The sequence below is a fragment of the Rahnella sp. AA genome (genome assembly GCF_002834385.1).
Taxonomy (GTDB): Bacteria; Pseudomonadota; Gammaproteobacteria; order Enterobacterales; family Enterobacteriaceae; genus Rahnella.
Map to the genome: position 1 here is coordinate 1 of NZ_PITQ01000005.1, position 115,343 is coordinate 115,343.

At 53.9% G+C, this 115,343-nt stretch carries 102 protein-coding genes and 2 pseudogenes (1 of these 104 running past the window's edge); 44 read left to right on the forward strand and 60 right to left on the reverse strand.

Features of this window, described 5'->3' with window-relative positions; translation table 11 throughout:
• From CWS43_RS13250 to fkpA, 9 genes are all read right to left on the reverse strand, one after another.
• On the reverse strand, positions 1 to 142 hold a 142-nt coding region (locus tag CWS43_RS13250), incomplete at its 3' end, for a GTP-binding protein (protein ID WP_074437493.1).
• A 71-nt stretch (positions 143 to 213) separates the two neighbouring features.
• Positions 214 to 2,328, reverse strand: coding sequence for an elongation factor G (gene fusA, locus CWS43_RS13260; protein WP_101077412.1), 2,115 nt, complete (start codon positions 2,326 to 2,328; stop codon positions 214 to 216).
• A gap of 96 nt (positions 2,329 to 2,424) precedes the next feature.
• Positions 2,425 to 2,895, reverse strand: coding sequence for a 30S ribosomal protein S7 (gene rpsG / locus CWS43_RS13265; protein WP_005969574.1), 471 nt, complete (start codon positions 2,893 to 2,895; stop codon positions 2,425 to 2,427).
• A 96-nt stretch (positions 2,896 to 2,991) separates the two neighbouring features.
• On the reverse strand, positions 2,992 to 3,366 hold the full coding sequence (gene rpsL, locus CWS43_RS13270; protein WP_013573668.1) for a 30S ribosomal protein S12: 375 nt from the start codon (positions 3,364 to 3,366) through the stop codon (positions 2,992 to 2,994).
• A gap of 143 nt (positions 3,367 to 3,509) precedes the next feature.
• Positions 3,510 to 3,797, reverse strand: coding sequence for a sulfurtransferase complex subunit TusB (tusB, locus tag CWS43_RS13275; RefSeq protein ID WP_101077413.1), 288 nt, complete (start codon positions 3,795 to 3,797; stop codon positions 3,510 to 3,512).
• Between the two features lie 13 nt (positions 3,798 to 3,810).
• Positions 3,811 to 4,170 (reverse strand): sulfurtransferase complex subunit TusC, encoded by a 360-nt coding sequence (gene tusC, locus CWS43_RS13280; RefSeq protein WP_101077414.1) that lies wholly within the window; start codon positions 4,168 to 4,170, stop codon positions 3,811 to 3,813.
• Positions 4,171 to 4,192: 22 nt separating this feature from the next.
• Complete coding sequence (tusD, locus tag CWS43_RS13285) at positions 4,193 to 4,585, reverse strand: sulfurtransferase complex subunit TusD (RefSeq protein ID WP_101077415.1); 393 nt, start codon at positions 4,583 to 4,585, stop codon at positions 4,193 to 4,195.
• On the reverse strand, positions 4,582 to 5,304 hold the full coding sequence (locus CWS43_RS13290; RefSeq protein ID WP_165061123.1) for a transcriptional regulator: 723 nt from the start codon (positions 5,302 to 5,304) through the stop codon (positions 4,582 to 4,584). Before CWS43_RS13290 ends, tusD begins: the two co-directional genes overlap by 4 nt.
• A 264-nt stretch (positions 5,305 to 5,568) precedes the next feature.
• On the reverse strand, positions 5,569 to 6,420 hold the full coding sequence (gene fkpA, locus CWS43_RS13295; protein ID WP_101077417.1) for an FKBP-type peptidyl-prolyl cis-trans isomerase: 852 nt from the start codon (positions 6,418 to 6,420) through the stop codon (positions 5,569 to 5,571).
• A 293-nt stretch (positions 6,421 to 6,713) separates the two neighbouring features.
• Here fkpA and CWS43_RS13300 point away from each other — a divergent pair, with 293 nt between their 5' ends.
• Entirely contained in the window at positions 6,714 to 6,932 is a 219-nt protein-coding gene (locus CWS43_RS13300) for a protein SlyX (RefSeq protein ID WP_101077418.1), read from the forward strand.
• Between the two features lie 71 nt (positions 6,933 to 7,003).
• Here CWS43_RS13300 and slyD read toward each other — a convergent pair whose 3' ends face one another.
• The 4 genes from slyD to kefG form a co-directional block, all read right to left on the reverse strand.
• The gene (slyD, locus tag CWS43_RS13305) at positions 7,004 to 7,603 is read right to left on the reverse strand and encodes a peptidylprolyl isomerase (protein ID WP_101077419.1); all 600 of its coding nucleotides are present in this window, start codon (positions 7,601 to 7,603) and stop codon (positions 7,004 to 7,006) included.
• A gap of 199 nt (positions 7,604 to 7,802) precedes the next feature.
• A complete protein-coding gene (locus tag CWS43_RS13310) occupies positions 7,803 to 8,006 on the reverse strand; it encodes a YheV family putative zinc ribbon protein (protein ID WP_101077420.1) in 204 nt (67 codons plus the stop codon).
• Positions 8,007 to 8,084: 78 nt separating this feature from the next.
• Positions 8,085 to 9,893, reverse strand: coding sequence for a glutathione-regulated potassium-efflux system protein KefB (gene kefB / locus CWS43_RS13315; RefSeq protein ID WP_101077421.1), 1,809 nt, complete (start codon positions 9,891 to 9,893; stop codon positions 8,085 to 8,087).
• Entirely contained in the window at positions 9,893 to 10,447 is a 555-nt protein-coding gene (gene kefG / locus CWS43_RS13320) for a glutathione-regulated potassium-efflux system ancillary protein KefG (protein ID WP_101077422.1), read from the reverse strand. Before kefG ends, kefB begins: the two co-directional genes overlap by 1 nt.
• Before the next feature lie 129 nt (positions 10,448 to 10,576).
• Here kefG and CWS43_RS13325 point away from each other — a divergent pair, with 129 nt between their 5' ends.
• The 3 genes from CWS43_RS13325 (at position 10,577) to CWS43_RS13335 (ending at position 14,950) form a co-directional block, all read left to right on the forward strand.
• The gene (locus tag CWS43_RS13325; RefSeq protein WP_101077423.1) at positions 10,577 to 12,496 is read left to right on the forward strand and encodes an ABC transporter ATP-binding protein; all 1,920 of its coding nucleotides are present in this window, start codon (positions 10,577 to 10,579) and stop codon (positions 12,494 to 12,496) included.
• Positions 12,497 to 12,701: 205 nt separating this feature from the next.
• On the forward strand, positions 12,702 to 13,811 hold the full coding sequence (locus CWS43_RS13330) for a toxic anion resistance protein (RefSeq protein ID WP_369825871.1): 1,110 nt from the start codon (positions 12,702 to 12,704) through the stop codon (positions 13,809 to 13,811).
• The gene (locus tag CWS43_RS13335) at positions 13,811 to 14,950 is read left to right on the forward strand and encodes a hypothetical protein (protein ID WP_101077424.1); all 1,140 of its coding nucleotides are present in this window, start codon (positions 13,811 to 13,813) and stop codon (positions 14,948 to 14,950) included. The genes CWS43_RS13330 and CWS43_RS13335 overlap by 1 nt, the downstream gene beginning before the upstream one ends.
• A gap of 51 nt (positions 14,951 to 15,001) precedes the next feature.
• On the opposite strand, the gene CWS43_RS13340 is transcribed toward CWS43_RS13335, so the two are convergent.
• Positions 15,002 to 15,604, reverse strand: coding sequence for a LysE family translocator (locus CWS43_RS13340; RefSeq protein WP_101077425.1), 603 nt, complete (start codon positions 15,602 to 15,604; stop codon positions 15,002 to 15,004).
• 100 nt (positions 15,605 to 15,704) lie between these two features.
• Between CWS43_RS13340 and CWS43_RS13345 the strand changes: the two genes are divergently transcribed.
• Complete coding sequence (locus tag CWS43_RS13345) at positions 15,705 to 16,733, forward strand: hydrolase (protein WP_101077426.1); 1,029 nt, start codon at positions 15,705 to 15,707, stop codon at positions 16,731 to 16,733.
• The gene (locus CWS43_RS13350; RefSeq protein ID WP_101077427.1) at positions 16,730 to 16,975 is read left to right on the forward strand and encodes a YheU family protein; all 246 of its coding nucleotides are present in this window, start codon (positions 16,730 to 16,732) and stop codon (positions 16,973 to 16,975) included. The genes CWS43_RS13345 and CWS43_RS13350 overlap by 4 nt, the downstream gene beginning before the upstream one ends.
• Before the next feature lie 2 nt (positions 16,976 to 16,977).
• On the opposite strand, the gene CWS43_RS13355 is transcribed toward CWS43_RS13350, so the two are convergent.
• Entirely contained in the window at positions 16,978 to 17,784 is an 807-nt protein-coding gene (locus CWS43_RS13355) for an IclR family transcriptional regulator (RefSeq protein ID WP_101077428.1), read from the reverse strand.
• 300 nt (positions 17,785 to 18,084) lie between these two features.
• Between CWS43_RS13355 and yiaK the strand changes: the two genes are divergently transcribed.
• The 9 genes from yiaK to CWS43_RS13400 all read left to right on the forward strand — a co-directional run bounded on the left by yiaK (position 18,085) and on the right by CWS43_RS13400 (position 26,785).
• Positions 18,085 to 19,083 (forward strand): 3-dehydro-L-gulonate 2-dehydrogenase, encoded by a 999-nt coding sequence (gene yiaK / locus CWS43_RS13360; protein ID WP_101077429.1) that lies wholly within the window; start codon positions 18,085 to 18,087, stop codon positions 19,081 to 19,083.
• Positions 19,084 to 19,094: 11 nt separating this feature from the next.
• Positions 19,095 to 19,562 carry a YhcH/YjgK/YiaL family protein gene (locus tag CWS43_RS13365; protein WP_101077430.1) on the forward strand — a complete coding sequence of 156 codons (468 nt, stop codon included), beginning with the start codon at positions 19,095 to 19,097 and terminating at the stop codon, positions 19,560 to 19,562.
• A gap of 52 nt (positions 19,563 to 19,614) precedes the next feature.
• A complete protein-coding gene (locus tag CWS43_RS13370) occupies positions 19,615 to 20,589 on the forward strand; it encodes a DUF4862 family protein (protein ID WP_101077431.1) in 975 nt (324 codons plus the stop codon).
• Between the two features lie 108 nt (positions 20,590 to 20,697).
• Entirely contained in the window at positions 20,698 to 22,035 is a 1,338-nt protein-coding gene (locus CWS43_RS13375) for an MFS transporter (protein ID WP_101077432.1), read from the forward strand.
• Positions 22,036 to 22,044: 9 nt separating this feature from the next.
• Positions 22,045 to 23,574 carry an FGGY-family carbohydrate kinase gene (locus CWS43_RS13380; protein ID WP_101077433.1) on the forward strand — a complete coding sequence of 510 codons (1,530 nt, stop codon included), beginning with the start codon at positions 22,045 to 22,047 and terminating at the stop codon, positions 23,572 to 23,574.
• Entirely contained in the window at positions 23,567 to 24,226 is a 660-nt protein-coding gene (gene ulaD / locus CWS43_RS13385) for a 3-keto-L-gulonate-6-phosphate decarboxylase UlaD (RefSeq protein ID WP_101077434.1), read from the forward strand. The genes CWS43_RS13380 and ulaD overlap by 8 nt, the downstream gene beginning before the upstream one ends.
• The gene (locus tag CWS43_RS13390; protein ID WP_101077435.1) at positions 24,223 to 25,083 is read left to right on the forward strand and encodes an L-ribulose-5-phosphate 3-epimerase; all 861 of its coding nucleotides are present in this window, start codon (positions 24,223 to 24,225) and stop codon (positions 25,081 to 25,083) included. Before ulaD ends, CWS43_RS13390 begins: the two co-directional genes overlap by 4 nt.
• The gene (gene araD / locus CWS43_RS13395) at positions 25,077 to 25,778 is read left to right on the forward strand and encodes an L-ribulose-5-phosphate 4-epimerase (protein ID WP_101077436.1); all 702 of its coding nucleotides are present in this window, start codon (positions 25,077 to 25,079) and stop codon (positions 25,776 to 25,778) included. Before CWS43_RS13390 ends, araD begins: the two co-directional genes overlap by 7 nt.
• 137 nt (positions 25,779 to 25,915) lie before the next feature.
• The gene (locus tag CWS43_RS13400; protein ID WP_101077437.1) at positions 25,916 to 26,785 is read left to right on the forward strand and encodes a phosphoribulokinase; all 870 of its coding nucleotides are present in this window, start codon (positions 25,916 to 25,918) and stop codon (positions 26,783 to 26,785) included.
• Positions 26,786 to 26,791: 6 nt separating this feature from the next.
• On the opposite strand, the gene CWS43_RS13405 is transcribed toward CWS43_RS13400, so the two are convergent.
• A complete protein-coding gene (locus tag CWS43_RS13405) occupies positions 26,792 to 27,976 on the reverse strand; it encodes an amidohydrolase (RefSeq protein ID WP_101077438.1) in 1,185 nt (394 codons plus the stop codon).
• A gap of 15 nt (positions 27,977 to 27,991) precedes the next feature.
• Positions 27,992 to 29,182, reverse strand: coding sequence for an MFS transporter (locus CWS43_RS13410; RefSeq protein ID WP_101077439.1), 1,191 nt, complete (start codon positions 29,180 to 29,182; stop codon positions 27,992 to 27,994).
• 204 nt (positions 29,183 to 29,386) lie between these two features.
• Between CWS43_RS13410 and CWS43_RS13415 the strand changes: the two genes are divergently transcribed.
• Positions 29,387 to 30,298 carry a LysR substrate-binding domain-containing protein gene (locus tag CWS43_RS13415; RefSeq protein ID WP_101077440.1) on the forward strand — a complete coding sequence of 304 codons (912 nt, stop codon included), beginning with the start codon at positions 29,387 to 29,389 and terminating at the stop codon, positions 30,296 to 30,298.
• 1 nt (position 30,299) lies between these two features.
• Here the strand turns inward: CWS43_RS13415 and CWS43_RS13420 are convergent, their stop codons facing one another.
• The gene (locus tag CWS43_RS13420; protein ID WP_101077441.1) at positions 30,300 to 30,707 is read right to left on the reverse strand and encodes an OsmC family protein; all 408 of its coding nucleotides are present in this window, start codon (positions 30,705 to 30,707) and stop codon (positions 30,300 to 30,302) included.
• Positions 30,708 to 31,069: 362 nt separating this feature from the next.
• Between CWS43_RS13420 and crp the strand changes: the two genes are divergently transcribed.
• Positions 31,070 to 31,702 carry a cAMP-activated global transcriptional regulator CRP gene (crp, locus tag CWS43_RS13425; protein ID WP_013573634.1) on the forward strand — a complete coding sequence of 211 codons (633 nt, stop codon included), beginning with the start codon at positions 31,070 to 31,072 and terminating at the stop codon, positions 31,700 to 31,702.
• Positions 31,703 to 31,763: 61 nt separating this feature from the next.
• On the forward strand, positions 31,764 to 33,839 hold the full coding sequence (locus tag CWS43_RS13430; protein ID WP_101077442.1) for a YccS/YhfK family putative transporter: 2,076 nt from the start codon (positions 31,764 to 31,766) through the stop codon (positions 33,837 to 33,839).
• 719 nt (positions 33,840 to 34,558) lie between these two features.
• Here the strand turns inward: CWS43_RS13430 and CWS43_RS13435 are convergent.
• From CWS43_RS13435 to CWS43_RS13460, 6 genes are all read right to left on the reverse strand, one after another.
• Positions 34,559 to 35,776, reverse strand: a complete 1,218-nt coding sequence (locus tag CWS43_RS13435; RefSeq protein WP_101077443.1) for an aspartate aminotransferase family protein — start codon at positions 35,774 to 35,776, stop codon at positions 34,559 to 34,561.
• Positions 35,777 to 35,943: 167 nt separating this feature from the next.
• A complete protein-coding gene (locus tag CWS43_RS13440) occupies positions 35,944 to 36,519 on the reverse strand; it encodes an aminodeoxychorismate synthase component II (protein ID WP_101077444.1) in 576 nt (191 codons plus the stop codon).
• Positions 36,520 to 36,649: 130 nt separating this feature from the next.
• Entirely contained in the window at positions 36,650 to 37,855 is a 1,206-nt protein-coding gene (locus CWS43_RS13445) for an aldose 1-epimerase family protein (RefSeq protein WP_101077445.1), read from the reverse strand.
• A gap of 242 nt (positions 37,856 to 38,097) precedes the next feature.
• Positions 38,098 to 39,621: a helicase HerA-like C-terminal domain-containing protein gene (locus CWS43_RS13450; RefSeq protein ID WP_101077446.1), complete on the reverse strand. Its 1,524-nt coding sequence runs from the start codon at positions 39,619 to 39,621 to the stop codon at positions 38,098 to 38,100.
• Between the two features lie 140 nt (positions 39,622 to 39,761).
• Complete coding sequence (ppiA, locus tag CWS43_RS13455; RefSeq protein ID WP_101077447.1) at positions 39,762 to 40,328, reverse strand: peptidylprolyl isomerase A; 567 nt, start codon at positions 40,326 to 40,328, stop codon at positions 39,762 to 39,764.
• 144 nt (positions 40,329 to 40,472) lie between these two features.
• Positions 40,473 to 41,756, reverse strand: coding sequence for a cytosine deaminase (locus tag CWS43_RS13460; protein ID WP_101077448.1), 1,284 nt, complete (start codon positions 41,754 to 41,756; stop codon positions 40,473 to 40,475).
• Between the two features lie 211 nt (positions 41,757 to 41,967).
• On the opposite strand from CWS43_RS13460, the gene nirB reads away from it, so the two are divergent.
• From nirB to CWS43_RS13485, 5 genes are all read left to right on the forward strand, one after another.
• Entirely contained in the window at positions 41,968 to 44,520 is a 2,553-nt protein-coding gene (gene nirB / locus CWS43_RS13465) for a nitrite reductase large subunit NirB (RefSeq protein WP_101077449.1), read from the forward strand.
• Complete coding sequence (nirD, locus tag CWS43_RS13470) at positions 44,517 to 44,867, forward strand: nitrite reductase small subunit NirD (RefSeq protein WP_101077450.1); 351 nt, start codon at positions 44,517 to 44,519, stop codon at positions 44,865 to 44,867. Before nirB ends, nirD begins: the two co-directional genes overlap by 4 nt.
• A gap of 60 nt (positions 44,868 to 44,927) precedes the next feature.
• The gene (gene cysG / locus CWS43_RS13475) at positions 44,928 to 46,310 is read left to right on the forward strand and encodes a siroheme synthase CysG (protein WP_101077451.1); all 1,383 of its coding nucleotides are present in this window, start codon (positions 44,928 to 44,930) and stop codon (positions 46,308 to 46,310) included.
• 239 nt (positions 46,311 to 46,549) lie between these two features.
• Complete coding sequence (locus CWS43_RS13480; RefSeq protein WP_101077452.1) at positions 46,550 to 47,695, forward strand: collagen-like triple helix repeat-containing protein; 1,146 nt, start codon at positions 46,550 to 46,552, stop codon at positions 47,693 to 47,695.
• Between the two features lie 88 nt (positions 47,696 to 47,783).
• On the forward strand, positions 47,784 to 49,502 hold the full coding sequence (locus CWS43_RS13485) for a ShlB/FhaC/HecB family hemolysin secretion/activation protein (RefSeq protein ID WP_369825867.1): 1,719 nt from the start codon (positions 47,784 to 47,786) through the stop codon (positions 49,500 to 49,502).
• Between the two features lie 63 nt (positions 49,503 to 49,565).
• Here the strand turns inward: CWS43_RS13485 and trpS are convergent, their stop codons facing one another.
• The 11 genes from trpS to pilM all read right to left on the reverse strand — a co-directional run bounded on the left by trpS (position 49,566) and on the right by pilM (position 59,570).
• On the reverse strand, positions 49,566 to 50,582 hold the full coding sequence (gene trpS / locus CWS43_RS13490; RefSeq protein WP_101077454.1) for a tryptophan--tRNA ligase: 1,017 nt from the start codon (positions 50,580 to 50,582) through the stop codon (positions 49,566 to 49,568).
• 1 nt (position 50,583) lies between these two features.
• Complete coding sequence (locus CWS43_RS13495) at positions 50,584 to 51,282, reverse strand: phosphoglycolate phosphatase (RefSeq protein ID WP_101077455.1); 699 nt, start codon at positions 51,280 to 51,282, stop codon at positions 50,584 to 50,586.
• Entirely contained in the window at positions 51,275 to 51,952 is a 678-nt protein-coding gene (gene rpe / locus CWS43_RS13500; protein ID WP_101077456.1) for a ribulose-phosphate 3-epimerase, read from the reverse strand. The genes CWS43_RS13495 and rpe overlap by 8 nt, the downstream gene beginning before the upstream one ends.
• A gap of 49 nt (positions 51,953 to 52,001) precedes the next feature.
• Positions 52,002 to 52,817 (reverse strand): adenine-specific DNA-methyltransferase, encoded by an 816-nt coding sequence (gene dam / locus CWS43_RS13505; RefSeq protein ID WP_101077457.1) that lies wholly within the window; start codon positions 52,815 to 52,817, stop codon positions 52,002 to 52,004.
• 80 nt (positions 52,818 to 52,897) lie between these two features.
• Positions 52,898 to 53,929, reverse strand: a complete 1,032-nt coding sequence (locus CWS43_RS13510) for an SPOR domain-containing protein (protein ID WP_101077458.1) — start codon at positions 53,927 to 53,929, stop codon at positions 52,898 to 52,900.
• A gap of 130 nt (positions 53,930 to 54,059) precedes the next feature.
• Positions 54,060 to 55,142, reverse strand: coding sequence for a 3-dehydroquinate synthase (gene aroB, locus CWS43_RS13515; RefSeq protein ID WP_101077459.1), 1,083 nt, complete (start codon positions 55,140 to 55,142; stop codon positions 54,060 to 54,062).
• Between the two features lie 57 nt (positions 55,143 to 55,199).
• Complete coding sequence (gene aroK / locus CWS43_RS13520) at positions 55,200 to 55,721, reverse strand: shikimate kinase AroK (RefSeq protein ID WP_014333540.1); 522 nt, start codon at positions 55,719 to 55,721, stop codon at positions 55,200 to 55,202.
• Positions 55,722 to 56,069: 348 nt separating this feature from the next.
• Complete coding sequence (gene hofQ, locus CWS43_RS13525) at positions 56,070 to 57,332, reverse strand: DNA uptake porin HofQ (protein WP_101077460.1); 1,263 nt, start codon at positions 57,330 to 57,332, stop codon at positions 56,070 to 56,072.
• The gene (locus tag CWS43_RS13530) at positions 57,332 to 58,177 is read right to left on the reverse strand and encodes a pilus assembly protein PilO (RefSeq protein ID WP_101077461.1); all 846 of its coding nucleotides are present in this window, start codon (positions 58,175 to 58,177) and stop codon (positions 57,332 to 57,334) included. The genes hofQ and CWS43_RS13530 overlap by 1 nt, the downstream gene beginning before the upstream one ends.
• Positions 58,174 to 58,737 (reverse strand): PilN domain-containing protein, encoded by a 564-nt coding sequence (locus tag CWS43_RS13535; protein WP_101077462.1) that lies wholly within the window; start codon positions 58,735 to 58,737, stop codon positions 58,174 to 58,176. Before CWS43_RS13535 ends, CWS43_RS13530 begins: the two co-directional genes overlap by 4 nt.
• On the reverse strand, positions 58,737 to 59,570 hold the full coding sequence (gene pilM, locus CWS43_RS13540; RefSeq protein WP_101077463.1) for a pilus assembly protein PilM: 834 nt from the start codon (positions 59,568 to 59,570) through the stop codon (positions 58,737 to 58,739). Before pilM ends, CWS43_RS13535 begins: the two co-directional genes overlap by 1 nt.
• 121 nt (positions 59,571 to 59,691) lie before the next feature.
• Here pilM and mrcA point away from each other — a divergent pair, with 121 nt between their 5' ends.
• On the forward strand, positions 59,692 to 62,250 hold the full coding sequence (gene mrcA, locus CWS43_RS13545) for a peptidoglycan glycosyltransferase/peptidoglycan DD-transpeptidase MrcA (RefSeq protein WP_101077464.1): 2,559 nt from the start codon (positions 59,692 to 59,694) through the stop codon (positions 62,248 to 62,250).
• Positions 62,251 to 62,321: 71 nt separating this feature from the next.
• Here the strand turns inward: mrcA and nudE are convergent, their stop codons facing one another.
• On the reverse strand, positions 62,322 to 62,879 hold the full coding sequence (gene nudE, locus CWS43_RS13550; protein ID WP_101077465.1) for an ADP compounds hydrolase NudE: 558 nt from the start codon (positions 62,877 to 62,879) through the stop codon (positions 62,322 to 62,324).
• 440 nt (positions 62,880 to 63,319) lie between these two features.
• Here nudE and CWS43_RS13555 point away from each other — a divergent pair, with 440 nt between their 5' ends.
• The 7 genes from CWS43_RS13555 (at position 63,320) to CWS43_RS13585 (ending at position 70,266) form a co-directional block, all read left to right on the forward strand.
• Positions 63,320 to 65,461 (forward strand): intracellular growth attenuator family protein, encoded by a 2,142-nt coding sequence (locus CWS43_RS13555; protein WP_198555835.1) that lies wholly within the window; start codon positions 63,320 to 63,322, stop codon positions 65,459 to 65,461.
• Between the two features lie 119 nt (positions 65,462 to 65,580).
• Positions 65,581 to 66,270 carry a GMP/IMP nucleotidase gene (gene yrfG / locus CWS43_RS13560; RefSeq protein ID WP_101077466.1) on the forward strand — a complete coding sequence of 230 codons (690 nt, stop codon included), beginning with the start codon at positions 65,581 to 65,583 and terminating at the stop codon, positions 66,268 to 66,270.
• Positions 66,271 to 66,294: 24 nt separating this feature from the next.
• Positions 66,295 to 66,699: a ribosome-associated heat shock protein Hsp15 gene (gene hslR, locus CWS43_RS13565; RefSeq protein WP_101077467.1), complete on the forward strand. Its 405-nt coding sequence runs from the start codon at positions 66,295 to 66,297 to the stop codon at positions 66,697 to 66,699.
• 21 nt (positions 66,700 to 66,720) lie between these two features.
• Positions 66,721 to 67,605, forward strand: coding sequence for an Hsp33 family molecular chaperone HslO (gene hslO, locus CWS43_RS13570; RefSeq protein ID WP_101077468.1), 885 nt, complete (start codon positions 66,721 to 66,723; stop codon positions 67,603 to 67,605).
• A 238-nt stretch (positions 67,606 to 67,843) separates the two neighbouring features.
• Positions 67,844 to 69,466 carry a phosphoenolpyruvate carboxykinase (ATP) gene (pckA, locus tag CWS43_RS13575; protein ID WP_101077469.1) on the forward strand — a complete coding sequence of 541 codons (1,623 nt, stop codon included), beginning with the start codon at positions 67,844 to 67,846 and terminating at the stop codon, positions 69,464 to 69,466.
• 111 nt (positions 69,467 to 69,577) lie between these two features.
• Positions 69,578 to 69,790, forward strand: a complete 213-nt coding sequence (locus CWS43_RS13580) for a plasmid stabilization protein (protein WP_101077470.1) — start codon at positions 69,578 to 69,580, stop codon at positions 69,788 to 69,790.
• Entirely contained in the window at positions 69,787 to 70,266 is a 480-nt protein-coding gene (locus CWS43_RS13585) for a PIN domain nuclease (RefSeq protein WP_101077471.1), read from the forward strand. The genes CWS43_RS13580 and CWS43_RS13585 overlap by 4 nt, the downstream gene beginning before the upstream one ends.
• A 143-nt stretch (positions 70,267 to 70,409) precedes the next feature.
• Here CWS43_RS13585 and envZ read toward each other — a convergent pair whose 3' ends face one another.
• Positions 70,410 to 71,771, reverse strand: a complete 1,362-nt coding sequence (envZ, locus tag CWS43_RS13590) for a two-component system sensor histidine kinase EnvZ (protein WP_101077472.1) — start codon at positions 71,769 to 71,771, stop codon at positions 70,410 to 70,412.
• Positions 71,768 to 72,487 carry a two-component system response regulator OmpR gene (gene ompR, locus CWS43_RS13595; protein WP_009635740.1) on the reverse strand — a complete coding sequence of 240 codons (720 nt, stop codon included), beginning with the start codon at positions 72,485 to 72,487 and terminating at the stop codon, positions 71,768 to 71,770. The genes envZ and ompR overlap by 4 nt, the downstream gene beginning before the upstream one ends.
• 654 nt (positions 72,488 to 73,141) lie before the next feature.
• Here ompR and CWS43_RS13600 point away from each other — a divergent pair.
• From CWS43_RS13600 to CWS43_RS13615, 4 genes are all read left to right on the forward strand, one after another.
• A complete protein-coding gene (locus tag CWS43_RS13600; RefSeq protein ID WP_101077473.1) occupies positions 73,142 to 73,696 on the forward strand; it encodes a fimbrial protein in 555 nt (184 codons plus the stop codon).
• Between the two features lie 92 nt (positions 73,697 to 73,788).
• Complete coding sequence (locus CWS43_RS13605; RefSeq protein ID WP_232776964.1) at positions 73,789 to 74,475, forward strand: molecular chaperone; 687 nt, start codon at positions 73,789 to 73,791, stop codon at positions 74,473 to 74,475.
• 61 nt (positions 74,476 to 74,536) lie between these two features.
• The gene (locus tag CWS43_RS13610) at positions 74,537 to 77,068 is read left to right on the forward strand and encodes a fimbria/pilus outer membrane usher protein (protein ID WP_101077474.1); all 2,532 of its coding nucleotides are present in this window, start codon (positions 74,537 to 74,539) and stop codon (positions 77,066 to 77,068) included.
• A gap of 10 nt (positions 77,069 to 77,078) precedes the next feature.
• Entirely contained in the window at positions 77,079 to 78,170 is a 1,092-nt protein-coding gene (locus CWS43_RS13615; protein ID WP_101077475.1) for a fimbrial protein, read from the forward strand.
• A 38-nt stretch (positions 78,171 to 78,208) separates the two neighbouring features.
• Here CWS43_RS13615 and pbpC read toward each other — a convergent pair whose 3' ends face one another.
• The 3 genes and pseudogenes from pbpC to CWS43_RS27790 form a co-directional block, all read right to left on the reverse strand.
• A complete protein-coding gene (gene pbpC, locus CWS43_RS13620; protein ID WP_101077476.1) occupies positions 78,209 to 80,578 on the reverse strand; it encodes a penicillin-binding protein 1C in 2,370 nt (789 codons plus the stop codon).
• Between the two features lie 58 nt (positions 80,579 to 80,636).
• Positions 80,637 to 84,830, reverse strand: a pseudogene (locus CWS43_RS13625) (alpha-2-macroglobulin); the annotation flags it as partial.
• 68 nt (positions 84,831 to 84,898) lie between these two features.
• Positions 84,899 to 86,654, reverse strand: a pseudogene (locus CWS43_RS27790) (alpha-2-macroglobulin family protein); the annotation flags it as partial.
• 260 nt (positions 86,655 to 86,914) lie between these two features.
• Between CWS43_RS27790 and greB the strand changes: the two are divergent.
• From greB to CWS43_RS13655, 6 genes are all read left to right on the forward strand, one after another.
• A complete protein-coding gene (gene greB, locus CWS43_RS13630) occupies positions 86,915 to 87,388 on the forward strand; it encodes a transcription elongation factor GreB (protein ID WP_101077478.1) in 474 nt (157 codons plus the stop codon).
• Between the two features lie 120 nt (positions 87,389 to 87,508).
• The gene (locus CWS43_RS13635) at positions 87,509 to 89,842 is read left to right on the forward strand and encodes a Tex family protein (protein ID WP_101077479.1); all 2,334 of its coding nucleotides are present in this window, start codon (positions 87,509 to 87,511) and stop codon (positions 89,840 to 89,842) included.
• Between the two features lie 428 nt (positions 89,843 to 90,270).
• Entirely contained in the window at positions 90,271 to 90,495 is a 225-nt protein-coding gene (gene feoA, locus CWS43_RS13640; RefSeq protein WP_101077480.1) for a ferrous iron transporter A, read from the forward strand.
• A gap of 91 nt (positions 90,496 to 90,586) precedes the next feature.
• The gene (gene feoB / locus CWS43_RS13645; RefSeq protein WP_101077481.1) at positions 90,587 to 92,905 is read left to right on the forward strand and encodes a Fe(2+) transporter permease subunit FeoB; all 2,319 of its coding nucleotides are present in this window, start codon (positions 90,587 to 90,589) and stop codon (positions 92,903 to 92,905) included.
• An 8-nt stretch (positions 92,906 to 92,913) separates the two neighbouring features.
• Positions 92,914 to 93,150: a FeoC-like transcriptional regulator gene (locus CWS43_RS13650; protein ID WP_101077482.1), complete on the forward strand. Its 237-nt coding sequence runs from the start codon at positions 92,914 to 92,916 to the stop codon at positions 93,148 to 93,150.
• Positions 93,151 to 93,243: 93 nt separating this feature from the next.
• Positions 93,244 to 94,164, forward strand: coding sequence for a LysR family transcriptional regulator (locus tag CWS43_RS13655; protein WP_101077483.1), 921 nt, complete (start codon positions 93,244 to 93,246; stop codon positions 94,162 to 94,164).
• Here CWS43_RS13655 and CWS43_RS13660 read toward each other — a convergent pair.
• The 11 genes from CWS43_RS13660 to bioH all read right to left on the reverse strand — a co-directional run bounded on the left by CWS43_RS13660 (position 94,144) and on the right by bioH (position 103,826).
• The gene (locus tag CWS43_RS13660) at positions 94,144 to 94,788 is read right to left on the reverse strand and encodes a hypothetical protein (protein ID WP_101077484.1); all 645 of its coding nucleotides are present in this window, start codon (positions 94,786 to 94,788) and stop codon (positions 94,144 to 94,146) included. The genes CWS43_RS13655 and CWS43_RS13660 overlap by 21 nt on opposite strands.
• A 190-nt stretch (positions 94,789 to 94,978) precedes the next feature.
• Entirely contained in the window at positions 94,979 to 95,914 is a 936-nt protein-coding gene (gene mdcH, locus CWS43_RS13665; RefSeq protein ID WP_101077485.1) for a malonate decarboxylase subunit epsilon, read from the reverse strand.
• 27 nt (positions 95,915 to 95,941) lie between these two features.
• A complete protein-coding gene (locus tag CWS43_RS13670) occupies positions 95,942 to 96,568 on the reverse strand; it encodes a malonate decarboxylase holo-ACP synthase (protein ID WP_101077486.1) in 627 nt (208 codons plus the stop codon).
• 19 nt (positions 96,569 to 96,587) lie between these two features.
• Positions 96,588 to 97,550 (reverse strand): AEC family transporter, encoded by a 963-nt coding sequence (locus CWS43_RS13675; protein WP_101077487.1) that lies wholly within the window; start codon positions 97,548 to 97,550, stop codon positions 96,588 to 96,590.
• A 187-nt stretch (positions 97,551 to 97,737) separates the two neighbouring features.
• The gene (mdcE, locus tag CWS43_RS13680; RefSeq protein ID WP_101077488.1) at positions 97,738 to 98,553 is read right to left on the reverse strand and encodes a biotin-independent malonate decarboxylase subunit gamma; all 816 of its coding nucleotides are present in this window, start codon (positions 98,551 to 98,553) and stop codon (positions 97,738 to 97,740) included.
• On the reverse strand, positions 98,550 to 99,386 hold the full coding sequence (locus CWS43_RS13685; protein ID WP_101077489.1) for a biotin-independent malonate decarboxylase subunit beta: 837 nt from the start codon (positions 99,384 to 99,386) through the stop codon (positions 98,550 to 98,552). The genes mdcE and CWS43_RS13685 overlap by 4 nt, the downstream gene beginning before the upstream one ends.
• Positions 99,376 to 99,678, reverse strand: coding sequence for a malonate decarboxylase subunit delta (locus CWS43_RS13690; RefSeq protein WP_101077490.1), 303 nt, complete (start codon positions 99,676 to 99,678; stop codon positions 99,376 to 99,378). Before CWS43_RS13690 ends, CWS43_RS13685 begins: the two co-directional genes overlap by 11 nt.
• A gap of 44 nt (positions 99,679 to 99,722) precedes the next feature.
• On the reverse strand, positions 99,723 to 100,580 hold the full coding sequence (locus CWS43_RS13695) for a triphosphoribosyl-dephospho-CoA synthase (protein ID WP_101077491.1): 858 nt from the start codon (positions 100,578 to 100,580) through the stop codon (positions 99,723 to 99,725).
• A gap of 5 nt (positions 100,581 to 100,585) precedes the next feature.
• Positions 100,586 to 102,247, reverse strand: a complete 1,662-nt coding sequence (gene mdcA / locus CWS43_RS13700; protein ID WP_101077492.1) for a malonate decarboxylase subunit alpha — start codon at positions 102,245 to 102,247, stop codon at positions 100,586 to 100,588.
• Between the two features lie 306 nt (positions 102,248 to 102,553).
• Positions 102,554 to 102,823 (reverse strand): YdgH/BhsA/McbA-like domain containing protein, encoded by a 270-nt coding sequence (locus CWS43_RS13705; protein WP_101077493.1) that lies wholly within the window; start codon positions 102,821 to 102,823, stop codon positions 102,554 to 102,556.
• A gap of 232 nt (positions 102,824 to 103,055) precedes the next feature.
• On the reverse strand, positions 103,056 to 103,826 hold the full coding sequence (gene bioH, locus CWS43_RS13710) for a pimeloyl-ACP methyl ester esterase BioH (protein ID WP_101077494.1): 771 nt from the start codon (positions 103,824 to 103,826) through the stop codon (positions 103,056 to 103,058).
• Between the two features lie 46 nt (positions 103,827 to 103,872).
• Between bioH and gntX the strand changes: the two genes are divergently transcribed.
• Entirely contained in the window at positions 103,873 to 104,562 is a 690-nt protein-coding gene (gntX, locus tag CWS43_RS13715; protein WP_101077495.1) for a DNA utilization protein GntX, read from the forward strand.
• 97 nt (positions 104,563 to 104,659) lie between these two features.
• The gene (nfuA, locus tag CWS43_RS13720; RefSeq protein ID WP_101077496.1) at positions 104,660 to 105,235 is read left to right on the forward strand and encodes a Fe-S biogenesis protein NfuA; all 576 of its coding nucleotides are present in this window, start codon (positions 104,660 to 104,662) and stop codon (positions 105,233 to 105,235) included.
• Positions 105,236 to 105,385: 150 nt separating this feature from the next.
• Here the strand turns inward: nfuA and malQ are convergent, their stop codons facing one another.
• The 8 genes from malQ to ulaA form a co-directional block, all read right to left on the reverse strand.
• On the reverse strand, positions 105,386 to 107,518 hold the full coding sequence (malQ, locus tag CWS43_RS13725) for a 4-alpha-glucanotransferase (protein WP_101077497.1): 2,133 nt from the start codon (positions 107,516 to 107,518) through the stop codon (positions 105,386 to 105,388).
• 8 nt (positions 107,519 to 107,526) lie between these two features.
• Entirely contained in the window at positions 107,527 to 109,941 is a 2,415-nt protein-coding gene (gene malP / locus CWS43_RS13730; protein WP_101077498.1) for a maltodextrin phosphorylase, read from the reverse strand.
• A 292-nt stretch (positions 109,942 to 110,233) separates the two neighbouring features.
• Entirely contained in the window at positions 110,234 to 110,923 is a 690-nt protein-coding gene (locus tag CWS43_RS13735) for an L-ribulose-5-phosphate 4-epimerase (RefSeq protein ID WP_101077499.1), read from the reverse strand.
• The gene (locus CWS43_RS13740) at positions 110,920 to 111,780 is read right to left on the reverse strand and encodes an L-ribulose-5-phosphate 3-epimerase (protein WP_101077500.1); all 861 of its coding nucleotides are present in this window, start codon (positions 111,778 to 111,780) and stop codon (positions 110,920 to 110,922) included. The genes CWS43_RS13735 and CWS43_RS13740 overlap by 4 nt, the downstream gene beginning before the upstream one ends.
• 10 nt (positions 111,781 to 111,790) lie before the next feature.
• On the reverse strand, positions 111,791 to 112,447 hold the full coding sequence (locus tag CWS43_RS13745; RefSeq protein WP_101077501.1) for a 3-keto-L-gulonate-6-phosphate decarboxylase UlaD: 657 nt from the start codon (positions 112,445 to 112,447) through the stop codon (positions 111,791 to 111,793).
• A gap of 16 nt (positions 112,448 to 112,463) precedes the next feature.
• Entirely contained in the window at positions 112,464 to 112,946 is a 483-nt protein-coding gene (ulaC, locus tag CWS43_RS13750) for a PTS ascorbate transporter subunit IIA (protein WP_101077502.1), read from the reverse strand.
• Positions 112,947 to 112,956: 10 nt separating this feature from the next.
• Positions 112,957 to 113,265, reverse strand: a complete 309-nt coding sequence (gene ulaB, locus CWS43_RS13755; protein WP_101077503.1) for a PTS ascorbate transporter subunit IIB — start codon at positions 113,263 to 113,265, stop codon at positions 112,957 to 112,959.
• 14 nt (positions 113,266 to 113,279) lie between these two features.
• Positions 113,280 to 114,683 (reverse strand): PTS ascorbate transporter subunit IIC, encoded by a 1,404-nt coding sequence (gene ulaA / locus CWS43_RS13760; RefSeq protein ID WP_101077504.1) that lies wholly within the window; start codon positions 114,681 to 114,683, stop codon positions 113,280 to 113,282.
• 403 nt (positions 114,684 to 115,086) lie between these two features.
• On the opposite strand from ulaA, the gene ulaG reads away from it, so the two are divergent.
• Positions 115,087 to 115,343: the beginning of an L-ascorbate 6-phosphate lactonase gene (gene ulaG / locus CWS43_RS13765; RefSeq protein WP_101077505.1), read on the forward strand. The gene runs 808 nt beyond the window's last position; the window shows 257 of its 1,065 coding nt (coding positions 1-257); it begins with the start codon at positions 115,087 to 115,089; the stop codon falls past the right edge of the window.

The window sequence follows — 115,343 nt, forward strand, 5'->3', positions numbered from 1 at the left end:
CGAATGCGCGTGCAGAACCGCCGTAGGTTTTAGCCAGAACGGTAGTGATTGCTGCAGTCAGGGTAGTTTTACCGTGGTCAACGTGGCCGATAGTACCAACGTTAACGTGCGGTTTTGTACGTTCAAATTTTTCTTTAGACACGGCTATATTCCTTACTCTTGTGCTCTCCCTTCAAAGAGAGAGCACGGGATCATTGTGTTTAAACCAGTGGCTTATTTGCCACGAGCTTCAATAACGGCCAGGGCCACGTTATTCGGCGCATCATCATACTTCAGGAATTCCATGGAGTAAGATGCACGGCCTTTAGTCAGTGAGCGCAGCTGAGTCGCATAACCGAACATTTCGGAAAGCGGAACTTCGGCATGAATCACAACACCAGTAGCGTTAGATTCTTGGCCTTTCAGCATACCACGACGACGGCTAAGGTCACCGATGACGTCACCAGTGTTCTCTTCCGGAGTTTCTACTTCAACCTTCATGATCGGCTCAAGCAGAACTGGTTTCGCTTTCTTAAAGCCATCTTTGAAGGCGATAGAAGCGGCCAGTTTAAACGCCAGCTCGGAGGAGTCAACGTCATGGTAAGAACCGAAGTGCAGACGCACGCCCAGATCTACTACCGGGTAACCCGCCAGTGGACCGGATTTCAGCTGTTCCTGGATGCCTTTGTCAATCGCGGAGATGAATTCGCCAGGAATTACACCACCCTTGATTTCGTTGACAAACTCATACCCTTTCGGATTCGTGCCAGGTTCTAATGGGTACATGTCGATCACAACGTGACCGTACTGACCACGACCACCAGACTGCTTAGCGTGTTTACCTTCAACATCAGTAACTTTAGCGCGAATTGCTTCACGGTAAGCAACCTGCGGCTTACCGACGTTAGCTTCAACGTTAAACTCACGACGCATACGGTCAACCAGGATGTCCAGGTGAAGTTCACCCATACCTGCGATGATTGTCTGACCAGACTCTTCATCAGTCCAAACGCGGAATGATGGGTCTTCTTTCGCCAGACGCCCCAGAGCCAGACCCATTTTTTCCTGGTCAGCTTTGGTTTTTGGTTCTACAGCAACGGAGATTACCGGTTCTGGGAATTCCATGCGCTCCAGAATGATCACGTTATCCGGATCACACAGAGTATCACCCGTAGTCACGTCTTTCAGACCGATCGCTGCAGCGATATCGCCTGCACGAACTTCTTTGATCTCTTCACGCTTGTTAGCGTGCATCTGAACGATACGACCCAGACGTTCACGCTGAGATTTCACTGGGTTAAATACAGTGTCACCTGAGTTGACGAGACCGGAATAAACACGGAAGAACGTCAAGTTACCCACGAATGGGTCAGTAGCAATTTTGAACGCCAGAGCAGAGAACGGCTCAGAATCGTCAGAATGGCGAACTGCTGGAGTGTCTTTACCGTCGTCCAACAGACCGTTGATAGCTTCAACGTCAGTTGGTGCTGGCAGATACTCAACAACAGCATCCAGCATTGCCTGCACGCCTTTGTTTTTAAACGCAGAACCACAGGTAACCAGGATGATTTCGTTGTTCAGAACGCGCTTACGCAGAGAACTTTTGATCTCTTCTTCAGTCAGCTCTTCGCCACCAAAGAATTTCTCCATCAGCTCATCAGAGCCTTCAGCAGCGGATTCAACCAGTTTCTGACGCCATTCTTCAGCCAGTTCTTGCATGTTTGCAGGGATTTCTTCGTATTCGAAGGTCACGCCCTGATCAGCTTCGTTCCAGTTGATAGCTTTCATTTTCACCAGGTCAACAACACCGGTGAATTTTTCTTCCGCGCCGATAGCCAGTTGCAGTGGCACCGGAGTTGCGCCCAGACGTTTTTCAATCTGATCAACAACTTTCAGGAAGTTAGCACCCATACGGTCCATTTTGTTAACGAACGCGATACGAGGAACTTTATATTTGTTTGCCTGACGCCATACGGTTTCAGACTGTGGCTGAACACCACCAACAGCACAGTAAACCATTACCGCGCCATCAAGAACACGCATGGAACGTTCAACTTCGATGGTGAAGTCAACGTGCCCTGGGGTGTCGATGATGTTGATGTGGTGTGGTTCGAACTGCTTAGCCATACCTGACCAGAAACAGGTAGTCGCAGCGGACGTGATGGTAATACCACGTTCCTGCTCCTGCTCCATCCAGTCCATGGTTGCAGCGCCGTCATGAACTTCACCGATTTTGTGGTTTACACCGGTGTAGAACAGAACACGTTCGGTAGTAGTTGTCTTACCGGCGTCGATGTGAGCACTGATACCAATGTTACGGTAGCGCTCAATGGGTGTTTTACGAGCCATTTGATTCCTCTATTACTAGGACGTTCAAGTTCGGTTAACCCAAGCGGGTTGGCTTCTTGAAGCGCCCGCTTGGTTAGCATAACTACTGCGAAGTGATTACCAGCGGTAGTGGGCGAACGCCTTGTTGGCTTCAGCCATACGGTGAACGTCTTCACGTTTCTTAACTGCAGTACCTTTGTTCTCTGCAGCATCAGAAAGTTCGTTCGCCAGGCGGAGAGCCATGGATTTATCACCGCGTTTACGAGCAGCTTCAACGATCCAACGCATTGCCAGAGCATTACGACGAACCGGACGGACTTCAACTGGAACCTGATAAGTAGAACCACCTACGCGGCGGGACTTAACTTCGACAGTCGGACGAACGTTGTCCAGAGCGACTTCGAAAGCTTCCAGGTGGCCTTTACCGCTACGTTGAGCCAGGGTCTCAAGAGCAGTGTAGACGATTGCTTCTGCAGTAGATTTTTTACCATCTACCATCAGAATGTTTACGAATTTTGCCAGCAGTTCGGATCCGAACTTAGGATCTGGCAGGATTTTACGTTGACCAATGACGCGACGACGTGGCATGGAAATACTCCGTTGTTAATTCAGGATTGTCCAAAACTCTAAGAGTTTATTTTGACAGTAAAGTGAAAATGTTTGGCCTTACTTAACGGAGAACCATTAAGACTTCGGCTTTTTAACGCCGTATTTAGAACGAGATTGCTTACGATCCTTAACGCCTGAACAGTCCAGTGCGCCACGGACGGTGTGATAACGCACACCTGGCAAGTCTTTTACACGACCGCCACGGATCAGGATCACGGAGTGTTCCTGCAGGTTATGACCTTCACCGCCGATGTAGGAGGTAACTTCAAAACCGTTAGTCAAACGCACACGGCATACTTTACGCAGTGCGGAGTTTGGTTTTTTAGGGGTGGTAGTATATACACGAGTACATACGCCACGTTTCTGCGGGCAAGCTTCCAGCGCTGGAACGTTGCTTTTAGCAACCTTCGTAGAGCGTGGTTTGCGTACCAGCTGATTAATTGTTGCCATTAAAAAGCTCCTGGATTTTGGTTCATAAACTACTTTGTAAACGCGTGATAAATCGCCCCATAAAAAGCATTAGCTAATATGGGGACGCAGAATTTTAGGGCTGACCTAAGAGGGTGTCAAGAAATATACAGCACATCGTTGATTCACCATGCCGTTTGCTGGGCATGCTTCTCAGTCAGCGCAACGAAACCAGTATAGTCGATTAACGTGATTTTGTGCGAAATTTGACCAACCAATCCTCGCGCCGCCAGATCTTCGCTTAATACATAGACTGACTGAACGTGCTGGCTCAGCCGTTCGCAGGCCTCGCTGTCATGAAGCGCTGCGAAGACGCCATCTTGCATCAGCAAAAGTGCGTCATCCGGCGCAACCATCTTAAGAAGCAATGAAAAATCACAGTGTTGCGGAGAATTGGAAAGGGTAAAAAGCATGGAGTTTCCTGATTTAAAACGTCATCACCACATCGTAACCGGCCAGCCGGTCGCGGATTTCAACCACCGACAGCGGCTCAACGTCCAGCACCCATTCGTGCCCTGCAGATAAACCGCGAGCCTTCAGAGATTCGGTGCAGACAAAGCACTGGTCAACATCATAAAGGGGCAATACACCGAACGTGGCGATATAATTACGCGCTAAAATTTTTTCAGGCTGCTGTGCTGGCATCAGTTGAAAAACACCGTCTGCCATAAAAAAGACACCGATATCTTCGGTCAGCGCTGAGGTGGCAAGCAATGCATCGAGGCCCTCGCGCCCGGCGGAAGATCCGTGTGGTCCCTGCGTGAATATAAATGCAACCTTCTTCATTATTGTTCTCTGCAATAGCACATCAGAACTGCACCATACGGTCACAGGTCAGCGAAGCTTCAGCAAGGCTGCCCAGGCCGGTCAGATGGAAACCAGGTTGCAGGTTAGTCTGACCGTGTCCCTGATTATGGGCTTCCGTTTCGTCGATCACACCACGCCGCAATGCGGCAGCGACGCACACGTTGAGCGCCACCTGATGATCGGCTGCCATTCGCTGCCAGGATCTCACTAAATCGAATTCATCAGAAGCCGGGGCGGAAAGCAGATTGCCGTTCAGCACGCCTTCGCGATAGAAAAAAACGCTGTCGAGCTGATGCCCGCTGGCAACCAGTGCCAGCGCGAACTGATACGCCGCACTGGCTTGCTGAGTTCCATACGCCGGACCAGTGACCAAAAGGCAGTAGCGGAGCTTCAACGTTCGTTCCCCACCAGGTCACCACTTTTAAACTGGCGGATATAAAGATACACCGTGTGTTTGGAAATATTCAGACGATCAGCCACCTGATTAATGGCATCTTTAATATCAAAAATACCTTTTTCATAGAGATTCAGCACGACCTGACGGTTCTTCGCATTGTTAGAAACATTGCGGTCCGCATTCACTTCTTCAATGGTGAATTCCAGCGTCTGAGCGACCAGATCGTCAACCGACGACGCGAAGTTTACCGAAGAAGCGACTTCCTGTGTTTCCGGCGGCATGAAGGTCTGAATGATCTGCGAGAAAGGCACATCAAGGTTCATGTTGATGCACAGCAGCCCGATGACACGTTGCTCACGGTTGCGGATGGCGATAGTCACCGACTTCATCAGCACACCGCTTTTTGCGCGGGTGAAATAGGCTTTAGAGACATTGCTGTCAGCGCCGGTCATGTCATGCAACATGCGCAGAGCAAGATCTGTAATCGGCGAGCCGATTTTGCGGCCCGTATGTTCGCCATTGGCGATGCGAACGGCTGAGCATTTCAGGTCTTCCAGTGAATGCAGAACAATTTCGCAGTGCTCACCAATCAGCATTGCAAGCCCGTCCACCACGGCCTCATATGAAGACAAAATTTCATGGTCGACCTGGCTGAAAGGACGTTGGTCCAGCAAATCCAGATCGCCGGTTTCGCCAGTTATAAGCGAATTAGACATCGAAGCTACCACCCTCTATATCGCGCCTTCCAACGGGAGTCAGAGCGCATTATTCATCGTTCCAGGGTCGTTACTGTATCAAAAGTACAGAAAAAACGGCCTTGCGAGTATATGGATATGTGACGTTATGCCGGGCAGACAAAAGCGTCAAGTTATCATCATAGAGTAACCGCAATAAAATGAGGGGCTGGTTCAAATAAAAGTTACTGACGAAAAAAAACCGCCGCGTTAAGCGACGGTTTTATACAGCAACTGTGCGGCAGCTTAGTTAGCTTTCGGCGCAGCTTCTGCTTCAGCAGGTTTCTCAGCGGCTTTAGGATCAGCTTTTGGCGCTGCTTTCACGTCCAGCAGTTCAACATCGAACACCAGAGTGGAGTTAGCCGGGATCCCCGGGACGCCAGTTTTGCCGTAAGCCAGTTCTGGTGGGATGACCAGCTTGATTTTGCCGCCTTTCTTGATGTGTTTCAGGCCTTCGGTCCAGCCTGGGATAACACCGTCAAGACGGAAGGAGAGTGGCTCGCCACGGGTATAAGAGTTATCGAACTCAGTCCCGTCGGTCAGGGTGCCTTTGTAGTTAACAACAACGGTATCGCTGTCTTTCGGCGCTGCGCCGGTACCTGGTTTCTCTACCTGATACAGCAAACCAGATTCAGTTTTCTTCACGCCTTTTTCTTTGGCGAAATCAGCACGGAATTTATCGCCTTTGTCAGCGTTAGCTTTAGCGTCCTGCTCCATTTTAGCCTGTGCAGATGCTTTCACACGGCCTTCGAAGGTTTGCAGGGTTTGCTCGATTTCCTGGTCAGACAGTTTGCTTTTGTTTGCAAACGCATCCTGAACACCGGCGATCAGCTGGTCTTTATCCAGTTTGATACCCAACTTTTCTTGTTCTTTCAGTGAATTGTCCATGTAACGGCCCAGAGATGCACCCAGTGCATACGCTGCCTGCTCGTCATCACTTTTGAACTTGGTCTTATCTGTTGCTGCCGGTGCAGCTGCAGCGGCTGGCGCAGGGGCAGCAGCGGCCGGTGCTGTGGCTTCAGCAGCCATAACCTGAGTGGCATTCAGGGCGATAGCCATGGTGGTTGCCAGCAGAGTTACTTTAAACAGTGATTTCATCCATTTCTCCAAGACCAGAAGTGTGTGACCTCTGGTAATAATTACGAAAGTTCGGCGGTTACTATAACTGTCCGTCTCACGACAAAACAATCTCTATACATGCCATTAGCGTCTTATTCCGACCTTTTTTGCATCAATTAGTTTCGTTGAACAGTGAATAACGACAGATAAAGCGCCACAGGGGTCAGGCAATCTGGCGGGTTTACGGGTAGAATCGCCGGTCTACAATACAGAATGAGGTTCCGGTCAGCGCTCAATCTGAGAGGCTTGGGACGCACAATGAGGGAATGAAGATGGACTCAAACACCGTTGAACAACGTCTGGAGATGCTGGAAAACAAACTGGCATTTCAGGAAATCACCATCGAAGAGCTGAATTTGATTGTGACGCAGCACCAGCTGGAAATGAGCAAATTGCACGATCACCTGCGTCTGCTGACAGATAAACTGCGTGCCAGTCAGCCGTCAATGATTGCCGACCAGTCGGAAGAAACGCCGCCGCCGCATTATTGATTTCCGCCCTTGCACGCAGCAAAAAGGCGCCTGAAGGCGCCTTTTTTTTAACCGCTCTGCTGAGAGAACGATCAGTGGCAACCGCAGCCGCCGTTACCGCCGCAACCACCTTTCTTACCGTGGTCATGGTCGTGTCCGTGATCATGTCCGTGGCCACCGCAGCAACCGTCACCGTGTTCATGGTCGTGACCATGGTCATGGCCGTGTTCGCCGTGAACGTGGCCGTGAGCCAGTTCTTCTTCAGTCGCTTCACGGATCGCAACCACTTCAACGTGGAAGTTCAGATCCTGACCCGCCAGCATGTGGTTACCGTCAACCACAACGTGGTCGCCGTCAACTTCGGTGATTTCGACAGGAACCGGGCCCTGATCGGTATCAGCCAGGAAACGCATGCCCACTTCCAGCTCGTCAACGCCCATGAAGACGTCTTTCGGTACGCGCTGAACCAGGTTTTCGTCGTAGTTGCCGTAAGCGTCGTTTGCGCCAACATGCACGTCAAATACGTCACCAATGGCATGACCTTCCAGCGCAGTTTCCAGACCGGAGATCAGGGAACCATGGCCATGCAGGTAATCCAACGGTGCGCTCACCGGAGATTCATCAACCAACACACCGTCTTCTGTACGAACCTGATATGCCACGCTGATGACCAGGTCTTTTGCTACTTTCATGATAACTCCTACCGTTGGAAACTCAATTTGTTGTCTGCGACGTTTTTGTAACGCACGCTACTTCACTTAAGGCTAATTCAGTGACGATCGCTTTTCGATGAGAGCATCCTGAAAAGCATGACCGGATAAATTTGGCGAAGAGTGTAGCGGAAATCCGCGTCTCTGTACTCAACAGCATAAAAAAACGCGAGCAATAACGCTACTTCGGATCGAAAATACCAATCACTTGTTCTTCAGGGCGCAGCTTCTTACTGACCTGAGCATCGGTTTGCCGCTGATGGTGCCCGCACTTCACGCATTCCACTACTTCAACCTGATCTTCCTGCCATAAAGCCAGTGTATCCATCGCCTTACATTTCGGGCATACCGCACCAGCGATGAAACGTTTACGGGTAGTCACCATGTTAATTCTCCTGAAATTTTCGACATTGCTTCCGGTCATTTTTCATTCAGACGGCATAAAAAATTTTCGTCTGCCGGACTATTCATCATCGTCCCAGCCGTCAAGCTGACGCCGTTCATTGTGCATTTCGCTCTGGAAGATGTCCTCCAGCTCGCGCCGCGCTTCTTTCACGCGGGAAATCTGTGCCACGTCACCACGGTTTTGCGGCACCAGTTCACGCAGCATCCGCATATCAAGACGGCGGAAATGCTGCTGAGCACGGTAAGCGCTGTGCGGGTGCATGCCTAACGTCACCAGCGCCTTTTTCCCTAATTCCAGCGCACTGGAAAACGTCTCGCGGGAGAAGTTCGTCACGCCAGCCTGCAACAGCTCATGCGCTTCAACACGCCCCCGCGCGCGGGCAAGAATATTCAGATGCGGGAAATGCTGCTGGCACAGATGCACGATGGTCATTGTGTCTTCCGGCTCATCGCAGGTGATCACGATCGACTTTGCCTTTTCCGCGCCAGACGCCCTGAGTAATTCCAGTTCAGTCGCATCACCGTAATACACTTTGTAGCCGTAAGTCCGCATCAGACCGACGGCGCTGATATCGCGTTCCAGCACGGTGATGCGCATTTTGTTCGCCATCAGCAAACGGCCTATCACCTGCCCGAAACGCCCGAACCCGACAATAATCACCTGCGGTTCATCATCCTGCACAAAGTGTTTTTCATCGCTTTCTTCGCCATCGTTGTAGCGGCGAACCAGAATTCTGTCCACCCACTGCATCAGCAGCGGTGTTGTCATCATCGATAACGTCACCACCACCAGCAACAGCGAAAGTTGCGAAGAGGAAATGACTTTCTGCGCCCCCGCCGCCGAGAACAGCACGAAGGCAAACTCCCCGCCCTGGCTGAGAACGGCAGAAAACTGTAACCGAACAGACGTCCGCAATCCGAATACCCGCGAAAGCGCGTAAAGCACAGCGCCTTTGACAGTCACGAGAATAATGACGCCTGCCAGCACCAGCAAAATATGGGTGTAAAGCACGCCAAGATTGAGCGCCATGCCGACGGAAATAAAGAACAGCCCGAGCAGTAAACCCTTAAACGGCTCTATCGCGATTTCCAGTTCGTGCTGATACTCACTTTCGGCCAGTAAAATACCGGCGATGAATGTTCCGAGGGCCATCGAAAAGCCCAGCGTATCCATAAACAACGCGGAACCGAGCACCACGAGAAGCGCCGCCGCCGTAAAAACTTCGCGAACGCCAGAGGCCACAATCAGCCGGAAAATCGGCCGCAACAGATAGCGCCCGCCAATTAACATGCCGCCGAAAGCCAGCACTTTCAGGCCGATCATTTCCCAGTTATTGCTACCTTCAGAACCGCCCGCCAGAATGGGGATCAGCGCCAAAGCCGGGATCACCGCGATATCCTGAAACAGCAGCACGGCAAAACCCAACTGACCGCCTTCGTTGCGCGTCATTCCTTTGTCGCGCATCAGCTGCAACGCCATCGCCGTTGATGACATCGCCAGCCCGATGCCGCCGATCACCGCCGCCTGCCAGGAGAATTTCGTCAGCCACAATAAACCGCCGAGCACCAGCGCGGTCAGAATCACCTGCCCGGCGCCGACGCCAAAAATTTGCCGCCGCAGCTCCCACAGTTTCCCCGGATTCAGCTCCAGCCCGATGATAAACATCAGGAACACCACGCCCAGTTCGGAGAAATGCAGAATTTCATCGACATCGCGGATAAAGCCCAAACCCCACGGGCCGATGGCGATCCCGGCCAGCAAATAGCCGAGTACCGCGCCAATTCCTAAACGCTGGGCAACAGGAACCGCAACTACGGCCGCAAATAAAAACAGCAGGATCGCGGCGGGTAAATTTGAACCGTCCATCAGGCAATCCCTCCGTTTGGCAGCGGGGATTTCAGCCATTCGCCATACGCTTCGGCGTGGCTTTGCAGCACATCCGGTTTCTGACGGCGCGCCCAGTAAATGATAATCGGCGTCATCCAGTGCATATGGCACATCGCCGACGTCAGCTCGAACGGACGCATAATGTCGGACATCGGGTAGCGGTTATATCCGCCTGCTTTGTAAGCGCCCTCCGGTTCTCCTGTGGTCACAACCGAGCGCCAGTATTTTCCATTCAGCGCATTCCCGCCCGCTCCGCTGGCAAAACCACGCGCCAGCACGCGATCCATCCACTCTTTCAGGAGTGCCGGGCAACTGTAGGTATACAGAGGATGCTGGAAAACGATCACTTTATGGTCGCGCAGCAATTGCTGTTCGCGGTGGATATCAATAAAGAAATCAGGATAGTGTGCGTACAAATCATGCACGGTGACATGTTCAAGTTGCTGCGCTTGTTGCAGTAAAACGCGGTTGGCGACCGAATCGGGTGATTCCGGGTGAGCGTAAAGCAGCAAAACCTTTGGTGGCTGCGACATCAATACCTCCAAAGCGTCGTCAGGGTGCGGTTTTTCCGTTACCATGCTTCGCAAAGACTAAATGGGACGCGATACGTCTTGTTTAAATCATTATCATGACAATTTAACATACTCTCAACACGGCGCTTTATGATTGTTTTCTCCTCCTTACAAATCCGACGCGGCACCAATGTGCTGCTGGACAACGCGTCTGCGACCATCAATCCCGGCCAGAAAGTCGGGCTGGTGGGCAAAAATGGCTGCGGTAAATCCACCCTGATTTCGCTGCTGAAAGGTGAAATGAGCGCCGACGCCGGCAATCTGACTTTCCCTGGTAACTGGGCGCTGGCCTGGGTCAATCAGGAAACACCGGCACTCGATGAGCCGGCGATAGAGTATGTTATCGACGGCGACCGCGAATTTCGTCAGTTAGAATCCGAATTACAGCACGCCAATGAACGTGATGATGGCCACGCTATCGCCACGCTGCACGGCAAGCTCGATGCGATTAATGCCTGGACGATCCCGGCGCGCGCGGCCAGCCTGCTGAGCGGTCTGGGCTTTAGCCAGAATCAGTTACAGCAGCCGGTAAAATCCTTCTCCGGTGGCTGGCGTATGCGTCTGAACCTGGCGCAGGCGCTGATTTGCCGTTCTGATTTACTGCTGCTTGATGAACCGACCAACCACCTGGATTTAGACGCCGTCATCTGGCTGGAAAAGTGGCTGAAAGGCTATACCGGAACACTGGTCCTGATTTCCCATGACCGCGATTTCCTGGATCCGATTGTCGATAAAATCCTGCACATCGAACAACAATCGCTGAACGAATACACCGGTAACTACTCGTCTTTCGAACGTCAGCGAGCGACCAAATTGTCGCAACAGCAGGCATTGTTTGAAAGTCAGCAGGAAAAAGTGGCGCACCTGCAAAGTTACATCGACCGTTTCCGCGCACAGGCGACCAAAGCCAAACAGGCGCAGAGCCGCATCAAAATGCTGGAGCGCATGGAACTGATTGCCCCGGCGCACGTCGACAATCCTTTTCATTTTAGCTTCCGCTCGCCGGAAAGCTTACCCGATCCGCTGCTGCGCATGGAAAAGGTCAGCGCAGGCTACGGCGATACCACCATTCTGGATTCTATCAAACTGAATCTGGTACCAGGCTCGCGTATCGGCCTGTTAGGGCGTAACGGCGCGGGTAAATCGACGCTGATCAAACTGCTCGCCGGTACCATGCCGCCGCTTCAGGGTGACATCGGTCTGGCGAAAGGCGTGAAACTCGGGTACTTCGCCCAGCATCAGCTGGAGTTTTTGCGTGCCGACGAATCGCCGTTGCAACATCTTACCCGCCTCGCTGCACGCGAAACGGAGCAGCAGTTGCGTGATTATCTTGGCGGATTTGGTTTCCACGGCGACAAAGTGACGGACCCGACCGGGCGTTTCTCAGGCGGAGAAAAAGCGCGTCTGGTGCTGGCGCTCATCGTCTGGCAGCGTCCTAACCTGCTGCTGCTCGATGAACCGACCAACCACCTGGATCTCGACATGCGTCAGGCGCTGACCGAAGCGTTAATTGACTTCGAAGGCGCGATGGTTGTTGTCTCGCATGACCGCCACTTACTGCGTTCGACTACCGACGATTTGTATCTGGTTCACGGCGGAAAAGTGGAACAGTTCGACGGCGATCTGGAAGATTATCAGCAATGGCTGGTGGACATTCAGCGTCAGGAAAGCCAGCAGGATGCACCGGCCAAAGACGGTGGCGTGAACAGCGCGCAGTCGCGTAAAGACCAGAAACGCCGCGAAGCCGATTTCCGCAACCAGACTCAGCCGCTGCGTAAGCAAATCACCAAACTCGAAGCGCAGATGGAAAAACTGACCACCGAACTGGCGACAATCGAAGAGCGTCTGGCTGATTCCGCGATTTACGACATCAGCCGTAAAGCCGACCTCACCGAATGTCTGCAACAGCAGACCAAAGTGAAAGGCGCACTGGAAGAAACCGAAATGACCTGGCTCGATGCTCAGGAACAGCTGGAAGAGTTGTCTAAAGCGTTTGATATAGAAAGCTGAGTTTGCTGTAAAACCGCCATTATCCTTTCCGGATAGGGCGGTTCCCCTTCTTATGCCCGGCCCACTGGCAGTCACTGGTTTTGCACGTTAGAATTCGTCCATTCCTTCGATTCCTTAATCGAAACCCGCCTCAAGTTAAAAGGATGATGACGTGACGGATACCCCGATTTCCCGGCCATTGGCAGAACCTGTTCTATCCACCCAGCTGGCTACCGACCTGGCCGCCACGCCGGACGCACAAGCACCCGCAATCAGCGCCGAAGAACAGCAAAAAATAGACGAAATTGCGGCTCAAATCGATATCACCGATCCGGTTATTTCGATTGCCTATGGCGCAAAGACCATGAATGCCATGTCACGATTTAATGAATCCCTGATGCAGGAAGTCCGCGCCAAAGATGCGGGAGAAGTGGGCACGCAGCTCACGGATTTACTGAGCAAAGTGAAAGGCATTGATCTGACCGTTTTCGACCAGAAAAAAGGCCTGCTGGAATCTATTCCGCTGCTCGGCAAGTTGTTTAATAAAGTTGAGCGCACGCTTTTGGAATATCAGACGCTGGCCCGGCAGGTCGATAAACTTTCCGAAAAATTGCAGGACACCATCACGGAGTTGCTGCGCAATATCGCCACGCTGGAACAGCTGTTCATCCGCAACCGCGAGTATTTCAAAGACATCAGCCTGCATATCATGGCGGGTAAAAAGAAGATTGAGCAGATCCAGTCTGAGGCCATTCCTGCAGCACAGGCAAAAGCTCAGGCTTCCGGTGATGCCATGGACGCCCAGAACGTGCGTGACCTGCTCGGAGGGGTCCAGCGCTTTGAACGCCGCCTGAGTGACCTGATGTTAACGCGCACCATGTCCATCCAGACCGCGCCACAAATCCGCCTGATGCAAAGCAACAGCCAGTCGCTGGCGGAAAAAATCCAGAGCAGCATCCTCACCACCATTCCGGTCTGGAAAAGCCAGATCGTGCTGGCATTGTCGCTGAACTCACAGCGTCAGGCCGCGAAATTGCAAAAAGAAGTCGCCGACACCACCAACGCTATGCTGCGCCGCAATGCAGAATTGCTGCAAACCGGCAGCATCGAAACCGCGACGGAAGTTGAACGTTCTATTGTTGACGTCGAAACCCTGCGCGATGTTCAGGGGCGTTTGCTGAGTACGCTCGAAGACACGATGAATATCGCCAGCAATGCCCGCGCGCGCCGTGCAGAAGTGGAGAAAGAACTGGGCGCAATGGAGCAGGAGCTGCGGACTAAACTGGCGTCGATTGCCTCAGAAAACAATACTCAGGCGAAGGTGGCCGCCAGATAATGAAAGATATCGACGGCTTAACCGATCTCTACATGAACTCACGCCTCATCAGGATCGTGACCTACGTCATTATGTTTTTTGCAGCAGGGTTATTCGCCGGCACCTTTTCAGGGGAATATCTCCACGGGCTGGACGAAGTGGCCCGAAAAAGCACGAGCGGCGCCATCACCGCGCTCAGTTTCCTGACGTTTTATATGCTGGGGCACAGCGTCCTCTACGATCGCCAAAGCTTTTACTGTGCAATCCCAGCCGGCATCGCCTGGGGCATATTGGGTGACGTGCTCGCCATCCCGTTCTGGATGGTGACCGTGAGCCTGATACTGAGCCTGCTGACACAGCCCCGGACAGGATTAGTATGGAAAAGTTTTGCCTGGTTAGCGGCTGTCTATTGTTATTCAGGCATTTACAGTTTCTCTCCTTACCTGCTGTTTTACGGCATTGCTGTGGTCATCGTACTGATCGGATGGAAAGTGATTTCCGTCTATGGCGACCAGGAGGAAGAGCCCGTCAGCCGGGAAAACGATGCAAAAATCCAGTCGTCGTTCCGCCCGCCGTCAGAGAAAACCGCCCCCTCTTCGTATCGCCCGCCAGCCGATGATATTCCCGCAGTCAAATCTGCACCGGCGTACGGACAACGCCCCGAACCACACATTCAAAGCTATTATCGCCCGCCGCGTGATCCTGATATCGAAACGCCGAAGATAACGCCCGTGGTTCGTAAACAGTCCTCATTCAATGACCTGGAAAGCAATGACTACGCGGGCATTCTGAATCTGCTGGAGAAGAAATCGGCAGCCTTGCCGCCTGCGCTGCAAACCGAGCTGAACGGTCTGGTCAGAAATGGCCAGCTGATTTTGCAAAGCATGAAAGAGGATCCGGAAGACGTGAAACCGGGCACGGCGTTTTTTAACCGTTATCTGTCTGCGGTGATCCGCGTGGTGGAACAAAGTGAGCGCCAGAACCTGCCGGAAAACGCGCCGCAAAGTTCTCCGGTACTGGAAAGATGTTTTACGGCATTGCAGGCGCTGCATTCCGCGTTCGTGCAACAGCTGGCGCAGCTACAGGAAAACGATCAGCTAAAATTTGATGTTGAAATGAGCACGCTGGACAGCCTGCTGAGAACGGATGGTTTTAAATAATCAGGCCGGATTGAGAAAAAGCCCGCCTTCAGTCAGAGGCGGGCTTTTTTGTCAGTGCCAGATCAGCAACACACAGGCGGCGGTCAGGATCCCCATCGCGATGTTAAAGGTGTACCACGCGCGCTTACTGCGCAGCAGACGGCCAATCACGGTGCCAAAGCCCAGCCAGATAATCCCGGAAACCAGATTCACCATAAACATTCCCAGGCTGATCCCGGCAATCGAATGGTTATAGGCCGCACCGGCGAGGCTGAAACTGGCGACAGCGCCAAGTCCCATCAGCCAGGCTTTCGGATTCAGAAATTGCAGCAGCCAGCCCTGATATAAACGAATCGGCTTCGGCGGCGGTGCGCCGGTTTCCAGCGTTTCATACGCAGACGTTGCAATCTTCCACGCCAGCCACAGCAAATACAGGCTCCCGGCGATTTTGAGGAAAAGATGCAGCGCAGGATAAACAGTAATCAGCCCGCCGACACCGAACGCCACCAGCAGCAAAATGCTTTGCATGCCGAGCATAATACCGACCATCAGCCAGAGTGACCTGAAGAAACCGAAGTTAGCGCCAGACGTGGTTAACAACATATTATTTGGGCCAGGAGTGATAGCGGCGACCCATAAAAATCCAAGCATCGATAAAAATAAACCAAGTTCCATTTAATTTGGGTTCTCCGACCCGAAAGATGTGCGATAGCATTGAAGCTAACAGCGTGATATTGATCGCACAAGAGCCTCTTAAGAGAAATTTATTCATCTTATGCATGAATCCTTTCGCCCCCTGCGCGGGGCCAGTAATCCGCATATCCAGACGCTGCTTCCGCGGCTGGTCAGGCGTAATGCAAAACTCAAACCTCACTGGCAACGGCTGGACACACCGGACGGCGATTTTCTGGATTTAGCCTGGAGTGAAGATCCGGAACAGGCGCGCCATAAGCCACGCATGATCCTGTTCCACGGGCTGGAAGGCAGTTTTTATAGCCCGTATGCCCACGGATTATTGCAGGCGTGGAAAGAATGCGGCTGGCTCGGCGTGGTCATGCATTTTCGCGGATGCAGCGGCGAACCCAATAAGCTTCAGCGCATTTATCATTCCGGTGAAACCGAAGACGCCCGCTTTTTCATTCGCTGGCTGAATGAAACCTACGGCGAAGTGCCGACCGGCGCAGCAGGCGTTTCGCTCGGCGGCAATATGCTGGCGTGTTATCTCGGGCAGGAAGGCGAAAATTGTACGCTGAAAGCCGCCGTCGTGGTGTCGGCTCCGCTGATGCTCGAACCCTGCGCTTACCGGCTGGAACAGGGCACATCGCGGATTTACCAGCGCTACCTGCTCGATCAGCTCAAAGGAAACGCATCGCGGAAACTGGCGAAATATCCCGGCACCCTGCCCGTCACGCTGACGCAACTGAAGGCCATGCGGCGCATCCGCGATTTCGACGATGCGATTACCTCAAAGGCCCACGGTTTTGCCGACGCACTGGATTATTATCGCCAGTGCAGCGGAATGCCGTTACTCGCGCAGGTCAGGATACCGCTGCTGATTATCCATGCGAAAGACGATCCGTTCATGACACCGGACGTGATCCCGAAAGCCGGGGATTTACCGGAATGCGTCGAATACCAACTGACCGAACACGGTGGCCACGTCGGTTTCGTTTCCGGCAGCCTGCGTAATCCGCAGATGTGGCTGGAACAACGCATTCCGGCGTGGATTGCACCGCATTTAGAAACAGCAGCAAAACCCGTTACAGAACAGACCGAAGAAAAAACAAAGGAAAAAACGTTGTGATAATTCCCTGGCAGGAACTGGACGCAGAGCTGCTCACCAGCGTGGTGGAATCTTTCGTTTTACGCGAAGGCACCGACTACGGCGAGCAGGAAAGATCTCTTGAACAAAAAGTGGATGACGTGAAACGCCAGCTGAAAAGCGGCGACATCGTGCTGGTCTGGTCAGAACTGCATGAAACGTTAAATATCATGCCCCGCGGCCAGTTCCGCGCCGGGCAGGAAGAAATGCCGCAGGACTGGTGATCTCACCCCACCTTCAGCCCAAGCTCGCCGGAAATCGCGGCCGCGGTTTCTTTCAGCGGTTTCAGCAGTGCTTCTTCGCCGATCACGCCGAGTTTTGCCGTCGAGAGTGAAATCGAGACGGCGTACGTCACGCGCCGGTGGATATCAAACACCGGCACCGCCAGACAGGATACGCCCAGCTCATTTTCTTCCCTGTCCATCGCCAGGCCCTGATCGCGGATCTGTGCCAGCTCTTTGCCCATCTCTTTCAGGCTGACAATCGTATTGCGGGTCAGCGGCTGGATCTGTTCGCTGTGACTCTCCCAGTAAGCCGGCACGTAATCCTGATGCCCGTACGCCATGTAAATTTTGCCCATCGCCGAACAATACAGCGGCATATGCTGGCCGATGTAGGCGCGGGTTCGCAGCATTCCGGTGGTCGGTTCCAGCTTGTAAATCAGAATGGCGTGATCGTCTTCCCGGCTGGAGAAGTTAACGGTTTCCCCGGTCGCGATATTCAGTGCTTCAAGATGCGGCGCGGCGACGTGGATAATATTCAGGGAGGACAGCGATTTCTGGCCGACAGAAATAAATTTGGTGGTTAAGCGATAACTCCCTGCCGCCGGAGCAGGCGTGACATAACCGCAGGATTGCAGCCCCTGAAGTAAACGGTGAACCGTACTTTTATTCAGTTCCGCCAGTTCAGAAAGATGCGCCAGCGGGCAGCCGTTCGGATAATTGCTGAGGATTTCGATCAGCTGTAACCCACGGAACAGGCTCTGACTTCCTGCCGGTTTATCTTTCCCCTGTTCGTTCTCTGCGTCTTTCATACCTTGATGAATTCCCGTTGTGCCGGTGGCGTTTCAATCCTGAACCGATGGTATAGCAAACTTCCTTCGCACGCGAAATAACTCCTTTTCCCTGCCTGCCTTTTACCCCGTCAAAAATGTGCCCTTCATCACGAACCGGACATGAATTTTTTATCCGACTGATTTTAAAGCGTTTTAAAAACCACCGAATGGATTGTGATCCGTTCCGGACAAGAGTAGATTTTTGAAATCAGATTCCACATAGTGAAATATAGAGATCTAAAAACAACCAATTCTTTAACAACATCACCGGAGAAAGGTATGAAACTGAGCGTTGAAACGTTGCAAAAGGAGTTCAAAAGGGTGCTTATCGCGCGCCACGTCAAACCTGACGTCGCCGATGAATGCGCCACGATGTTTGCCCAAACTACAGAGTCCGGCGTTTATTCCCACGGCGTAAACCGTTTCCCGCGCTTCATTCAGCAGCTGGATCAGGGAGATATTCACCCGGATGCCGTGGCGAAAAAAAACCTGTCGTTGGGCGCGATTGAACAGTGGGATGCGCAGCGCTCAATCGGCAATCTGACGGCGAAAAAAATGATGGATCGCGCCATCTCTCTGGCCTCCGACCACGGCATCGGGCTGGTAGCGCTACGCAATGCCAACCACTGGATGCGCGGCGGAAGTTACGGCTGGCAGGCGGCAGAAAAAGGTTACATCGGGATTTGCTGGACCAACTCCATTGCGGTTATGCCACCGTGGGGCGCAAAAGAATGCCGCATCGGCACGAACCCGCTGATCGTCGCCATCCCCGGCTCGCCGATCACTATGGTGGATATGTCGATGTCGATGTTCTCCTACGGCATGCTGGAGGTGAACCGTCTCGCAGGCCGTGAACTCCCGGTCGACGGCGGCTTCGACGACAACGGCCAGCTGACCCGCGAGCCCGGCGTTATCGAAAAGAACCGGCGCATTTTGCCGATGGGCTACTGGAAAGGTTCCGGTTTATCCATTGTGCTGGACATGATTGCCACCCTGCTTTCCGACGGCGCGTCCGTGGCGGAAGTCACCGAAGACAACTCGGATGAATACGGGATTTCGCAGATTTTCATCGCCATCGAAGTTGACCGGCTGATTGACGGCGCGACCCGCGATGCAAAACTCCGGCGCATTATGGATTACGTCACCACCGCCGAACGCAACAATCCGGACGAAGCCGTGCGCCTGCCGGGCCACGAATTCACCCGCCTGCTGGCAGAAAACCGCCGCAACGGGATCACCGTCGATGACAGCGTTTGGGCGAAAATTCAGGCCTTATAAGGAGCTGGCTCATGATATCCGGACATATCAGCAACCCGAATCCCTGCACGTTTCCCGCAGCGATTGAGAAGGCACTGAATTTTCTACGCACCACGGATTTTCGCGCACTGGAAACCGGCGTTGTCGAAATTGAAGGCAGGGATATTTACGCGCAGATCCTCGATCTGACGACCAAAGAGAAAACGGAAAATCAGCCCGAAGTTCACCGCCGTTATATTGATATTCAATTTTTAGCCTGGGGCAATGAAATTATTGGTTATGCCGCCGACCGGGGAAATAACCCTATATCTCAGTCATTGCTTGAAGAACGAGACATTATTTTTTATCACGACATGGGAAACGAATCCGAAATTATCATGATACCGGGAACCTACGCCATATTTTTCCCGCAGGATGTTCACCGCCCGGCGTGTATTCATCATACCGTCAGTAATATCCGTAAAATTGTCGTCAAAGTAAAAGTGGATAAACTCGCGTAACCGTCAGGATAAAACAGTTCGGGAAGACAGTTAATTCAATGGGGAAATATCTATGCAAAAGCATGCAGGCTTTATTGTCGGCGCTTATCCTTGCGCGCCCTCTTTTCATCAGCGAAATGAAAATGAAGAAACCGAATTCTGGCGCAAGCTGGCCGATATTCCGGGGATCCGTGGAATAGAACAACCTTGTCTGGAAACATTACATCCGTATGGCGATGAATGGTTATTCCGCCATCTGCCTGACGAGTGGGACATCGTGGTGACCGGGGTGATGGAAACCATGCGCAGGCGCGGAACTTTGCCGGGCTTCGGGCTGGCGTCTGAAGACGCTGAACAGCGCCGCGCCTGTGTCGGCTTTTACCGCCACATTTTCGAAAAGGTGGAGCAGACCAATACGCGCTTTGGCAGAAACAAAGTGCTGGCCGTGGAGTTGCAGTCCGCGCCGCTGACTGGCACACAAAATGTCAGTCTGGCCGCGCGCTGTTTCACGGAGTCTTTGCAGGAAATCCTGAGCTGGGACTGGCCGTGCGGGCTGATTATCGAGCATTGCGATGCGCTTGATAAACCGGCTGCACGCAAAGGTTTCCTGCCGCTGGCGCACGAACTGACGGCGACTGCTGAGGCCAAAGCCCGCACCGGGAAAATGGCCGGAATGTGTATCAACTGGGCGCGTTCCGCCATTGAAGGCCGCAATACGTCCCTGCCGCTGGAACATCTGCAAATCAGCCAGCAGGCCGGTGTTCTTCAGGCGCTGATGTTCTCGGGCACCACCCCCGAAGGGGCTTACGGCGACTGGCAGGATCTGCACGCGCCGTTTGCGCCGTTCCCGGGCAGTGAAGCGGGATGTCAGGAAAGCCTGATGACCGTCGATATTGCCACCGAAATGTTCCGGCACGCACCACCGGAATCCCTGAACTTCTCGGGAATTAAATTACTGGAAATTAATGCCAGCGCTACAGTGGATCATCGTATTGCTATTTTGCAGGACGGGATTAAGGCCATGAATCTGGCAATCAATAAAAAATAACAATCATAAAATAGCGACATCTTATTTTACTCCACATCCCTTTTTGCTGAGGGGAAACCCGCTCGTCTGTTAAACGGGCTCTGTAACTCATTATTAAGGTAATAAGTTATGAATAAGAACTCTGATACTCTGCAAAGCAATCACTCATTAAAAGAAATACCCAAACAGCGCTGGCTTAGAATTATTCCACCAATCCTGATCGCCTGTATTATCTCTTATATGGACAGGGTAAATATTGCCTTTGCCATGCCGGGCGGAATGGACGCGGAATTAGGCATTACCGCATCGATGGCCGGGCTGGCTGGCGGCATATTCTTCCTCGGTTATTTATTCCTCCAGGTACCGGGCGGGAAAATCGCGGTTCACGGCAGTGGTAAGAAATTCATCGGCTGGTCACTGGTCGCGTGGGTCATTATTTCGATTCTCACCGGACTGGTCACCAATCAGTATCAGTTGCTCTTCCTGCGCTTCTCGCTGGGCGTTGCAGAAGGCGGCATGTTGCCGGTCGTACTGACGATGATCAGCAACTGGTTCCCCGATGCCGAACGCGGCAGGGCGAATGCGATTGTGATCATGTTCGTGCCGATCGCCGGGATCATCACCGCCCCGCTCTCCGGCTGGATCATCAGCGCACTCGACTGGCGCTGGCTGTTCATCATTGAAGGCCTGCTTTCCGCCGCCGTTCTGGCGATGTGGGTGCTGACCGTTTGCGACCGCCCGCAGGAGGCGCGCTGGATTTCGCCCGAAGAGAAAAACTGGCTGATATCGACGCTGGCCGCCGAACAGAAAGCCATTGCCGGGAAAGAAGTAAGAAACGCCTCGCTCGGCGCGGTGCTGGCCAACCGGACGATGTGGCAGCTTATCGCACTGAATTTCTTCTACCAGACCGGCATTTACGGCTACACCCTGTGGCTGCCGACCATCCTGAAAGAGCTGACACATTCCACTATGGGTCAGGTCGGCGTCCTCGCGATCCTGCCTTACATCGGCGCCGTCGCGGGCATGCTGCTGTTCTCCTCGCTGTCTGATCGCACCGGCAAACGCAAACTCTATGTGTTCCTGCCCCTGCTGGGCTTTGCGGCCTGCATGTTCCTGTCGGTGATGCTGAAAAACACCGTCTGGCTTTCGTATGCCGCGCTGGTCGGCTGTGGTTTCTTCCTGCAATCCGCCGCGGGTGTTTTCTGGACCATTCCCGCCAAGCTTTTCAGCGCAGAAATGGCCGGTGGCGCACGCGGTGTCATTAACGCGCTGGGCAATCTGGGCGGATTCTGCGGGCCATATGCCGTGGGTTTGCTCATCACCTTCTACAGCAAAGACGCCGGTGTTTATTGCCTGGCGATATCGCTGGCGCTGGCGGCACTGATGGCATTGCTGTTGCCCGCACGGTGCGACGTTCCGGCGCAATCGGCGAACAAATTACCCGACAGCCGTCCGACAGCAGCCTGAGGAAATACGATGAACGCTTCATCCGGAGAATACTGGTTAGGGATCGACTGCGGCGGCACCTACCTCAAGGCGGGATTGTACGACCACACAGGGCAGGAATCCGGCGTTTGCCGCCAGTCCCTGCCGGTGCTGAGCGACCATCCCGGCTGGGCTGAACGTGACATGCCCGCGCTTTGGGCGTCGTGCGTCAGCTGTATTGCCGCGCTGCTGCGCCAGCAAAACGTCAGCGGCCATCAGTTGAAAGGCATCGGCATTTCGGCGCAGGGCAAAGGCTTATTCCTGCTGGATAAAGCCGGGGGTCCGCTGGGCCGGGGGATTTTGTCCTCCGACCGCCGCGCCGGTGATGTGATCAGCGCCTGGCAGCGTGACGGGTTGCATCAGCAAATCTATCCGCTGACCCGTCAGGCGCTGTGGGCCGGGCATCCGGTGTCATTGCTGCGCTGGATAAAACTGCATCAGCCGGAGCGTTATCAGCAAATCGGTACGGTAATGATGGCGCACGATTATCTGCGTTATTGCCTGACCGGCGTGCGCGGTTGCGAAGAAACCAACATCTCCGAATCCAATCTGTACCACATGGGGAACGGTGGTTACGACGCCCGGCTGGCTGAAATGTTAGGGATTGCCGAAATCAGCGCAGCGCTCTCGCCGGTAGTCGGCTCGGCTGAAATCTGCGGAACCGTGACGCCAGACGTCGCGGCGCTGACAGGATTAACCGCAGGAACGCCGGTGGTTGGCGGATTATTCGATGTGGTCTCTACCGCGCTTTGCGCCGGGCTTCACGACGAATTTACCCTGAATGCGGTGATGGGCACGTGGGCAGTCACCAGCGGAATATCAGCGGAAATGGGCGGGCGGGAAAATCATCCGTACGTCTATGGCCGCTACGCTGGCGGCGAAGGCTATCTCATCCACGAAGCCAGCCCGACGTCCTCCGCCAATCTCGAATGGCTCAACCAGCAAACCGGCGGCATGGCGTTTGACGAGATTAACCGCGCCGTCAGCGCCCTGCCGAAAGCCGGAACCGACGTTTTGTTCCTGCCCTTCCTTTATGGCAGCAATCAGGGTGCGGAAATGACCGCCGGATTCTACGGCCTGCAATCGCTGCACCATCGCGGTCATTTGTTGCAGGCGGTTTACGAAGGCGTGGTGTTCAGCCATATGACGCACCTTAACCGTATGCTCGAACGCTTTCCGCAGGCGAAAACCCTGCGCGTCACCGGCGGCCCGGCGCGTTCTGAAGTCTGGATGCAGATGCTGGCCGACGTCAGCGGAATGCCGGTGGAGCTCCCTCAGATCGAAGAAACCGGCTGTCTGGGCGCGGCGCTGGCGGCGATGGTCGGCACCGGCGTGTATCCGACTTTCGCACAAGCGCAGCACCATTTGCACTTTCGCGTAAAGCGCCTGGAACCCGACGCCGGTGCGCAGATGGCCTATCAGAAAAAATCACAACGTTACCAGTTCCTGATCGACGCACTGGGCGGTTACCACGCCCGCTGCGCGGCGGCTGACTCACAGGGAAAACCTCATCATGACTAAACCTCTCCTCCAGCTGGCGCTGGATCACACCGACCTTCCGGCCGCGCTTCGCACCGCGAAGGCGCTGAAAAATCACGTCGATATCATCGAGGCGGGCACCATTTTGTGTCTCTGCGAAGGATTGCAGGTCGTGGAAACACTGCGTGAACTTTGTCCGGACAAGATTCTTGTGGCCGACCTGAAAGTCGCCGACGCCGGTGAAACGCTGGCGCAGGAGGCGTTTAAAGCCGGGGCTAACTGGATGACGGTAATTTGCGCCGCACCGCTGGCGACGGTTATCAAAGCGCACGACGTGGCGAAAACATATCGGGGCGAAATCCAGATAGAGCTCTTCGGTAACTGGACGATGCAGGATGCGCGCGACTGGCACACAGCGGGGATCCGTCAGGCGATTTATCACCGCGGACGCGACGCGCAGGCCAGCGGACAAACCTGGGGCCAGCAGGATCTGGACCGCATGAAACAGCTGTCGGATATCGGCCTGCGCCTTTCCGTCACCGGCGGCATCACGCCTGCGGATTTGCCGCTGTTCCGCGATATCGACGTGCAGGCATTTATCGCCGGACGCGCGTTATCCGACGCAACATACCCCGCGCAGGTCGCCCAGGCGTTTCACCAGCAAATCGGCGCAATCTGGGGAGCAACGGCATGAGAAAACATCCGCTGGGTATCTATGAAAAAGCACTGCCCAAACACCTGAGCTGGCCGGAAAGGCTGGCGCTGGCGAAAAGCTGTGGCTTTGATTTTGTCGAAATGTCGGTGGATGAAACCGATGAGCGCCTGTCGCGCCTCGACTGGAGCATTACGCAACGCGTCGCGCTGGTCGAAGCAATGATGGAAATCGGCGTCTCCATTCCGTCGATGTGCCTTTCAGCGCACCGCCGTTTTCCGTTCGGCAGCCATGATGAAAGCGTCCGCGAACGTGCGCGGGAAGTGATGACCAAAGCCATCAAACTGGCGCGCGATTTAGGGATCCGCACCTTACAGCTGGCCGGTTATGACGTGTATTACGAAGCATCCGATGCCGGCACCCGCGAACGATTTGCCGAAGGGCTGGCGTGGGCGGTAGAACAGGCCGCCGCCGCGCAGGTCACGCTGGCGGTCGAAATCATGGACACCGAATTCATGAATTCAATAACCAAATGGAAAGCGTGGGACGAACGCCTGAATTCACCGTGGTTCAGTGTGTACCCGGACATCGGCAACCTCAGCGCGTGGGGAAACGACATTCCGTCGGAGCTGGCGCTGGGCATTGACCGCATCGCCGCCATCCACCTGAAAGATACCTATCCGGTCACCGCGACCTCAAAAGGCCAGTTCCGCGATGTGCCGTTCGGCGACGGCTGTGTCGATTTCACCGGCTTTTTCCGCACGCTGGGCGCGCTGAATTATCGCGGCGCATTCCTCATCGAAATGTGGACGGAAACCGCCGCCGAGCCGGTGCTGGAAATCATCAAAGCCCGTCAGTGGATTGAAGCCAAAATGCTGGAAGGAGAATTCGCATGTTAGAACAGCTGAAACAGGCCGTACTGGAGGCCAATCTGGCGCTGCCTGCGCATCATCTGGTGACGTTTACCTGGGGCAACGTCAGCGCGGTTGACCGCAAAAATGGGCTGGTGGTGATCAAACCGTCGGGTGTGGAATATACCGAAATGTGCGCCAGTGACATGGTGGTGGTCGATCTGCACACCGGCGAGCGCATCGAAGGCGACAAAAATCCGTCGTCGGATACCGCCACGCATCTGGCACTTTACCGGCAGTTTCCGGAAATCGGCGGCATTGTGCATACGCATTCCCGCCACGCGACAATCTGGTCGCAGGCCGGGCTGGATTTACCGGCCTGGGGCACCACGCACGCCGATTACTTCTACGGCAATATTCCCTGCACGCGCCGGATGACGGAAGCGGAGATCAACGGCGCGTACGAACTGGAAACCGGCAACGTCATTATCGAAACCTTCCTGGAGCGGGGTCTGGACGCCATGCAGGTTCCGGCGGTTCTGGTACATTCTCACGGGCCATTCGCCTGGGGGGAAAATGCCGCCGACGCTGTACATAACGCCGTCGTGCTGGAGGAATGCGCCTACATGGGCCTGTTCTCCCGCCAGCTGACGCCCGCGCTCGGCGATATGCAACAGACGCTGATGGACAAACATTACCTGCGCAAACACGGGAAAAACGCCTATTACGGACAGCTGAAATAACCGGTCGTCGCCTGTCACTTCTCGAATAAATATGGTAACAATAGGCTTAATTATGCGCAGCGATGTCGCCAGGTCTTCGACCACAGAAAAGACCGCGACACGCCTGCCTGCCTCACCTTTATGGAGAACAGCGCATTATGTCAGCCAAACATCCCGTTATCGCCGTTACCGGTTCGAGTGGTGCAGGCACTACCACCACCAGCCTGGCATTTCGTAAGATATTCCAACAGCTTGGCCTGCACGCCGCCGAGCTGGAAGGCGACAGTTTCCACCATTTCACCCGCCCGGAAATGGACGCCGCCATCCGCAAAGCCCGCGACCTCGGGCGTCATATCAGCTACTTCGGGCCGGAAGCCAACGACTTCGGTTTGCTGGAAAAAAGCTTTATCGAATACGGCAAAACCGGCACCGGCCGTTCGCGCAAATATCTGCATACTTATGACGAAGCCGTTCCCTACAATCAGGTACCGGGGACGTTTACACCATGGCAGGCCTTACCGGAACCCACGGACATTTTATTCTACGAAGGCCTGCACGGCGGCGTGGTATCCGACAAAACGGATGTCGCGGCGCATGTCGATTTGCTGGTCGGCGTGGTGCCCATCGTTAACCTCGAATGGATCCAGAAACTGGTGCGCGACACTGGCGAGCGCGGGCATTCCCGTGAAGCGGTGATGGATTCCGTGGTGCGTTCAATGGACGACTACATCAACTACATCACGCCGCAGTTTTCCCGCACGCACATTAACTTCCAGCGCGTGCCGACCATCGACACCTCCAACCCGTTTGCCGCGAAAGCCATTCCTTCGCTGGATGAAAGCTTCGTAGTGATTCATTTTCAGGGGCTGGACGACATTGATTTCCCGTATCTGCTGGCCATGTTGCAGGGCTCGTTTATCTCGCACATCAAAACGCTGGTGGTGCCGGGCGGCAAAATGGGGCTGGCGATGGAGCTGATTATGGCGCCGCTGGTGCAGCGCCTGATGGAAGGGAAGAAAATCGAGTAAGTGAAATCAGGCGTCGTTCATCAGCAACTGCTGAATGAATCCGACGTGTAGTTTCACGCCAATCTGCAACGCCTCCTCGTCCAGCCGGAAGCGCGGGTTATGCACCCCATAAGTCGCGCCGATTTTCTCGTTACCGCTGCCGATAAACAGGAAACAGCCCGGCACTTTCTGCTGATAAGAAGAGAAATCTTCGCCACCAAACAGCGGCTGGGTGACTTCCCGCAATGCCTGCCTGCCGAGCGTATCAGCAATCACCTGACGCGCAATCGCACAGGCGTCCGGATGGTTATCGCCATTCACGTAGCCCCGCGTCCAGCGCAGTTCATACTGCGCACCGTGCGCCGCCGTAATCCCCGCAATAATCTGCTCCATCAGCTGTGGCACCTGCTCACGGACGCTGCTGTGATGGGTGCGCAACGTCCCGGCGAGCTTCACGCGTTCAGGAATCACGTTATAACTCTCCCCGCTCTGGAAGGTGGCGATGGTCAGCACCGGCACCTGAAGCGGATCGATGCGGCGCGCCACGACATTTTGCAGCGCCGTCACCACTTCCGCGCCAATCACCACCGGATCAATGCACAAATGCGGCATCGAACCGTGCCCGCCTTTGCCGGTAATCGTGATGTCGAAATTATCGGTGGACGCGCAGAACACGCCCTCTTTCAGGCCAACCTCGCCCGTCGGGGAATTCGGCATAACGTGCAGGCCGAAGATTTTCTCCACGCCGTCGAGCACGCCTAAATCCACCAGTTCCTGTGCGCCGCCCGGCGGTAATTCTTCCGCGTGCTGGAAGATAAACCGCACCGAGCCGTGCAGCGCGGACTGACACTGCGTCAGCACTTTCGCCGCACCCAGTAACATTGCAGTGTGCGCGTCATGGCCGCAGGCGTGCATGACGCCCGGCACCGTCGAACAGAACGGCTCGTCGTTTTCTTCCTGAATCGGCAAGGCATCGATATCCGCCCGCAGTGCATACATCGGCCCCGGATAAGCGCCTTTGAGATCAGCAACCACGCTGTTGGGCGTCAGCCGCGCCAGGGTCAGGCCGCCAAAGCTTTCCAGCTGTTCAGCAATGTAATCCGCCGTTTTATGCTCCTGAAATGACAACTCAGGATGCGCATGAATATGTCTGCGCCAGCGCAAAATATCCGCTTTGACTTCAGCCAGCATCACTTCAAAATTAAATGTCATCAGACTTCTCCTCAGTTAAACCCCATCGCGCAACGCTGCGCGCGGTTTCAGGGTCAGCGGCAAAATGGCCAGCCCGGCAACCACCATCGCCAGCGCCAGAAAAACGAATGTCGAAAAATAACCGTGCGTCACGGTGATCAGATAGCCCATCGCAATCGGCGCTACGAATCCGCCAAGCGTTCCGCCGGTATTGATGAGCCCCATTGCGGCACCCATGACTTCCGGCGGCAGGCGTTTCATCGGCAACGTAAACACCGTGACAAACGCCGCCATCAGGAAGATGTAGCCCAGGAACAGGAACAGCCCGGCAGTCAACGCTGACGCCGAGGTGTACACCAGCCAGATGCACAAGGCGCTGAGCATTGCGCTACAAAAAATCACTTTTGGCTCTTTGCCCTGCATATAACGGCCGACCAGCCAGCCGGTCGCCAGCGAGGAAATCCAGATCCCCATCCCGCCGGTGGCGACCACCATGCCGGAAACGTCCAGCGGCATTCCCCGCTGCTGCACCAGATATTTAGGCAGCCAGGCCATCAGGCCGTAGGACGGAATGTTGATGCAGAAAATGGACACGAACAGCAGCACGACAATCGGGTTTTTCAGCAATTCACGGTAGCCGGTCGCCACGCCGGTGCGGGATTCTGCTTTCGGGGGATTTGGCACAAAAATGATAATCGCGGCAGCGATCGCAAACGCCAGCAAGCCGAGAAGCGAAAAGGAACCCCGCCAGCCCAGCGTACCCAGTGCGTACACTGCAATCAGCGGCCCGGCGGTCATAGCCAGACCGGCGGATGACAGCAATACCGACTGCGCGAAAGTACGCTGCCCGACATCAAAATTAGAAACCACCGCTTTGGCGCAGGAACACGGGTAACCGGAATGCCCGACGCCGGAGAGAAAGCGAAACGTCACCAGCAAACCAAGGCCGAATCCCAGCAAACCGAAGCAGAGCGCGAACCCGCCGAGCAAAAACAGCGAAACGCCGAGTACTTTCTTGTAGCCGAAACGGTCATTCAGCCAGCCCGCCGGAATTTGAAACAGCGAATAGGCCAGGAAGAAAATGCCGGTGATGTAACCCAGCTGCTCCGGTTGCAGATTAAATTCGCGCTCAATCGGCAACAGCGCGAACCCCATCACCGTTTTGTCGATATACACCACCGCATAACCGACGAACAGCAGGAAGATCATCAGGGAACGATTTTTCATAGCGGATATCCCTTTTTGTTATCACCGCGTCAGAAGTTCTCACTGTCGGGCGAAAAGTAAAATGCGACATGCATCACGTAATTAACTGAATAACAAAGCATTATATATTCCAAATCTGAAGCTATCAGCTTTACAGGTTTGCCATAAGATGCAATTTTTGGGCGGGTGATGCTTTTTACTGATAGGGCTTTCAAGCGGGGCGACATGCGTTATTTACCGAAATTGCAGCAACTCAAGGTTTTCCAGCAGGTTATCCGCAGCGGCAGTATTCGCGGCGCGGCGCGGGCGATGAATCAGTCGCAGCCCGCGGTCAGCAGAACCTTGCGGGAACTGGAACAAACGCTTGAAACTCAGCTTATCGTGCGCGGTAATCAGGGTATGGCGCTGACGGAAACCGGCCGCGCCTTTGCGCAGCGCATGCAGTTTATTCTCGAAGAACTTGAACGCGCAGCGGATGAGATCCAACAGATTAATCAATATTCGCAGGGTTCGGTGGCTATCGGGTTTTCATCACTGCTGGCACTGACGGTGTTTCCGGCTCTCAATGAAGCGTTCAAAACGCAGTTTCCCCAGTCCAAACTGCTGATTAAAGAAGGCCAGCTTTCGACGCTGTTACCGGCGCTGCGTGAAGGGAAACTCGATTTTGCCGTCGGGACCGCCGGGCCGGGTTTTCCGCTGGAAGATTTGGTGCGTGAGCCGCTGTTTAGCGCACCGTTTGGCGTGATTGCGCGGCAAGGGCATCCGCTGGCAGGTGCCACCACGCTCGAAGAATTGCAGGGCGCGCGCTGGGTGTTGCCGGAAACGGATATGGGTTACTACCAGCAGATTCAGATTTCGATGAACGGCTTTAACGCGCCAGCCGGTGAAACGCCGGTGAGAACGGATTCGGTGGTGTGCGGGCTGAATATGGTGTTGCAGTCGGATTATCTGACGATTGTGGCGAAGGCGATGCGTGCTCCGTTCGGCTTGCAGGACAGGCTTTGCCTGCTCAATATCGATACGCTGCCGGAGGCGGAATATTGCGTGCTCTATTCGCAAAAATCGCCGCTGACGTTTGCCGCGCGGCGATTTCTGGATTTACTGCGAAGTCAGTGCCAGTCGTATCGCTGGTCGTGACTTATTCGGCGTTCACTACTTCAAAACTGTGGGTAATGGTCGCGGCTTTGCCCAGCATCAGGGAAACGGAGCAATATTTTTCCGCAGACAGACTGACCGCGCGTTCTACAATTTTATCCGTCAGGTCTTTGCCGGTGACGATGAAATGCAGGTTGATGTGCGTGAACAGACGCGGCGCTTCTTCACGGCGCTGAGACGTCAGTTTCACTTCGCAGTCGCGCACGTCGTTGCGGCCTTTTTGCAAAATAGACACCACATCAATCGCGCTGCAACCACCCGCCGACATCAGCAACATTTCCATCGGGCTCGGTGCTTTGTCGCCCGCATTGCCATCCATTGTGATCTGATGGCCCGATGCCGACTCACCTAAAAACGTCAGCCCTTCTACCCATTTTACGCGTGCGTGCATGTACTCTTCTCCCGGTGGATAAATTCGTCAAATTTTCCCCTCAGACTACCCTTTCACCCAAAAACTGGCAACGTAACCCGATCGCCATCATGCTGAAGCGAGACAACACAAGACAGCATTGCAAACCTGTGCTACAAACAAAGCCGAAACATACTTTCCAGTAAATTGCGGTGACGGTTTTTGCGGTTTAAGAACAGAACCCACGGTGTTAACAGCAATAATCAGGCTGTTTCACTCCGACATCCGCTTGCAGCATTTCTGGGGAGTTATATGCTGAAAGGGCGCTTTTTAAAGGAAGTGCCGTACAGGGAACTCTGAGCCCTGTGATTTTGGGCAGCGATAACAACAGAGGATAATAGCAAATGGTTCTCGGCAAGCCACAAACAGACCCGACTCTCGAATGGTTCCTGTCTCACTGTCATATACATAAGTATCCTTCTAAAAGTACGCTGATTCACCAAGGTGAAAAAGCCGAAACGCTTTACTACATCGTGAAAGGGTCGGTTGCCGTCCTGATTAAAGATGAAGAAGGCAAAGAAATGATACTGTCATACCTTAACCAAGGTGACTTCATCGGCGAGCTGGGACTCTTCGAAGAAGGGCAGGAGCGCAGTGCCTGGGTTCGTGCTAAAACTGCCTGTGAAGTGGCTGAAATTTCTTATAAAAAATTCCGCCAGCTGATTCAGGTAAACCCGGATATTCTGATGCGTCTTTCCGCGCAGATGGCAAACCGTCTGCAAGTGACGTCAGAGAAAGTCGGCAACCTTGCCTTCCTCGACGTAACAGGCCGTATCGCACAAACTTTGCTTAATCTGGCTAAACAGCCTGATGCAATGACCCATCCGGACGGGATGCAAATCAAGATCACCCGTCAGGAAATCGGCCAAATCGTCGGTTGTTCTCGTGAAACAGTCGGACGTATTCTCAAAATGCTGGAAGATCAGAGCCTGATCTCCGCACACGGTAAAACGATTGTCGTTTACGGCACACGTTAATCCCTCAGAAATTGGCGCGGCAGCTTACTGTCGCGCCTTTTTTATGGGCTAAGCTTTACCCATGACGCTATGGCGAAGACTGTTCTATCATCCCGAAGTTAACTACGCGCTGCGCCAGACGCTGGTGTTGTGCCTGCCTGTCGGTATTTGCTGGCTGTTTGGCAATCTGCAAATGGGCCTGCTGTTTTCCCTGTGTCCGGCCTGCTGCAACGTCGCCGGTCTCGATACCCCGCACAAACGCTTTTTTAAACGCCTGATCGTCGGCGGTTCGCTGTTTGCCGTCAGCAGTATCCTTTTGCAGGTGATGCTCGAAAACTGGCACATTCCCCTGCCGCTCATCATGTTATCGCTGGCTTTGCTTCTCGGCGTCACGGGCGAAATCAGCCCGTTACACGCACGCCTGTTGCCCGGCGCACTGGTGGCCACGATCTTTACGCTGAGTATGGTCGGCGTGAGGCCGATGTGGCAGGCGCCCGCGCTGTTTGCCGCCGGCACCGCCTGGTACGGGCTGTTTAACTGGGCGTGGTTCCGTATTTCCGAAGAACAGCCGATGCGCGAAACGCTCAGCCAGCTGTATTTGCAGCTGGCCGATTATTTCGAAGCCAAGTACAGCCTGCTGACGCAACATACCGATCCGGAAACTGCCCTTCCGCCACTGCTCAAACGTCAGCAGCAGGTTATCGACCTGATTGCGTTGTTGTATCAGCAACTGCATATGCTGCCGCAGCACGGACATCATCATCACCACAAGCGGCTGTTTCAACGCTTTCAGGTCGCGCTCGATTTGCAGGAACACATCACGGTCAGCCTGCATCAGCCGGAAGAAGTGCAGAAACTGGTGGAAGAAAGCCACGCCGAGGCGGTGATCCGCCGGAATGCGCAGGTAATTTCCGCCCGTCTGCGCGTGATTGCGGACGATATTCTCTACCATCGTCTTTCCGAACGTTTCACCATGGCGAATGAGCTGGCGGCACTGGAAAAAATCGCGGCGCAGAACCCGCAGAATCCGGTCGGCCAGTTCTGTTATTACCATTTCAGCCGCATTGCCCGGCTTTTGCGGACACAGCGCCCGCTGTACCGCCGTGACCTGATGAACTCCCAGCCGCGCCTGCCGTTCTGGCCTGCGGTGAAAAGCTACCTGTCCTTTAAATCCTCCGCCCTGCGCAATGCCGCGCGTCTCGGGCTGATTCTGGCGATAGGCAGCAGCCTCGGTCTGTTCTTTAATCTGCCGAAACCTTACTGGATTTTGCTGACCATCATGCTGGTCAGCCAGAACGGTTATAACGCTACGCGTGTGCGCATCCAGCACCGTGCGCTCGGTACATTGGCTGGCCTGCTGATTGCCGCCGGATTACTGAAACTGGAACTGCCGGAAGGCATCACGCTGATTTGTATGCTGGTGGTTACGCTGGTGTCATATACGGTACTGCGCAAAAACTACGGTCTGGCGATGGTCGGTATGACGGTGACCGCCGTGTATACGTTGCAGTTGCTGGCAATGAACGGCATCCATTTTCTGGTTCCGCGGCTTATCGACACGCTGATTGGCTGCGCGCTGGCCTTTGGCGGAACCATCTGGCTGTGGCCGCAATGGCAAAGCGGCCTGATGCGCCAGAACGCCCATCAGGCGCTGGAAACCTATCAGGACGCCATCCGGCTGATTCTGCAGGAAAACCCCGATCCCTCTAAACTTGCGTACACCCGAATGCAGGTGAATCAGGCGCACAACAAGCTGTTCACCTCGCTGAGCCAGGCGATGCAGGAACCGGGTTTTAACTCGCATTATCTGGCGGATATGCGTTTGTGGGTCACGCACAGCCAGTTTGTCGTTGAGCACATCAACGCGATGACCATTCTCGCGCGCGAGCATTACATGCTGCCGGAAAGACTGGCGACGGAGTATTTGCAGACCTGCGAAATCGCACTACAAAGCTGTCAGCAGCGGTTGCTTTACGACGGGCCTGGCAGTGAGAACAATCTGTTTAATGCACCGGAGCTGCACCCGGATATGCCGTTGACTGAAATGGAGCGCCATCTGCGGAGGGTGATTTCACATCTGAGTGTGATGCATACCATTTCGTCACTGGCGTGGAAGCAGAGACCACATCACGGGATCTGGCTGACGCGGCGGGCGTAACAGGGGGAGATCCCCTTTTATATCCCCCGTTTGAGGGTTGGATCGAGAAGGTTTCGGTTTCTCACTCGCCGTGGGGCTGGATCGAGAAAGTTTCGGTTTTTCATGTGCAGTGATCACTTAGTCAGCTGCGCCGAAACCGACAAAGAGGGAGGAAAGCGCCTCCCTCTTTGATCTCCCACGCTTTTTTCACTGCGCGCTCCGCTCGCTGGCTATGTTTCAGGAACAATGGCGATTGCCGCGAAATCTTGCCGCTGCGCGGTACCTTCATTTCGGTCTTCGAGCCTTTCGTCTCGAAACACTCATTCAGCAAGCTTTCTGATAGCGGCTAAAGGTTTTTTAATTCAGCTCACAGTTGACTTGCGAATTACATAGCCAGTGGCCGCTTTCAAAACGACGTCGAGTGAGGAGTGAGAGACAGCGAGAGTCTTTTTTCGAGCAGGCTCGAACCCGAGGCGAGAGCACCGCGCAGCGGCGACGTTTGCGGCAATAGATGTGGCTCCTGAAACATAGCCAGCCAGCGGCAGCGCTTGTTTGAAAAAGCGGGGAGAGATCCAAGAGAGGGAAAGCACTTCCCTCTCTTGGTCGGTTTCGGCGCGAGCCGCTGAGCGATCACCGCACATGAAAAACCGAAATATTCTCGGTCATAGCCCTCACGGTGAGTGAGAAACCGAAATATTCTCGATCTATATATTCTTTTAAATAAAGCCGGCTGCTAAAGCCTAAACCCCTGTAACTTTTGCCACAGCTTTCTCAAAGCGCCCCATCCCTTCTTCAATATCCGCGAAGTCGATCACCAGCGAAGGTGCAAATCGCATTACATTCGGGCCCGCCACCAGCATCATCAGCCCGAATTCTGCGGCGGCTGCATGAAACTCTCCGGCGCGGTTTTTGAAGGCGTCTGACAACTCTGCGCCAATCAACAACCCCTGGCCGCGGAATTCGCTGAAGACAGAATATTTCTGGTTGATGGCATCCAGCGCGCTGATGAATTTCTCGCGGCGTTCGTTGATACCGGCCAGCACTTCTGGCGTATTGATGATATCAAGCGCGGCTTCGGCGACGGCGCAGGCCAGCGGGTTGCCGCCGTAGGTGGTGCCGTGTTTGCCCGGTTCCATCACCGATGCAACGTCTTCCGTTGCCAGCATGGCGCTGACCGGGAAACCGCCGCCCAGTGCTTTTGCCGTGGTCAGAATGTCCGGCGTAACGCCGTAATGCATATAGCTGAACAGCTTACCGCTACGGCCCATGCCGCTCTGGACTTCATCGAGCACCAGCAGCGCCTGATGTTTGTCGCAAAGCTCGCGCAGCCCTTGCAGGAATTCCTGAGTGGCGGGCATTACGCCGCCTTCGCCCTGAACCGGCTCCACGACAATGGCGCAGGTATGGTCGTCGATCACCGCTTTTACCGCGTCCAGATCGTTGAACGGCACATGCACGATGTCAGCCGGTTTCGGCCCAAAGCCGTCGGAATATTTTGGCTGACCACCGACGGAAACGGTAAACAACGTGCGCCCGTGGAAGGCGTTATGGAAAGCGATAATCTTGCTTTTGTACGGGCTGTGGCGATGCGAAGCATAATAGCGCGCGAGTTTGAACGCGGCTTCGTTGGCTTCCGCGCCGGAGTTGGCAAAAAATACGCGGTCAGCAAAGGTTGCGTCGATCAGCTTCTGTGCCAGGCGCAGCGCAGGCTCGTTGGTAAAAACGTTGCTCACATGCCACAGGGTTTCGCCCTGCTCGTGTAACGCTTTCACCAGCGCCGGATGGCAATGGCCCAGCGCGGTCACCGCAATCCCACCGGCGAAATCGACGTATTCAGTGCCCTGCTGATCCCACACGCGGCTGCCTTTACCTTTCACCGGAATAAATTTCGCGGGTGAATAAACCGGCAAAATGACTTTATCGAACGTACCCCGGTTAACCGCTGCTTTTTCTGCCATAACCCTTCTCCCTTTCTGATTCTTACCAGTGAGTTGTTACGATGAGCTGGAATTCACACCCACAATGAATGTGAAAATATAATCACAAAATATGCATAAAAAATCACACTCAGGCAAACGGAAATCGCGCCTGTCGCGTAAGTAATTTTTACAATGAGATTAAGTGTTTAGATTTTAAGGAAATTATCCAGAAGCTGATGACCCTGCTCGCTGAGAATGCTTTCCGGATGGAACTGAACGCCGTGCAGCGGCAGCGTTTTGTGCATGATGCCCATGATTTCGTTACGCACGCCTTCGCACTCAGTCCACGCGGTGACGTCAAAGCAATCTGGCAGCGTTTCGGGCGCAATCACCAGCGAATGGTAGCGCGTCACCGTCAGCGGATTATTCAGCCCGCTAAAAACGCTGTCGCCGGTATGGCGGATGGGAGAGGTTTTTCCGTGAATGGCCTGACGGGCGCGGACAATCTTTGCACCAAACGCCTGCGCCATTGCCTGATGCCCGAGGCAGACGCCGAGAACCGGCAGTTTACCGGCAAAATGGGTAATAGCTTGCAGGGAAATCCCTGCCTGATCCGGCGTACACGGGCCGGGTGAAATCACCAGATGTGAGGGGGAAAGCTGTTCGATATCCGCAATCGTCAGCTGATCGTTACGCACCACGCTGACCTCTGCCCCCAGCTCGCAAAAATACTGGTAGAGGTTGTAGGTAAACGAGTCGTAGTTGTCGATCAGCAGCAGCATGGTCATCCCGGTAAAGTCGAAAAATTTACCGGGCAATTCTACGTGTTTTTACACACAGGCTTCAGAAATTTTACCGGGATTCAAATTGAATAAGAAAAAAGGGCGCTGACATCTGCGCCCCTGATCCTGATTATTCAACGGCAATCGGTTGATCGCTGACCTCAGTTTTGTGCTCGCCCTGCAACGTTTTCACCCTTTGCTCAAGCTGTTGAACCGCTTTTGCATCCGGCAGCAGAGAGTATTTCAGCTCAAACACGGTGCTCTGGCCAGGTTGCAGCTGTTTCACGCGGCCCTGCTTGCGCTCAATCGTCACCGGATACGCATAGTTGGTGCCCGGTTCAATACCGGTGACGTACCCCTGTTTCAGCGTGTCGGTGTTTTTCCACAGCGTCAGCAGCGGGAGCTGATGGGTGTCGAACTCAATCGATGCGCCTTTATCACCGGCTTTGTTGACGACGCCCGCGATGGTTTTACCCTGCGCATCCGCCAGCGGCACCATGTTGAAGACCATTTCATCGAAGCCTTTGGTTGGCCCCGCGTAAGTCTGCCAGTCGGTCAGACCTTTTTTGGCGTAATCGTTGAACGGTGAAATGGATTTCAGCGGTGCAATAAAGCGCGCGCCCTGCTCAAGGATCGGCTGACCAAAGTTGCTGTGATAAATAATCTGGTAGTCGTGCGGATAATCCGACTGGTTGGTGAGTTCATCGTGAATGGTCCACGACTGGCTACCCGGCACGTAACGCAGCTCGGTCCAGGTTTCCAGTTTGGCTTTCTTAAAGGTGTCTTCTTTGAGCAGCCCGCGCACGGTGATTTCGTACGGCGCTTTTTCTGCAATCTCCACCACGACTTTCGACGCTGGCGTGTTGCCTGCGCGGCCATGCAGTGTGTAGATCATGCCGTCAGCGGTCACCGGATGGCCGGTCCATTCAAAGCCGCAGCGCACCATCATTTCGTTGAAACCTTCCAGCCAGCCCACTCCGTTGCGGCTTTCCAGATTGATATACGCCGGGTTCACCACTTCCAGCACCGGCGAATCCCAACCCAGCCGGATGTTATCACCGGTGACATGCAACAAATCCATGCCACGCGTCGGGCTCAGGGCAATGGTCAGCCCTTTGCTGGTGATCGTAATGACTTTAGACCCTTCCTGTTTACCGCCGTGCAATACTTTTTGTTCGATGCTGAAATCTGCACCGGCGATATTCAGCTTTTTGCTGTCAGTTTTCCAGTTTCCCAGTTCAGTACCGGCTTCAGCATCCGTCAGCACGATAGTTTGTGCGGCAGCCTGCCACGAAAAAAGCCCCATGACGATCCCGGTTACGAGTAATTTTTTCACATCCACTCCTTTTTGCTGAATTGATTTAGCCCAAAAGCAATTCAGCCTACAAATCCCGCAGGGCGAAAAACGTGACAGCCTTCAACTTGATCGGTTTTGCAGTAAAACCACCCGTCACAACGTGCTGAGAGTTGCAAAAAGTAAGATGAAACAGGATCTGTTACAGAGAATAGTGAGAGGTCAGGCAGGGAAAAAGCACACAAAGCTGACGCGCTTCAGCTTTATGTGCTGAACAGAAGAGATTACTTTTTACGGCCCCCCATAATGGAGCCCAGAACACCGCGCAAAATTTGCCGCCCTAAATCACGGGCCATGCTTTTGGCCGCGACCTGCACCACGCCGTCGCGTTTACCGCCACGCGGGCCGGTGCTGCCGAACAGGATTTCATTGAGGCCGCCCATCAGGCCGCCGCCAGAATCTGTTTGCGCAGCGGGTTTAGCCGCGCCGCCCGTTTGCGGGGCTTCCACTGTGCCAAAACCCTGTGCGGTGATTTTTTCATACGCGGATTCACGATCCACGCTTTCTTCGTAACGGCCATACAACGGCGACTGGTTGATGGCTTTATTGCGCTCATCTTCGGCCAGCATGCCCATTTTCGATTCCGGGGCAATAACCATGGCGCGCTGCACAATTTCCGGCCGCCCTTTTTCGTCGAGGAAAGACACCAGCGCTTCGCCGACGCCCAGCTCGCTGATCGCCGTTTCCGCGTCAAACGCCGGATTCGCGCGCATAGTCTGCGCTGCGGCTTTCACCGCTTTCTGGTCGCGCGGCGTAAAGGCGCGCAAGGCGTGCTGAACCCGGTTGCCAAGCTGCCCGAGCACGCTGTCGGGAATATCCAGCGGGTTCTGCGTGACGAAGTAAATCCCGACGCCTTTGGAACGGATGAGACGCACCACCTGTTCGATTTTCGTCAGTAACGCTTCAGGCGCGTCATTGAACAACAGATGTGCTTCATCAAAAAAGAACACCAGCTTCGGCTGTTCCGGGTCGCCCACTTCCGGCAGATGTTCGAACAGCTCCGCCAGCAGCCAGAGCAGGAAAACAGAATAGAGTTTGGGTTGATTAATCAGCTTATCTGCGGCCAGCAGATTGATGATCCCGTGACCGTTTTTATCGGTGCGCATCAGGTCGTTGATATCCAGCATCGGCTCGCCGAAGAACTGATTCGCGCCCTGACCTTCCAGCGTCAGCAGGCCGCGCTGAATCGCCCCGATGGACGCCGTGGAAATATTGCCGTACTGCGTCTGGAACTGTTTGGCGTTTTCGCCGGTAAACTGCACCATGGCGCGCAAATCTTTCATGTCGAGCAGCAAAAGTCCGTTGTCATCGGCAATCTTGAAAACCAGCTGCAACACGCCGCTTTGCACGTCATTCAGATCCAGCAACCGCGCCAGCAATAACGGCCCGAGATCGGAAATCGTGGCGCGGATCGGATGGCCTTTTTCACCGAAAATATCCCACGGGATAATGCTGCACGCCTGCGGCTGCCAGTCAGTGACGCCGATATTCTTCAGGCGCGCGGCAAGTTTTTCCGAAGGCACGCCTGGCGCGCCAATCCCCGATAAATCCCCTTTTACATCAGCGAGAAAAACCGGAATGCCGATACGCGAAAACTGTTCAGCCATGCGTTGCAGCGTGACCGTTTTCCCTGTGCCGGTCGCGCCGGTTATTAATCCATGCCGGTTCGCCAGCGCAGGCAGGATCACCAGATCCTGAACCGGCTGGCCTTCATTCATGGCTTTCGCAATCAGGCGGGGTTCGCTCATTTCTTTTTCCTTGAAAGTGGGACGCGGGAACGCTCTTTAAAACCTATTAGTCAGGACAAGGGGCGTCAAGAAACACCCAACAAAAAGCCTCCCGAAAGGAGGCTTAGATTCTTTGCTCAAAGGAACCGGAAAGCTGAACGTTATGGCAAGACTTTCGCAGACAGAATCACAATCGGCGTGGTCGGAACGTTCTGGTATGGCCCGACGTTGTCGGTTTTCACGGAAGACATTTTGTCTACTACGTCCATGCCTTTGATGACTTTACCGAAAACGGCATAGCCAAAATCACGCTGGCCGTGATCCAGAAACGCATTATCCGCCACATTGATGAAGAACTGGCTGGTGGCGCTGTCTTTATCCGCAGTACGGGCCATTGCAACGGTACCCCGCAGGTTGCGCAGGCCGTTATCCGCTTCATTTTTGATTGGCGCCTTAGTCGCTTTCTGCTGCATATCCGCAGTAAAGCCGCCGCCCTGGACCATGAACCCCGGGATCACGCGATGGAAAATGGTGTTGTTGTAGTAGCCACTCTGGGCGTAATCGACGAAGTTCTTAACAGAAACCGGTGCCTTCGCACTGTCGAGTTCCAGTTCGATATTCCCTGCTGAAGTGGTCAGCATGACATGGGTTTGGCCAGCGGCAAAAACCGGTGACATTGCAGACAGGGATAGCAGCGCAGTGAGGGCCACCAGGGTACGTTTAAACATGTCGGTTCCTTTCTTGTGAATACAAACAACAGATCCCACTGATTCTAAAGAGCCTTTACGCTCAGCGCCAGACCTTTACCTTTATTTACGCTGAGAATAAATATCCGATATATTTCAGAATATTACATCATGTTTTTCACAGTGTTAGCGGTTGAAATCCACCGGGTAATCTTTATCAAGATGGATGACCGTTTTCGCCGGTTCTGTTTGTGCGATAAGCCGGCCCTGACGGATAGAATATCGCACCGGCGTCTGGCGGCGGACAGCGTCAAAACCGCTCTGCGCAGGCAGGATCACCAGGCTCGCCGGATTGCCGCTTTTCAGCGCATAATCCGCCAGATTCATCGTTCGCGCGCTGTAGGTGGTAATCAGCTTCAGACCGTCGTCAATTTGCTGGTATCCCATCAGTTGGCAAACATGCAGCCCCATGTGCAAAACCTGCAACATATTGGCGGTGCCCAGCGGATACCACGGATCAAAAACGTCATCGTGGCCAAAGCAGACGTTAATCCCCGCCTCCAGCATCTCTTTCACGCGCGTAATACCGCGACGTTTCGGGTAAGTATCAAAGCGCCCTTGCAGATGAATATTCACCAGCGGATTGGCAACAAAGTTGATACCTGACATTTTCAGCAGACGGAACAGCCGTGAGGTATACGCGCCGTTATATGAGTGCATCGCGGTGGTATGGCTGGCGGTGACGCGCTGGCCCATGTTTTCGCGCAGCGCCAGCGCCGCCACGGTTTCCACAAAACGCGATTGTTCGTCATCTATTTCATCGCAATGCACGTCGATAAGCTTGTTGTATTTCTGCGCCAGCGCAAAGGTTTTGTGCAGCGATTCCACGCCATATTCACGGGTAAATTCAAAATGCGGAATGGCGCCTGCGACGTCAGCGCCCAGCTTCAGCGCCTCTTCGAGCAGGGCTTCGCCGTCGGGATACGACATAATCCCTTCCTGCGGAAACGCCACGATTTGCAGCGTAACCCACGGCGCGACTTCGGCTTTCACCTCCAGCATGGCTTTCAGCGCGGTCAGCGTCGGGTCGGAGACATCAACGTGCGTACGGACGTGCTGAATGCCGTTGGCAATCTGCCACCTGAGTGTCTGCCACGCGCGCTGTTTTACGTCTTCATGCGTGAGCAGCGCCTTGCGTTCTGCCCAGCGTTCGATGCCTTCAAACAGCGTACCGGACTGGTTCCACGCGGGCTGACCGGCGGTTTGCGTCGTATCAAGGTGAATATGCGGTTCGATAAAAGGCGGGATCGCCAGCCCGCCTTCCGCATCAAGAATATGTTCACCCTGCGCATCATTTTGTGGCCGGGAGATGATCTGGCGAACCACGCCGTCTTCGATATCGATCTGCCACAATCCTTCGCTGCCGGGCAGGCGTACGTTTTTGATGGTCCGTAAAAGGGTTTTCGTCACGCGTAACCTCATCGTTATAGAAAGTCGGTTTTAGAAAGCAATAGAAGAACAATAGCCTGAAAGTGTTTATAAATCGAAAGGTTACACAAAAACTCAATGAAATCAGTTAAATACCACCTAAGGAGTATATTGGGAGCGGCTTGATTTGTATCAATACCCCCTGTTACGCGCGGGTTATGTTTAGCCTCATAAAATCAAAATTGAGGCAATTATGAGCAAAGTCAGACTCGCGATTATTGGTAACGGCATGGTCGGCCATCGCTTTATCGAGGATTTGCTTGATAAAGCGGAGCCGGGTCAGTTCGATATCACGGTATTATGTGAAGAGCCGCGCGTGGCCTATGACCGCGTCCATCTTTCCTCTTACTTTTCACACCATACCGCCGAAGAACTGTCGCTGGTTCGTGAAGGATTTTACGAAAAACACAACGTCAGCGTGCTGATTGGCGAACGCGCCATCACGCTGAACCGCAAAGAAAAAGTGATTCATTCCAGCAGCGGTCGTACGGTGTACTACGACAAACTGATTATCGCGACCGGTTCCTACCCGTGGGTACCGCCGATCCTCGGTTCTGACGGCCAGGACTGTTTCGTTTACCGCACCATTGAAGATTTGCACGCCATCGAATCCTGCGCCCGTCGCAGCAAGCGCGGTGCCGTCGTCGGCGGCGGGTTGCTCGGTCTGGAAGCGGCGGGTGCCCTGAAAAACCTCGGCGTGGAAACGCACGTTGTTGAATTCGCACCCGGCCTGATGGCGGAACAGCTTGATGTGATGGGCGGCAGCCAGTTGCGCCAGAAAATCGAAAGCATGGGCGTGCAGGTTCACACCGCGAAAAACACCAAACAAATCGTTCAGGGCGGAAGTTCTGCCCGCAAAACCATGGAATTCGCTGACGGCACCGCGCTGGAAGTCGATTTCATCGTGTTCTCTACCGGCATCCGTCCGCAGGACAAACTGGCGCGCCAGTGTGATCTCGAGATTGCACCGCGCGGCGGCATCGTCATTAACGACCAGTGCCAGACCAGCGATCCGGACGTTTACGCCATCGGCGAATGTGCGTCGTGGAATCAGCGTACCTTCGGTCTGGTCGCGCCGGGCTACAAAATGGCGCAGGTCACCGCAGACCATCTTCTGGGCCGCGAAAATACCTTCACCGGCGCGGACATGAGCGCCAAGCTGAAACTGCTCGGCGTTGACGTTGCAGGTATCGGCGATGCACACGCACGCACACCGGGCGCGCGAAGCTACGTCTATCTGGATGAAAGCAAAGCGTTATACAAACGTCTGGTCGTCAGCGAAGACAACAAAACGTTGCTCGGCGCGGTTCTGGTCGGCGACACCAGCGATTACGGCAATCTGTTGCAGCTGGTGCTTAACAGCATCGAGCTACCGGAAAATCCGGATGCGCTGATCCTGCCTGCCCACGCGGGCAGCGGCGGCGCAGTGATCGGCACCGACGCCCTGCCGGAAAGTGCGCAAATCTGCTCCTGTTTTGACGTCACCAAAGGCGACATCATCAAAGCGGTTCAGGGCGGCTGCCACACCGTCGCGGCACTGAAATCCGCAACCAAAGCCGGGACCGGCTGCGGCGGTTGTATTCCGCTGGTCACCCAGGTGCTGAACGCTGAGCTAAGTAAACAGGGCATCGAAGTAAACCATCACCTGTGCGAACACTTTGCGTATTCACGTCAGGAGCTGTATCACCTGATCCGCGTTGAAGGCATCCGTTCGTTTGACGATTTGCTCAATAAATACGGCAAAGGTTATGGCTGCGAAGTGTGTAAACCGACCGTCGGTTCGCTCCTTGCCTCCTGCTGGAATGACTACGTGCTGAAAGCGCAGCACACGCCGCTTCAGGACACCAACGACGTCTTCCTTGCCAACATGCAAAAAGACGGCACGTATTCTGTTATCCCGCGCTCACCGGGCGGCGAAATCACGCCACAAGGCCTGATGGCGATTGGCGAAATTGCAGCGGAATATAACCTCTACACCAAAATTACCGGCTCCCAGCGCATCGGGATGTTCGGCGCACAGAAAGACGATTTACCGGCTATCTGGCAGAAACTGATTAACGCCGGTTTCGAAACCGGTCAGGCGTATGCGAAGGCGCTGCGTATGGCAAAAACCTGCGTCGGCAGCACATGGTGCCGCTACGGCGTCGGCGACAGCCTCGGTTTCGGCATCAGCCTGGAGAACCGTTACAAAGGTATCCGCACGCCACACAAAATGAAGTTCGGCGTGTCCGGTTGTACCCGCGAATGTTCGGAGGCACAGGGCAAAGACGTCGGGATTATTGCCACCGAAAACGGCTGGAACCTGTATGTCTGCGGCAACGGTGGTATGAAACCGCGCCACGGCGATCTGCTGGCCGCCGATCTGGATAACGAAACGCTGCTGCGCTATCTCGACCGCTTCATGATGTTCTACATCCGCACCGCCGATAAGTTGCAACGCACCTCGGTCTGGATGGATAACCTCGAAGGCGGCATCAGCTACCTGCGCAAGGTGATTATCGATAATAAACTTGGCCTGAACGATCAGCTGGAAGCCGAGCTGGCGCGTCTGCGTGAATCTGCGGTTTGCGAATGGCAGGAAACGCTGAACGATCCGGCGGCGCAGACCCGCTTCACGCACTTTATCAACAGCGCGCAGCGCGACCCGAACGTTCAGTTCGTGTCAGAGCGCGAACAGCACCGTCCGGCGCGCCCGGACGAACGCATTCCGGTGAAAATGATCGCCGACGGGGAGGAAGTATTATGAGCCAGTGGTTAACGCTTTGTTCTGTTGAGCAAATCCTGCCGGGCTGCGGCGTTTGTGCGCTGGCGGGTGATCAGCAGGTTGCGTTGTTCCGTCCTTACGCTGATGAGCAGATTTTCGCGCTGTCGAATATCGATCCCTTCGCCAAATCAAGCGTGCTTTCACGCGGGATTATTGCGGAACATCAGGGCGAATTATGGGTCGCCAGCCCGCTGAAAAAACAGCATTTTCGCCTGACGGATGGTTTGTGTATGGAAGACGATACGCATTCGATTCCGGCCTTTGAGGTTCGTGTTCAGGGCGGCAATGTGGAAATCAATACCGCCAGCCTTCACGCAGAAACCTGCTAAACTCCGCGCCTTTCACGCCGCCTTCGGGCGGCGTTGTTATCTGCTTTCGGGAACGTCGTCATGGATTATTTGCCCCTCTTTTGTCAGTTAAAAAACAGAGCCTGTCTGCTGGTGGGCGCCGGTGACGTTGCCGAACGCAAAGCCCGTTTGCTGCTCGATGCCGGTGCGAAACTGACGGTCAACGCCCTCACCTTCACGTCGCAATTTCAGATTTGGGCAGACGAAGGCAAAGTCCGCCTGCTGAAAGGCGAATTCTCGCCGCTGCTGGTCGATGAAAAGTGGCTGGTCATTGCCGCGACGGATTCTGATTTAGTGAATCAGGAAGTCAGTGAAGCCGCCGAGCAACGCCGCGTTTTCTGTAATGTGGTGGACGCGCCGGAAAGCGCGAGCGTGATTATGCCGTCGATTATTGACCGTTCGCCGCTGATGATCGCCGTCTCTTCCGGCGGCAATGCGCCGGTTCTGGCGCGCCTGTTACGCGAACGCCTGGAATCCATTTTGCCACAGCATCTGGGCAAACTGGCGCAGGTCGCGGGCGGATTGCGCTCGCGGGTCAAAGCGCAGTTCAGTGAGATGTCCGACCGCCGTCGCTGGTGGGAAAAGCTGTTTAATCATCATCGTCTGGCGCAATCACTGGCCAATAATGACGACGTGCAAAGCGGGCAATATCTCGAAGAATTATTCAGTGAGCCGGTGGATAAACACGGTGAAGTGATTCTGGTCGGTGCCGGGCCGGGTGATGCCGGTCTGCTAACGCTCAAAGGTTTGCAGCAAATGCAGCTGGCTGATGTGGTGGTTTACGACCGGCTGGTTTCCGACGGCGTGCTGAATCTGGTGCGCCGGGACGCCGAGCGCATTTTCGTCGGCAAACGCGCCGGGCACCATTGCGTTCCTCAGGAACGTATCAACGAAATTCTGCTGGAACAGGCGCAAATGGGTAAACGCGTTGTGCGCCTGAAAGGGGGTGATCCGTTTATCTTTGGCCGCGGCGGCGAAGAACTGGAAGCGCTGAAAGCCGCGGGCATCGCGTTTTCCGTCGTGCCGGGCATCACGGCCGCCTCGGGCTGTTCGGCCTACAGCGGCATTCCGCTGACGCACCGCGATCATGCGCAAAGCGTACGGTTAATCACCGGCCACGCCAGACAGGACGGCGCACTCGACTGGGCGTGTCTGGCGCAGGGTCAGCAAACGCTGGTGTTTTATATGGGGCTGACACAGGCGGCCGAGATCCAACGGCGTCTGCTGGAAAACGGTCTGCCAGCACAAACGCCTGTCGCGCTGGTCGAAAACGGCACCAGTCAGCAACAGCGCGTCGTCACCGGAAACCTGACTGACCTCGAAAATCTGGCCAAACAGGTGCAAAGCCCGAGCCTGATTATCGTCGGCAGCGTGGTCAGCCTGCGCCCGAAACTCAACTGGTTTGCCAGTGAGACATGTCTGTAACCGCCTTCCGCTCAAAAAAACTCCATTTATTTTTCTAATCAATTCAGAGAAGTGAGATTCATTTCACTTCTCTGTCTTTAATTATAAGAAAATTCTCATAACAGAATATAATTCCTTATACATTGCAACTCACAACTAAAAATCAAAATAATAATCGATGTGAAATGGAATATTCAGAATCTTAAACTTAAACTTTAATTACGCCGACTGTGGCGTATTCTCCCGTGGAGGGTCAAATCATGCGCCATACCATTCATGTTGGTCATGTAAACAAGATTGCTTTGGCAATCTTAGTCGCCCTGTCACTGGCTGCCTGTAGCGGCAGTGGCGGCGGCGGTTCTTCTCATACGGCAAAAACGTCCACCACCGGCTCGGCAACGACCGGAGACGGGACAACAACAGGCAGTGACGGCACCACGACAGCCGGGAACGGAACCGGAACAACGACGACCGGTGACGGAACCACCACAACAGGCAATGGAACAGGTACAGGAACAGGAACCGGGACAGGAACCGGGACAGGAACCGGAACCGGAACCGGAACAACATCCACCACACTCGCTACCGGCACCATCCTGAGCAGTGCGGGTGGCGCAGTCAGTGGCCTGGGGACACAAGTCAGCAGTATCGCCAGCCAGACACCCATCAGTAATATTCCGGTCGCAGGCACTGGCGTCGTCACCATCATCGACAGCGCCGGGAATGCGGTAACTTCCGTGGGCAGCGGCATTCAAAACGGGATTGGCCAGCTAGGCACCAATCCGAATGCCATCGGCACCACGGTCGCAGGCGTGCCAAAAGCCGTGGCTGATTTAGGCACCGGCGTATCCGGTCTTGGAACTTCCCTTGCGGCTAACACCGCCGGAACACCGCTGGGTGGCGTAACCGGTGCGACGGGCGGTCTGGTGAATAACGTCGGGTCACTGGTTACCACGACCGGCAACGGTCTGGCGCAAAACGTGCAGAGCGGCGCGCTTTCCGGCGTCACGACGGCAGCAACGGGCATCGTGACGCCGGTTGTCGCCAATGTACAAACCACCACGCAAACCGTGGGCGGAGCGACCGGTTTAGGCACGCCCGTTAACGGCTTGCTGAATCAGGTGGGCGGCGCGGTCAGCTCCATCGGAACACAGGTCTCTACCAGCACACCCGCGCTGGCCGGCCTGGGCACCGTCGTGACCGATACCGGCCAGGCGGTGTCAAAAACCGGCACCATACTGGTTCCGGCCAGCAGCACAACGACCACAACCGCCAGTAATTCGGGGGGGATTTCCGCAGGCGCAGGTGCCTCGCTCACGCAATCAGGCGGTTTGATTGCGGGCGTAGGAACCACGCTGGGGACTGTCACCGGCGGACTCGGACTGAAATTGAATAAAACACAATAGGTTATTGCTGTAAAAAGCCCGCTGTCCGGACATCCGGGGAGCGGGCTTCTACCTCGGGGTTCCAACTTTTGCCTGTGCGCTCAAAGGAATGTTTATGAGAATAAAATCCTGCATAGTGGCTTTATTGGGTTCTGCCATTGGTTACAGTTCGGCAGATATGTTTCCTACTCTGATCGACCCGAATAACCCGGCCAGGCTGGCTCAGCCTATTTCCCAGCCGCCGGTCAAATCGCAAAAAATAGATTTACCCGCGCAAAAATCTGCACCCGATTTAACCCCACAGACATTGATCGACGTGAAGCACATCCAGTTCGTTGGCGGCACGCAATATCCGCTGGATTCACTGGCTGCGCCTTTCGCCCCTTTCGTTGGCAAGAAAGTACCACTTTCGCAGCTATTGGCAGCCACGGACGAGATTACCCGGCGTTACCACAAAGACGGATTTGTCCTCTCCTATGCGTACATTCCGGCAGATAATTTCAAAGATGGCGTGGTGAAAATCGGGCTGGTTGAAGGGTATATTTCCGGCACGCAAATCCACAGCGATAATCAGCAGGTCGGACGCTGGCTGAGCAAACTGTCGCAGCACATCATGGCGGATAAACCGCTGACGCAAGATACCTTCGAGCGCTACACCATACTCATGGAACGCACCCCGGACACGAAAGTCACCGCCTCAGCCAATAATCCGGACAATATCTACGGCGCTACCGTGCTCAATGTGCAGGCTTTACGCCCGCGTAACTGGAACATTCAAACTGCGGTCGATACGCGTAAAGGCGACAGTTCCGCCGTGGTAAACGCCACACTCAGCGGCCTGAGTACCTACGGCGAACAACTGGGAATTGCGACGTTAATCCCGCTGGAAAGCGGCACACGGAAAACCTATGCCGGTCTGAACTATCAGCAGTATCTCGGTGACGACGGGCTGCTGATGCAGCTCAAAGGCAGTTATTACCAGCAGAAAGACAAAGACTACAACACCATTTTATCGCTGCCGAACGGCATTACCGTCGGTTCGCAGAATACCCAGACGCAATACAACGGCGGCGTTGTCTTCAGTTACCCGCTGGAGCTGACGCGCAAGAAACAATGGACGATCAGCGGCGAACTGGACTATCTCGATAAGAAATACGACTACGATTTGTGGGCAAAGCTCGGCAATCAGCAGATACAGTTACCTTCAGTCAATCAGCGGGTGCGTTACCCGGCAGCAGAACTGTCACTGAATGGCTATCGCGAATACGATCAGGCTTACTGGAGCACGAAATTTAATGTCCGTCAGGGGATCGACGGGTTAGGCGCGACGAACTCCACACCCAATGCTGACCTGTCGTTTACCCGCTGGAAATTCAACGGCGACGCCGCATATCTGTTCGACAAAAAATGGCGGCTCAGTACGTCGGTCGAAGGTGACTGGTCAGACAATGACTTACCGGAGCCGGAACGGGTGAATTTTGGCGCACTGCATTACGGACGTGGTTATCCGGACAGCGATGCACAAGGTGATTACGGCGTCGGCGGGCAGGTTGAGCTGCGCTACATCCACAATCTGGAGCAAGGAGACTGGCTGAAAACCATCCAGCCTTATGCGGTGATCGACGGGGCACATACGGAATTTAATCAGGCAGGGCTGCCGAAACAGAATCTGTCATCTTATGCGCTGGGTGTGATGTTTGGCGATAACCGTCACTACACGCTATCGGTGGAAGCCGCGCGGCCTATTGGCGATGTGCCGCTCGACAGCAATTCCCGCGACTGGCGCTACAACGCGACGTTTACCTACAACTTCAGCGCCGGTTCTTAGTGCGAAAAACAAAAAAGCCACGTCCCGAAGGCGTGGCTTTTGATTTTCATACTCAATCAGCGATTAAGGTGCAGTCACAAAACCAATAGCCTCATAGGCTTTTGCCAGCGTCACTTTTGCGCGCGCGCGGGCTTTCTCAGCGCCTTCACGCATCACTTCCTGCAGGTAAGCTTCGTCGTTACGGAAACGGTGATAACGCTCCTGTACTTCGGTCAGCATGCCGGCAACCGCTTCGGCGACAGCACCTTTCAGATGACCATACATCTGGCCTTCGAACTGGGCTTCCAGTTCCGGGATCGCTTTGCCGGTCACGCCTGAAAGGATATCCAGCAGGTTAGACACGCCCGGCTTATTTTTCACGTCATATCGCACGACAGGCGGCTCTTCTGAGTCGGTCATTGCGCTTTTGATTTTTTTGGTCACCGCTTTCGGATCTTCCAGCAGGCCGATCACGTTTTTACGGTTGTCATCCGACTTAGACATCTTCTTCGTCGGTTCCTGCAATGACATCACGCGCGCACCGGATTTAGGAATAAATGGCTCAGGCACGGTAAACACATCACCATACAATGCATTGAAACGGCTCGCGATATCACGGCTCAGCTCCAGATGCTGCTTCTGGTCTTCACCGACCGGCACCTGATTTGTCTGGTACAGCAGAATATCCGCCGCCATCAGCACCGGGTAATCAAACAGACCCGCGGTGATGCTTTCGCTGTTGGACGTTTCGTAACGCGCGGATTTGTCCTTGAACTGCGTCATACGACCCAGTTCGCCAAAATAGGTATAACAGTTCAGCGCCCAGCTCAGCTGGGAATGCTCAGGAACATGAGACTGGACGAAGATGGTACTTTTCTTCGGATCAATGCCGACAGCAAGATAAAGCGCCAGAGTATCAAGCGTCGCTTTACGCAGCTGAACAGGATCCTGACGGACGGTGATCGCGTGCAAATCGACGATGCAGTAAATGCACTCGTAATCGTCCTGCATCTGGACCCATTGACGCAGCGCACCCATGTAGTTGCCAATGGTCAGTTCACCGGAGGGCTGTGCGCCACTAAATACGATGGGTTTACTCATTTTATGCTTCCTGATCTTTTAAAGATGACAGCCCCAGAGTGGGCAAAAGGTCGGCGAAATGATCCAGCACGCGATCGGGTTTAGTCAGCGCGATAGATTCACCGTAGTTATAGCCGTAAGTCATGCCCACACAAGGGCAGCCCGCCGCCTGGGCACAATGAATATCGTTGCGGGAATCGCCCACAAATACCATTTCACTGGCACGAAGACCGAGTTTTCCCAGCATCAGATAGACCGGTGCCGGATGCGGTTTTTTCACCACGACGTCATCCCCGCCAATCACCAGCGAGAAATAACTGTCGATGCCCAGTGCTGCAAGCAGAGGCGCGATAAACGGCGTGGGTTTGTTGGTGACCAGCCCTAATGGCAGATCCAGCGCCGCCAGTGCGGCCAGCGTTTCTTTCACCTGCGGGTATAAACGGCTACCTGAAGCGGCAGTCTCAGCGTAGTAATGGTCAAACTTATCGCGCACTTTTTGCAGGAACTCTGGTGACAAATCACCTTCAGCCCAGCGAACCGCACGCTCAACCATCACATCGGCGCCGTTACCAATCCAGGTGCTCAGACGTTCAACGCCTGCGGCCGGTAAACCAACATCACGCAGCGCCAGATCAACCGCTTCGGAAAGGCCCGGTGCGCTGTCGACCAGCGTACCGTCTAAATCAAACGCAATGCCGCGTGCAATAAGAGGCTCAGTCATGGGAGACCTTAGCCAGTTCACTGCGCATATGGTCAATCACGGAGCGGTAGTCCGGCTGGTTAAAAATGGCGGAACCGGCGACGAACATGTCTGCACCGGCTGCGGCGATTTCGCGGATATTCTCTGCTTTCACGCCGCCATCGATTTCAAGGCGAATGTCGTAACCGCTGTCATCGATAATTTTGCGAACCTGGCGCAGTTTATCGAGCGTGCCCGGAATAAATGACTGGCCGCCAAAGCCCGGATTAACGGACATCAGCAGGATCACATCAAGTTTATCCAGAACATAATCCAGATAACTCAGGGATGTCGCCGGGTTGAAAACCAGGCCGGCTTTGCAGCCATGGCTTTTAATCAGTTGCAGCGAGCGGTCAACGTGCTCGGAGGCTTCAGGGTGGAAAGTGATGTAGGACGCCCCGGCTTCTGCAAAATCCGGGATCAAACGATCGACCGGTTTCACCATCAGATGCACGTCGATGGGTGCCGTGATGCCGTAATTGCGCAGCGACTTCAGGACCATCGGCCCCATCGTTAAATTCGGTACGTAGTGGTTATCCATTACATCAAAATGGACAACGTCCCCGCCAGCTTCCAATGCTTTCGCCGTGTCTTCACCCAGACGGGCAAAGTCGGCCGAAAGAATGGACGGTGCAATCAAAAACTGTTTCATCCGCTTCTCCAAATGATAGGGTTCCCGAAAATCACCGGTTAACCGGCAATCAGCGATATAGCGCTAAAAGTTCATTCACCATGCTGCGTTGTGCAACTTTGCTGCTGATAGTCCGGCGTGCCGAGACGCGGTGCAGCTGTTTCGCCTGAGCGTACCATTCCAGCGTCAGGGGTGTTTCGTGGTTGGAAATCAGCACCGGCACATTATTTTCATGGGAAAGCTGATACGCCAGCCGGGCCAGGTTGCGCTGATCTTCCATACTAAAACTGTTGGTGTGGTACGCCGTAAAGTTTGCAGTCGCAGAGAGCGGAGCATAAGGCGGATCACAATATACCACCGAGCCCGCCTTTGCTTTCAACAGGGTTTCCTGATAATGCTCGCACACAAACAAAGCATTCCTGGCCTTTTCAGCAAACCAGTAGAGTTCCTCCTCCGGGAAATACGGTTTTTTATAGCGCCCGAAAGGTACGTTAAACGCGCCACTGAGATTATAACGGCACAGACCGTTGTAACAATGGCGGTTGAGATAGAGGAAAAGGACCGAACGACGATAGGGATCGCTGCTGGCATTAAACTCAGCCCTCAGTGCGTAAAAACGATCTGATTCGTTAAACTCCGGCGTGAAAAGCACACGGGCGTCGCGTACGAATTCTTCTGTACGCATTTTCACGATGTTATAGAGATTAATCAGATCGTTGTTGATGTCTGCCAGGATATAAGCGTCATACTCGGTATTCAAAAATACCGAGCCCGCGCCAACAAAAGGCTCTATCAAACAATCTCCCGCTGGAAGATGACGTCTGATGTCATCAATCAGCGGGTATTTGCCGCCAGCCCACTTCAAAAACGCGCGGTTCTTCTTCATGCCGTCAGTTAGCTACTTATACAATTCACAGCCGCGGATTGTATCCTGTTTTTAGACAGCAAATCGCGTTGAGATCAGATTCATTTTTTCAGGTCTTGCTGTACCTGATGTACAGGTTTGACCCACGGTTTTTTTGCCTGAACTTCCGCAGGCAAGCTGGAAATGGCGCGTTTAGCCTCTGCAGAAGAAGCGTAGTTACCACTGACCAACACAAACCACGGCTTCCCGTCGCGGGCTGTCTGATAAACCAGATAGTTTTTCAGGCCCTGCTGTTTGGCAAACGCATTCAGCGTATTTGACTGAGAAGCGCCGCTCAGTTGCAGAGTAAAGTGCGAACCGGGTGCTGATTTAATGGCTGACGCACTGCCGGAAGCGACAGACGGAGCCGGAACAACAGAGGTCGCAGCCGGGGATGATTTGGTGGTCTGCGGTTTTGACATATGCGGCGTTGTGGCAGCAGGTTTGTGCTCTGCGGGTTTCACAGCGTGTGCGACCTGCGGATTACGAACAACGGGTGCAGGGCGGATATGTGAAGCAGATGTCTGAGACCCTGCGGGAGCCTGACTACGCGCAGAACCATTTACCGTAGCCGGAGCGGTCGGTAAAGAAGTCAGTGACTGTGTGCCGGGGTTCATGCTGCCCTGTGCCACGCCATCCACCTGATTTTGCTGGGAAGATAAAGCATCGCTCATATCGCCAGGCAAATCGACACGTTCTTTCGGCTGACCGCTTTCGGGAACGGGTTGAGCTTCAGTCGGTGTGGGTGAAACGGGAGGCAAGCCAATATTTTGCGGCTGCTGGCCGTTGGCTGCCTGTGCGGTGTTCGCCTGAGCTTGCGCCGAAGGCTGAGCCGGCGCAGCGGCATCGTTGCCCGCAAGATTAATGTCTTTAGGCCCGTTGTTCTGCTGCGCGGATGGGGTAGTCGTTGGCGACTTCATGGCCGAACCAATACCGACAATAAGCAGTACCAACACCACGATACCGATGCCTATCATCATGTACTGACGGGAAACAGCGACCTTTGGAATGGAAGGAGACGGCTTGCGCGCACGCGGTGGGCGGCGATCGCTGGTGTCTGGTTTGAGATCATCTTCCGGTGTTAAATCATCCATCTAAAACCTCCAACCCGGCTAAAAGCCTCTGACTGGCTTTACGCGGAGCTACTATCCTGACTAAAAATATAAAGCTTTGCTGGACATTGGTAAAATCGGTCGTTATCTGGCCAAAACCGTGGCCGCATTCTTAACGGCAATCTTCAATCGAAGCCAGCACCATTTCATGCGATACGCCGGAGCGTACTTCAGACTGACCAATTGCTTTGGGTAACACCAGACGCAGCTCGCCAGCCAGTACTTTCTTATCACGCATCATGTGCGGCAGATAAGACTGCGCGTCCATAACCTGCGGGCCCGTCACGGGCAAACCTGCGCGGGTTAACAAGGCCTTCACACGGGCAATATCACCCAGGCTGAATTGACCCAGGCGATGCGCGGTATAACACGCCATCACCATACCGGCCGCGACGGCTTCGCCATGCAGCCAATTGCCATAACCCATTTCTGCTTCAATAGCATGGCCATAAGTATGGCCCAGATTCAGTAAGGCGCGCAGTCCGTTTTCACGTTCATCGGCAGCCACAACCTCAGCTTTCAGCTCGCAGCAACGACGGATGCAATAAGCCAGCGCATTCATATCCAGCGCCAGTAATGCATCCATGTTGTCTTCAAGCCAGACAAAGAAATCGGCATCCAGAATAATGCCGTATTTGATAACTTCCGCGAGACCTGATGACATCTCACGGGCAGGCAAGGTTCGCAGACAATCGAGATCAATCACCACCGACGCAGGTTGATAAAACGCGCCGATCATGTTTTTTCCGAGTGGATGGTTTACCGCCGTTTTGCCGCCGACAGAGGAATCCACCTGAGAGAGCAACGTAGTTGGCACCTGAACAAAGCGCACACCACGTTGATAACTGGCTGCGGCGAAGCCGGTTAAATCACCGACAACGCCGCCGCCAAGGGCAATCAGCGTAGTATCACGTCCGTGCGGCTTTTCGAGCAACGCGGAAAACACGTCATTTAGAACAGTCAGGGATTTGTATTGTTCACCATCAGGTAAAACGACCTGATCAACACGAACGCCTGCCTGCTCCAGCACTGAACGCACAGCATCCAGATAGAGAGGGGCCAGCGTCTCATTGGTCACTATCATGACCTGATCGCCTGCCTTTACCGGCATAAAAGAAGCCGGATCGTGGAACAATCCGGCAGCAATCGTAATGGGGTAGCTACGCTCCCCTAACGTTACGGTAATCCTCTCCATGTCGTGCTCTGTGACCTTCTTTAACTGACACCCTCAGGCAATGATAGAAACCAATAATCAGTTACTTTCCAGCATGTTAATAATCTGGTTAGCAACCACTTTGGCACTTTGATCATCGGTACGAATAGTGACGTCGGCAATCTCTTCATACAAAGGATTGCGCTCTCTCGCCAGTGCTTCAAGCACTTCACGTGGCGGAGCACTCACTTGTAATAATGGACGTTTTTTGTCGCGTTGTGTGCGCGCCAGTTGCTTTTCGATGGTAGTTTCAAGATAGACGACAACGCCACGCGCTGACAAACGGTTACGGGTTTCGCGTGATTTTACGGAACCTCCACCTGTTGCCAGAACAATGCCTTGTTTTTCGGTCAGTTCGTTGATCACTTTTTCTTCGCGGTCGCGGAAGCCGTCTTCGCCTTCTAAATCAAATACCCAGCCCACATCAGCTCCGGTACGTCGCTCAATTTCGTGATCGGAGTCGAAAAACTCCATATTGAGTTGCTGAGCTAACTGTCGACCAATAGTGCTTTTGCCGGCACCCATAGGCCCAACCAGAAAGATATTGCGTTTCTCTGCCATGTTTTTCGGTATTACTAAGACAATTCGTTGATGATAACCCGCCCCGCCAATCAAATTAGCGGCGGGACCTAAACTGAAACCTCATGAGCGATATAGTGCGAGATCAGAAAAAAATTATCTCAACACTCTTGGTAGTTTGGCAACCGAATAAATCACTTTGCACGCCGCAGGAGGGAAACCGTACGTTTTTATCGGCGTGTCTGTCGTAATAAAAAGATCACGGTGCTCAATTCGGTAACCCTTGTAAGCTAAATCGAAGGCAGCGTCAAACTCAGAAGCCCCTCAGAACACAAAAAGTTGCATGGGCTCAACGTTATTGTCCGGTTTCCGTTAATCGAGAATGCCCATTTAATGGGTGCGGATTAAGGTCGGGGTGATGAAAATCACCAGCTCACGCCGCTCATCATTTGTATACTGGTGTTTAAACAAGGAACCCATAACGGGGATGTCTCCCAATACAGGAACTTTAGTCTCTGTCTTTTGGTTTTTGCGCTGAAAAATCCCGCCGAGTACAATAGTTTCACCATCTTTTACCGTCACCTGCGTTTTAATTTCCTGTTTATCGATCGCCAGCGCCTCGCCTTCGGCCTGTTTGATGCTTCTCCCCGGCATATTCTGGCTGATTTGCAAGGCCAGCTGTATGCGCCCGTCGCGCTGAATTTTGGGCGTCACTTCCATCCCCAGCACGGCTTCCTTGAACTCAATGGATGTACTGCCACTCGCGCCACTGGAAACCTGATAGGGGATCTCCGTACCTTGTTTAATGCTGGCAGTCTGCATATGCGCAGTCAGCAGACGCGGGCTGGCAATAATGTCTACTTTGTCTTCCTGCTCAAGTGCACTCAGCTCCAGATCCAAAATCCGGCCACTGATATGCGCAAGATTGAAACCGGCCGTAAAGATGGGATTCTCCACCGGTATTCCCATGCTGAGATTATTCAGGCGAACGACTTTCGTGATGGCTTCCTCACCGGTGAGCCCCCACCGCACGCCAAGCTCACGTAAACTTTCACTATTCATCGTCACGATATGCGCGGCCAATTGTACCTGTTGCAAAGGCAAATCCATTTCTTTTACCCACGGTGCAACAACGATCAGAGCCTCCTGGGTATCACGTAATAAAAGTGTGTTGGTACGGCTGTCGGCGGTAGCACTCCCTTTCACGGATAAAAGCGAGCCTTTCTGAGCATTCAGGCTCAATGCAGTCTCTTTCGCATCGGCGTATTGCAACGGTATCGTGAGGCTGACCAGCGGGCTTTGCCGCGCTTTTTGCTCAGCAACGTCTTCAATGGCCTGTTGCTGAATTTTCGGATCAATTTCCGGTGCTACCAGCAAAACATTTCCCTGCTGCTGGCTGGTCAGGTGATTCATTCGCAAAATAATGTCGAAAGCCTGTTGCCACGGCACTTCTTTAAGCTTCACGCTGATTTGCCCTTCAACACCGGGGGCGATGACCAGATTCAACTCCCGGGCATCAGCCAGCGCCTGTAAAACCATCCCGACCGGGGATGACTGGAACTCCAGGGAAACGGGTGATGAGGTGGCGGCTTTCACCGCGCCGGAGCATAAGCACAGCAGGAACAGTACTGCGCCGTAATTAATGTATTTCATTATTTTCCCTTCCCTGGAGAATCATTATTTTTACCCAACTGGATAACCTGACGCTGTGCACCACAGCGAACATCCTTAAACGTCAGCCCAACCTGCCGGTTATCGAGCGTTTCTACCGTCCATTGCGGTGTCCCGATTTGCGAGCCGGGCTCAACCTTACTCCACAGCCCATCCGGTGAGAGCAGCCAGCCAAACGGTCGTCCTTCTACATGAGTTATCCCACTCAGCACCCACCTGGCTACCGGGGAATTATCAAGACAAGAAGATGGTTCCGGCACGTTGAAAGGATCACGCTCTTCTTCCACAGCAACAGCACCTTCGGTTAGCCCCCCGGCGGAGGAAGCTTGGGCCAGCAGAACTGAGGCACTCAGCCCCGCAACGTTGGTATGCATGCTCAGTTCGCTGAACACGGGATGCCCCGGCCGTTGCAGCAACGCATAGAGAAAGTGGGTCATTGCGCGAAAAGAAAGCTGCATGTGCAATTCCCCTTGCGCTCCCGAAGCAGGCTGCCAGCGAATCAGTTTTGCCTGAGAGTCTTTGAGCGGCTGTGCGAATTGCTGCGCCAGAGGCAAACCGGTTTGCCGTAGCGCCGTGCTCTCCTGTAACTCGCGCTCCAGGCTTTTCAGCGAAGGCATAAGCAACAGCGCAGCCTGAGACTGCAAAACCACGTGCTGTTCAGTGGCAATTTGCGACGCCAGTTCTTCCTGTTGCCGCCATATTCCGCGTAGCACGAACAGATAGGATATTAAAAGCAGAATCAGTACACCCACGGCCAGGATGAGCACTCGTTGCCAGCCCGGCTTTTCCATCAGCGGCTCAAGGCGCTGCGATAAAAGTAACGTCATTGCACACCTTCCGTATCTGGCAAAGACTTTGCCAGCCGAAGCTGAGCCTTCATGGAAAAGTGCAGAAGCCGGTCAGGCATCTGCTGCACGTCCGATAAACTGACTTCATCGAGCAATCCGCTGGTACTCAGGGTTTCACTGAAGGCCAGAATATCGTGATAAAAATGCCCTTCACCTTTAAGCGTTAGCAAACCCTGATGCTCGGTGAGTTCAGTCAGCCAGACTTCCCCGGGGATCTGCGCTGCAAGCAAGCCCAGCAGGCGCAGATAATAATGGCTCTTTTCCACCCGCTGGCGGTTGAGGAGGCGCTCAGCTCTCAGCACGTTGACCTGTGACAACGCCGCTGCCACCTGAATCTGCTGACGGGATAACTGCTGAACGCCCGAATTCAGCGCCGACAAATGGCGTTGCAATAACGTGGTTTCCTGCGTCATCACAACGGCCAGGCACACGGCACCGGTGAATACCACTGCCGGTACGCAGGTGAAAAGCCACAACCAGTAGCGGCTCCGGCGCTGGCGGCGCAACTGACGCCACGGCAATAAATTGATTTGCAGCATCAGTAGTCTTCCTGCCGCAGGGCCAGCCCGACAGCCGGGGCGAAGGCCCCGGGATTAGCGGGCAAAGGCGCAGACAACTGAATAATGGCAGATAGCGGCGACCAGCATTGCATCGCAGGCAATGGCGATTCACCACTAAAGAAGCACTGACTGTGGCACAACGCGGCGGCGCGGTACTGTGCGCGGATTTGCTGTGCAAGTGCCTCGTCGATTTCTGTATCGTCAGTCAAACCAAACTGAAACGGCAAGCTATGTGGAGAAGCCCATAAGATCCCATCATCAAGAGGATGGATAAGCAAAGCATCACCGGGAAGCCCGGCGGCATGAGCGGCCACCTGAAGTGCGCAAGGGGCAAGTTCAATCACATTCGGGTACAACTGCGCCTGCGCCAGGCTGGCCATCCATTGCTGGATTTCTTGCTGTCTGGCTGCCGTGACCACTATCTGATCTTCACCATGAGGAGCGGCCCGATAGTCCATCACCAGATGTTCCATGCTCAGCGGGAACTGTTTTGCCGCACTGGCAAAGATAAATTCACTGCGGGCAGGCTCGCACAGCCGGCGGTCCGGCACTGCCAGCCGCTGCTGCATAATGCGCTGCGCAGGAAGGCTGATCCGCAGCGAAAATGTCACCGGAAGTGTTTTCCGCCAGCACGATAAAATGGCGATCAGCGGCGCGGTCTCATGTAATATCCCCTCCCGCAATGTGAAATCGGGTAACGGATGTTGCCACCAGTGACGTAATTGCCAGCCATGACGCGGGCGCTGAACGGCAATCGCGCGGGCAAAACCAGCTTGAATATCCAGACCTACCTGCCATGCTTGTAGTCGCATTTTCGCCCAATCTCCATATCGTCAGGTAAATAAAAGAACGTATCCATGTTGCTGGCTTGCCTTTATACTACTGCGCGGTTGTTTATAAACTGCCCAATTGACACTTAATGGGAAATCTCAGGTGAAGTTCGTAAAGTATTTATTGATTCTTGCAGTGTGTTGCATTTTGCTGGGAGCCGCCTCGATCTTCGGTTTGTATAAATATATCGAGCCTCAGCTTCCCGACGTCGCCACGCTTAAAGACGTGCGCTTGCAAACACCGATGCAGGTTTTTAGTGCTGAAGGTGATTTGATCGCCCAGTACGGTGAAAAACGCCGTATCCCACTGAAACTTGACCAGATCCCACCGGAGCTGGTGCATGCGTTTATCGCGACAGAAGACAGTCGTTTCTATGAACACCACGGCGTGGATCCGATCGGTATTTTCCGTGCGGCTTCCGTTGCGCTGGTGTCTGGTCACGCCTCACAGGGCGCGAGTACCATTACTCAGCAGTTAGCCCGTAACTTCTTCCTCAGCCCTGAACGCACGCTGACCCGTAAAATCAAGGAAGCATTCCTGGCCATCCGTATCGAACAGATGATGTCCAAAGATGAAATCCTTGAGTTGTATCTGAACAAGATCTACCTCGGTTATCGCGCCTATGGCGTCGGTGCCGCAGCGCAGGTTTACTTCGGTAAAAATGTTGATCAACTGACGCTCAGCGAAATGGCGGTGATTGCCGGTCTGCCAAAAGCGCCGTCAACCTTCAACCCGCTGTATTCCCATGACCGTTCTCTGGCCCGCCGTAATACCGTGCTGGCCCGTATGCTGGATGAGAAATACATCACGCAGGCGCAGTACGATCAGGCTCGCGCTGAACCGCTGGTCGCCAATTATCACGCTCCGCACATTGAATTCTCCGCGCCTTATCTGACTGAAATGGTGCGTCAGGAGATGGTGAAACGTTATGGAGATAACGCCTATAACGACGGCTATATGGTTTACACCACCATCACTAAAAAAACTCAGCTGGCCGCGCAGGAAGCTTTGCGCACCAACGTGATGAACTACGACATGCGTCATGGCTACCGCGGCCCGTCAAATCAGTTGTGGAAAGTCGGCGAGACTGCGTGGGATGAAAACAAGATTGTTCAGTCTCTGAAAACGCTGCCGGTTTATGGCCCCCTGTTCCCGGCGGTAATCACCGCAACGGATGACACTCAGGCCACCGCCACGATGTCGAATCGCGCCGTGATCAGCCTGCCATTTAGCGGCATGCGCTGGGCGCGTCCTTATCGCAGCGACACCGCTCAGGGCCCGACGCCGAAACGCGTCTCCGACGTGGTTCAGCCCGGTCAGCAAGTCTGGGTACGTAAAGTGGGCGATGACTGGTGGCTGGCGCAGGTTCCTGACGTCAACTCGGCCATTGTTTCCCTGAACTCAACGGATGGCGCAATCGAAGCATTGGTCGGCGGTTTTGACTTCAACCAGAGCAAATTTAACCGTGCCAATCAGGCGGTTCGTCAGCTCGGGTCGAATATCAAACCGTTCCTGTACACCGCCGCGATGGATAAAGGCCTGACGCTGGCGACTATTCTTAATGATATGCCGATTACCCGCTGGGATGCTGGCGCGGGCACTGACTGGCGGCCGAAAAACTCACCACCCACGTACTACGGCCCTATCCGTTTACGTCAGGGTTTAGGTGAATCCAAGAACGTGGTGATGGTGCGTGCCATGCGCGCGATGGGTGTGGATTACGCGGCAGAATATCTGCAACGTTTCGGCTTCCCGGCAGCGAACATTGTTCACTCTGAATCTCTGGCGCTCGGTTCGGCTTCTTTCACCCCGCTGCAGGTTGTGCGTGGTTATGCGACGCTGACCAACGGCGGCTTCCTGGTTGATCCGTATTTCATCACCAAAATCGTCGATGAATCCGGTCAGGTACAGTTTGAAGCCAAACCGAAAATTGCCTGCCGAACCTGTAATATCCCGGTGATTTACGGCGAAACGCAAAAATCTGCCGTGCTGTCGGATGACAATGTTGAAAACGTGGCAACGTCTACGTCCGGCAACAATGCCAGCGTACCGACACCCCAGCTGGAACAGGTTCCGCCGAACTCGCCGCAGGTCGATGCCGCGCAGCAATACGCGCCGCACGTCATCAGTGCACCGCTGTCATTCCTGATCAGCGACGCACTGAACTCAAACATCTTCGGCGAACCGGGCTGGATGGGAACAGGCTGGCGTGCAGGACGTGATTTGAAACGTCATGATATTGGCGGCAAAACCGGTACAACCAACAGTTCGAAAGATGCCTGGTTCTCCGGATACGGCGGCCCGGAAGTGGTCACTTCTGTCTGGATTGGCTTTGACGATCACCGCCGTGACCTGGGCCGCACAACGGCTTCCGGCGCGATCCCGGATCAGATTTCAGGGTATGAAGGCGGCGCGAAGAGCGCTCAGCCAGCGTGGGATGATTACATGAAATCCGTGCTGGAAGGCGTACCGGAACAACCGCAAACGCCACCGCCTGGCATTGTGACGGTGACCATCGATAAGAGTACCGGCAAGTTATCCGACGGTGGTGGCAACAGCCGTCCGGAATACTTCATCGACGGAACGCAGCCGACGGAACATGCCGTTCACGAAGTCGGGACAACCATTATGGATAATGGTCAGGAACACGAACTGTTCTGATCAATAAGAAAAAGCAAAAAGCCGGTCTGCGTAATGCATGACCGGCTTTTTTACAGGCACTTCACATCGGTTCAACGCGCGTTTCGTGTCAGAAAATCATGCGCCAGAAATAAAGCGCTGACATTGCGTGCTTCACAAAAATCAGGATGTTGCAGCAGTTCCATCATGCGCGAAATGGGCCAGCGGGTTTGCGGCAAAGGTTCCGGCTCATCGCCTTCCAGGCTTTTCAGGTACAGATCTTTGGCGATGACGATATTCATGCGGCTGGAGAAGTATGACGGGGCCATGGTCAGTTTCGCCAGCACATCGAAATGCCTTGCACCGTAGCCCACCTCTTCCATCAGTTCACGGTTAGCCGCATCAAGGACGCCTTCCCCCGGATCAATCAGCCCTTTCGGGAAACCCAGCTCGTAGCTTTCGATACCGACAGCATATTCATGAATTAACAGCAGTTCATCACCGATGACCGGAACAATCATCACCGCTTCACGGTCAGATGGCCGCATCCGTTCATAGACACGCTCAGCCCCGTTGCTAAACGTCAGATCGACGGATTCGATGGTGAACAGGCGAGAACGGGCTACGGTTTCCACCTTCAGGATTTTCGGTTTTTGCAGGTGTTGTGTCATTTCATCCCCAACTTATTATTCACCTGACCAGAGGTGTTCTAATGGGTTCGTTCTGTGTTAAAAGACCGTAATCTGAGGCCATTGTGCGTTAATGAGAGCCTGAATCGCAATATTTACTGAAAAACTGTCCTGCCCGCACTCATTTCCCGAACAATATCTCCCGAAAAAACAGTACCTGTCGCACAAAAAATACACATGGGTTCCTCGATGCCGTCGTTTTTCTTTAACAAAAACACTCGTGCTGCAAAATAGGATTATACCGATACCCGGCGCTATACAAATGCGGGTATCCTTTATTGTGGTGTTTTTATGCGCACTATTCAGACAAACAATAATAAAATTCCTATCAAAAAGGCACTCGCGCGCAGAATGTGCATTTCGTTTATGTATAATACTTTCACAGAGTTGACGTAAGTCACCCATGTCTGAACGGGGATCGGATGAGCACAGTAGTCGTGACACTGGTGTTGTTGTGCATCGCAATCATTGCCACAGCGTCTTATTTTTGGCTTGTATTGCGCCGCCGCCAACGCGACGAGTCCGTCGTGCGTTTCACCACACCGAGCCAGCGCAAACTTTCACAGAAAGAGCGAGATGCAGTAGAACGCTACCTCAGGCAAAATGAAGGCCTCGGCCAGACCCCGATTACCCACCGAAATAATCTGATTATCCTGCGCGATAAACTTACGCTGACAACCAAAAGCGAGAATGTTTACAGCCTCAAGCGCGCGATCACCCGTTATGGCATTGCAAGTGAAGACCCAAATAAATGGCGCTACTTCCTTGATGCGACTGAAATTCACCTGCCCCCTTTCTGGGAGCAATATATCGCGCAGGAAAATCAGGTCGAGCTGATCAAAACCCAGACGATGCCACTGGTTATCTCGCTGAACGGTCATACGCTGGCCGATCATGTGTATGAAGGCCCGGCCCCGGTTTCTGCTGTCATGCCAACGCCACCGCAAAATGCTTCGATCCGCCACGAAGAAAGTGAACATATTGAACTGGTGAAGGTGCGCAGGGAGACACGCGAAGAACATGCGCTAACCCGCTCCAATGGGGTCAAAGAAGCGCTGGCCGCCTCCGGTGTGCTGCTGCTGCTTTTCATCACGTTACAAAGCCCTGTGATGTTCCTGCCCTGGTTACTGGCGATCTCCGCAGGGCTCGCCGGATGGATTGTCTGGCGGGTCGTATCCGAACGTTTAGGTAAAAACCGTAAAGAAATCCACTGTCTGCGTGGATTACCTAAACGCTGGGGATTGTTTGGTGAATCCAAGCAAGGAGATATCAGCAACATCTCACTCGGTGCCGTCGATCTGGTTTATCCGCCGCACTGGCAACCGTATATTGGCCGGGATCTCGGCCAGCCAACCGATATTGAAGTGTATATGAACAGCCAGGTCGTCCGGCAGGGTAACTATCTGTCGCTGCACGATGAGGTGAAAAAATTCCCGCTCCAGCAGTGGGGGAAGAATCTGGTGCTGGCCACCAGTGCCTTCCTTCTGCTGCTGGCCTTGCTGGTTTATGTGCCGCTTGGCTTGCCGCTTAAACTCAGCATAGCGTGGCTTCAGGGCGCACAAAGTTCACAGGTAAACAGTGTTCAGGAGCTGGAAAAAGCCCCGCTGCGCGTCGGTGATACCCTGAAAGTTCAGGGAACAGGCATGTGTTATGTTCCTCCGTCGGCCAACCGCACCGCGTCCGGTTTTATGCCTTTTGATTGCTCGGCAATCTACTGGAATACAGCCACACCGTTGCCGGTGCCACAGTCAGAAATTATTGATGCGGCCACCGCGTTGCAAACGACTGTTAATAATCAGATGCATCCGGGGGAAAGCCCGGAACAAAATATTAACCCGCAACTGGCTACCGCCATTGAAAAATCCGGCATGATCCTGCTTGATGATTTTGCCGATATCGTCCTGAAAACCGAAACATTATGTGGCAACAGCAACGATTGTGTACGACTAAAAAACGCATTGGTCAATCTGGGGAATTCCAGCAACTGGAATTCGCTGGTTAAGCGTGCGAAAGCAGGCTCATTGCAAGGGATCAACGTTCTGCTGCGCCCGGTCAGTGCCCAGTCGTTGAGTGAACTGGTGAACAGCGCAACATCTTCGTTCTTCATCCAGGAAACCCGGCGAGCGGCAGATAGCCTGAATAGTCCTCCGCCCGGTGGGTTCCTGATCAGCAATGATGAGGGCCACCCGTTAATTGAAATGCCTGTGCCACCGGTCGGTTTATATGCCAATCCGCCGCAGGATCAGTGGAAGCAGTTGCAGCATTTATCGACCCTCCTGCTGCATACCCCGTTCAGTGCACAGGGTGTGATCACCAGTATCAGCGTCGATGCCAACGGAACACGCCATATCTCGCTGCATAGCGAGCCTGATATTTCAACACTGTGGCGCTATCTGGGCACCAGTCTATTACTGCTTCTGCTAACGGGTGTTCTTCTCATCAATGTCGTGCTATTTATCCGACGTTTCCTGAAAGATAAACGCCGTATCGACGATATTGAGCAATATTATAATTCGTGCTTTCACCCTACGCTGACGCCTGTGTCTCCTCATACTCTGGGCTAATGACCCCAAGGTGGCTCCTGCGCCACCTTGTCAGATTATGTTACCCTGACGCCCTTCCCTGCTTTTACTTTTCGCTCCTGCGGTATCCGCTTTCTCCGCCGTCAGGATATGGAGCCTTTATGCCCCCTGAATTTGACTGGAAATGCATTGATACCGTTTTACTGGATATGGACGGCACGCTGTTGGACCTGGCGTTCGACAGCCAGTTCTGGCTGCAAGATGTGCCTCTTGCTCTGAGCGAACAACGCGCTATTCCGCTGGAAAATGCCCGCCAGCTTATTCATGACGAATATCTGGCCGTCCAGCACACCATGAACTGGTACTGCTTTGATTACTGGAGCAAACGCTTAGATCTTGATATCTATCAGATGACGACCAACATCGGTAAAAATGCGCGTTTACGTGATGATACGGTGCCTTTTCTGACTCATCTGCGTGAAAGCGGGCGGCAGACCATTTTACTGACCAATGCGCACCCTCACAGTCTTTCGGTTAAAATTGAACATACCGGTTTGGATCGGCACCTTGATTTATTACTTTCCACCCATACATTTGGTTATCCGAAGGAAGATCAGCGGTTGTGGTCTGCGGTGCAACAACAGACCGGTTTTAATCCTGAGAGAACATTATTTGTCGACGACGGTGAACCCATCCTGAATGCGGCAAAAACCTTCGGTATCCGCTATTGTCTGGGTATAGAAAACCCGGATTCCACCATGGCAGACAAGTCATTTCAGGGTTATCCCTCGATTAGTGACTTCCGCAGCCTGTTGCCTTCGATTGACCCCGTGGCAGGCCCGGACAGGTAATACCGGCACGTTCAGGGGAGAAAAATGAAAGGCAAAACGGAAGAAGATGACAATGCAGTACGTCTCGATAAATGGTTGTGGGCGGCTCGTTTTTATAAGACCCGTGCACTGGCACGCGAGATGATTGACGGCGGCAAAGTGCATTACAACGGCCAGCGGGGCAAACCCAGCAAGCTGATGGAACTGAATGCCGAAATCACCCTTCGTCAGGGAAATGACACAAAAACGGTCATCGTGCTGGGGCTGACGACTCAGCGCCGCAGTGCGGAAGAAGCGCAGACGCTTTATCAGGAAACCGACGCGAGCATCGTCAGCCGGGAGAAAATCTCGGAAGCGCGAAAAATGAACGCGATGCCGCATCCGGACAGACGTCCGGATAAAAAGGAGCGCCGCAACCTGATCAAATTTAAATATGGCGATCAAGAGTGATCGTCACTGAGAGAGAAAACTATGTCTAATCACGACCAACTGCACCGTTACCTGTTCAATAATCACGCCGTCCGCGGTGAACTGGTCGCGCTCAATGAAACTTTCCAGCAGATCGTTGCCGGTCACGATTACCCGGCAGAAGTCCGCAGCCTGTTGGGTGAAATGCTGGTCGCCACCAGCCTGCTGACCGCCACGCTGAAATTTGACGGAGACATCACCGTTCAGCTGCAAGGCGATGGCCCGCTGAAACTGGCGGTGATCAACGGGAATAACCGTCAGGAACTGCGCGGTATCGCGCGCCTGCAAGGTGATATCGCAGAAGGCAGCTCGCTGAAAGAGATGATTGGCAACGGTTACATGGTGATCACCATTTCCCCAAATGTGGGCGAGCGCTATCAGGGAGTCGTCGGCCTGGAAGGCGAAAATCTGGCGGAGTGCCTGGAAAACTACTTCATGCAGTCAGAACAGCTGCCGACCCGCATTTTCATCCGTACCGGTGAAATTGAGGGCCAACCAGCCGCAGGCGGTATGTTGCTGCAGGTGCTGCCAGCCGAAGATACTGACCCGGAAGAATTCAGCCATCTGGCTCAGCTGACCACCACCATCAAGGCGGAAGAGCTGTTCACCCTGCCGGCTAACGAAGTGCTTTATCGTCTGTATCACCAGGAAGAAGTCACGCTGTATGAACCGCAGGATGTGTGTTTCCGCTGCACCTGTTCACGTGAACGTTGCGCCGGAGCCCTGCTGACGCTGCCTGATGAAGAAATTCTGGAAATGCTGGAAGCTGACGGGAAAATTGAAATGCACTGTGACTATTGCGGATCAGACTATGTGTTTGACGCGATGGATCTGGCAACCCTGAAAACGGACGGTGACGTTCATCCGGGAAATGATCACATTCATTGATCGTTAACAAACGCCATCTGGGGACTTTTCGCTGAAAGTCCCTTTTTTATTGCTTTTGCATAACGTCATTTGCACAAATTAAGAGCCTTTCATCACAATCCCATAAAATTATTTACATCCCCCGTTATTCTTTGATACCAATCGCGGTTAAAAATCGATAAATACCTACAATTATAATGAGTTTATCCCTATGGCTTCTGTCGTAGGGGATTCAAATTTCAGTTCAAGGAGCAGGGAAATGCCTACCACTCTCGGGGTTACCGCCGAAACACTCGCCCGTTACGGGATCCATCAGAATAGCGAAATCGTCTATAACCCTGATTACGATCTTCTTTTCAAAGAAGAGACCGCACCCGGCCTGGAAGGCTTTGAGCGCGGGCAGGTGACGGAGCTGGGCGCAGTGAATGTCGATACCGGCATCTTTACCGGCCGCTCGCCGAAAGATAAATACATTGTCCGTGATGACACCACCCGCGACACGCTGTGGTGGGCTGATCAGGGCAAAGGAAAGAACGATAACAAACCGCTTACTCAGGAAATCTGGGCTTCGCTGAAAACGCGGGTCAGCAATCAGCTTTCAGGAAAACGCCTGTTTATCGTTGACGCATTCTGCGGCGCGAACGCCAATTCCCGTCTGAAAGTCCGCTTCATTACGGAAGTGGCGTGGCAGGCGCATTTCGTCAAAAACATGTTTATCCGCCCGACGGACAGCGAGCTGGAAGGTTTCGAGCCTGACTTTATCGTGATGAACGGCGCGAAATGCACCAATCCGGACTGGCAGAAACAGGGGCTGAACTCCGAAAACTTCATCGCTTTCAACCTGACCGAGCGCATCCAGCTTATCGGCGGATCCTGGTACGGCGGCGAAATGAAAAAAGGGATGTTTGCCGTGATGAACTATCTGCTGCCTTTGCAGGGGATTGCGTCGATGCATTGCTCGGCTAACGTCGGAGAAAAAGGCGATGTGGCCGTCTTCTTTGGCCTCTCCGGCACGGGTAAAACCACGTTATCCACCGATCCCAAACGCAAACTTATCGGCGACGATGAACATGGCTGGGACGACGACGGTGTCTTCAACTTCGAAGGTGGCTGTTATGCCAAAACCATCAAACTCAGCAAAGAAGCCGAACCGGAAATCTTTGGCGCGATAAAACGTGATGCATTGCTGGAAAACGTGATGGTCAGCGAAGACGGCAAGATAGATTTTAATGACGGTAGCAAAACGGAAAACACCCGAGTCTCCTACCCGATTTATCACATTGAAAATATCGTGACCCCCGTATCGAAAGCCGGGCACGCCAGCAAAGTGATTTTCCTGACGGCTGATGCGTTTGGCGTATTACCGCCAGTTTCGCGGCTGACCGCATCCCAGACGCAATACCATTTCCTCTCCGGCTTCACGGCGAAACTGGCGGGTACTGAGCGTGGCGTCAATGAACCGACTCCGACGTTTTCTGCCTGCTTTGGCGCTGCGTTCCTGATGCTGCATCCGACGCAATATTCCGAAGTGCTGGTAAAACGCATGGAAGCGGCGGGCGCACAGGCCTATCTGGTTAATACTGGCTGGAATGGTACGGGCAAACGTATTTCCCTGAAAAACACCCGCGCCATCATCGATGCGATTCTGAACGGGACTATCGATGACGCCGAAACCTTCACGCTGCCGTTGTTCAATCTGGCGGTGCCAACCGAACTGCCGGGCGTCGACAGCCATATTCTGGATCCGCGTAATACGTACGGCAGCCGCGAGCAGTGGCAGGAAAAAGCGCAGCACCTGGCGCAGTTATTTATCGATAATTTCGATAAATATACGGATACCCCGGCTGGCGCAGCACTGGTCAGTGCAGGCCCTCAGCGTTAATGACTTGCCATTCCTCCTCAGGCGCGGATTTACGCGCCTTTTTTATTGCAACCCTTTCAGTCACATTCCAGAATGACAGCAATGCACGCATTGCTGTCACAGGAGCCTCAAATGGCCACCATTACCGTTCGTAATCTGGATGATGAAGTGAAAGAGTTACTGCGCATCGCGGCGGCCCAAAAAGGCCACTCAATGGAAGAGGAGGCACGGCTGATTCTGAAGCAGGCGTTAACCACCCCCGCATCTGGCGTCGGTCTGGGCAGCCAGCTCCGCCAGCGCTTTTCCTTACTGCATGTAGATACGCTGGAGCTGCCATCAAAATGATCATCCTCAGCACTGCCGTTATCCTGGAGATGATAAACCCCAAACCGCAAAAAACTGTACTGCAATGGCTGGATGCACAGGATACCAGCCAGCTATATCTGACCAGCCTGAGTGTCGCCGGGCTGTTCGTCTGGGTGGAGAATTTGCCCGAAGACTCCCCGAAAAACGCCCTCGCCGATGCCTTGCTCGACATGCTGAACCAGGACTTTGCGGGCCGTCTGCTATCGTTTGACGCCGCCAGCGCACTGCATTATCCACGCGTAGCGACTTTATCAAAACAAGCGAACGTGGAGATGACTGAACGCGAGATGCAACTGGCGGCAATTTGCCTGCAACATCAGGCCAGCCTGGCGACAGACTCCCGTGACCGGTTTGCGCATGCCGGCATTACGCTGGTTAATCCGTGGGATATGACGGAGACGCCAAGATGGCGGGAGGAAGCGGCGGAGTACTATGTGATGAGCAGGAAAAGTTAAAACGCTCGCCGGGGTTTCATAATGCTTACGCTATACCTGAAGCTTTTACAGGATGGTGAAAATTTCGGTTCCTCACGTACGGTGAAAAACCGAAACCTCCACCAGCTCAAAGAACCCCTGTTGGGATCATGAGCCAACCTAATTCATACCGGTTTCTGCTGTACCGCCACAGCTTTAAGCATCTCCACCGGTAATGGCAGATACGCCCTGATCCTCAATCCACCGCGGTCACTGCGGCCGATATCCAGAGTCCCGGAATGTGCATCAATAATGCGCTGTACAATCGCCAGACCGAGCCCGGTTCCGCTGGTTGTCCTGGCACTCTCGCCACGCACAAAAGGCTGGAAGAGATGTTTGAGCTGATCCGGCTCAATCCCGGGCCCGTCATCCTCCACCTGGAACCAGCCACGCTGAAGTTCACGGCCACTGCTGACTTTGATCCAGCCATTGCCATAACGGGCAGCGTTCACCACCATATTCACGACAGCGCGTTTGATGGACAGAGGATGCGCATTCACCAGCAATTCACCGTCGGCCAGATCGGAATCTATTTCGCGCTCATAACCGCTTTCAGTGGCAATCACCTCACCCAAAATACCGTTGAGATCGGTGATCTCCGTCGGCATCTCCTGCCCGGTGCGCAGATAGTCGATGAACTGTTCAATGATGGCGTTGCACTCTTCGATGTCTTTGTTGATCGACTCGGCAAGATAACCGTCATCATCACTCATCATTTCTGTCGCTAAGCGGATACGCGTCAGCGGCGTACGCAGGTCATGGCTGACACCGGCCATCAGCAACGTACGGTCATCGGCCAGCAGTTTCACACCGGCAGCCATCTGGTTAAAGGCACGCGTCACGGAACGGACTTCGGAAGCACCGTATTCACGCAATGGCGGCGGAATAATGCCTTTCCCGACCTGTAAAGCCGCATGCTCCAGCTCGACAAGGGGTCGGTTCTGGATGCGGATAAACAGCCACGCACCACCAATAGCCAGCAGCATGATCGCCAGCGTATAGCGGAACAGCGGGGAGAAATCGCCCTGATGAATTTCGGTAAGAGGAACGCGTACCCAGATGTCAGGCGACAACCAGGTTTTCAGCCACACAACCGGGGTATTTTTATTGACCTCAACGCGCACATCCGTCGGGCCGCCGAGCTGCTGCGCCATCTGCTGGCTGAGAAATTCGTAGTGCTGCGCCCAGCGCAGACCGCTCTCCTCAGCCGCAGAGTTGGTATAAAGGGAAATGCCCAGTTCGCGGTAAATCTCGCGACGAAACGCCGGTGGCACCGCCAGCAACGTGCCATCTTCCAGCTGCAGCCGGTCAGTCATCAGCATACGGACTTCGTATGCCAGGACTTTATTGAACTGCTGCAGGCTCGGAAGAATGGCGAAGTTCAGCACCACCAGATAGGTCGTCACCAGGCTGACAAACAGCAAGGTGACGATTAATAACAATGTTCGGGCAAACGAGCTACGCGGTGAAAAGCGTATTCGCTTCATGCCTTACTGCCGTCCGGCACGAATACGTAGCCCAGGCCCCAAACGGTCTGGATATAACGTGGATGCGCCGGATCTTCTTCTACCATGCGACGCAGACGGGAAATCTGCACGTCGATAGAACGCTCCATCGCACTGTATTCGCGACCACGTGCCAGATTCATCAGTTTGTCACGGGACAGCGGCTCACGCGGGTGGCTTACCAGCGCTTTAAGCACGGCGAATTCACCGCTGGTCAGCGGCATCGGCTCATCTTCACGGAACATCTCGCGGGTACCGAGATTCAGCTTGAACTTACCGAAGGAGATCACAGCCTCTTCCTGAGAAGGCGCACCCGGCAGTTCATTCGCCTGACGGCGCAATACCGCACGGATACGGGCCAGCAATTCACGCGGGTTAAACGGCTTAGGAATATAGTCGTCGGCACCGATTTCGAGGCCCACGATACGATCAACTTCTTCGCCTTTTGCGGTGACCATAATGATCGGCATCGGGTTACTCTGGCTGCGCAGGCGGCGACAGATAGACAAACCATCTTCGCCAGGCAACATTAAATCCAGAACCATCAGATGAAATGACTCACGGGTCAGCAAACGGTCCATCTGTTCAGCATTGGCAACGCTACGCACCTGGAAGCCCTGTTCAGTCAGATAACGTTCCAAAAGTGCGCGCAGGCGCATGTCGTCATCGACCACCAGAATCTTGTGATTTTCTTGCATGTAAATCTCCCAAAGGCGTGAATGCCTGAAGCTTGTATTGTTAGAAATATCAATCAAAACAGACAGCGTTTATTGGTATATATTCTAGACGAAATTGTAACAATGGATATGGTTTTCCTAATTTATCAACAATATCAGAGCAATCTTCTGCTTCCAGCACGGGGTTAGCCGAAGTTCGGCGCGGGATTAACACGAATTCCCGCTCATTCCGGGTGTTTGAAAAACGAGCAACCCGTTTCTGTATCAGAGTAAGAAGGGATGTTTAAATGAAAGAAGACATTCTTAAAAGGATCTGCAAATTTCACAATTAGTGCTTTTAAATTTACTTTCAATCACGCCCCCTCTGTTGTAATAGAATTAAATAGTTCAGCTAACCGAAACATATTAACGATTTATTTAGAAGGCGAGTGCAGCGTATTTAGAAAAAAGCGAAAAATCAGTTAATTGAATTAAAAATCACACAATATTATTCCGGATGAATACCACTGATCGATTTTAGAACAGCACATCACCCGGCAAATTAACATTCCCTATCTCATACATAAAACAGTTGATAGAATCTTTCCCCACGGATATTCCATCAGTGATTTTATGAAATTCCTGATAAACTCCGTGAAACTACCTTTAACGTTTAATTTCTGAATGGATGCAACAATGAAAATGACATACAAGATTATGGTCAGCGGACTACTTCTGGCATTAGCCGGGAATAGCTATGCGATTGATGGAAGAATTAACTTCTCTGGCGCAATTATTAAAACTGCGTGTGTCATTAATGGGGGGAATGATGTTGAAGTGCCGTTAGGTACATATTCAGCAGCTCAATTCCGGGAAATTGGCGATACCTCCCCAAATATTCTTTTCACTCTGCCGCTGGCTAACTGCCCGGTAGCACAAACAGAAGGTGACCCTCTCCCACACTTTCGTATCTGGCTGGAAGCTGAAACGGTTGATGCAACCCATCCTAACCTTGTGAAATTAGGCAATAGCTTCGGCGATACCATGGCGGATGGCGTAGGTATTCAAATTCTGGACGCCAACACAAAAGCCGTTATGTTGCTCAATACCTTGCCGACTATCACTTATGACATCAAAGCCGCAACGATGGATGTCAATCTGCTGGCAAACTATCAGTCATTCAAAAAGCCGGATGAAATCACCCCGGGCCCGGCCGATGCAAGTGTCAATGTCACTCTTGATTATCGTTAATCTGCAATGAAGCTGGCGGGCTCAGTCTGTGAGCTCACCAGCCCTATCATTACAATAAATAAGACCTGTTCATTACTGGATCTAATAATCACATGCGCAATGCTATCAACAGGCTAATGAAGTTCTCTATTTTATTTATCCTTTCTATACAACTGAGCTATGGCGGTGGGATCCTTGTCGGCCGCACCCGAATTATTTATGATGCCAATAAAAGAGAAGCCTCATTGCCTCTCAGCAATAGATCGGAAAATAAACCCTTTTTAATTCAATCCTGGATTGATAATGGAGACGGTAAAACTCGCGGCCCGTTTGTTGTCACCCCACCGCTATTCCGCCTGAATGCAAACGATGACAATAATCTTAGGATTTCATATACAGGCGCTCAATTACCGCAAGACAAAGAATCCGTATTTTATATTAATGTACGAGCTATTCCCTCTACCCCAAAAAATGAAACTAACGAGTTAAGGTTAGTGATTAAGACCAGAATAAAACTCTTTTACCGCCCTGAAGGATTACAGGGGAAAGCTTATGACGCGTATAAACTACTGACGTTTTCACGTGCTAACGGCCAGCTCAAAATCACTAATCCCTCTTCCTATTATGTTGTGTTCAGTTACCTGACCGTTGGCAATACCGAACTAAAAGATACGGATATGATCGCACCCGGCGGCCAGATCAACGTGAATCTTCCTGCGAATAACACCGGCAATAACATTGAATGGAGCGCCATCAATGATTACGGCGGTGATACCCCGCCGGAAAAGAGAACCCTTTGATTTCTTAATGTTTACTCAGAAATCCACCTGCATCAGAAATCTCTTCAGGGACTCAGCAACAATGAATATGGATAACTCACCGAATGCAGTAAAGCAGGAAAACTGCGCCCGCCGGCAACGTCATATCGTCACACTATTCCTGAGCTGCACGTTCCCAATGACGGCTTTGATTACAGATGTTGCCCGGGCAGAAGAGGTCTATTTCGACCCGCAGTTACTTGAACATAACGGGCAACCGGGCGACAACGTTGACCTCTCGATTTTTTCCCGGGGGGAGAAAGCTCAGGTGGCCGGTATTTATGACACCGCTATTTACGTCAACACGGATAGGGTCCTTCAGCAGCAAATCCGCTATGACCAGATGCCTGATGGCTCACTGACACCTGAAATAACGCCTGATTTGTTGAGAGCGCTGAACGTCAGGGTCGACGCATTCCCTTCTCTGGTCAGTCACCGGCATGATGCGCCTCTGAATGCGCTAGCTCAGTACATTCCCGCAGCAGCCACGAAATTCGATTTTAACCGGATGCGTCTTGATATCAGCATTCCGCAGGCAGCGATGGATCAAAAAGCCAGCGGCTATGTCGACCCGAAAAGATGGGATGATGGCGTGCCGGTGTTGTTTTCTAACTACGCTTTCTCCGGGGCTCAGCGGAAAAATAAAAATGGCAGCGATGATTCCAGCCAGTACCTGAATATGCAAAACGGGCTAAATCTGGGCGCGTGGCGGTTACGTAATTACAGCACCTACAGCAGCGGTGACGGTCAGCAAAGCTGGGATGCTATTTCCACTTACGCTCAGCGTGACATCAAAAGTCTTAAGTCCCAGTTTTTGATCGGCGAAAGCGCCACCCCTGGCGATTTGTTCCCCAGCCTGCAATTCACAGGTATTCAGTTAGCTTCTGATGACAATATGCTGCCAGACAGTCAGCGGGGTTTTGCTCCCACAATCCGCGGGATTGCTAACTCCAACGCGGAGGTCACTATCCGGCAGGATGGCTACATCATCTATCAAAGTTATGTCGCGCCCGGTGCATTTGAAATTAACGATCTTTATCCGTCTTCTTACAGCGGTGACCTCGAAGTCACCATAAAAGAAGCCGACGGAACCGAGCGAAGGTTTAATCAACCCTTTTCGTCCGTGCCGGTGATGCAACGCCCGGGACGCCTGAAATACAGTGGCACCGCAGGACGCTATCGTTCAAATAACAATGACGACAAAGAACCAGACTTTGCGCAAGGTACGGTGATTTACGGTATTTCGAATGAGATCACCACGTATGCCGGTAGCTTATTATCCCCTGATTACCTTTCCGGGATGGCCGGCGTCGGATTCAGCTTGCTGTCTTTAGGTTCAGTTTCTGTCGATATCACGCAAGCTCAAACCACGCTGGACAACAACCGCAACAGCACCGGGCAATCTTATCGTGTCCAATATTCTAAAAACATCGAGGCAACGGATACTAACTTTTCACTCGCCAGCTATCGTTATTCCACCCGCGGATTCTACGATTTCGATGAAGCGAATCAGTCTGAGGATAACGCCGCGCAAGCGGGTCATAAGCGCAGCAAATATCAGATCAGTGCTAATCAGGCGCTTTGGGAGGGGACAAGCCTGTACGCGTCGGCTTATCAGCAGGACTACTGGCGTGACAGCAACAAAGAGAAAAATATTGCCCTTGGGATGAACGCCACCCTGTACGGCATCAGCTATAACCTGTCCTATTCGTACAGCGAGCTCGATGGTGAAGAGAATGATCAGCAGATAGCGCTGAATATTCGTGTTCCGCTAAGCCGGTGGCTGCCACAAAGCTGGGCGACCTACAATATTACTCACGATAAAGAAGGCGAAACCCGCCAGCAAATCGGCCTCAGTGGAACCGCTCTTGACGATCACCGTCTCAGTTATTCGCTTCAGCAAAGTCACACCCGGCAAGGGGGAAATGACAGCAGCAATATTAATTCCGCCTACCGGTCATCCTACGGCACGCTGAACGCCGGTTATTATTACGACAACGATTTGCAACAAGTCAGCTATGGCGTTGCCGGTGGCGTCATCGCCCATGCCCATGGTGTGACACTTTCCCAACCCCTGGGGGATTCATTTGCCCTGATTGATGCCAATGGGGCGAGTGGTGCAAGAGTGCAAAACCAGCCGGGCCTCCGGACAGACTGGCGCGGCTACGCTGTCGTTCCTTACCTCACGTCTTATACCGAAAATCGCATCGTTCTCGACACCACAACCCTGCCTGATGAAGTCGATGTAACCAATACGTCTGAATTAGTCATTCCTAATAAAGGTGCAATGGTTGTAGCACATTTCGATGCCCACACAGGCGCCCGCGCCTTAATCAAACTGGTACGGACAGACGGTACGACAGTGCCTTTTGGTGCCATCGCGGTCAGTGAAGATCAATCGCTGGAAAACATCGTCGATGACGGCGGCGTTCTCTATCTCTCCGGCATAAAAACCAACACGCAGATGGGATTACATGTGAAGTGGGGGGTTGCGGCTAACCAGCAATGCAAAGCCAGCATAAACCTGAAGCCCGTTGCGTCATCGGTGCAATCCGTCACGGCCTCATGCATTTAAGGATAAAAACATGAACCACAAAAAAAGCGTTTTATTTGCACTGATTATGGGGATTTCTGGCCCTTATGCATTACCCGCACTCGCCGGTTCTGCCACCTGTGACGCCAGAAATGGCAGTGCGACGGCTTATGAAAATTCTATTTTACGTGACCTGAACGGCAATGAGAATTCGCGAGGCAGCATGATCACGGAGTCACTCAACAGCGGCCAGCAAAGCTATCAGATTACCTGCAACTGTTCAGCGGCAGATGCATCAAACGCAAATGGCGTGCTGATTATGTACAGTTTGCAAACCTCTCTCCCGCTTGGCCATACCACGAACTACTTCAAAATTAATGATCATCTCGACGTGATGACTCAGATTGCCATCCCTAAAAATGGCAACGTTACCGTTCCGACCACCAAAGCCGTCAGTGACGGGACACACCATTGGGACAAGGAAAATACCGGCATCTGTGCGCAACAGAGCACACAAGATAACCTGATCACGGGTTCACAGGGCCAGGTAACCCTTTACATTACGACGCCTTTTATTGGTGAGCTCACCCTCCCGCGCGTTGAAATTGCCCGGGTATATGCATCTTCAGCAACAGTAAACACAACAGCCCCCCCGCTGGGATCACCGGTTGCAATTTTATATCTCAGCGGAGCGCTGACGGTGCCACAGAACTGTGAGATCAATGAGGGCGAAATTATCTCCGTCCGTTTTGGCACAATTCAAAGCAGCCGTTTCACTAAGATAAAAACGCCTCCGGAAGGCTACCGGCCCGTGACCTTTGATATCAAATATAACTGCGCAAAAAGCGGATTGCCGGCCATCCCGGCCAACGACAAACTCATGATGATCCTTGAGGGGCTGGATGTTGAGAATCAGTATTACCTGGTGGCACGCCGCCGCCCTTCCGATAATAAGGCGGATATCGGCATTGTGGTACAGGATGCGGGTGGGACCTACATGCCCTTTGCACAAGGTATTTTACCCATGAACCAGAACGGATTGGGGAAAATCACCCTGACCACATTCCCGATCAATCTGGTCGGCGGTGAACTCGATGCCGGCGAATTCGACGCGACGGCGACACTTCGCGTCGACATCCGGTAATGACGTCAGGCAGCGGATCCGCTGCCTGATTTCCCCGCTTAATTCAAAATCTCAATACTGATTAACCGGCTGTCGGCGCGGCCATGATCATCGACGGCGCGGATTCGATATTGCCCGTTGTTGATGGGCCGCCAGTCGATGGCCGATTTACTGGCAGAACTGCCGAGATAAATATCATCGACAAACCAGTAGACCGTTTTACTGTCCGCATCCGTCACCGCGTTGAACGAAATCCTGTCGCGCCCTTGCTGCGATTGCCGCAGTGTATAGACCGTGTTTTTAAGCGGGGACGTAATGCGTGGTGGATTTCCGCTGACCTCCACGCCTTCATCTTTACAGTGGTTCACTGGCGGTTTGCGTTTTGGTAACCCTGCCTGGGCGAACACGTTGGCCAGATCTGACGGCCAGAATTCAAACACCTCCGTGCGGGTTTCGTTTTCTTCATAAGGCGGGCACGCGACTTCACCGGTCAGCTTATCCAGCCTGACAGGGCGATAAACCGTATCGACCTTGATGGGTGATTTTCCGGGAATAAACCAGGTTTTGCCTTTTTGCTGGCACCACGGCGTCGGTAAATCCCCGCTGGCAAGGCAGATATCGACCCGTTTTAGCTGTTTCGGGAACGGATGCCGGGGCTCCTGCAAAGCGGGATAGCTGGCGTTAATGCTGTCGATGATATTGAAGAACAGCGGTGCAGCGGCTTCAGCGCCCACAAACACGTTGTTGCCTTTGCTGTCGAAATTGCCTTCCCAGACCACCAGAACGTACGGCCCAAAAACCCCGACACTCCAGGCATCGCGGAACCCCCACGAGGTGCCGGTTTTCCAGTAAACCGGTAACGAGGAAGGTTGCTGAGCCAGCGTATCACCGGGGCGACGATGCTGACGCAGCATGTCCAGCGTCATAAAGCTGGCCTCCTCACTGAGCAATCTGACTGGCGTCGTAACAGCCGGATCGCTCTTTTGCATCCGCAGCGGTTGCAGCACGCCACGGTTCGCCAGCAGCGCATACAGTTTTGCCAGTTCCTGCATCGTCACTTCACCGCCGCCCAGCACCAGCGAGAGGCCATAGTGGTTTTCGCTCGACATATCCGCGATGCCGGACAGCCGCAGAAACTGGTAGAACGTCGGCTGCCGCAGCTGTGACGCGACGTAAACCGCCGGAATATTGCGGCTGAAGTTCAGGGCGTCGGTCGCCGTCACCGGCCCGAGAAAACGGCGGTCAAAGTTCTCCGGCGCATAAGCCCCGAACGCCGAAGGCACATCTTTCAGGATGGTCATCGGATGCAGCACGCCCTGCTCCATTCCCAGCGCGTAAATAAAAGGCTTAAGCGCCGAGCCCGGCGAACGTTTGGCATTCGTGCCGTTCACCTGCCCCTGAATTTCACGGTTGTAATAATCCGCCGATCCCACCAGCGCCCGCACGCCCATGTCGCGGGTATCCACCAGCAGGACGGCGGCATTATGGATCCCGCGGCTTTGATTGCGCGTGATAAAGGCGTTGACCTGCCGCTCGATCAACCGCTGCAAACCGGCGTCCAGCGTGGTATCCACGCGGTTATCGGTCTGAACCAGCTGCTGATTTTGCTGGCGAAGCTGCTCGATAAAGTGCGGAGCGATGTACGGCATCTGCTCCGGCTGACGCAGCGCCAGCGGCAGTTTGAACAATGAAATCTGGCTGCTGTCGGTCGCGTAATGCGCCTGCCAGCGGCCAAACAGCCGGTTACGTGCCTGCGTCAGTGCCGTGCCCAGCACGCCGGTTTTGGCATCAATGCGGTAACTGGGAGACTGCGGCAAAACCGCCAGCGTCAGCGCTTCCGGCAATGTCAGGTCTTTCGCGGCTTTGTCGAAATAAATCAGGCTGGCCGCGCCGATACTTTCAATATTGCGGCCATAAGGCGCGTAGTTCAGATAGGCTTCGAGGATATCGTGCTTGGAATAACTCAGCTCCAGCTGAACCGCACGTAAAACCTGCATAATCTTGCCCGACGGCGTGCGGGTATTGAGATGCCAGTGCATCCGCGCCAGCTGCATGGTGATGGTCGAACCACCCTGCATTTTTCCGCCCGCCACATAACTGCGCCAGAACCCCCGCATCAGGCTGAACGGATTGAAACCCGGATTGACGTAAAACCAGCGATCTTCGTGTAACAACAGGCCTTTTACTGCCAACGGTGAAACCTGTTCCAGCGGCGTCCACACGCGATAACGATCGTCATTCGCCAGCGTGATGCGCATCAGCGTACCCTGCCGGTCATAATAGACGGATGAAAAAGGTTGCCCCTGAGAAAGCGGCGGATGCGGCCAGAGGCGGCACGCCAGAAGCAGCAGCGCCAGTAAAAAAACCGCCATGGCGATATTTTGCAGAAGGCGTTTGGCTGTTTTGAAAAAAAGAGGAAAGGTGTTCATCTTGCTACTCAGCGTCAGTTACGCCCCGCTAAAACAGCGGGGCGTAGTCTGCGGTCTATTATTTTTTAGCAACAGCGGGTTCGTCTGCCGGGATGACCACCAGTTTTTGATCACTGACGGACAGCGCCTGAACTTCGCGGTCATACATCGCTTCGCCATACGCCGGCGGGATGATGAAACTGCCGGTGTTGGTGGCTTTGATCTGATACACAAACTCCTGCACATCGGTGCTGGCGCTGCCGTAAATGACTACGCGATCTTCGCGAATATCGCTGTAATCCGGCGCCCACGTCGAGCCGGAGGCTGCCAGCGGTGACTGCCAGGATGCGGAAGCTTCTGCATCGCTGTTTTCATCGCTGCTGTCAGATTCCGGTTCCGGTGGCGTTTGCTGTACCACTTCAAATCCGCCCGGCAGTAAATCGACAATCGCCAGATTATCCTGCCCTTCTTTCGAATTGGCGCGGATTTTCAGGTGAACGTTGATTTTCTGCCCCAGCGTAATTTGCGTGACCGGTTTACCCTGTTCATCGGTGTAATCACGGGTAATTTCCAGCCCGCGCGAAATAGCTTTCTTCGGCGCGGCGAGGTCAAAACCGGCCTGCGTCACCACGTACCACGCCGGTGCGTCGTTACCATTCTCCACGCGCAATGCCTTCGCATCGGCGGTGAAATTGGCTTTTGCAAACAGCCCCTGAACGCTGGAAATCAGCTGCGGTTCAACATTTTTGGTTTTGCTGATCTGCGTGATTTTCAGCGCGTCCGGTGCCGTGGCCTGCGCCGCGACCTGTGTGGAATAACTCTCCAGCGCCAGAATGCTCATTGCCGAAGAATAGGTGGTGTAACGTTCCTCTTTCAGCGATCTGACCATGTTCTCCAGCACCTGTGGCGGAATGGCAGACACTTTCTCCGGGAAGTGGCGCGTGATGAGATACAAACGCGTCGCGTCCTGAACCAGCGGGTCAAAGTAACTCTGCGTCCACCAGGCTTTGTCATACGCCTTACTCAGCTGCTTCCACGTTGGTTGCAACAGGGTATTGGCTTCATCATCCATTTTCAGCATGCGATAGGACGATGCCAGATACAGCGCGCTGAGATCGGTTTTCCAGGTGTCCGGATAGCGTTGTTGCAACGTGTCCTGCACCGACGCCAGCGAACTGGTGGTGATTTCGCCCTGACGCGTCAGCAGATAAACCGCCCAGGCACGCAGACGCAGGGTGTACAAATCATCACTCTGACTGGCCGCCAGCTCGCGCAGTGCCGCATTGGCTTCATCGAGCATACCGGCCGGTAACGAAACGCCCGCAGCTTTGGCTTCCAGCAGATATTGCACCACGTAAGGCGTGACGAACGGATCGGTTTGCGGCGATGAACGCCACAGGCCAATCGCGCCGCTGTCGTTCTGACGTGAACGCAGGATCGCCAGCATGTCTTTCAGTTTTTTGCTGGTCTCCGCCTGACTCAGCGAACCTTTCATTTCCGGATGCTGACCTTCAAGGATCATCGGAATCGAACGGCTGACAATCTGCTCAGAACAATAATACGGATAATCCGCCAGATACTGTGAAAGCCCGTTGGTCAGCACCAGCGGTGAGTTGGAAACCGCAGCTTTGCGCACCGCATAAGCATCAAACATCTGACGCAGATTATCGACCGTCTGGCTGCTGCCGCTCATGCGCCCCATCACTGACTGTGTGCGGAACGGCATGGCCGGGCGAACCGATGTGCTGATGGTCCGGCTGCTGGTTTTATCGGCATATGTTGCTTCGAAGACCAGCGGCGCATCGCCCGGCACGGCTTTGGCGCGCAGGCGGAAATTAATCACGCCTTCACGTTTTTCAGCCAGAGACAGGTTCTGATCCGCTTTACCGACCACTTCCAGCTGCGGCGGCACCGCCAGATGCACGGCGATGGCCACGCTCTTGCCGTTCAGCCCTTCGAGGTTATTGCTCACGCCGACGCTGACATCAAACTCATCGCCCGGCGCGACCATTGCGGGCACGTTTGGCGTCATGATGAAGTTATCGCGCACGGTCGCCGAGGTTTGCGCTTTGCCGATTTTGTCCGGTGTGACGGAAATCGCCATCACGCGGATTTTACCGTTGAAGTAATCCGGCACCTGATAATCAAACTGCTTCTCGCCGTTCACTTCGGTAATACCCGACCAGTACGCCACCGGTTTGTCGCGTTTGCGTTTGAACGGATTGACGTTCAGATCCAGCCCTTCACCGCCGTCACCGCCCGGCGCTGCCGCCAGCTGCATCAGCTTGCTGAACTCCGGCAGGATCAGGTCGAGGATTTGCGAACTTTCCACGCCCAGCTCGCGTTTACGGAAGAAATATTCCAGCGGATCTTTCAGGCGATAACGCGCCACCTGCAAAATACCTTCGTCCACGGCAAACAGCGCAACCTGCTGCGGGCCATCGGTCATGACGGTCATCGCCAGGTTTTCGCCCGGCTTAATGACTTCCGGCGCATCTACTTCCAGATAGTTCTGGCGCGCTTTGGTGCTGATTTTAAACGGCATCACGCCGTAACTCAGCGGGCTCATGAAGATTTCATTGGAATTCACATCACGCACAAACTGCACGTTGATGTAACCGTTGCCTTCCATTCCGGCAGGCACGCGGATTTTCTGCACGGAACTGGTGGTATCCGTGTGGAACCACTGCCAGCTGTAAACTTTGTCTTTCTCGATGGTGATCAGCCCGCTGCCGGTATACGGCGCGTTGATGGACACCTCGATTTCCTCACCCGGCTGATATTCCGCCTGATTGAGTTTCAGCTTCAGCTCGGCGTTGCGATCCAGCGAACGGCTGAGGTTGGCGTTGCCCGCGACGGTATACGCAATGCGGTTAAGCACTTTGCCCTGCGCGTCTTCTACCACCAGCACGAAATCCCCCGGTTTGTCGGTCGCCAGTGTCAGGTCGTTGCCCTGCGCGGTGAGCGAAAGCGGTTGTTCCGAAAGCTGCACTTCCTTCATTTTCGACTGATATTTATAAACGCCGGAATCCTGCTTAGTCAGAACCGAAATGTATTTCTGTTCAATCAGCGCCACTTTCAGCGCAGGCAGGGCAATTTGTTTCAGGGTCGGATCAACGGCAATCACGTTCAGATGACGAACCGCGCCGCGGTTGATGTACCCCAAATCGCCGTCCGGTTTCACACCGATCAGATAATCGTACGGCGAAACCAGAACCCGCGCGGTCGCAGAGACTGAACGCCCGCCACCGGCCACAAAGGCTTCTGACAGCAGTTGCAGCTGATACGTCGCATCGGCATAAGATTTCAGATCCAGCGGAATATTCGCCGTGCCTTTTTCGTCAGTCGTGCGGTCTTCCAGATTGGTTTCAAACCCGTCGCTGTTCTGGCGATTCTCGTAAAACGCATAGTCCGGGAACGCGTCGAAACTTGGATACATCGGGCGCAGCGTCAGTTTCGACGTCACGCGGCGATCCTGCGCAGGCGTACCAAACAGGTTTTGCACGTCGATATTGGCCTGTAATTCCGTCGGTTTCACCCAGCCCTGCTTACGTTCCGGCGTCAGTTGCAATTTCACTTTCAGCTGATCCGGCTCGAACTCTTTCACGTTGACGGAGGTGTGGCCCAGCAGCACGGAAGATTCGTTGTCTTTGCCGATCAGGTACAGATAAACGTTCCATTCGCCGGTCGGTGAATTGTCGTCGGTGGTATAACTCAGTTCGTTGAAACCGCTGGCACCGAGCGTCAGCGGAACTGTGCTCATCAGCTTATCGCGCGGGTCGTGGATTTCAGCGCGCACCGGAACACCGGCCAGGCCCATACTCCAGTCGGCGGCGCGGGTGATCAGACCGATATTGAAAGTGTCGCCCGGACGATAAACGCCGCGATCGGAGAACAGATAACTGCTCAGCGTGCGCGGGTCGTTAGGGGTTTCTTCGCCATCCACGTCGAACCGCGAGAAGTCGAGGCCGCGGTCGTTATTCCGGTCGGCAGGCAGGAACGAAACATCGCCCTCTTTTTCGACCAGGAACATCACCGGTTGCCGCTCGCTGGTGTAAACATCCAGCGCCGGGAAACGCACATGCCCGTCAGCGCCGGTGGTTTGCGTCAGCAGCGTGACGCCGTTTTTCGCGATAACCGACACTTTGGCGTTGCTGACCGGCGTACCGCTGTGAATCGACTGCACAAATACGTCGCGGGTTTTATCCTGCGAACGCTTGGCAATAATCCCCAGATCGGTGACCACCACAAAGCGGGAATCGCCGACCGGCGCTTCGTCTCCGCTCTGATCGTCATCCTGATACTGATAACCGTCGTCATCGGTTGCCGGTTTTTCTTCTTTCTTCTTCGGATCCCATTCCGACAGCGTCAGCAGGAATACGCCGCGATGCGAACCCGGATCGGTGGACAGATAACGGGAAAGATCGACGCCCTGATAATTCACTTCACCCGGTTTGTCGTTATTCACCGCCGTCTGATATTTGAAATGCTCGGTAAAATACTCGTCATTCAGACGGTTAAATTCCGCCGACGAATATTCACGGCTTTTAAATGACACGATGTGTTGCAGCTGGCTTGGGATAACGCGTTTGATATCCAGACGCATTCCCGGCACGTTACGCGCGGCCACACTGATTTGTTTGTCACCGTTCACCGACAGCAGCGAACCCTGCGACATAAATTGCAGAGACTTCGGATAATCCGGGACTTCAACAATGCGGTAGACTTTTTCCGGCATTTTATAGCCGCCGGAAGACGTCAGGACATTGTCGATTTCCACCAGCATGGCGCGGTGCGCGGGCGCATCGAAGCGGAAACTGAACTGCGGCTGATAGTCGCTTTCGGCTTCGTTCAGCTGGATATTCAGCGGCGTGGATTGCGCCAGCACGTTATTTTCGACACTGTCCACATTCCAGCTGGCGTAATCGTCCGGGCCGGTTGCGGCCTCTGAATCGTTCGGATCGTGCTGCGGTAACAACCAGACTTTTACCGCGCGGCGGATATCTTTATCTTTCACCGCATCGCTGAACCCGATAATCAGCGCACGCTGACCTTTCGCGCCGTCGGCATCGACCACCTGCGCGCTGGCGTCACTCACGGCCAGGCTGTAAAGCGTTGGCACGGAAACCCAGACGTTACGTGCCTGCGTGGTTGCATTTGATGCCACCGACGCCTTCACGCCCTCGCCTATCGTCATGTGAACAGAGCCGCCGTGATCGAGCGATTTCAGCGGTTCGGAATGCACCCAGGCGTTGAGTTTTTTCTGGTCGTAGACCACGGAAAAATTGAGTTTGGATTCCGTTTTGGCTTTCCCTTCACTCAGGCCCAGAGAGATTTGTTTCTCAAAACTGGCCACATCCACCGGCGCATTGAATTTGACGTTGAAAATCGCGCTGCGTTTTTGCGGATCCTGCGGGTCCTGATAATACTCGGCGGTCCCGGACTGATAATCGAAGGCAGGCGCGGTGAATTCATAACGCGTGGTCGCCAGTTTGATTTGCGGCGCGAGCAATACGTCAGGCGTGAAACTCACTTCGTATTTTGTGCCCATCGGCAGCGGATTTTTTGGCGTGAAAACCAGCGTATAACCGCTGATCCATTTCCATTCCCCTTCGGTGGCCGGTTTCAGCGAAATGCCTTTTTCGACCACTTTGCCGACATCCGTCAGCGGCGCAGCTGAATTTCTAAAATTAAATATGGCCTGCTGAGGCGCAATTTTTTGCGCGGCATAATTAATCGCTTCCGGGTTACTGACCCGCACGCTGGTTTCCTGATACACCATCGGTGCCGGTTCGATAGGCTGCGGACGGTTTAACCACCAGTGCCAGCCGTAAACGCCCGCACCTGCCGCGCACAGCAACACCAGAATGGCCAGACTGATGGCTTTCGGGTGTTTATCGGCGCCGCTTTCAATGCGCGTAAATCCGCGCTTAAGCCAGCCGGACATTGCCGTCCACCAGACCGGCGCACGCCAGTCGATATTGCCGACAACAGGTTTAATGACGCGCCCGAGCAGACCTGAAATAAAAGCCAGCGCGCGAAGGACGCCTTTTATCAATGTAAAAGGCAAACGAAGTAAGAATCTGAGTAAATCCATTTGTAGCTGTACCCCTAATCCCTATGACCCATAATCTGAAGTGATATTTAAGAAAAATATTTTGAAATTCAGAATATTGCGAAATGTGTTACGGAATATAAAATTCGCAAGAAGCGCGGCGAAGGATAATAACTATCCGACTAAAAAGCCATCAGATAAAGCGTAGCAGGCCGCCCGTTTTTTCGGTCGATTTCTGCACTGCCAGCAACGCAATTGTGTGAAACAATGGCGAAAGAATTTTAAGGACAGTGGCAGAGGATATGAAGACTAAACTGATTACCCGCGAAGGCTACGACAAGCTCAAAGCTGAGCTGGATTTTCTGTGGCGTGAAGAGCGTCCGGAAGTCACCAAAAAGGTGACCTGGGCCGCCAGTCTGGGCGACCGCAGTGAAAATGCCGATTATCAGTACAACAAAAAACGTCTGCGCGAAATCGACCGCCGCATCCGCTATCTGACCAAATGCCTGGAACAACTGCGCATTGTCGATTATTCACCGCAGCAGGACGGCAAAGTGTTCTTCGGCGCGTGGGTGGAAGTGGAAAATGACGACGGCGATATCAAGCGCTTCCGCATCGTCGGTTATGACGAAATCTTTGGCCGCAAAGACTACATTTCTATCGACTCCCCGATGGCGCGCGCGCTGCTGAAAAAGGAAGTCGGCGACAGTCTGGTGGTCACCACGCCGGTCGGCGATGCGACCTGGTACGTCAATGAAATCGACTACGGCAAATAATCAGATAACGCCCAAAACGTGAGGCACATCGTCCCGACGGCTGGCATTTTCAGTCTTCAAATCGTATAACGGTGCCCTGTATTTACGTCACTCACTAACGAAAAAACTGATACCCGACCTATGAATGATCAACTGAGCCGCATTATCGCAAGTGAATTGCAGGTTCGCCCGGAGCAGGTTGCTTCCGTGGTGCGTCTGCTGGATGAAGGTAATACCGTGCCCTTTATTGCGCGGTATCGTAAGGAAGTCACCGGTGGGTTGGATGATACCCAGTTGCGTCAGTTAGACACACGTCTGGGCTATTTGCGTGAGCTGGAAGACCGCCGCCAGACCATCCTCAAATCCATCGAGGATCAGGGCAAACTGAGCGACGATCTGGCTAAAGCCATTAACACCACGCTGAGCAAAACCGAGCTGGAAGACCTTTATCTGCCGTTTAAACCCAAACGCCGTACGCGCGGGCAGATTGCGATTGAAGCAGGCCTTGAGCCGCTGGCCGATCTGCTGTGGAATGAACCGCAGAACGAGCCGGAAACCACCGCCGCTAAATTTGTCGATGCCGAAAAAGGCGTCGCCGATACCAAAGCCGCGCTCGATGGTGCACGCTACATTCTGATGGAACGCTTTGCCGAAGATGCGTCTCTGCTGGCGAAAGTCCGTGATTACCTGTGGAAAAATGCGCATCTGACTGCCCGTATGGTCGAAGGCAAAGAGCAGGAAGGCGCGAAATTCCGCGATTATTTCGATCACCATGAACCGATTTCTCAGGTACCTTCACACCGCGCGCTGGCAATGTTCCGCGGCCGCAACGAAGGCGTCCTGCAGCTGGCGCTGAATGCCGATCCGCAACACGATGAACCGCCAAAAGAAAGCTACGCCGAACAGCTGATTATCGATCATCTGGGCCTGCGTCTGAACAACGCCCCGGCCGACGTCTGGCGTCGCGCGGTGGTGAACTGGACGTGGCGCATTAAAGTGCTGCTGCACCTCGAAACCGAGCTGATGGGCACCGTGCGTGAACGCGCCGAAGACGAAGCGATTAACGTTTTCGCCCGCAATATGCACGACTTGCTGATGGCCGCACCGGCCGGAATGCGCGCCACCATGGGCCTCGATCCGGGCCTGCGTACCGGCGTAAAAGTCGCCGTTGTGGATAACACCGGCAAACTGGTGGATATCGATACGGTTTATCCCCATACCGGTCAGGCGGCGAAAGCGGCGCAGCAGGTTGCCGCGCTGTGCATCAAACATAACGTTGAGCTGGTGGCGATAGGCAACGGTACCGCTTCCCGCGAGACCGAACGTTTCTTCCTTGATCTGCAAAAACAATTCCCGAAAGTGATTGCGCAGAAAGTGATCGTCAGCGAGGCAGGCGCGTCCGTCTATTCCGCTTCCGAGCTGGCCGCGCTGGAATTCCCGGATCTGGACGTGTCGATTCGCGGTGCGGTCTCCATTGCCCGTCGTTTGCAGGATCCGCTGGCCGAGCTGGTGAAAATCGACCCGAAATCCATCGGTGTCGGCCAGTACCAGCACGACGTCAGCCAGAGTTTGCTGGCGAAGAAACTCGATACAGTCGTCGAAGACTGCGTGAACGCCGTGGGTGTGGATCTGAACACCGCATCGGTTCCGCTGCTGACCCGTGTTGCAGGCCTGACCCGCATGATGGCGCAGAATATCGTTAACTGGCGCGACGAAAACGGGCAGTTCCGCAACCGCGAACAGCTGCTGAAAGTGAGCCGTCTGGGGCCAAAAGCCTTTGAACAGTGCGCGGGCTTCCTGCGCATCAACCACGGCGATAATCCGCTCGACGCCTCAACGGTTCACCCGGAAACCTATCCGGTCGTCGAACGCATTCTGGCCGCCACACAGCTGGCGCTGAAAGAACTGATGGGCGATTCCAACGCGCTGCGCGGCCTGAAAGCCAGTGAATTCACCGACGACAAATTCGGTGTGCCGACCGTTACCGACATCATCAAAGAGCTGGAAAAACCGGGGCACGATCCGCGTCCTGAGTTCAAAACCGCGACCTTTGCCGATGGCGTGGAAACCATGAATGACCTGATGCCGGGCATGATCCTCGAAGGCTCGGTCACTAACGTCACCAACTTCGGTGCGTTCGTGGATATCGGCGTTCATCAGGACGGGCTGGTGCACATTTCTTCACTGGCGAACAAATTCGTCGAAGACCCGCACACCGTGGTGAAAGCCGGCGACATCGTTAAAGTCAAAGTGATGGAAGTTGATTTGCAGCGCAAACGTATCGCCCTGACCATGTGCCTGGACGAACAACCGGGTGAATCCCCGGCGCGCCGTTCCTCTGCACCGGCGTCAGGCAATAACCGTGATGCGCAAAAACGTCCTGCGGCAAACAAACCGTCGGGCCGTAATTCCGCTCCGGCCGGGAATAATGCAATGGCCGATGCACTGGCCGCCGCACTCGGTAAAAAACGCTAATTTTCTGCTTTTCCCCCGCCATACCAAAGCCGCTGAAATTCAGCGGCTTTTTTCTGTATCTTTTTTCGACACTTTTTAAACTCCTCCCTATTGAATCAATCACTGAGATAAATCAATAAAACGGGCCTCGCACGGGCTTAGGATAGCGCCGCTGTAGAGATTTACGTGAAGAGGACTGCCTCTTTTATTTTGTCTCCACAAGCGTACTAATTATGATAACTATTCTCGTTTGTACTTCTTTATGTATTCAATTACGCGGTCAGTCTCGAACTGACAATTTGGCACCAGGGACAATTTCTGAGCATTTTTTTGCAACACACGTCAGTCGCAATTAAGTGGAATCACCGGGCAGGGAAGCGCGGTGCCGCAGTGTTCACACTCTGGCACCTTCTCTATTTTTCCGGGGTCTCTTTGGGAGAAAACTCACTATGCAGCTTAAATCACAGCGTGCTTACAGAATTACCGGCTTTTCGCATGAAATCAGCCCGGCATACCGCCAGAAACTGTTGTCGCTGGGCATGCTACCGGGTTCGCTATTCAGCATAATCCGCGTCGCACCGATGGGCGATCCGGTTCAGATAGAAACCCGCCGCACCAGTTTGGTTGTGCGTAGAAAAGATCTCGACCTGCTGAAACTCGAGATGTTGGCCTGATCGTAAACATCAGGCCGCTTAGCCTCTATTTTTTGGGCCGGGTGGCGTTAGCTCCCCGCATTTCCCCTTTCTCACGCGTAGACTTTAACGTATGAAACCATTGACTATCGGCCTGATTGGTAATCCAAACTCAGGTAAAACCACTCTTTTTAATCAGTTAACCGGTGCCCGCCAGCGCGTGGGCAACTGGGCTGGCGTCACCGTAGAACGTAAAGAAGGCCAGTTCACCACCGCTGAACATCAGATCACGCTGGTGGACTTGCCGGGGACTTACTCCCTGACGACCATCTCCGAACAAACCTCGCTCGATGAACAAATTGCCTGCCATTACATTCTGAGCGGCGACGCTGATCTCATGATCAACGTTGTGGATGCCTCAAACCTTGAGCGCAATTTGTACCTGACCCTGCAATTGCTGGAACTGGGCGTGCCGTGCATCGTCGCACTCAACATGCTCGACATTGCCAAAATCCAGAACATCAACATTGATATTCCGGCGCTGTCTGCCCGCCTGGGCTGCCCGGTGGTAGCACTGGTATCCACGCGGGCCAGCGGCATCAAAGAACTGAAAGCTGCGATTGACAATCGGCCGCAGGTTGCTGAGCTTGAACGGGTGACTTATCACCCTGTACTGCAACAAGAAGTCGACGTGCTGGCTGCGGCAATGCCTGAAAATATGGCGTTACAGCAGCGTCGCTGGCTGGCGCTGCAAATTCTTGAAGGTGATATTTACAGCCAGACACATGCCGGGAACGCGCAGGCATTACTGCCTCAGGTAAAAGCCCGTCTGATTGATCAGAATGTAGACGACCCCGCACTGCTGATTGCCGATGCGCGTTATCAAAGCATTGCCACGCTTTGCGCCGCTGTCAGTAACTCACACCTCACTGCACCGAATAAACTGACTCAGGCGTTGGATCGCGTGATCCTCAACCGTTTCCTGGGGGTACCGATTTTCCTGCTGGTGATGTATCTGATGTTTGTGCTGGCGATCAACATCGGCGGTGCGTTGCAACCGATTTTTGATATTGGTTCAGCGGCGATTTTCATTCAGGGCACGCAATGGATTGGCTTTATGTTGCACTTCCCGCAGTGGCTGACGATTTTCCTGGCCCAGGGGATTGGCGGAGGTATTAACACCGTGCTGCCGCTGGTGCCACAAATCGGCATGATGTACCTGTTCCTTTCATTCCTTGAAGACTCAGGTTACATGGCACGTGCGGCATTCGTCGTGGATCGCCTGATGCAATCACTCGGCCTGCCGGGTAAATCGTTCGTTCCGTTGATTGTGGGCTTTGGCTGTAACGTGCCCTCGATTATGGGTGCCCGTACGCTGGATGCCCCGCGCGAACGTCTGATCACCGTCATGATGGCACCGTTTATGTCTTGCGGTGCGCGCCTGGCAATTTTCGCTGTTTTCTCTGCGGCATTTTTCGGTCAGGACGGCGCATCTGTCGTCTTCTCACTGTATCTGCTGGGTATTGTGGTCGCGATCCTGACCGGTCTGGTGTTGAAATACACCGTCATGCGCGGTGAAGCTTCACCCTTTGTGATGGAATTACCGGTCTATCACGTTCCGCATCTGAAAAGCCTGCTGCTGCAAACCTGGCAACGCCTGAAAGGTTTCGTGCTGCGGGCGGGTAAAGTGATCGTGATTGCGAGTATTTTCATCGGTGCGCTGAACAGCTTCTCTTTCAGTGGCAAAGCTGTCGACAGTATCAATGATTCGGCGCTGGCATCAGTGAGTAAAGTACTGACGCCGGTACTGATCCCAATGGGCGTACACCCTGATAACTGGCAGGCGACGGTCGGTCTGGTTACCGGGGCAATGGCGAAAGAAGTGGTGGTCGGTACGCTGAATACGCTGTACACCGCAGAGCATATCCATCATGAAGAATTCGATGCAGCTAACTTCCATCTGCTCGATGAACTGGGTGGCGCCGTACAGCAAACCTGGCAAGGTCTGAAAGATACTTTCAGCGTCACTGTTCTGTCTAACCCTATCGAAGCCAGCAAAGGTGACGGCGAAATGGGGGTCAGCTCGATGGGCGTAATGAGCACCAAATTTGGTACTGCGGTCTCGGCTTACAGCTATCTGATCTTCGTGCTGCTTTATGTTCCCTGTGTCTCGGTGATGGGGGCAATTGCCCGCGAAACCAGCCGCAGCTGGATGACATTCTCCATCTTCTGGGGGCTGAACGTGGCTTATTCTCTGGCTACGCTTTTCTATCAGGCGGCAACATTCAGCGAACATCCGGCATATAGCGGAGGGATTATCCTCATCGTCCTGATTTTCAATGCTGTGGTGTTAACCAGCCTGCGTAAAGCCCGTAGCCGCGTCAGTGTTCATCTGCAACCGCGAAATATGGCGGAATGCTGTGAACCGGCAACAGGCAGCGATTGCCACTAGGAGGCGAGATGACGACATTAATTCAGGTCCGCGACACACTGGCACTGGCTGGCCGCGCAGATGCCCGTCAGCTCAGTCATCAGCTTAACGCGCCGCAACCTCTGGTGCAGGCGATGCTCGAACGGCTGGTGGCGATGCGTAAAGTGCAACCCGTCGAAGCTGATGACAGCTGCCAGAGTGGCGGCTGTCAAAGTTGCGCCGAAGGCAAAAAATGCCAGACGGTTTCCTACACCCTCACCAACTGATCCCGGCTTCTGCTCTTACTGAATAGTCGCGTTGCGGCTATTCAGCTATCATCGACAGGTCGCAACGGCCATTAATGTGCCGCAGGAGCCTGAATGATCGACAGTGAAATTACCTTCCGTAAACTCGAAATTTTCCTCGTTTACATGGAAAAGCAAAACATCACCCGGGCTGCTGAGCAGCTCGGTCTGAGCAGCGTCAGCGTGCATCGTGCCCTGCATTCCCTCGAAGAGGGCTTGCGCTGTCCGTTGTTTATCCATCGAGGCCGCAACCTCTTACCACTGCCCGCTGCCGAAGCATTGCTCGAACACGCCACACAAGTTATTGAGCAGATGGAACACGGTATTTTAGCCACGCAGCGCGCCGCCGGTTTTGGGGATAAACGCCTGAAAGTGGGCACGCTGTATTCCCTGACGCTGGAAACCATCCCGCGCCTGATCATGGGGCTGAAACTGCGCAGGCCGGAGCTAGAACTGGAACTGGTGATGGGCTCCAACAATGATTTACTGCACAAACTGGAAGACGGTCAGCTGGATGCGATTCTGATTTCAACCAGTGATTCGACGGTAGATGCCCGGCGTTATGATCAACTGCCACTTTTTCAGGACGATATTTTCCTCGCCGCCCCCGCCAGCGCAGAACTGGCCTCAGAAGGCACGGCTGATTTACGGGATTTTAAGCAGAAGAAATTCGTCTCGCTGGCTGAAGGTTTCGCAACTTACCACGGGTTTCAGGAAGCCTTTCAGGTGGCTGGTTTTGAACCGGACATTGTGACGCGGGTAAATGATATTTTCTCGATGCTAAGCCTGGTACAGGCCGGTGTGGGCTACACGTTAATTCCTGGCAGAATGAAAGGGGTGTATGAGAATACCGTCAAACTCCTGCCGCTGGCTGAGGCTTACCAGATGCGCCAGACGATTTCGCTGGTCTTCCCACACAGCCGCGAGCACGATCCGAACTTACTCGCCCTCGCCGCTGAAAGCAGGATGTATGCGTTAGCGAACAGAAAGCGTTGAAAGGCGCTCGCTATTTTGCGCAATCAAAACAACCGGCCAGTGCACTTTATCAGGGTGGTGACTCCAGATTGCAGACTCAGGGATACTGATGCCGTCATAACGCATTTTGGTGCCGTCGTAAGGATAAAACTGCCCTTTTTCAGTATCGAGCACGAACACCACTAACCCTGTCGAGTCCTGTGCAAGACGTTTCCACAGGGCCCGTCCACCGGCATAATGATCGTTGTCACTCATCAAAGTGAGATTCTTTTTAACAACTAGTGTTTCATAAAGCAAAGTCGCTAAACGGTAATCTCGCATTTCAGGATTGACGACGACCCCTTCAATTTGAAACGTCTGCTGGTCCTCCCAAAACTGGCGAATTTCGAGAATTTCATCGTCATTCTTCCGACGGGCAAGTTCCAGCGTAGCGACCACGTGGTGTCGTTTTTCGCCCCGGTTGTCTGTTCTTGTTTGGGCTTCTGCAATGGCGATAAACGGAATTTTTTCATCATAAATGACCAACATATCGACATTGTTGAAATGTATCTCATCAATGATTTCAAACCTTCGGGCCAGAGTGGCTGTGCTGTACGATCTTTCGAGCACGATCATTTGTGAATCCCCGCGAATCAAAACTGGCATGATATCCCTTCATGTAAAGAGGCAACTCTTCCACCTGCTATTGAAGAGTGGTTGGACAATAGCATATCGCGCAATATTTCAACAAAAATGAATGCGCAATAACTCTGCATTACCTTTGTATTTCAGCGCGTTACGCCTTAACGTAACGCGTCGGGAACAAAAGTTCATAGCCAACCTATCACACTAATTTCTAACGTTCGTTTTCCCGTAACCGGGTTGCGAGACGTCCCGCAACGTGCATGCCGGACTGGCATACAGACAGCGCTTCGCCCTGATCCATGGCGCGTTTTGTCAGACCGGTCAGCACGCAGCCGGGCGGCATTTCGAGTGCCAGCCGGACATCGCGCTGGTAGGCCGCAACCATGGCATCTCGCCAGTTCACGGTCCGCGCCATGTTCATCGCTAAATCATCGGCGATTTTCTCCGGCTGCCAGTAAACGCGTCCGGTAGTTCCGCTGAGATAACCGCAAACCGGACGGGAAATTTTCACCTGTTTAAAGGCTTCCACCAGTCTGGCCGCAGGTTCATCAAGCAGCGCGCAATGCGACGGCACGCTGACTGCCAGCCGGTGCGTTTTCTGCGCGCCCTGCTCTTTCGCAAGCAGCATCACCTGTTTCATCGCGGCATCGCTGCCGGCGATAACCAGCTGATCTTCAGCGTTAATGTTGGCCAGATAAACCGGAAGCTCGTCGCTGTTAACCTGCGCCACCAGCGCTTCAATTTGCGCCTGACGCAGACCCGTGATGGCAGAAAGGCCAAAGCCCTGCGGATAAGCCTGTTGCATTAACTCGCCGCGCAGGGCGACCAGTTTCACGGCGTCGGAGAAATCCAGCGCGCCCGCAACCACGGCGGCCGGAAATGCCCCGATGGACAACCCGCTGCAAAAATCGGCTTCGATGCCTTCGGCCTTGCATTGTTTTGCCCAAACGACACCGGCAATCAGCAGACAGAGCTGGACCGCGCCGGTGGAATGAAAAGCGTCGGCGTTATCAAGGAGGAGAACATCTTCGCCAAGCGCCAGGCTGGCCTGTTCAATGAGGGAATGTGTCAGGGAATTGTCGGGCAAATTGTGCAGCATTTGCGGCACCTGCGGGCCCTGACCGGGGAAGGTAAATAAGATTTTCATCGTGCTCCTTGCTTCTTTTGCCAGACATCAGCCAGTCAGCGATTGCCACGGGTCACGCACCCGGAACGGGCCGGTCGCGGTTTTCAGCATCACATCACCGCCGCGCAGCCATTCGCTGAGGGCAAATCCCCCTTGTGGCGTATTGATCTGAACATCGGCACGGCACGGAAGCCGCTGAAGCTGGTCGTAAAAATCGAGAAACTGCGCAGGTGTCGCCGGAGAATCACAGCGCACCAGCAAATCCAGATCACTGTCAGCGTGCATGACCGGAAGGTCGCTGGCCAGCGCAAACGCACAACTGCCCGTCACGCCCCACGGGAAAGGCAATTGCAGACTGCTTAACGTAATCAATGCCTGCACCGGTTGTTGTGAAACAAACGGCGATTGCAAAAGCGCATTGACGTCACTGACCAGCAATTCCGGCGTCACGACCCGCACCACGGCGGCCGGGCTAACCCAGGCCGCCGCACGCTGAATGCGGGTCAACCCGCGTATCCCAACCGGAATAGCCCCGTCCGCACGCTGGTCGCGACGGACCACCAGCGGCAGCGCAGTGCGCCAGCTGCTGTTGACCCAGTCGGGTAAAACGTTGTCGCTTTCCAGCGCAGAGCGGTCGCTAATCCAGATAAAATCATGGGCACGCGGTACAGACATTTTTATCAATCCTGTCTTATCAGTGAAGTGCAGCCGTCAGTGAGATGAACAGCGGCAGTGTCACAATACACAACACGGAGCTTATCAGCAGCGAAGCTTCCGCATCCGGAGACTGAACGCCGAAACGGTTACCGAACACGATACCGAAGAAACCGGCCGACAGCGCAATCATCAGAATCGCAGTCACTGCAACCTGACCACTCAGACCGAACGCCAGGACCAGACCCCAGGCGATAAACGGCTGAATCAGGTTTTTCGCAACGCAGGACAACAGCACCGGACCGTTAATTTTCAGCTTACGGGCTGACAGGATCACACCGGTCAGGAACAAGGCAGAAGCCGTTGCTGACAGACCCAGCGGTTTGATCGAGGCCAGGAAGATTTCCGGCATTTTAATGCCAACTGCCGCCAGAATCACACCCAAAAGCGGTGCCCAGACGATCGGTTTTTTCACAGAACGCCACATCAGAACCGGCAACAGCGCCAGTGATGAGCCCTGATTTTCGCCGCTCAGACGCGCTTTTTCACGTTCCAGAATCAGCAGGCAGAACGGTGTCATCAGCACTGAACCACAGGCAATCGAAACCGCCACGGACAATGAGGTTGACGGCGCATCGCCCAGAACACTGCTCAGGATCGGCAAACCGAGCGCTGCGTAGTTTGGCAGTGCCACGGTCAGCGTCAGAACGGCCGCATCCTGTGGCGACTTCTTAAACACTTTGGTGCAAATAAAGTAAATCGCGGCGTAGGTGATCCACATCGCCAGAACCAGCACCAGAATCAGCGGTGATTGTTCGACGATACCGGCCCACGGCGTTTGTACAGTTGCTGCAAACAGCGCAGCGGGTAAAGCGAAATCCATCACAAAAATATTCAGTAAAGAGACGTTCTGGTTATCCACCATTTTCGCTTTCCCGGCATAAAAACCGAGGATCATGATGACGAAAATAGGGGCAAGCGCGTGCAATATTACGTAAGTCATAGCGATTTTCCTGAGGCAAAAAATGAATGCTCAGTCGGCGCCGGCGCGATGGTTTTTTAGTATGACAGTCCAGTTGCAGACAACAGCAGGCCCTCGCCCCTGAACACCAGGGGCGGGAACCTGCAATGCGGCTGCGTCACGCTGTTTGCAGGTGCGTTACCGGTTGAGACTGAAAGTTGTTAACGAATTACCATTCCTGACGCATCTGCTGGCGAACGCGCTGCGAACTTGCGCGATTTTCTGCACCCAGACGGTTGCTGAGGCTAACGCCTTCTTTGCGTGCGTCCTGGATGTTTTGCCATACCACGTTTTGTACACGGGTGATGTCGTCGGGTGTTGCGCTGTCCGGATTAGCGATGTCGAGTAATTGCGACAGCAGCCCCAGAGTGGCGTAGTTTTCGATGTCGTAAGCCATCGGCGGGATGGTTGCGGCCAGTTTTTCCAGCGCGTCCACGGAACGTAATGTGATACGTGCTGCGGATTCTTTCCCCATCGCGTGGATCATGACGCCGTTATTTTTGAAGGCAATCAGCTTGTTGGCCTGATAACCGTGTGCCAGAAACGCACCGGACATCGCTTTGCCGACAATCAGCCCAACCACCGGATGCCCGGCCAGACGCGCTTTGGCGTAAGCACCTGCGGCACCGGCCAGCGCCTGATGGATGCCGAACGCTTCTTCACGGCGGCCATATGCCTGGCTTGGCACATCAATCACCGCCACGATGGCGCGTTTGGTGTCGGAATTCGCATCAGCAGCAATGGCGTCGTTAACAACTTTTGCCAGCGTCCAGCCTTCCAGCAGACCGACTTCACCACCCGCTGCGCGCGGATACTGATTATTTTTATCCGGCACGACAGTAATGAAACGGACAGCCTGGTCGTTAAGTTTGCCATCGGCGGCTTTTACCGAAGGGCAAAGGCCGCTGACCGGTGTGGCTTCTTTGGTCAGTTCTGCAAACCAGTAATCACCCCGGCTGACGGTGTTGCTTTCTACGTTGCTCATGCGCGATCCTCCCGGTTAAACAGGGCTTCCGTCACTTCACGGCTGGCCTGCTGCGCGGTGTCAAAACCGGTCAGTTTTGGCAGGTAATAATCATAATTATCAGAACGATGTGTCGCCGGGACACCTTTTTTGATGAAGGCGAGCACGTTGTCTTTCACTTGCGCGAGGGAGTCTTTAACCAGCGCGTCCACAAAACCGCTGTGATAACGCACTTCGCCACCGGTCATGCTCCAGATAAACGGACGGTCGCGGGAATCGTATTCGTCGATACCGGCTTCCTGTTCGATAACCTGCGGACCGTTCAGGCCCAGACGCGCTTCACGGGTGACAATCAGGTAGCTGCACAAGGCGGCCGCGATGGACATCCCGCCGAAACAGCCGACTGTGCCTGCAACCACGCCAATCACCGGCGTATAGCGACGTAAATCGACGATTGCGGCGTGAATATCGGCGATAGCCGCGAGGCCCAGATTGGCTTCCTGCAAACGTACACCACCGGTTTCGAGCAGAAGGACTGCCTGAGTCGGGATGCCGTTACGGTTATCCTCAGCCGCCATTTCCAGCGCAGCGGCCATTTTGGCACCGGACACTTCGCCCATACTGCCGCCCTGGAAACTGCCTTCAATGGCGACGACTACCGCGGGCTGGCCGTTGATCTGGCCTTTCGCGACAACCATGCCGTCATCAGCCTGCGGAACGATGCCCTGCGGTTCCAGCCACGGCGACATAATGCGTTCGAACGGCCCCAGCAGCTCGCGGAACGTCCCGGCGTCCAGCAATTTACGGGCGCGCTGACGGGCGCTCAGCTCGATAAAGCTTTGATCAGTTGGCATGTTCAGCCTCCTCAAAAACCTGTTCGATACGCAGACGGGCAACCCCTGGTGTGGCGCCAAAATCATTGATGTCGAGACGACCGGCCGGTAATTCACGCAGGGCGTTCAGGCGGTCAAAAAAGTTCTGCCAAAGGGTATGGCTGCCGTCGACAGATGTGGTGACGATAATTTTCAGTTCGTTGATTGTTTTTGGTTCATACAGCGCTTCTAAATCGCCGGAACCTACCACGCCTGCCTCGGCGTGGCCTGCCAGCGGTTTTGCCGCCGGGTATGTAAATTCAAAACGTTCCATAACACCTCTTTGTACTGATGTTAGTTAATGCGTATCCGGCTCAGTCAGCCGATGCTGACGCGGTCGAGAAACAGAGTGGCGGCCAGTAAATCAGCGGCACCGCCGGGCGAGACGTTATCAGCCAGCATCCGGCGTTCAAGATGACGCAACTGCTCTTTGCCCGCAGCCGTGCGCATACCGCCTGCGTGGAGTACAGATTTCGCCCCCTGATGCATGGCTTCCAGCGCCGGTAATCCGCCGCGCGATAACACACAGGTATCGGAAAGCCGGGTCATCACCGCCAGCAACGCATCAACCTGTGCTTCGCTTTCGCTGGCACCGCGTGAACGGCTGTGATGAAGCTGCGGCAACGCACAATCGATAATGTGCGGGAAGCCGCTCTGCGCCTCTTCGCGCGCGCCGGGCACCTGATAACGCTGCACGGCGTGCGAACCTTTACTGAATTTTTTCGGGCTGAAGGCGTCGGGTAACGCCGCAATTTTCGCGGCGCGCTGCGCAATAAGCGCTGGCAGCAAACTTTCCGGCTGCATGGCTACGGCGCTGACCAGCAACCCCATCGCCCAGATAGCGCCCCGGTGAGTATTCACTCCGCCGGTTTCCACCATCATCTGTGCCTCTCCGGCACGGCCTAAACGCCCCACTTCCTGGCGCAGGGCGATATCCGCCGGGCGCTGCCAGCTGTGTAACGCCAGCAAATAGAAAGTGGGCGTCAGACTGCGTGCCGAGCGCACCATCAGATCCAAATTTAAATCCTGATGTGCGCCGGAACTCCGGCTGTCCACCAGCCCCGGTTTCGGGCTAAGCCGCGCTTCATCGATCAGCGCCTGCGTCGCCGTGTCTGCCAGCCTTTCGGCCAGCTCTTCCGCTGTCAGCACAGCGCCAATCGTTAAAGTCTGCGGCATAGTGATCACCAGCTGCGGAATTTGGCTGGCGGGTTGTACAAACCGCCTGACCAGTCAACCAGTTCGCTCACGCTGCCGGCCGCCAGTAATGAACGGGTCGCATCAGTGCGGCGAATGCCCATGTCTTCAGGGAAGACCACCAGCCCCTGACGACGCAGGTCAGCAACGCGTTTAGCGTCGACGCCCAGGCCAATGTCAGTGATACCGGCAACCGCTGCGACCATCGCACGGCGCTCTTCAAGAGAACGCGCACGGTGCAGATATGCGATACCTTCTTCGGTCAGAACGTGAGTCACGTCGTCGCCGTAAATCATCACAGGCGCCAGCGGCATCCCGGATTCTTTACCCACATCGACCGCTTCCAGTTTTTCAACAAACGTCGGTTTACCACCGGCCTGGAAGGTTTCCACCATCTGCACGACCAGTTTTTTACCGCGAGCCAGCGGATCCGGCTCTTCGATCATGTCGAGCCAGGCAGGGGTTGAGTGACGGCGACCATGAGGATCGTGGCCCATGTTTGGCGCACCACCGAAACCGGCCAGACGGCCACGGGTCACGGTTGAGGAGTTCGCCAGACCATCGACCTGCAAGGTGGAACCGATGAACATATCTACCGCGTACTGGCCTGCCAGCTGGCAGAACGCGCGGTTAGAACGCATAGAACCGTCAGAGCCGGTGAAGAACACGTCCGGACGGGCGCGGATGTACTCTTCCATCCCCAGCTCGCCACCGAAGCAGTGAACCGTTTCTACCCAGCCGCTTTCGATGGCAGGGATCAGCGTCGGATGCGGGTTCAGGGTCCAGTGTTTACAGATTTTGCCGCGCAGGCCGAGCTGTTCGCCGTAGGTCGGCAGCAGCAGTTCGATGGCGGCGGTGTTGAAACCAATACCGTGGTTCAGTGACTGCACGTTGTGTTTAGCGTAGATGCCTTTGATAGCCATCATTGCCATCAGCACATGAACCGGTTTAATCAGACGCGGGTCGCGGGTGAACAGCGGTTCGATGAAGAAAGGCTTGTCGGCAACAACCACGAAATCAATCCAGTCGCCCGGAATATCAACGCGTGGCAGATCAGTGTCTTCATCAACCAGTTCATTAACCTGCGCAATCACGATACCGTTTTTAAACGCAGCCGCTTCGACCAGCGCTGGCGTGTCTTCGGTGCTCGCACCGGTATAAAGGTTACCTTTGCGGTCAGCTTTGAAGCCGGCAATCAGCGCGATATTCGGCACCAGATCGACATAGAGACGGGAATACAGTTCGATGTAGGTATGGATCGCACCGATTTCCATCTGACCATCTTCCAGCAACTGCGCGATACGCAGGCTTTGCGGGCCGGAGAACGCGAAGTCGAGCTTGCGGGCAATCCCGCGTTCGAAGAGATCCAGATGCTCTGCACGGCTGACGCTTGGCATGATCATGTGTAAATCATGCAGCTTTTCAGGGTTCACTTTCGCCAGTGAACGGGAAAGGAAGTCAGCTTGTTTTTGGTTGTTACCTTCCATCACCACGCGGTCGCCGGAAGCGATCAGCGTTTCGAGGATAGGAATAATTTTGTCGGTGGGTAAGACTTTACCCTCTGCCACGGAACGGACACTGTCGATACGCCGTTGTTTCTCACTGCGGCGGGTGTCCCACACTTTCGTGGTCTGCGGATGTTGCGGCATGCCAAACCTCCCTGGGTTGAGCTTGCTGAAGTGTTCCCGACGTGATGAAGCAAAAGGACGGAGGGAAGTTCAGTCAAGTGGCGGTTGCATCACATTTGACCTGTTTTGATAGCCTGCTAAGTGTATGTAACGAAGAATATTCCATCAATTAAGCGTCCTGACAGTTCGTTACCCTGAGAGTAACGATCTGGCCTATTTGATTAAAAACAAGTTGATACAGAACAAAGAAAGAGAGGAAGTGCACATAAATCAGGAAATAAAAAAGGGATGCGCAAAGGCATCCCGGATACCGGAAGGAATTAACGATTATTTGAACACTTCAGCCGTTGCGCTGATTTTCTTCTTCTCCTGAGCGGCGATAATCGCGAAATATTTACCCCCTTTTTCATCCGCCAGTTTTGCCAGCTCTTCTCTGGCATCCATTGGAGCCGTGTATTCATTGGTGGTCGTCACCAGACCCAGGCTGGTATAGCCTTTGTCTTTCGCTTCTTCTTTCGTAATCAGATCAGCCGCCATTGCGTTGACTGAGAATAACCCTGCAAGAACTGCCGCAAAGATAATTTTGTTTGATTTCATGACAATACCTCTAAATTAGATGAATAATTCTCAAAGAAAGCAGTCAAGATATGAACGGAGGGTGGGTCTGTGCTGGTATGAACCTTCCTGGTTAACCACCAGATTTCTCCCCAGAGACACAGACGGGCGGATGCAAAAGCGCCAGCCCCTCACCTCCGGCATCTATCGGCTTAAGTATTAATCACCCTTCGGAATTAGCCAGAAACCAGTAATAAAATATTTACATTAATTATCATTCTGCAACCAGGAACTGCTCGACAAGTTCACAAAAATCATCGGGATGAGAGATAAACGGTGCGTGAGCGGATTTTACAATAATTTCAGAACGGGATGCCGGGAGTAACCCGTCCAGCAAGGGCACCATTTTTCTTGGCACCAGGCCATCCAGTGCACCGTAAATACGCAATAATGGCACCGCCAGTTTTGTCATCGGCTGGCGCAGATCCACGCGTCGTAAAATCTCCAGCCCGCCGTTCAGCACATCGACAGGGGGCATCGGCAGATTAAGCACTATCGACTTCAGCAACCGCGCATCCTGACGCGCACTGTCACTGCCCAGGGTTTGCAAGGCCAGAAAACGCTCGACCGTGCGCTGAAAATCCTCACTCAGCTGATGCTGGAATCCCTGCAACACATCAGGGCGGATCCCCGGCCAGTTCTCATGCGCACAGAAGCACGGCGAAGAAGCCACGGTGATCAATTTTTCAACCCGCTCCGGCGCACTCAGCGCAATCTGAGTGGCCACCAGCCCGCCCAGCGACCAGCCCACCAGAGAGGCTTTCTCCGGCATAACGGCAAGAACGGCGTCCGCCATCTCTTCGAGCGTCATCGCGCCAAAACCTTCGCTGCGGCCATAGCCGGGCAAATCCACCAGATGCAGACAAAATTGCGGCGCAAGTCGCTCCGCGGTGTAACGCCACACTTCGGCATTCAGCCCCCATCCGTGAAGCAGCACAAGATGGCGATCTCCTTCGCCGATTGTCTCCCGGTAAAGCTTGTTCATAGCGTATTGTCCGTGTCTGTCTGAATGGCAAAAGGAACCCGCCACTATGCTAACAATTGCCAGCCGCTGTTGGCTATGCCAGTGTCCGCTGCACCTTGCAGTTCAGGGGATTTGCAGCCTGTGTCTGAAACACCTGCCGCCAGCGCCGCCCTATTGCCCGCGCTGCGGGTTGCCCAGTGCCGGTGGTAATCTCGATTGCGGGCGCTGCCTGCTGAAACCTCCGCCGTGGGACGCACTGATTTTCGCCAGCCCGTATGAGCCGCCGGTCAGCGGGCTGGTGCTGCGGCTGAAATTCTCCAATCTTCCCGAGCTGGATACCCCGCTTGCGCGCCTGCTCCTGTTGCGCTGGCTGGCGCGCTGGCGATCCGGCAATCTGCCGAGGCCCGAGGTGCTGCTCAGCGTACCTTTGCACCAGAAACGCTATTTTTCGCGTGGTTACAATCAGAGCGAACTGCTTGCACGTCCGCTGGCGCGCTGGCTGCATTGTCAATATCTCCCCGGAGCCTTAACCCGTGACCGGCAGACGGTATCCCAGCAAAGCCTGACCGAACGGGAAAGAAAATGGAATTTACGTAAAGCGTTCACCTGCCATGCGAACCTGCGGGGTAAGCATGTAATGCTGCTCGATGATGTAGTGACCACTGGCAGTACGGTGCGTGAAATAGGCAAAATTCTGCACAATCAGGGAGTTGCCTCACTGCAAATTGCCTGTATTTGCCGTACCTTACAAAAGTGAGCACATGCTGCTAAAACAGCGGCAACGTGAAAGATGACGGGTAAAAGTAAAGGGCGTATTATAACCAACTAGAGTAGTCAACTATTGAGCGAATGTTATGATCCTTATTACCGATGCTGCCCAAGAGCACTTTGCCAAATTGCTGGCAAACCAGGAAGAAGGCACCCAAATCCGCGTATTCGTGATCAATCCCGGTACGCCGACCGCAGAATGCGGTGTCTCTTATTGCCCGCCAGACGCCGTGGAAGCGACGGATACCGAACTGAAGTTCGAGAAACTGTCTGCTTTCGTCGATGAACTCAGCGCGCCTTATCTGCAGGATGCCGTGATTGATTTCGTCACCGATCAGCTCGGTTCCCAGCTCACGCTGAAAGCACCTAACGCAAAAATGCGTAAAGTGTCTGATGATGCGCCGCTGATGGAACGTGTTGAATATCAGTTGCAGTCGCAGATTAACCCGCAACTGGCCAGCCACGGTGGCCGTGTTTCCCTGATGGAAATCACCGACGATGGTATTGCTGTTCTGCAGTTCGGCGGCGGTTGTAACGGTTGTTCTATGATTGATGTCACTCTGAAAGACGGCATCGAGAAAGAACTGCTGCAAAACTTCCCGGAACTGAAAGGCGTTCGTGACCTGACCGAACACCAGCGCGGCGAGCACTCTTTCTACTGATTAACCGTTAATCAGACAGAATGTAAAAAGCACCCTTCCGTTGGGTGCTTTTTTTATGGTTTGAATACGGGTGTCGCCATTAATACCCCACCCCAACCCTCCCCTTCGCAGGGGAGGGAGTTGCCCGAAGCCGCTTTCCAGGTTTGGCTTTTAGCTCCTCCCCCTGCGAAGGGGGAGGTTGGGAGGGGGTTTAGCAGACGACTCAGAAGTTGCTAACCGTCGGCGGTTCAAATCTGCCAGCAGCAAATTAATGTGCTCATCGCTGAACAACGCTTCCAGGGTGTGCGTCAGTTTTCGCCGCCAGTTAGGGTATTCAGTGTTTGTGCCAGGCACGTTAACCGGCGTCGACATATCCAGCCAGTCTTCCGGTTGCAGCCCGAGCAGCGCACTGGCGCTGTCCGCCAGATAACGCTGTAAACCCCGGTTCAGCACCGGCGTCATCGGCATTTTTGCCGCCGTGTGCCCGGTGGATTTCGGCACACAATGCGTCAGGTGCAACGCATCCAGCAGCCCCTGTTTGCTTCGCTCGCGTTCAGCACGCAACTTTTCCAGCACCAGTGGATCCGGATAGACGCCCAGCGTGGCACCCAGCGTTAAATCCCCGCCTTCCCAGTAGCCGCGCAAGGTCGGTAAATCATGCGTAGTCACCGTCGCCATCGCCTGAACGACATAGTTTTCAGGCGGCCGATAGGTGAAGGTTTTATCGTGCTCGAAATACAGCACTTTGTAGGAATAGACGCCGCTTTCACGCAGGCTGGCGACAATTTCTTTTGGCACAGTCCCCAGATCTTCACCAATCACCATGCACTGATGCCGCTGGCTTTCCAGCGCCAGCACGCCGAGCAGATCTTCCAGCGGATAACGGACATACGCGCCGTTGCCAGCCTCTTCGTCAAACGGGATCCACCACAGACGCAGCAGCCCCATAACATGGTCGATGCGCAAAGCCCCGCATTCCGCCATATTTGCACGCAGCAAATCGATAAACGGCTGATAGGCACGGGCTTTCATTTCGTGAGGGTCAATGGGCGGAAGCCCCCAGTTTTGCCCCTGTGGCCCCAGAATATCCGGCGGTGCACCAATCGTCGCATTCAGACAATACAACGACGGATCTGACCAGGTTTCCGCACCACCTTCCGCCACGCCGACCGCCAGATCACGATACAAACCCAGCGGCATCTCCAGCTCCACACTACGCTGATAACACGCTGAAAATTGCGTATGCGCCAGCCACTGCAGCCACTGGTAGAACTCAATTTCACCGGCATAATGCTGGCTGAATTCCGCCACATCCGCCCCTCTGGCGTCACGATAAGCGTCGGGCCATACCGGCCAGCCCCACAATCCCAGATCTAAATCCCGCAGATGAACATGCAGCGCATCGAACAGCGCCTGCTGTCGCAAACTTTCGCCGCCCAGCAGCACAAAACGACGGAAATCCCGCTTGCGCTGGCTGGCTTCCGGCAGTTCACCAAAGAGCGGCCACGCCAGTTTCAGCGCATTTAATTTCAGCCGCATCACCAGCGGATAATCAACAAACTCGGTGCTGCGCGCCTGCAACAATGCATCGTGCGTTTCGATGGAATGCCACCAGCTTTGTGCCAAATCGCTGGCGGTAAATTCTTCCACCGTATTCACGTCGATGTACGCCAGATTCAGCCAGCGGCGTGAGGACGGGCTGTACGGGCTGGCGCTCAGAGGATTGGCCGGATACAGCGCGTGTATCGGGTTCAGCCCGACGAACGCGCCGCCGCGCAGGCCGACTTCTTCCACCATTTTTTTCAGGTCGCCAAAATCGCCGACGCCCCAGTTATTTTCCGACCGCAGCGTGTATAACTGAATCGTCGCCCCCCACAGTTTTTTGCCTTCAAGCAGCGCGGGCGGCTCATAACAGCGCGGCGGCACAACAATAATCCGGCAAGACCAGATTTTGTCGTTTTGTGATAATGTCAGCTGATGGTAACCCGTTGGCAATCCGGCACTGAGATTCAGAACCTTGCCAACCTCAACGACCCCCTCCGTCTGGTCGCCGTTTTCAAGCGTAAATTGCCAGCCAAATGCACCGCTGCCCTCCGGGGCCAGCAGCACTTTTTTGCCTTCCGTAAACACTTTTACCGCAGGCAAAGGCGTGACCTCGGGCACATCTTCCGGATCACGCCCCATGGCCGCCAGCAGCGATGCCCGCGTTTCGTTGGACACCGTTTCCACTTCATCCGACATATTGATAAAACTGTCTAAAATACCTGCCCGGCGTGCGGCCTCAACAAGTTGCTTATCCTCCATGCCTGCTCCTAACGTTTTACCTGCCAGATACGTTGCTGATAATCGCGGATAGAACGATCGGCGCTGAACATCCCGACGCGTGCGGTGTTGAGCAGCGTGCGGCGCGTCCATTCGTCAGCGTTGCGATACAATTCATCGACCCGTTTTTGCGCTTCGCAATACTGCGCAAAATCCGCCAGTACCAGATACGGATCGCCGCCATCGAGCAGGCTGTTGAGCATCAGATCGAAAGCCTTTTTATCGCCGTTGGCATAAAAACCGCTGGCCAGTTCATCGAGAATCGCCTTGAGATGTTTGTCTTTTTTCACCACGGCTTTCGGCTTATAGCCTTTCTTCAGCTCGGCTTTCACTTCATCAACGGTCAGGCCAAAGATGAAAATATTGTCTTCGCCCACCTGCTCGGCAATTTCGACATTTGCGCCGTCCAGCGTGCCGACGGTCAGCGCGCCGTTAAGCGCCAGCTTCATGTTGCCGGTGCCCGACGCTTCTTTCCCTGCCGTTGAAATCTGCTCGGAAACGTCCGCCGCCGGGATCATCAGTTCCGCTACCGACACGCAATAATCCGGGATAAATACCACTTTGATTCGATCGGCCACGATCGGATCGTTGTTGATCTTCTCCGCGACCTGATTGATCGCATAAATGATATTTTTTGCCAGGTAATAGCCGGGCGCCGCTTTGGCACCAAACAGGAAAACTCGCGGCATGATATCGAGTTTCGGGTTGTCGCGGATCTGGCGGTAAAGCGAAAGAATGTGCAGCAGGTTGAGATGCTGACGTTTGTATTCGTGCAGGCGCTTAATCTGTACATCGAAAATGGCATCCGGATTGAGTTTGATGCCCATGCGATGCCAGACGTATTCCGCCAGCCGGACTTTGTTGTCGTGCTTGATTTTGCGGTAGTGCTTACAGAATTTTTTATCTTTAACGCCGTCTTCCAGGCCTTTCAGCAGATCCAGATTATTCACCCAGGAATCCGTTTTCAGGCGCTCATCAATCAGAGCGGAAAGCGCCGGATTACACTGTTTCAGCCAGCGGCGCGGTGTGATGCCGTTGGTGACGTTGTGGAATTTTTCCGGCCACAACTGGTGATATTCCGGGAACAGATCTTTGACGACCAGGTCGGAATGCAACGCCGCCACGCCGTTTACCGCAAAACCGGCGACCACGCAGAGGTTCGCCATCCTTACCTGTTTGTCGTGATGCACGGCCAGTTTCGCCCAAACCGCCTCATCGCCCGGCCAGGTTTTGCTGACCAGCTTTTTGAAATTGGCGTTGATTTGTTTGATGATTTGGAAATGTCGCGGCAAAAGGCTGCGCACCAGGCTTTCGTCCCAGGTTTCCAGCGCTTCCGGCATTAACGTGTGGTTGGTATACGCAAACGTGCGGCTGGTGATGTGCCAGGCATCGTTCCAGCTCAGCTGATGTTCGTCGAGCAAAACGCGCAGCATTTCCGGGATCGCGATGGTCGGATGGGTATCGTTGAGCTGAATCACTTCGTAATCCGGCAGCTCGCTGATTTTGCGGCCAAGGAAATGGTGACGCCGTAAAATATCCGCCACCGAACAGGCGCATTGGAAATATTGCTGCATCAGGCGCAGGCGTTTACCGGCCTGATGGTTGTCATTCGGATACAGCACTTTAGTGAGTTTGGCCGCATCAATGCCCTGCTGCTCGGCTTTGAGAAACTCGCCGTCATTGAATTTTTCGAGATCAAACGGGTGCGGATGCGTGGCTTCCCATAAACGCAGCGGCTGCGTAATTCCGTTGCGATACCCCATCACCGGCAAATCCCAGGCTTCGCCGCGCAGCGTAAATTCGGGTTCCCAGCGGGAAACACCCTGTTCGTTCTTCACGATTTTCCCGCCAATGCCGACATTCACGGCCAGAGAGCTGTTATGGCGGAACCACGGATATTCACTGCGGTGCCAGTCATCCGGCGACTCTTTTTGTTTGCCATCGACAAAGCGCTGACGGAACAAACCATACTGATAATTCAGGCCGTAGCCGGTGCCCGGTTGCCCGACCGATGCCATCGCATCAAGATAACAGGCCGCCAGACGCCCGAGCCCGCCGTTACCGAGCGCCGGATCGATTTCTTCTTCAAGCAGGTCTGTCAGGTTGATATCAAACGGCTCAAGCGCGCTGGCAATTTTTTCGTACCAGCCGAGGTTAATCAGGTTATTACCGGTCAGACGCCCGACCAGAAATTCCATCGATATGTAGTTAACGTGACGGGTGATCTTTTTACTTTTACTGCTCACGGACTCATTTTGCGGCGGGAGTTGTTCAGCCACGGCGGCGCTGACCGCGTGCCACCATTGATGCCGGGTCATGTCCCTGGCTGAAGTGAGTCCAAACGCTTGCCACTGGCGGGTTAGCGCCGCCAAAAAAACATCCTGCTTGAGCGTGATTTTCGACATAGGGCAGTCTCTTTTCTGTCAGTGGGGACGGAGTGTTTCCGTGAGAAAAAATGTGATCCAGGCACCTTTATGTATAAACCCAATGCCGAAAAAATGCTCACTGTCTGAACGGCAAAAAATGCATGAAATCATGTCTGAGGGAGTTTCGGCGTGGCCGGAGATGCCATTAATACCCCACCTCAACCCTCCCCTTCGCAGGGGAGGGAGCTGATCGAGTTTTTTGCGCCTCCACCTGGGAAGGGGATGTTGGGAGGGGGTTTGGCTGGCAATTCAGAACTTATGTAATGGTTTTCTATTTTTGCCCGTAATAGGCATCCGGCCCGTGTTTGCGGCTGAAGTGTTTGTGCAGCAGATAATCATCCATTGGGTGCTGCGGGCGTTGCAATATACCGGTGATCCACGCCATTTTCGCGACTTCCTCCAGCACAACAGCGTTATGCACCGCCAGCTCCGGCGTGGTTCCCCAGCAGAACGGGCCGTGCTGCGCCACCAGAATGCCGGGCATGTGCAGCGGGTTAATGCCTTCCAGCGTTTGGGCAATCACCTTGCCGGTTTCCAGCTCGTATTCACCGGCCACTTCTTCACGCGACAACGGGCGTGTGCACGGAATAGCGCCCGCGAAATAATCCGCATGCGTGGTGCCTAACGCGGGAATGGCAACACCAGCCTGTGCCCACGATGTGGCATGGGTAGAATGGGTATGCACAATGCCGCCAAGTTCAGGGAAACGGGCGTAAAGCTCGAGATGCGTGGCGGTATCCGATGACGGCCTGTAACGCCCTTCCACCACTTCACCGCGCAAATTCACGACCACCATATCGCTGGCCTGCATTTTTTCGTATTCCACACCGCTCGGCTTGATGACCACCAGCCCGCGCTCGCGGTCGATTCCGCTGACATTGCCCCAGGTAAACGTCACCAGACCGTACGCAGGCAGCGCCATATTCGCTTCAAAAACACGTTGTTTCAGTGATTCCGTCATGCCACTTCTCCCATATCCAGCCCGGCTTTCTGCATTTTATCCACGACCCAGGCGCGTGCGTTGCGGACTTCCTGCATCGGGTCGGCAGCGGTTTCACTCCACATTTCGATTAAATACGGCCCGCGATAGCCGCTCTTTTGTAGCGTTTCGAAGCAACGCTCAAACTCAACGACGCCGCTGCCAAACGGTACATTTTTGAATACGCCCGGCTGCGTATCTTTAATGTGTACCGCAACGATGTGCCCGGCACCGCTCGCCAGTTCCATCTGCACGTCGTTATCCCAGGCGGATAAATTGCCGATGTCCGGATACAGCTGGAACCACGGGTTATTCAGGTAATGCGTATATCCCAACGCTTTGCTGATCGAATTCATCAGCGGGTAATCCATGATTTCCATCGCCAGCGTGACCTGCGCCCGGCTGGCCATTTCCACGGATTCCTGCAAACCGGCACGGAAACGCTCACGGGTATGATCGTTGGCCTGCTGGTAATAGACGTCATAACCGGCGAGCTGAATGACGCGGATGCCTAAATCCTGCGCCAGCACGATGGCTTTAAGCATGATTTCCAGCCCCTGATTACGGGTTTCATCGTCTTCAGAGCCCAGCGGGAAACGCCGGTGCGCGCTCAGGCACATCGACGGAATGCGGATGCCGGTGCGCGAAATCGCATCGACAACCAGCAAACGTTGCTCGCGTGACCAGTCAAGCCGCGCCAACCGGCTATCGGTTTCATCGACCGACATCTCGACGAAATCAAAACCCAGCTCTTTCGCCAGCGTCAGGCGCATCAGCCAGTCTTCGCCCGCAGGCAAAGCTTTTTCATAGATCCCGAGTGGAACGGCTTTATGCATCATGCGATTTCCCTTAGCCCCAGAGCTGGCTGATGGATTTTTTGAACTGACGCGCCGCGTCTACAGGGTCTTTTGCGTCACGGATACTGCGTCCTGCGATGAAGACGTGAACCGGAATGTCTTTAAACAGCGGCAAATCTTCCAGCACCAGACCGCCCGTGATCGTGACCTTAAAGCCCATATCGGAAAGACGCTTGATCGCCGTGATATCGGCATCGCTCCACGCCACACCGGCGGCCTGAGCATCGCGGCTGCGGTGATAAACCACCTGCTGAATGCCCGCGTCATGCCATTCCTGCGCCTGCTCCCACGTCCAGTAACCGGTCAGCTCAATCTGCACGTCGCCGCCAAATTCTTTCGCCACGCCCAGCGCGCCTTTGGTGGTATTAATGTCAGCACAGCAAATCACGGTGACCCAGTCGGCGTTGGCTTCAAAACACATGCGTGAGAGGATTTTACCCGCGTCGGCAATTTTGGCGTCAGCCAGCACGATTTTTTCCGGATAAAGCGCTTTCAGGTCACGCACCGCGCGCACGCCTTCAGCCACGCACAGGATGGTGCCGACTTCAATAATGTCGACTTCACTGGCAATCAGACGTGTGGTTTTGTATGCGTCGTCCATTGACTGGTTATCGAGCGCGACCTGCAACATCGGTAATGAATGAGACATGTTGGTTTTCCTTACTTTAGTAAGCCTGGGACGCCTCAGCGTCTGCGGAGGTTTTATCAATTAAATCCAGTACCTGCTGCGCTGTCGTACAATCACGCAGACGATCAAAATTGGCTTCATCTTCAAACAGATTCACGACCTGCATGATGCCCACCTCCTGATGTACGTTGGCATCGACGGCGGCGAGCGTGATCAAGATATCCACCGGATCGTTATCCTCATGGTTGAACACCAGTGGCTTTTTCAGCGTAACCAGCGCGAAACCGGTTTTTTTGACGCCCTCTTCCGGGCGGCCATGCGGCATGGCCAGGCCCGGCGCAATCACGAAGTAAGGCCCGAAACGCTCAACGCCATCCAGAATCGCCTGGTAATAGCGTGGCTCGACGACATCGGCAGCGACCAGCATATCGACACCAATTTTCACCGCTTCCTGCCAGGTTTCTGCCTCCGCCTTCAGGCAAATCGAGTTATTCCCGGCCAGCGAATCTCGCAGTTTCATTGCGCGCTCCTTACTTTTTCAGCGAGGTTGGGAAGTGAGCATTAATGACTTCCATCACTTTCGGGCCGAAATCCGCCGCCGAAAGCATGTTGCGCACACCGACGACATATTTGTTGCCGCTGACGGTGATTTCGTCAGCGACGTGCGTGGAGGCGACGATAATGTCCGCGCCGCTCAGCTCAGATTTATACTCACCGACCGCGCAGCTGTTCATGGTGTGTTCCACGCCTTCCTGTGTCAGAAACTGCCCGATTTTCATCTTCATGATCATCGAACTGCCTTGCCCGCAACCGCAAACTGCCAGAATTCGTACTGTCATGGAAACCTCGTTGATTAGTGAGTAGCAGACTCATTAAGAGCTTGTTTTTCGGCATCTTCTTCGGCGCGAAGCGTGCGACCGGCGAAGAACATATACAGCACCGCGATCACGGCAATCACGCCCATAAAGGCCATGCCAACGCTAAAGAATCCCTGCATCATTGGCGGTGCCAGAATTGACCAGTCGGCCATGCCCATCCAGGCGCTGAGGCCGGTCAGTTTGATGGCCCAGACGCAGCCGAAGATTTCGATCATCCCCATCACCAGGCAGATTTTCAGCGCGGCGCGCCAGCCACCGAAGTGATTCGCGAATACGCCGATGGTGGCGTTGGAGAAGAACATCGGGATAAAGCCGGGAATGATCATGATGGAAGACCCCACGCCAAACAGAATGGCGACGGCAATCAGTTGGCCGATGGTGCCCCACATAAAGCCCCAGACCACGGCGTTTGGCGCGAAGCTGTAAATCGCCGCGCAGTCGATCGCCAGAACAGCACCGGGAATTAAGCGTTGGGAAATCCCGTTAAAGGCTTCGGTCAGTTCAGCGACGAACATACGCACGCCCTGAATGATGATGAAAATGGCAACCGCAAACATCAGGCCGGTTTGCAGGATGTAAATCGTCCAGTGCGTTTTACCGGCCATTTTCTGCAACGTATCGAGACCGAACGAGCAGAGGATAATGCCGAAAAATACGGTCATCACGATGGCGGTGGAAACGATGTTGTCGTGGAAAATATTCAACCACCCCGGCAGCTTGAGGTCTTCAACGCTGTCCTCTTTCTTACCGAGATAGGGTGCAATTTTGTAAGCAATCCATGACGCAAACTGTTGCTGATGCCCGATAGAAAAACCGCTGTTTTCCGTCACGGACTGCGTCGGTTTGTACATCATGTTGGAAGTGATCCCCCAGTACAGAGAAACCAAAATCGCCGTCGACCAGATGGTGGTCCACATCGGCCAGCCGAGAATGAAGAAGAAGACGGCGATAAGCCCCGCCTGCTGGAACATGATGTGGCCCGTCAGCATGATAGTGCGGATGCCGGTAATGCGGCGAAAAACCACCATCAGGATGTTCAGCGCGAGCGCGATAAGCACCGCATAACCGACCCAGCTGTAGGCATCGCCCATGCGTTCGACCGTTGCCATCATTGACGCGTAGGTATCTGAAATAGCACCGTTAATGCCGTAGACTTCAGAAAGTTTCGCCACCACAGGTTTGAATGTGCCCGTCAAAATGCCGGATCCCGCCTGCAGTAACATAAAGCCGATGATGGTTTTGATGGTGCCTTTGATGATAACCGTCGCGCTCTTTCTGAGCAGGATGTAACCGAGCAGGGTTACAAGCCCCAGCAATAACGGCGCGTTGGTCATTACCTGATTAAAAAATACGGTAAAGAGGGTGTAGAGGAATTCCATATAACTCTCCGTCTGACCTTGTTTGATCTCTTCGACGCTGAACACGCGTTAAAAAGTGAGGGACAGACGCACTCTAATGCTCACATTGAATCAGATAAAGATTTACAATGATTATTTGTGAGGAGTCTCGCAAGATATCGTTACCTCATCGTTTAGCGAACAAAAACACAAAGACATATTTTGTCTATTTATCATGGTAATATAGATATTATTCATTATTTATCCTCCCAAATTAGTCAGTTATCTTATCTTGTAACTCCCCGTAATCCGCCAAAATACGTCAGTGAAAATCATTGTCATGGCAAAAGTTCGGTGCTAAATTTCTCAAAATTAAATCATATACAATCACAAAATGATTAATTATGACTTAACCATTCAAACCAAACTCAGATGAGGGAATACAATGAGCAAAGTAGAAACGATCAGCCGCGAATCCTGGATCCTCAATACTTTCCCGGAATGGGGCACCTGGCTGAACGAAGAAATCGAGCAGGAAAACGTCGCGCCGGGCACTTTTGCGATGTGGTGGCTGGGCTGTACGGGGATTTGGTTAAAATCTGAGGGCGGCGCGAATATTTGTGTCGATTTCTGGTGTGGCGTCGGCAAGCAAAATCACAGCAGCCCGCTGATGAAAACCGGCCATCAGATGCAACGCATGGC

Excerpts from the sequence above, each read along its gene's own strand:
- fusA (WP_101077412.1), bottom strand. The coding sequence starts at position 2,328 with ATGGCTCGTAAAACACCCATTGAGCGCTACCGTAACATTGGTATCAGT.
- rpsG (WP_005969574.1), bottom strand. The coding sequence starts at position 2,895 with ATGCCACGTCGTCGCGTCATTGGTCAACGTAAAATCCTGCCAGATCCT.
- rpsL (WP_013573668.1), bottom strand. The coding sequence starts at position 3,366 with ATGGCAACAATTAATCAGCTGGTACGCAAACCACGCTCTACGAAGGTT.
- tusB (WP_101077413.1), bottom strand. The coding sequence starts at position 3,797 with ATGCTTTTTACCCTTTCCAATTCTCCGCAACACTGTGATTTTTCATTG.
- tusC (WP_101077414.1), bottom strand. The coding sequence starts at position 4,170 with ATGAAGAAGGTTGCATTTATATTCACGCAGGGACCACACGGATCTTCC.
- CWS43_RS13290 (WP_165061123.1), bottom strand. The coding sequence starts at position 5,304 with ATGTCTAATTCGCTTATAACTGGCGAAACCGGCGATCTGGATTTGCTG.
- fkpA (WP_101077417.1), bottom strand. The coding sequence starts at position 6,420 with ATGAAATCACTGTTTAAAGTAACTCTGCTGGCAACCACCATGGCTATC.
- CWS43_RS13300 (WP_101077418.1), top strand. The coding sequence starts at position 6,714 with ATGGACTCAAACACCGTTGAACAACGTCTGGAGATGCTGGAAAACAAA.
- slyD (WP_101077419.1), bottom strand. The coding sequence starts at position 7,603 with ATGAAAGTAGCAAAAGACCTGGTCATCAGCGTGGCATATCAGGTTCGT.
- CWS43_RS13310 (WP_101077420.1), bottom strand. The coding sequence starts at position 8,006 with ATGGTGACTACCCGTAAACGTTTCATCGCTGGTGCGGTATGCCCGAAA.
- kefB (WP_101077421.1), bottom strand. The coding sequence starts at position 9,893 with ATGGACGGTTCAAATTTACCCGCCGCGATCCTGCTGTTTTTATTTGCG.
- kefG (WP_101077422.1), bottom strand. The coding sequence starts at position 10,447 with ATGTCGCAGCCACCAAAGGTTTTGCTGCTTTACGCTCACCCGGAATCA.
- CWS43_RS13325 (WP_101077423.1), top strand. The coding sequence starts at position 10,577 with ATGATTGTTTTCTCCTCCTTACAAATCCGACGCGGCACCAATGTGCTG.
- CWS43_RS13335 (WP_101077424.1), top strand. The coding sequence starts at position 13,811 with ATGAAAGATATCGACGGCTTAACCGATCTCTACATGAACTCACGCCTC.
- CWS43_RS13340 (WP_101077425.1), bottom strand. The coding sequence starts at position 15,604 with ATGGAACTTGGTTTATTTTTATCGATGCTTGGATTTTTATGGGTCGCC.
- CWS43_RS13345 (WP_101077426.1), top strand. The coding sequence starts at position 15,705 with ATGCATGAATCCTTTCGCCCCCTGCGCGGGGCCAGTAATCCGCATATC.
- CWS43_RS13355 (WP_101077428.1), bottom strand. The coding sequence starts at position 17,784 with ATGAAAGACGCAGAGAACGAACAGGGGAAAGATAAACCGGCAGGAAGT.
- yiaK (WP_101077429.1), top strand. The coding sequence starts at position 18,085 with ATGAAACTGAGCGTTGAAACGTTGCAAAAGGAGTTCAAAAGGGTGCTT.
- CWS43_RS13365 (WP_101077430.1), top strand. The coding sequence starts at position 19,095 with ATGATATCCGGACATATCAGCAACCCGAATCCCTGCACGTTTCCCGCA.
- CWS43_RS13370 (WP_101077431.1), top strand. The coding sequence starts at position 19,615 with ATGCAAAAGCATGCAGGCTTTATTGTCGGCGCTTATCCTTGCGCGCCC.
- CWS43_RS13375 (WP_101077432.1), top strand. The coding sequence starts at position 20,698 with ATGAATAAGAACTCTGATACTCTGCAAAGCAATCACTCATTAAAAGAA.
- CWS43_RS13380 (WP_101077433.1), top strand. The coding sequence starts at position 22,045 with ATGAACGCTTCATCCGGAGAATACTGGTTAGGGATCGACTGCGGCGGC.
- ulaD (WP_101077434.1), top strand. The coding sequence starts at position 23,567 with ATGACTAAACCTCTCCTCCAGCTGGCGCTGGATCACACCGACCTTCCG.
- CWS43_RS13390 (WP_101077435.1), top strand. The coding sequence starts at position 24,223 with ATGAGAAAACATCCGCTGGGTATCTATGAAAAAGCACTGCCCAAACAC.
- araD (WP_101077436.1), top strand. The coding sequence starts at position 25,077 with ATGTTAGAACAGCTGAAACAGGCCGTACTGGAGGCCAATCTGGCGCTG.
- CWS43_RS13400 (WP_101077437.1), top strand. The coding sequence starts at position 25,916 with ATGTCAGCCAAACATCCCGTTATCGCCGTTACCGGTTCGAGTGGTGCA.
- CWS43_RS13405 (WP_101077438.1), bottom strand. The coding sequence starts at position 27,976 with ATGACATTTAATTTTGAAGTGATGCTGGCTGAAGTCAAAGCGGATATT.
- CWS43_RS13410 (WP_101077439.1), bottom strand. The coding sequence starts at position 29,182 with ATGAAAAATCGTTCCCTGATGATCTTCCTGCTGTTCGTCGGTTATGCG.
- CWS43_RS13415 (WP_101077440.1), top strand. The coding sequence starts at position 29,387 with ATGCGTTATTTACCGAAATTGCAGCAACTCAAGGTTTTCCAGCAGGTT.
- CWS43_RS13420 (WP_101077441.1), bottom strand. The coding sequence starts at position 30,707 with ATGCACGCACGCGTAAAATGGGTAGAAGGGCTGACGTTTTTAGGTGAG.
- crp (WP_013573634.1), top strand. The coding sequence starts at position 31,070 with ATGGTTCTCGGCAAGCCACAAACAGACCCGACTCTCGAATGGTTCCTG.
- CWS43_RS13430 (WP_101077442.1), top strand. The coding sequence starts at position 31,764 with ATGACGCTATGGCGAAGACTGTTCTATCATCCCGAAGTTAACTACGCG.
- CWS43_RS13435 (WP_101077443.1), bottom strand. The coding sequence starts at position 35,776 with ATGGCAGAAAAAGCAGCGGTTAACCGGGGTACGTTCGATAAAGTCATT.
- CWS43_RS13440 (WP_101077444.1), bottom strand. The coding sequence starts at position 36,519 with ATGCTGCTGCTGATCGACAACTACGACTCGTTTACCTACAACCTCTAC.
- CWS43_RS13450 (WP_101077446.1), bottom strand. The coding sequence starts at position 39,621 with ATGAGCGAACCCCGCCTGATTGCGAAAGCCATGAATGAAGGCCAGCCG.
- ppiA (WP_101077447.1), bottom strand. The coding sequence starts at position 40,328 with ATGTTTAAACGTACCCTGGTGGCCCTCACTGCGCTGCTATCCCTGTCT.
- nirB (WP_101077449.1), top strand. The coding sequence starts at position 41,968 with ATGAGCAAAGTCAGACTCGCGATTATTGGTAACGGCATGGTCGGCCAT.
- nirD (WP_101077450.1), top strand. The coding sequence starts at position 44,517 with ATGAGCCAGTGGTTAACGCTTTGTTCTGTTGAGCAAATCCTGCCGGGC.
- cysG (WP_101077451.1), top strand. The coding sequence starts at position 44,928 with ATGGATTATTTGCCCCTCTTTTGTCAGTTAAAAAACAGAGCCTGTCTG.
- CWS43_RS13480 (WP_101077452.1), top strand. The coding sequence starts at position 46,550 with ATGCGCCATACCATTCATGTTGGTCATGTAAACAAGATTGCTTTGGCA.
- CWS43_RS13485 (WP_369825867.1), top strand. The coding sequence starts at position 47,784 with ATGTTTATGAGAATAAAATCCTGCATAGTGGCTTTATTGGGTTCTGCC.
- trpS (WP_101077454.1), bottom strand. The coding sequence starts at position 50,582 with ATGAGTAAACCCATCGTATTTAGTGGCGCACAGCCCTCCGGTGAACTG.
- CWS43_RS13495 (WP_101077455.1), bottom strand. The coding sequence starts at position 51,282 with ATGACTGAGCCTCTTATTGCACGCGGCATTGCGTTTGATTTAGACGGT.
- rpe (WP_101077456.1), bottom strand. The coding sequence starts at position 51,952 with ATGAAACAGTTTTTGATTGCACCGTCCATTCTTTCGGCCGACTTTGCC.
- dam (WP_101077457.1), bottom strand. The coding sequence starts at position 52,817 with ATGAAGAAGAACCGCGCGTTTTTGAAGTGGGCTGGCGGCAAATACCCG.
- CWS43_RS13510 (WP_101077458.1), bottom strand. The coding sequence starts at position 53,929 with ATGGATGATTTAACACCGGAAGATGATCTCAAACCAGACACCAGCGAT.
- aroB (WP_101077459.1), bottom strand. The coding sequence starts at position 55,142 with ATGGAGAGGATTACCGTAACGTTAGGGGAGCGTAGCTACCCCATTACG.
- aroK (WP_014333540.1), bottom strand. The coding sequence starts at position 55,721 with ATGGCAGAGAAACGCAATATCTTTCTGGTTGGGCCTATGGGTGCCGGC.
- hofQ (WP_101077460.1), bottom strand. The coding sequence starts at position 57,332 with ATGAAATACATTAATTACGGCGCAGTACTGTTCCTGCTGTGCTTATGC.
- CWS43_RS13530 (WP_101077461.1), bottom strand. The coding sequence starts at position 58,177 with ATGACGTTACTTTTATCGCAGCGCCTTGAGCCGCTGATGGAAAAGCCG.
- CWS43_RS13535 (WP_101077462.1), bottom strand. The coding sequence starts at position 58,737 with ATGCTGCAAATCAATTTATTGCCGTGGCGTCAGTTGCGCCGCCAGCGC.
- pilM (WP_101077463.1), bottom strand. The coding sequence starts at position 59,570 with ATGCGACTACAAGCATGGCAGGTAGGTCTGGATATTCAAGCTGGTTTT.
- nudE (WP_101077465.1), bottom strand. The coding sequence starts at position 62,879 with ATGACACAACACCTGCAAAAACCGAAAATCCTGAAGGTGGAAACCGTA.
- CWS43_RS13555 (WP_198555835.1), top strand. The coding sequence starts at position 63,320 with ATGAGCACAGTAGTCGTGACACTGGTGTTGTTGTGCATCGCAATCATT.
- yrfG (WP_101077466.1), top strand. The coding sequence starts at position 65,581 with ATGCCCCCTGAATTTGACTGGAAATGCATTGATACCGTTTTACTGGAT.
- hslR (WP_101077467.1), top strand. The coding sequence starts at position 66,295 with ATGAAAGGCAAAACGGAAGAAGATGACAATGCAGTACGTCTCGATAAA.
- hslO (WP_101077468.1), top strand. The coding sequence starts at position 66,721 with ATGTCTAATCACGACCAACTGCACCGTTACCTGTTCAATAATCACGCC.
- pckA (WP_101077469.1), top strand. The coding sequence starts at position 67,844 with ATGCCTACCACTCTCGGGGTTACCGCCGAAACACTCGCCCGTTACGGG.
- CWS43_RS13580 (WP_101077470.1), top strand. The coding sequence starts at position 69,578 with ATGGCCACCATTACCGTTCGTAATCTGGATGATGAAGTGAAAGAGTTA.
- CWS43_RS13585 (WP_101077471.1), top strand. The coding sequence starts at position 69,787 with ATGATCATCCTCAGCACTGCCGTTATCCTGGAGATGATAAACCCCAAA.
- envZ (WP_101077472.1), bottom strand. The coding sequence starts at position 71,771 with ATGAAGCGAATACGCTTTTCACCGCGTAGCTCGTTTGCCCGAACATTG.
- ompR (WP_009635740.1), bottom strand. The coding sequence starts at position 72,487 with ATGCAAGAAAATCACAAGATTCTGGTGGTCGATGACGACATGCGCCTG.
- CWS43_RS13600 (WP_101077473.1), top strand. The coding sequence starts at position 73,142 with ATGAAAATGACATACAAGATTATGGTCAGCGGACTACTTCTGGCATTA.
- CWS43_RS13605 (WP_232776964.1), top strand. The coding sequence starts at position 73,789 with ATGCGCAATGCTATCAACAGGCTAATGAAGTTCTCTATTTTATTTATC.
- CWS43_RS13610 (WP_101077474.1), top strand. The coding sequence starts at position 74,537 with ATGAATATGGATAACTCACCGAATGCAGTAAAGCAGGAAAACTGCGCC.
- CWS43_RS13615 (WP_101077475.1), top strand. The coding sequence starts at position 77,079 with ATGAACCACAAAAAAAGCGTTTTATTTGCACTGATTATGGGGATTTCT.
- pbpC (WP_101077476.1), bottom strand. The coding sequence starts at position 80,578 with ATGAACACCTTTCCTCTTTTTTTCAAAACAGCCAAACGCCTTCTGCAA.
- greB (WP_101077478.1), top strand. The coding sequence starts at position 86,915 with ATGAAGACTAAACTGATTACCCGCGAAGGCTACGACAAGCTCAAAGCT.
- CWS43_RS13635 (WP_101077479.1), top strand. The coding sequence starts at position 87,509 with ATGAATGATCAACTGAGCCGCATTATCGCAAGTGAATTGCAGGTTCGC.
- feoA (WP_101077480.1), top strand. The coding sequence starts at position 90,271 with ATGCAGCTTAAATCACAGCGTGCTTACAGAATTACCGGCTTTTCGCAT.
- feoB (WP_101077481.1), top strand. The coding sequence starts at position 90,587 with ATGAAACCATTGACTATCGGCCTGATTGGTAATCCAAACTCAGGTAAA.
- CWS43_RS13650 (WP_101077482.1), top strand. The coding sequence starts at position 92,914 with ATGACGACATTAATTCAGGTCCGCGACACACTGGCACTGGCTGGCCGC.
- CWS43_RS13655 (WP_101077483.1), top strand. The coding sequence starts at position 93,244 with ATGATCGACAGTGAAATTACCTTCCGTAAACTCGAAATTTTCCTCGTT.
- CWS43_RS13660 (WP_101077484.1), bottom strand. The coding sequence starts at position 94,788 with ATGCCAGTTTTGATTCGCGGGGATTCACAAATGATCGTGCTCGAAAGA.
- mdcH (WP_101077485.1), bottom strand. The coding sequence starts at position 95,914 with ATGAAAATCTTATTTACCTTCCCCGGTCAGGGCCCGCAGGTGCCGCAA.
- CWS43_RS13670 (WP_101077486.1), bottom strand. The coding sequence starts at position 96,568 with ATGTCTGTACCGCGTGCCCATGATTTTATCTGGATTAGCGACCGCTCT.
- CWS43_RS13675 (WP_101077487.1), bottom strand. The coding sequence starts at position 97,550 with ATGACTTACGTAATATTGCACGCGCTTGCCCCTATTTTCGTCATCATG.
- mdcE (WP_101077488.1), bottom strand. The coding sequence starts at position 98,553 with ATGAGCAACGTAGAAAGCAACACCGTCAGCCGGGGTGATTACTGGTTT.
- CWS43_RS13685 (WP_101077489.1), bottom strand. The coding sequence starts at position 99,386 with ATGCCAACTGATCAAAGCTTTATCGAGCTGAGCGCCCGTCAGCGCGCC.
- CWS43_RS13690 (WP_101077490.1), bottom strand. The coding sequence starts at position 99,678 with ATGGAACGTTTTGAATTTACATACCCGGCGGCAAAACCGCTGGCAGGC.
- CWS43_RS13695 (WP_101077491.1), bottom strand. The coding sequence starts at position 100,580 with ATGCCGCAGACTTTAACGATTGGCGCTGTGCTGACAGCGGAAGAGCTG.
- mdcA (WP_101077492.1), bottom strand. The coding sequence starts at position 102,247 with ATGCCGCAACATCCGCAGACCACGAAAGTGTGGGACACCCGCCGCAGT.
- CWS43_RS13705 (WP_101077493.1), bottom strand. The coding sequence starts at position 102,823 with ATGAAATCAAACAAAATTATCTTTGCGGCAGTTCTTGCAGGGTTATTC.
- bioH (WP_101077494.1), bottom strand. The coding sequence starts at position 103,826 with ATGAACAAGCTTTACCGGGAGACAATCGGCGAAGGAGATCGCCATCTT.
- gntX (WP_101077495.1), top strand. The coding sequence starts at position 103,873 with ATGCTAACAATTGCCAGCCGCTGTTGGCTATGCCAGTGTCCGCTGCAC.
- nfuA (WP_101077496.1), top strand. The coding sequence starts at position 104,660 with ATGATCCTTATTACCGATGCTGCCCAAGAGCACTTTGCCAAATTGCTG.
- malQ (WP_101077497.1), bottom strand. The coding sequence starts at position 107,518 with ATGGAGGATAAGCAACTTGTTGAGGCCGCACGCCGGGCAGGTATTTTA.
- malP (WP_101077498.1), bottom strand. The coding sequence starts at position 109,941 with ATGTCGAAAATCACGCTCAAGCAGGATGTTTTTTTGGCGGCGCTAACC.
- CWS43_RS13735 (WP_101077499.1), bottom strand. The coding sequence starts at position 110,923 with ATGACGGAATCACTGAAACAACGTGTTTTTGAAGCGAATATGGCGCTG.
- CWS43_RS13740 (WP_101077500.1), bottom strand. The coding sequence starts at position 111,780 with ATGATGCATAAAGCCGTTCCACTCGGGATCTATGAAAAAGCTTTGCCT.
- CWS43_RS13745 (WP_101077501.1), bottom strand. The coding sequence starts at position 112,447 with ATGTCTCATTCATTACCGATGTTGCAGGTCGCGCTCGATAACCAGTCA.
- ulaC (WP_101077502.1), bottom strand. The coding sequence starts at position 112,946 with ATGAAACTGCGAGATTCGCTGGCCGGGAATAACTCGATTTGCCTGAAG.
- ulaB (WP_101077503.1), bottom strand. The coding sequence starts at position 113,265 with ATGACAGTACGAATTCTGGCAGTTTGCGGTTGCGGGCAAGGCAGTTCG.
- ulaA (WP_101077504.1), bottom strand. The coding sequence starts at position 114,683 with ATGGAATTCCTCTACACCCTCTTTACCGTATTTTTTAATCAGGTAATG.